This is a genomic window from Galactobacter valiniphilus, assembly GCF_003575975.1.
Classification (GTDB): domain Bacteria; phylum Actinomycetota; class Actinomycetes; order Actinomycetales; family Micrococcaceae; genus Galactobacter; species Galactobacter valiniphilus.
Window position 1 is genome coordinate 1 of sequence record NZ_QQXK01000016.1, and the last position, 81,189, is coordinate 81,189.

The window sequence follows — 81,189 nt, forward strand, 5'->3', positions numbered from 1 at the left end:
AGGACACGAGGACCTCCGTGGATCGAGTGAGTGTGGTAACCCACATCGATACCGGAGGTCCTCACCTCATCCCGTCACGCCACGCTGACCACAACCACCGTGGGAAGAACACCTAGGCGCGCGGCGTCGCCCCGGCACGACACAATGGAGCCATGAACCCCCTGCTGTCCCGGCTGAGCCTGACACACCTGACGCGCGACTTCGGCCCGCCCACGGTGCAACGCGCCCGCGGCCTGGAACGCGGGGTACGCATCACCGAACGCGCCGTCAGCGAGGGGCGCTATGTGGCCATGGGCACCGTGGAGGGGACGCACCGCTACCAGACCATGCTGGTCCTGACCGAGCACGCGAGCGGCGCGAAGGTCGCCGGAACCTGTTCCTGCCCCGTAGCGCATCAATGCAAGCACGCGGTGGCCATGTGCCTTGTGCTTATGACTGAGCAGGGCCCCGCCGTCATCGCGACGCGGCGCCCCGACCTCTGGGTCGATCCGCTCGAGGAGATGCTGCGCGAGTTTGCCTCGCTGGCGCCGGGCCACCGACGCAAGGCGCAACAGGCGCCAGCCCGCATGGGGCTGCGCTTCGAGCTGGACCCCACGCCCTCGCGCTACGGCGGGTCCTTGGCGCTGACCCTGCGCCCGATGCGCATCGGCAAGACGGGCCGCTGGGTCAAGGCCGGCGCGGCCTGGTCCGACGTCAACGCCTACGGCTCCGGTGTGCTCGACGACGCGCAGAAGGCGGCGCTCGAAACGGTGGTCGTGGCGCTGGATGGGCCGGGCGCGGCCGGGCAGGAACGCGCCATCGAGGGCGCGACGCCGCGGATCTGGGCCGCGCTTGAACGCGCGGCCGAGGCGGGGGTCGAGTTCCTCGCCGATGAGGGCCTGGTGTCGGTGGAGCTGGCGACCGGCCGCGCCTCGGTGGTGCTGACGGTGGACGACGCGGCCCCGCGCGCCGACGCGGCGGGCGACGGCGCGGCGGGCGACGGCGTGGCGCGGTTGCCGCTGGCACCGGCCGGCGGTGACGCGTACGCCGGCGACAGCGGGGCCGCCGACGGCACGGCGGGACCGAGCGAAACCGGCGCGTCGGTTGCGCTCGGCGTGGAGCTGGACGGTGCGGTGTTCTCCGGCCGCGAGCTCATCCCGGTGGGCCGCCGCGCCCACGGCGCCCTGCTCCTCACCCCGGCCTTCCCCTCCGTGGAGCCGGGCGCCTCCGCCGCCTATCGCGGCACGCTCGTGCGCTTCGAGCGACCGCTCTCCGATCGACTCAGTTACATGCTCCGCACGGCACGGACGGTTCCCGTCCCGGCCGAGGGCCGCGAGAAGCTCGTGGGGGAGCTGCTGCCGAAGCTGGCCCAGCACGTTCCCGTGGTGGCCGAGGATCCTGCCTGGCGCGCCCACATCCCCGAGCCTCCAGCGCTCGTGGCGGTGGTGCGTTGGAGCGGGCTGGAGCCAGCGGAGCTCGGCTTCGGCTTCGAGTACGCGACGCCGAACGGCCCCACCGTGGTGCCGCTCGGCCCGGCGCTCCCCGGTGCGCCCGGCCCGCAGCGGGCGCCGCAGGACGAGGCCGCGGCGCTCGAGGCGTTCGCGGCCGGGCCCCAGGCCCGCGCCCTCCTGGAGCTTGACCGCCAGGGCAAGCCACGCGCCGTCGTGCATTCCTTTGCCGGTCCCCGACTGATCCAGCTGCAGGGCCGGCTCCTGCCGGAGCTGCGCGAGCAGCTCGCGGTGCGGGAGACCGGTCCCGCGCCGGAGTTGCGGGAGCTCGCCGGTGACCCGGAGATCTCCTTCGAGCTCGCGGCCGAGGCGCCCGGCGGCGTCGACTGGCTGGACCTCGCCGTCACGATCCTCGTGGACGGCGAGGGCGTGCCACTCGCCGAGGTGATCGGCGCCTTCACGGCGGGGGAGGAGCACGTGCTGCTCCCGTCCGGCGGCTACGTGAGCGCGCAGCACCCGGCGCTCGAGCGCCTGGCACGCATGGTCCAGGCGGCGCGCGAGCTGCGCCGCGGGCAACGCGACCCCAACGCGGTGCGCGTGAGCGCGGGCGATGTGGCGCTCTGGGACGACGTCGACGAGCTGGGCCTCGTGAACCCGGGTGCCGAGCGCTGGCTCCAGGCGGCGCGCGCCCTGCGCCCGGGCGGCGAGCTGCCGCGCGTGGAGCCGGTCGGCGTGGTCACCGAGCTGCGTGACTATCAGCGCGAGGGCCTTGACTGGCTGCACTTCCTGCACGCGAACGGTCTCGGCGGCATCCTGGCCGACGATATGGGCCTCGGCAAGACGCTGCAGGTGCTCTCGCTCGTCTCCTCGGCGCGGGCGGGCGGCTCCGGGCCGTTCCTCGTGGTGGCGCCGACCTCCGTGGTGGGCGCGTGGAAGCGGCAGGCGGCGCAACACGCGCCGGGCCTGACGGTGCGCACCATCCAGGCCACGCGGAAGCGCCGCGGGAGCACGCTGGCCCAGGTACTCGAGGGCGCCGACGTGCTCGTGACGAGCTATACGCTGCTGCGCTCCGAGGCTGAGGAGTACGCGGAGCTGGGCCTCGGCGGGCTCATCTTGGACGAGGCGCAGGCCATCAAGAACGCAGCGAGCAAGACGTTCCAGGCCGTGCGTGGCTTGGCCGCGCCGTTCGCCCTGGCAGTCACGGGCACGCCCGTGGAGAACCGGATCGGCGAGCTCTGGCCGCTCCTGGCCGTGGTGGCGCCGGGGCTCTATCCCACGCAGGAGTCGTTCGCGCGGCTCGTCGTCACGCCCGTGGAGCGCCATCAGGACGAGGCGGCCATGGAGCGGCTGCGCTCCCGTGTGCGCCCGTTCCTGCTGCGCCGCACCAAGGCGCTGGTCGCCTCCGCCCTACCGCCCAAGCAGGAGGAGATCCTGCCGGTGACGCTCGGCAAGGCGCACCGGCACTTTTACGACGCGCTGCTCCAGCGCGAGCGGCAGGAGGTACTGGGCCTCGTCGAGGACCTGGACTCCAACCGCGTGGCGGTGTTTGCTGCACTCACGCGCCTGCGGCTGGCCTCGCTGCACGCCGGGCTCGTGGATCCGGAGCAGGAGGACGTCGAGTCGGCCAAGCTCGAGGAGCTCATCCCGCGGCTCACGCAGCTGGCGCAGGAGGGGCACCGGGCGCTCGTCTTCAGCCAGTTCACCTCGTTCCTGGGTCGCATTCGCACGGCGGTGGAGGCCGCCGGACTCGAGGCTGTGTACCTGGATGGGTCCACGCGCGACCGCGCCGCCGTCCTCGAGTCCTTCACCGAGGGCAAGGCTCCGGTGTTCCTCATCTCGCTCAAGGCCGGCGGCGTGGGCCTGACGCTCACCGAGGCCGACTACGTCTTCATCATGGACCCGTGGTGGAACCCGGCCGTCGAGGCGCAGGCCGTGGACCGCGCGCACCGCATCGGCCAGGAGCGGCCGGTCATGGTCTACCGGCTCGTGGCGCAGGAGACCATCGAGGAGAAGGTCATGGCGCTCAAGGAGGCCAAGGCCGAGCTCTTCGACGCCGTCATGGGTGCCGCGCAGGCCTCGCCCACGGCGCTCGGCGCGGCGGAGCTGCGCGAGCTGTTCGGGTAGGCGCCGGGGCCGCGCCCCTCTGTGCATCCGGAAAACGACGGGGCATCGTCGAAACGACGATGCCCCGTCGTTTTCCGGATCTTTTATGGGGCTCACGGGCGCGGTGCACGACGGCGAGGGGCCGGGTTCCGCTCCAGGGCTGGGGTGGGTCAGTGGGCGGCTGGGGTGCCGGGCCCTCCCGGGGCGCCCGCCGCGCCAGCTCGCTCTGCGTACGCGCCGAGCAGGGAAGCCGCCCGGGCGGCGTCATCCACGGTGACGGTCAGGCTGCCGCCGTTCTTTTTGGTGACGACGAGCGCTTCGCCGCTCTTCATAATGACGCCCCACCCCGAGCCGGGGAAGTAGCGCCAGCCCCAGCCACCGAACTGGCCGACGGCGCTCACGGGGAGGACCTCAGCCTTCTCGACCTGCTCCGCCGCGACGCTCATGCGCGGCAGGCCGATCGTGCCGCGGACGGTGAGCCCGGAAGCATCGACGCGCACTCGGGCGGAGGACGTCGTCAGGCCGATCGCGAGGAGGAGCGCCGCGAGGCCCGCAGCGGTCCACCAGAACCTCGGATCCTCGAGAGGCCGCGGCTCGGTCGTGGTCGAACCGAGGAACACGATGCCAACGGTGATCAGGACGACCCCCGCCAGGATCGCCCACATGCCGCGGCTCATCGCGACGGTGCGCTCCCACGTGGCTGGTGCGCCGTCGGACAGGATCGCCGGGATCGGCTCGACGGCTGGCCGGTCTCCGGCCACGTCCCACGTGACGCGGTACGCCCACCAGGCCGCGAGCCCACCCAGCGCCGCTCCGCCGAGCATGCCGATGAGAAGGCGCGGGCCCAGCTCCTGGCCGTCGGCATCCATGCCGACGCCGGTGGTGCCAAGGCATCCGGCGAGGAAGACCGCCGACCACACCGTGATCGCCGCGAGGAAACGGAGCTTCTGGCCGGCGCCCGTGCCGCTGGCCTGGCCCAAGCCGCTCAGGCCCAGTCCGCCGACCAAAACCACGGTGCCGACGCCGATCCCGGCCGTGAGCGCGGGGGCGGTCCAGGCCGGACCCCAGCCGTCCACCACGCCGTTCGGGCCCCAGTGCGTGGGCACCGTTGCGCCGAGGTCCGGGATGAGCAGCAGCTGCGTGGCCGCCACGATGAGCAGAAGGGCGACCGGCGCCACGAGCGCGACGAGCACGTAGCGGCGGCGGGCGACGCCGCGCGGGGCGGTGCGTGCCGGGGAGGGAGTTCTTGCGTTCACGATGCTCCTGGGTGGGGGGTCTCTTCATCCTGCCTGGGCCGGTGAAAACGTCAAGCCTCCGGCGCCCGGCGCCCGGGCTCCAGCCGCCGCGGCGCGGCCATGAGGCGCAAAGCGTCGTGGATTCCGCGCCGTTGCGCGGCTCCGGGCGGCCCGCTGGATATGGTGGGGCCCAGGGGCACGGTGTTACTCGTCTACGAATTTAGACTTGTGGGAGCTGTGCCCAAACGTCCGTCCCCTTGAAGGAGCTCCCGTGCCTAGGAAGATCGACCATGCCGAGCGACGCCGGCTCGTCACCGACATCACCCGCGGGCTGATCATCCAGGGCGGGCTCGAGGCGGCGACGATGCGCGAGATCGCCAAGGAGGCGGGATTTGCGAACGGCGCCCTCAAGCACTTCTTCGACTCCAAGGACGACATCATCAAGGCCACCTACGACTCCTCGCTTGAGCGCATGGGCGAGGTGGTCAACGAGGCGGCCGAGGACGTGCGCGGCCTGAAGGCCCTGCGCTCCATGGCCTTCGCGGCCATGCCGGACGACGAGGAGAAGCGCACCGCCGGCCGCGTGCTGCTGGCCTTCTGGGAGCGCGCCGCCACCGAGCAGTCCATGGCGGACACCTATCGAGAGCACCTGGACCAGTGGCGCACCGCCCTGCTGCAATTCCTCGCCGAGGCCCGCGAGGACGGCGACGTGACCGCGCCGGAATCCGACGAGGTGCTCGTCTCCGAGATCATCCTCATCAACGCCGGCGTCAACGTCATGGGCCTTCTCGCCCCGGATCTCTTCAGCTTCGACTCCCAGCGCGAGCTGCTCAACGCCTTCTTCGAGCGCATCACGCGCCGCGCCTGAGCGGACCGCGCCGCGCCCGTAGCCGTGCTGGCCTGACGCGCTTCAGGTGTCCGGCCACCCCGGGCCACCTGCCGTCGAGCCTTGCGACGTTGGGGGGCATGGAGATGCGCCGGTACGGCGAGGGTGATGTTTTTTGCAGCTGAGCCGTATTTCGGCAACGCGCTGGCCGTTGTGTACGCCCCCGAGGGGCTGAGCGCCGAGGCGGTGCAGTGTTTCGCGCAGTGGACGATTCTGGCCGAGACCGCCTTCCTGTGCTCGCTCGCGCGGCCCGGCGCCGACTACCGCGTACGGATCTTCTCGACGAGCGAAGAGCTCCCGTTTGATGGCCATCCCACGCTCGGCTCGGCGGCCGCATGGCTGCGGGCGGACGGTGAACGCCGCGCCTTCTCCGCGTCGGCGCTGGCGCGATACGAACGGCTGGACGCCAGCACCTTGAACACTGTGGCCGCTACGCTCGGCGTTGAGCCCGACATCATCCTCGGTGCGTCTTGGATCGCCAACGGCCCCGAATGGATCGGTGTGGGCCTCGCCAGCGCTGACGACGTCCTGGCCCTGCGCCCGAACCCCGCGGATCTCGGAACGCTGCGCATCGGTCTGATCGGCCCGCATTCTGAGGGGAGAGCCGAGGCATCTGAAGTGCGCGCCTTTGTGGGCGGCGATCCGGTCACGGGCAGTTTTAACGCGGGCCTGGACCGATGGCTGCACGACGGCGGCGTGGTGGGCGGCGGCTATGTCGCCGCCCACAGGACGGTCGTGGGGCGCCGTGGCCGGGTGAACGTGAGTTTCGAGGGCGGGAAGATCTGGGTGGGTGGCCAGGTGACGGGCTGCGTCTCGGGCGAGGTGCGGCTGTAGTCGCCGTGGCGTCGGCGCTCGGCCGCGACTTCGGACAAGAAGGAAGCCCCGGCCGATGTGGCCGGGGCTTCCTTGTTCATCACTCGCACCCTTGAGGATGTCTGCGACAGTACGGGCCGAGGGTGGGAATGCCCTGTGTGCACCCGGCCGCTTGCCTGGGTATTCGGGGTGACTTGGGTGGACGCTGACGCGGCGGGCGCGGGGAACGTGCCGTCGGCGGGAACGTCCTCGTCCCGCTGTCGTCCCTCGCTGGCGGCGCGCAGGGCGCCGGCGCCCACGCGCTCCAGCAGATCGAGGGCTGCGGCGCTCTGGCTGAACTGCTCACCCGAGGAAGCGCCGAAGAGGACAGGGCCGAAGGCCTCATGGGTCCGTGCGAAGGCGAGGGCGAGTTGCGTGGGGTGGCGCTGAGCCTCTCGGCGATCAGCTGCGCGCACGGGCAGACGTCCGCGACGCGCGGCACGGCTACGGCGGGCCCCCGTGCCGGGGTGCCCGCCTCCTTACGTTGCGCATTCTTGGCTTTGCCCATCCATTTCGAGCTGCGCCCAGGTGATCCATCGGGACAGAGCACCAAGAGCATGGGGAAAGCCGGAGTCTAGCCGGCCGTGGTCGACGCCGAAGGGTCGACTGAGCTGGACTCGCTGGGCGGTTCCGCGTCCTCAGGTGCTGGCAGGCCGCGCACTCCTTCGGGGAAGTCGGCCGTGTACCCGGCGTCCCAGTGTGCCATCGCGCCGATGTGGAGCGGGCCGGCAGCGGACGTGCCCGCGTACAGCTGGACCGAGTAATGGCTACCCATCTGGTCTTCCGGGGGAACCACCACGCGGAGGTTCGACTCCGTCAGGCCGTGTTGCGTGAACACCTCGCGCAGCGAGGTCATGGCCTCGTCATTCAACCACTCCGAGCCCTGGCCTGGACCGGCGCCGACGGCACGGCAGACGCCGGCCTTGTCGCCCTTGAGAGCAGAGGTCACCAACAGCGTGGCCGCCCGCTCGGGGGATCGTTCGGGGCGCTTGCCGTCGCACGTGATGCCCGCGTAGCTCTTGAAGGCGTTAGTGCCGTCGGTGAAGAGAAGGACGCCCGCGGTGGCCGTGACCGCCACGGCGACGATGAAGACGGCGATCCAGATGCGTCGGGGGATGTTCCAGGCCTTCATTCGTCCCCTTTGTGTCGCGCAGGAGCTCATCGTCGCACGGTTCCGAGCCTCGGCGGATCAGCCGGTGGGACGATGTGTCGCGCCGCCGCCAGCGGAACCGCGCTGCGCAGATCCGCCGTCAGCCGCGCGGCGTTCCACCGGCGGCCCTGCCGGCGCTGAATAGTCGGCATGAACCAGAACCAGAACCCGCCGCTGGCCCTCGACGCGCAGGTCGCCGCCGGCCTGCTCGGCCGCCGCATCATCCTGCTTGACCGCGCCCTCGAGGACGACAACGTCTCGACCATCTGCTCGCAGCTGCTCCTCCTCTCCCAAGAGGACGCCGCCGCGGACATCGTCCTCGCGATCAACTCGCCGGGCGGCTCCGTCCCCGGCATGCTCGCGATCGCCGATCTCATGGAGCTCATCCCCAACGACGTCCGCACCCTCGCGCTCGGCATGGCCTACTCGGCCGGCCAGTTCCTGCTCTCCGCCGGCACGCCGGGCAAGCGCTTCGCCCTCCCGCACGCAACCGTCCTGCTCCACCAAGGTTCGGCGGGCTTCGGCGGCTCCGCGGTCGACATCGCGCTGCAGGCCGAGCGCCTGCGCACCACACGCGACACCGTCCTCGGGATCATCGCGCGGCACACGGGCCAGCCCCTGGAGCGCGTCACCGCCGACTCGCAGCGCGACCGCATCTGGGACGCCTCCGGCGCCTTCGAATACGGCTTCATTGATGAGGTGGTGCAGGACGTCGCGTCGGTCCTGAATACGAAGCGGAGGGTCGGCTTGGCCGGCAGTTCAGCAACGGGCACGGGGCAGGCGAGCGTCCGATGAGCACGTACGTGGTGCCCCATGTGGTGGAGCGGGCCGCCAACGGTTCCGAGCGCGTCACCGACGTGTTTTCGCGGCTGGTCTCCGAGCGCATCGTCTACATCGGCACGCCCGTGGACGATAACGTGGCGAATTCGGTGATCGCGCAGCTGTTGCACCTGGAGAGCGTGTCCCCGCAGGTGCCCATCGACCTCGTGCTCAATGCAGCGGGCGGGGCCGAGTCCGCGGTGCTCGCGGTGCACGACGCGCTGCGCTACATCCAAGCCCCGGTCGCGGCGACGGTGGTGGGGCAGGTCTCCGGCGCCGCCGCGCTCTTGCTTGCCTCGGCGGAACCCGGGCGCCGGCTCCTGCTTCCCCACGCGCGCGTGGTGCTGCGCCAACCGGTCGCCGAGGCCCGCGGCGCCATCCCGGACCTGATCCCGGAGGCAGAGGAGGTCGAGCGCGTGCGCTCGGTGGTGGAGGGCCTGCTGGCCGGGTACACGGGGCGCAGCGTCCAGTCGCTCCGGGCCGACACCGACCGGGCGCTCGTGCTTCCCGGCGCCGATGCCGTGGCCTACGGCGTGGCGGACGAGGTGATCGAGACCCGGCGCGCGGCCTGAGGTGCTCGGCGTGGGCGGCTCAGGCAGCGAGAAGGAAGGCCTCTCCAGCGCCGCTCCAAGGGGTGCCGGTCGGGTCGGCGGAGCTCAGCGGATGCTCGGGCAGCGGATCGACGGTGTGGGCGGAACCGCCCAGCGCAATGCCAGGCAACGCGTCCCCGCGCCGGACGGCCGCCGCGAGGGAGTCCAGCTCCGCCTCCCGGGTCGCCCGGCGCAACCGCGCCGCGGCCCGGAAGCCCAGCTCCGCGGCGTCGAGCCCCAAGGCACCTGCCACGGCATCGAGCATCTCGGAGGAGCGGTCCTTGAGCCCGCACTCGAGCTCGGAGAGGTACTGCGGTGAGACGCCGGCATCGCCGGCCAGATCGACGAGGCGGCGGCCGAACTCGTGGCGCTTCTCCCGCAGGGCCTCGCCGACGGCCTCGCGCCACAGGGGTAGGTTGTGCTTGCTCGCGTCCGTGCGGCGAGGTTAGCGCCGCACGGCACGCGGGGGGCAGGCCGCTCCGCTCCCAGCGGAACGGCCGCTTCGCCGTCGGACACTCCCCAGGCATCCCCAGCTCCACTGAAATCCCCTGGGGGATCCGGTGTAATCGTGGGGAGCGGGCGGTCTCAGCCGCGCGGCAGCCGCCGTGCAGGGCGGGCTGCTCGTGAGTGCATTGACCCGCCGGCGCGTGGTCGCTGCGCACGCGTGATACCCATCCACGTGAGGAGTTCGGTGGCAGCGCCGCCGCCGCTGCTGGGACGCGATTCCCGCGTCCCGACAGGGGGGGAACATCGTCGCAAACGCCCGGATCGTCAACTCAGCGCGCGTCTCGTGCGGGTCGATAAAGTGGGATAACTTGGGCTCAAAGGCTCTTCCCTCGTTCCGGGAATGGGCGGGACTTCGGGGGGATGACGTGCCGAGAATTGTTGATCACGACGAGCGGCGGGCCGAGTTCATGGCCCACGCCTGGACGATCATCGCTCGCGCTGGTTTGAGTGGGGTGACCCTGCGCAGCGTCGCCGCGGCGTCCGGCATGGCCAACGGCGCCCTCAAGCCGTATTTCCGCAGCAAAGAACACCTCATGGTGGCCACGTTCGAGTACGTCATGGAGCAGATTGCCAAGCGCCTCGAGACGGACGCCGAGGGGCTCTCCGGCTTCGACGCCGTCCGCGCCTTTTCGCTGCAGATCCTTCCGCACAACCAGCAGCTCGTGGACGAGGCCCGCGTCGTCATCGGCTTCTGGGCGCTCGCCGCTCACGACGCCACCATGGCCGAGGTGAACGACACCCACATGGGCCGCTGGCGCTCCCAGCTGAGCGTGTGGGTGAAGGAGCAGGAAGCCGCCACGGGCCTGCGCGAGGGCATCACGGTGGACATCCTCGTGGACGGCCTCATGACCTTCCTGCTCGGCTCGCAGGTCTCCGTCACGGTGGACACCGTGGCCGTGCGCCCCGAGATGATGGCGGCGCACCTCGAGGCGCTCCTGAACACCTACCTGCCGGATGATGTGTGGTGGGAGGCCGGGCGCCGCGGCCTCAAGGACGCCGCCAGAATGCGCGACGTCGGATAGTCGCCTCATGCACAGCGAGCCGCCTCCCAGCCCTTTAAGGGCTGGGAGGCGGCTGGCTTTTGTCGCGGGCGTCGGGGGCGGCACCCGAGGCGACGGATCAGTACATCTTGATGGTGCCGCCGTCGGCCATGAGGGTCTGGCCCGTCATGTACTGGGAGTCGTCGGAGAGCAGGAAGGCGACCACGGGGGCGACGTCCTTCTGCGGGTTGCCGAAGCGGCCCAGCGGCACCTTGGCGACGGTCTCGGCGTACATCTCCGGGAAGGCGTCCTTCCACGCGGCGACGCCGGCGGTGAGGGCCATGGGGGAGACCACGTTGACGCGGATGTTCTCAGGCGCCCACTCGTTGGCTACCACGCGGGAGAGGCCGCGGATGGCCTCCTTGGCGGCGGCGTAGGCGGCCTGCGTGCGTTGACCCTCGATGCCGGCGCCGGAGCCGAAGTTCACCACGGAGCCACCCTGCTTGGCGAGCTCGTCGTGGGCGGCCAGCATGAACTGCATCGTGGCCTTGAAGCCCGTGTTGAAGGAGAGCTCCCAATCGGCCTGCTCCAGCGCCACGAAGGGCTTCTGCTTCGAGGCGTGGGCGTTGTTCACGAGGCCGTTGAGCCCGCCGAACTCGGCCACGGCCGTGGCGACGGCGCTCTGGGCGGTCTCCAGCAGGGAGACGTCGCCGTGGATGAAGCGCACGGCCTCACCCAGCTCGGCTACGAGGGCCGCGCCGGCCTCGGCGTTGATGTCCACGGCCACGACCTTGGCGCCGCGCTCGACGAGCTCGTGGGTGATGCCGCCGCCGATGCCAGAGGCGCCGCCGGTGACGATGATGACCTTGTCCTGAAGCTGCATGCTGTTCACGCCTGCCTTTGTGTGTTGTTCCGGGCGGCGCTCGCCGGTGGCCTGCGCCGTCATCACTCCGTGTAATGTCCGCGCGACAATATTTGTTCCCTCAAGAGTGAAGGATCTCTCCGGCGTCCACTCGGGGCGACGTGTTCTGCCTCACGCGAGGGAATCAGGGGTGCCCAGGCGGGGTTGCTCACCATAGACTTGAACGGTTCGCCGCGAATGATTGAGGAATCTCTATGAGTAGCACCGCCCCGCCCGCCCCGCCCGCTCCGCACCAAGACAAGCTGCCAGCCGCGGTCAAGACCGCCCTGACGGTGCTGATCGCCGCCACCTTTGTGGTCATCCTGAACGAGACGATCATGGGCGTCGCCCTGCCCAAGCTCATGGAGGACCTGCGCATCGACGCGGGCCAGGGCCAGTGGCTCACCACGGGCTTCATGCTCACCATGGCCGTGGTCATCCCCGTGACCGGCCTGATCCTGCAGGTCCTGCGAACCCGCACGGTCTTCCTCATCGCCATGGGCCTCTTCAGCGCCGGCACGGCGCTCGCGGCCATCGCCCCCGGCTTCCTCGTCCTGCTCCTGGGCCGCGTGGTCCAGGCCGGCGGTACGGCCATCATGCTGCCCCTGCTCATGACCACGGCCATGACCTTCGTGCCGCCGCACCGCCGCGGCCGCATCATGGGCCTGATCTCCATCGTCATCGCGGTGGCCCCGGCCATCGGCCCCACGCTCTCCGGCCTGATCCTGCACGTGCTGCCGTGGCGCTGGCTCTTCATCCTGGTCCTGCCCTTCGCCATCGCGGCGCTGGTCCTCGGCCTCACCGTCCTGAAGGACATCGGCGAGACCCGCCGCGTGCGCTTCGACCTCGTCTCGATCCTGCTCTCCGTCTTCGGCTTCGGCGGCCTCGTCTACGGCCTGTCCTCGATCGGCGAGGCGGCCAAGGGCGTCGCCGAGGTCTCCCCGCTGCTGCCGCTCGGCGTGGGTGTCGCGGCCCTCGCGCTCTTCGTGTGGCGCCAGCTCACGCTCCAGAAGACGGACAGCGCCCTGCTTGACCTGCGCCCCTTCACGGTGCGCACCTTCACCGTCTCGATCGTCCTCGTGGTGCTCTCCTCGGCCTCGCTCTTCGGCGTGCTGATCCTCCTGCCGCTGTACGTGCAGCAGGTGCTCGGCTGGGACACCCTCGGCGCGGGCCTCATGCTGCTCCCGGGAGGCGTGGTCATGGGCGTCTCCTCGGAGATCGTGGGCCGCCTCTACGACCGCTTCGGCCCCCGCCCGCTCGTCATCCCCGGCGCCATCGTGGTCTCCGGCGCCCTCTGGGTCATGACGACCTTCGGCGTCGGGACGCAGACCTGGCTCATCGTCGCCGCGCACGTGGTGCTCTCGATCGGCCTCGCGTTCATGTTCACGCCGCTCATGACCAACGCGCTCGGCTCGCTGCCGTCCTCGAGCTACTCCTACGGCTCGGCGATCTTCTCCACGCTGCAGCAGGTGGCCGGTGCGGCCGGCACGGCGCTCTTCGTGACCGTCATGACGCTCGTCTCGGCCGGCGCCCTGCGCACCGGCGAGGCCGCGGTTCCGGCCATGGCGGCCGGCCTGCACTCGGCCTTCGTGGTCGGCGCGTGCCTCTCGCTCGTCGCGGTGGCCCTCGCCTTCCTGGTGCGCCAGTCCCCGGCGCAGGAACTGGAGGAAGGGCACGACGGCGCGCCGCTGGGTGCCGCCCACTAGTCGCCTTCCAGCCGCGCGGGTGTGGCGCGCGCCGCGCCCACCCCAGCCATGCACGCGGGGCCGGGTTCCTTTCGGAACCCGGCCCCGCGTCGTCGTCCTGGTTGAACTACAGGAACAGGTCGTCCTCGACCGGATCCTCGATGTCCGCCTCGTCGGGGAGGGACTCGTCGATCCGCTCGAGCCAGCGCAGCACCAGCTCATAGAGGGTTTCCGTCGCGGCCAGTGAGGCCGGATCGGGGGCGTCCATGAAGAGGTGCTCCTGGCCCGGCATGAGCCGCAGCTTCACGTCGTCTCCGCGCGCCACGAGCGCCTCGGCGGCGGCGAGGTCCCCGTCCATGACAAAGTCCTCGTCGCCCTCCGAGGCGAGCACGCGCAGCGGCAGGGAGCGCGGCCACGGCGCGCCCACGCCGTCCTCGTCGAGGCACGCCCCGGCGAGGATGACGGCGGCGACGGCGTCGTTGCCCACGCCCACCCGCATGGCCGGGATCGCGCCGAGCGAGAGACCCAGCACCACAAAGCCGGGGGAGAGGTCGGCCGCCGCCTCCTCGCCCCGGGCGCTGATGGTCTCGAAGCCCACCGAGCGCGCGTAGTCCACGCCCTCGGGGACGGTGTCGAAGACGCGGCCGTCCAGCAGATCCGGGACGACCACCTCGTGCCCCGCCGAGCGCCACGCGTTCGCGAGGGACCTCACCCCGGCGGTGATGCCGCGGACGTGATGAAGCAACAGGAGCTGGGCCATGGGAACGGCCTTTCGTGACGGCAGGATGTCCTAGAGCTCGGACGATACAGCCCACAGGTTGATGTCGGTATCCCCGCCCGTGATGCGGTCGATCGCCGCGAGCTCCTCAGCTGAAGCTCCCGAGCGGTGGACGGCCGTCAAGAACTCGTGGCTTCGCCCTTTTTTGGCGATGACGGCCACTCCACTGGATTACGCGTTGCACCGAGCGCCCGCCGCACCGAAGTAACTAGGGGTATTTCTTCTCCGGAACCAACTAAGGTTTGGACAAAGGCATGTACGATTCCGGCCCTAACAACCTCAGGAGCCAGTGCCATGCGAAGGGAAATCTCGTAGAAGAAACTGTGCTTGTCTGGGAATTCTAGCCCAGAATTCTCGAGGAAAGCTCGAAGTTCGTGTTCCGTGGTGCCGAATTGATCTGCCAATCCTCCCAAGTCGGCAGTCTCAGAAAGGAGAGTTGAGCAAATCATGGGTTCGGGAGCATCGACTTCAGGCTTGTGCTGGTATCCCGATTGCATAATGGTCTCGGACCCCAATCGCGTCCACGAGAGAAGGCCAGAATTGAAGAAGGATTGGACTGGTTCGGTGGTTCCGACAGAAGAGACTGCGTCGCGGATTTCTTTATCAGTCGTCTCGCCGTCCCACGCAATGAGAATCGGGAGTTTTGGCTGGTTCTTGTGCAAATCGAGCGCGGTCTTTACGAGTTGATTCTTGGCGCCGAAGGGGACGATCTTGACGCGTTTGCGCTCGTCGCGTGTTAGAAATTCTTGTATCAACGCCTCTGCGAGATCATCCTCACACACGATCAGCAGCTCGTGATTTGACTCATGACGCCCCATCAAGGTGGTTTGGGCCAGGCGCGTAGTGACTTCGACGGAGCAGCGCCGTGTAGTAATTCCCTCGGGTTCAACCAAAATGCGCGATCTGCGAGGCAAATTGTCGATAAATTCTCTGGCGTGCGAAGTTGTGACAATCTGCAATGAGAATTTATCGGCCGCACGTACCAAGGTCTGGGCGATGGCGGCCTGTGCGCTCTGGTGGATGCCCAACTCGACTTCTTCGATGGCGACGAGGCTGTTCTTTGGAGCAGTGCTGAGTCGTCGGAGCATTCGCCACACAGCTATCTCCCCAGTGCCCATGTTGAATGACGAGTACTTCGTCTCTGGGCCACGTTTAATTTGTCCGACTCGATAGGCGCTCTTTTCGGCCATTTCAGTGCCGGAGTACTTTCGATTAAAAATGGCCGACATCTGCTCGGAAACCCAATCGTCGTCCTTGAAAACGCGGTCCGGCTTACCTGAACTGGCAAGCGCGCGTCGCGACGGCCCGCTTTGTGTGGGTGGCACGATCCTGCCGATGCCAATGAAATATGAAGGTTTAGTTGGCCGGCGACTGTAGGTCATCCACTTTCGCAGCTCCATGCGCTTCATAGTGGTTTGCGCGCGCCCACCTTGCTTCTCCGTCCCGTAAGTCCACGTAATTCTTAGGTTTGTCGGGGCCTTTTCCTCCGCGGTGCTGAAGAAGAATTCACTGAATTTAAAGGTTTGCTTCGGATCTTCGGAGTGAAATGCCAAACTGCATAGGTTTAACAGAGTGGTTTTGCCGGCACCATTTGGTCCCACAAGTACTGTAACGGGGTACCTTAGTCTAAGGTCGACGTTCGCAATACCCCGAATGCCTGGTGCTGGAACGCTAACGTCGCCGGGCTCCACTTTTACTCCCCGCAAATATCCGAAGGTGTCTTTTGAGGCATCCCAGCGATCGGCCAATTTCTTCTCAACGGCATTTAGTTGTGAGCCTGGCACGGGATTCTCCTAAGGGGATCATTCGGTGGCCGCATTATGCGGTAAGTTCGACTCCAGTCTAGAGCTCGGACGATACAGCCCACAGGTTGATGTCGGTATCCCCGCTCGTGATGCGGTCGATCGCCGCAAGCTCCTCGGCGGAGAACGCGGTGTTCTCGAAGGAGGCGAGGTTCTCGTCCAGCTGCGCCGTGGAGGAGGCGCCGATCAGCACGGAGCTCACGCCCTGGTGCAGCAGCCAGGCGATGGACATCTGTGCCAGCGACTGCCCGCGCTTCGAGGCCACCTCGTTGAGCGCGCGCACCTTGGCGAGGTTCTCCTCGGTGACGTGATCCTGCACGGAGGAGCGGCCGCCACCGCGGGTCGCCGGCGCCTCGCCGAGGTACTTGTTGGTCAGCAGACCCTGGGCCAGCGGCGTGAAGGCGATGGAGCCCAGCCCGGAGCGGTCGAGCACCTCGGTCAGGCCGTCCTCGACCCAGCGGTTGAGCAGGGAGTAGGCGGGCTGGTGGATGACGAGCGGCGTGCCGAGATCGCGGGCCACGGCCACGGCCTCCTCGGTGCGCTCGGGTGAGTAGGAGGAGATGCCGACGTAGAGGGCCTTGCCCTGGCGCACCAGCGTGTCGAGCGCGCCGATCGTCTCGGAGACCGGCACGTTCTCGTCGTAGCGGTGGCTGTAGAAGAGGTCAACGTAGTCCAGGCCCAGGCGGGTCAACGAGGCCTCGGCGGAGGACAGGATGTACTTGCGCGAGCTGCCCACGCCGTACGGGCCCGGCCACATGTCCCAGCCGGCCTTGGAGGAGACGATGAGCTCGTCGCGGTAGGGCTTGAAGTCGGTGCGCAGCATGCGCCCGAAGTTCTCCTCGGCTGAGCCGAACGGCGGGCCGTAGTTGTTTGCAAGATCGAAGTGGGTGATCCCGCGGTCAAAGGCGTGGCGCAGGATCTCGCGCTGGGAGTCGAAGGTGCGGTTGTCGCCGAAGTTCCACCACAGGCCAAGGGACAGCGGCGGCAGGTACAGCCCTGAGCCGCCCACCTGCCGGTACGCCGTGCCGTCGTAGCGCCCGGGGGCGGCGACGTAGGGGCGGTGCGATTCCTCGGTGGGAACGGGGCGGATCTGATGCAGGCTCATGGGCCCAGCCTAGACGGGCGCCGGGACGGCGCGGGGCCGGTTCGGGGCCCCGGGGCGCGTGACCCGGGGTAACGTCATGTGCGGCCCGGGGGCCGTCTCATGACGCCCGACGACGCGGCTGGGCCGGGATTGATTGCGTCGCGTGACGCACGGGGTCGGGGCCGTGACGGACGGGGTGCGCGCCCCGCCGCGGCTCTGCTTGAGTCGTTGCAGCCATCCAGAGCGATCGAGAGACCTGGCTCGTCGACATCGCAGCAACCACCCCACTCGGGGCCGGTGCTCCCGCCAGGACCGATGGGGCTGATCAGCCGCTTGCCGCGGCGTCGGCGTGCTCGGGGGAGTCGCCTCGACTGTGATGGTCGGAAGGACCTGCACCGTCATGGCCACCCCTGCCACCTCGCAACTGCCCAGCGGCCCCACGCGCCGCGCCGTCACGCTCGCCGGCCTCGGCGGCATCGGCGCCCTCCTGCTCGCCGCTTGCGGCGGCACCGGTGCGGGTTCCTCCGGCGACGCGGCCCTCGACGTGGATCCCGCCTCCTTCAAGGGGCAGAAGCTCAGCGCCCTGCTCATTACCTCGCACCAGGGCGCCGCCGATTGGCTCAAGGCCGAGTACAAGAAGCTGCGCGGCGTCGACGTGGACCTGACGATCGTTCCCTACGACGAGATCGGCTCCACCCTCCAGCTTGACCAGCAGTCCGGCGCCAACAAGTTCGACGTCGCGGCGCCCTGGTACGTCTCGCTCGGCGACCTCGCCGATGCCGGCGCCATCAAGGACCTGACGTCCTGGATCGACGCGGACAAGGCGCAGATCAAGCCGGAGGACTTCATCCCGTCGATCTACGACCCGTACTCCCTCATCGACGGCAAGCGCTACGGCCTGCCGTTCGACGGCGACACGCACGTGCTCTTCTACAACAAGACCATCCTGAAGCGTCACGGCATCACCACGCCGCCGGCCACGTGGGACGAGTACGTCGCCATCTCCAAGAAGATCACCGATGCGGAGGAGGACAAGGGCGTCTATGGCAACGCGGTCTTCGGCCAGAAGTCCCCGCTCATCCTCGGCGCCTCTTACGCGAACCGCCTGGCCGGCTTCGGCGGCAGCTTCCTCGACGAGTCCGGCAAGCCGGCCCTGACCTCGGCCGCGGCCGTGGCAGCTGCCGAAAACCTCGTCGCCTCCGTGGCGACGGCCTTCCCCACGGCCGCCGAGACCGACTTCGGCGTCGGCAACGGCGCGTGGTTCCGCGGCAAGGTCGCCTTCATCGAGAACTGGACCGACCTCGGCGTGGGCTCGCAGCTCAACGCCGACTCGACCGTCAAGGACCAGTGGGGCGTCGTCACCCTGCCGGTGGGCGGCTCCAACACCACGCCGCGCGCCTCCCTCGTGGCCGGCTTCAGCTGGGTCATCGCCGGGGGTACGGAGAAGGAGGCGCTGGCGCGCGACTTCATCCGCTTTGCCACAAACACGGAGACGAACTCCGCGCTCCTGGTCTCCGATCCGCCCTCCGGCATCGACCCGAACCGCAAGAGCTCGCTCGAGTCGGCGGCCTACACCAAGCAGTACCCGGAGCTGCAGAAGGTCAACACCACCACCCTCTCCGGCGCGCTCGCGTGGCCGCAGGTCAAGGGCGCCACCCGCGCGGCGGAGGTCCTGACCGACGAGCTCGCCAAGCTCATCGCCGGGCAGGGCGGCACGGCCGCCGAGGCGCTCGGGCGCGTGCAGAGCGAATGGGAGAAGATCCTTGGCTGACACGCTGGAGTCGGCAGCCCGGCGGGAGGCGGCCCCGGCCGCCTCGCCGCAGGGCCCGACGGCGCGGGGTCGGCAAGGTGGGCGGGCCCGCCCCGCGCTGGCCCCGGGTACCTCGGGCGTCCGCCGCTTCGGGCGGTTCCTGCTGATCCCGGCGGTGCTCGGCTGGCTGCTCATCGGCGTGATTCCGCTCCTGTTCATCGCCGCGAACTCCTTCTTCGAGTCCACTCTCGGGAAGCCGTTGCGGCGGTGGGCCGGGCTGGAGAACTACCAAGAGGCGCTCGGCGACCCAGACGCCGTCGCGGCGATCGTCCGCACGGCCGCCTACGCGGTTGGCGTGACGGCCGCCTCCGTGGCGCTTGGCCTGATCCTGGCGCTCGCCGTGCACTCGGCCTGGCGCCGCCCGAGCGCCCTGCGCGCGGCGCTCCTGCTGCCGCTCTTCATTCCGCCCGTGGTCGTCGGCGTGCTCTTCAAGCAGGTCTTCAACCCCGAGGGCGGCCTGCTCGCGGTCCTGGCCAAGGCCGTCGGCCTGCCGGCGCCCGGTGTCCTCTCTTCGACCGACACCGCCCTGCTCGGCATCGCCGCCGCCGATGTGTGGGAGTGGACGCCGCTCGTGTTTCTGCTGGTCCTCGCTGCCCTGCTCGCCCTCGACAGCAGCGTCCTCGAGGCGGCCCGGCTGGACGGCGCGCGCGGGCTCAGCCTCTTCCGCGGCGTGCTGTGGCCGGCCATCGCGGCGGCCGTCGCCGCGGCCGCGCTCATCCGCCTCGTGCTCGCCTTCAAGGTCTTCGACCTCGTGAGCGTCATGACCTCCGGCGGCCCGGGGCAGTCCACCACCGTGGCGTCCTACCTCATTCATCGCGTGGCGCTGCGCGAGTTCGACCTGGGCCGCGCCAGCGTGCTCACGCTCGCCCTCGCGATCGTGGTCACGCTCGTGACGGCGCCGCTTCTTGCCCTCAACGCGAGGGCCAACCGCCTCGAGGAGGAACCAGCATGAGCGCCCCCACCGCCCTGCCGGTGCGCGAGGCGAGCGTCCCCGCCGCCCGCCCCGGCCCCGCCGCGCAGGCGGGCCGGACTCCCGGCGGCCCGAGCGTCGTCGTGCGTTCTCCCCGTCGCCACGCGGGGAGCCGCGCCGGCTTCCGGCCCTCCGTGCTCGGCCGCGTGCTGTCGATCGTGGGGCTCGTGGGCGCGCTGGTCCCGCCGCTCTATCTGGTCTCCGTCTCGCTCATGGGTCGGGACGAGACCGTGGCCGGCGTGCTGGTCCCGGCCAGCCCGCGCTGGGAGAACTACGCCACCGTGCTCGGCGACTCGGAACTGCCGCTCGCCGTGGGCGTCTCGGTGCTCGTGGCCGTCCTGGCCGCCCTGATCTCGCTCGCCGGTGGGCTCGCCGCCGCGTGGTCCATCGCCCGCCTGGGCCTGTTAAGCGGGCGCGGGGTCGGGGTGCTGCTGAGCCCCTGGCTGCTGCCGCCCGTCGTGGCCGTGGTGCCGCTCTTCCTGCTCCTGCGCCTCTCCGGCCTGCTCAACACGATCCCCGGCCTCGTGCTCGTCTACGCCCTCGTCAACCTGCCGGTGGTGCTGTGGCTCCTGCTCAGCTTCGTGGCCAAGGTGCCGTCCGAGCTGATCGAGGCGGCCCGACTGGACGGCGCGGGGGAGTGGCGCATCCTGCGCAGCGTGGGTCTGCCGCTCCTCGCCCCGGCTCTCGTGGCCGTGGGGCTCATCGTGGGGCTGCAGAACTACCACGAGTTCCTGCTCGCCACGTTCCTCACGCAGGGCCCGGAGTCCCGCACGGCGCCCGTGGTCCTGTCCCTCTTCTACGGGGATCGCATCCCCCACGTCGGGCGCATCGCCGCCGCCGGCGTCATCACCGCCCTTCCCCCGGTCCTGGCAGCGCTGCTCCTGCAGCGCCGCCTCGTCTCCGGTCTGACCCACGGAGCCTCGCGCTGAGCGCGAAGAAGGAAAGCATCATGACCTCCCAGATCCACCTCAACGCCTTTGCGATGTCGACCCCCACGCACCAGAGCCCCGGCCTGTGGCGCCACCCGCAGAGCCAGGCCGATCGCTACCTCGACCTCGAGTACTGGACCGATCTGGCCCAGCTGCTCGAGCGCGGCGGCTTCGACGCGCTCTTCCTCGCCGACGTCCTTGGCGTCTACGACGTCTACGGCAACTCCTCCGCCCCGGCGTTGCGCGACGCCGACCAGGTCCCGCTCAGCGACCCCTTCCTCGCCGTCTCGGCGATGGCGGCGGTGACGCAGCGCCTCGGCTTTGCCGTGACCGCCGCGCTGACGTACGAGCAGCCCTACGCGCTGGCCCGGAAGTTCTCCACGCTTGATCACCTCACCAAGGGCCGCATCGGCTGGAACATCGTCACGAGCTACCTGGAGTCAGCCGCCCGCAACCTGGGCCTTGGACGCCAGATCGGCCACGACGATCGCTACGACGTGGCCGACGAGTTCATGGACGTGGTCTACAAGCTCTGGGAGGCCTCCTGGGACGAGGTTGCCGTGGTCAAGGACCGGGCCGCCGGCGTCTACACCGACCCGTCCAAGGTGCACCCCATCAACCACGTGGGGCGGCACTTCGAGGTCCCCGGCCTGCACCTCTCCGAGCCCTCGATCCAGCGCACCCCCGCGCTGTTCCAGGCCGGCGCCTCCTCGCGCGGCCGGGCCTTCGGGGCCAACCACGCGGAGGGCATCTTCATCAACGGCATCCGCCCGGACCTGACGCGCAAGAGCACCGACGCCACGCGGGACGCCCTCGAGGCCGCCGGCCGCGGGCGCCAGGACGCCAAGATCTACGCGCTCGTGACGGCGATCGTCGCCGACTCCGACGCCGAGGCCGAGCGGCTGCACCGCGAGTACCTCGGGTACGCCTCCCTGGAGGGGGCGCTCACGCTCTACGGCGGCTGGAGCGGGCTCGACCTCGCCGGCGTGCCGAGCGACGAGGAGCTCGAGTACCTCGACACCAACGCCGCGCGTTCGGCGCTCTCGATCTTCACCACGGCGGATCCGCAGCGCCGCTGGACCACGGCCGAGGTGGGCCGCTACCTCGGGATCGGCGGGATCGGCCCCGTGCTGGTCGGCTCCGCCGAAACGGTCGCCGACGAGGTGGAGCGGTGGATCGACGAGGGCGGGCTGGACGGCATCAACCTGGCCCACGCCATCACGCCCGGCTCCTACGAGCAGTTCATCGACCTCGTGGTTCCCGAGCTGCGCAAGCGCGGCCGGGTCCCCGCCGCGCCGCACGGCACCACGCTGCGCGAGCACCTCGCGGGGGAGGGGAACACGCGCCTGGCCGCGCCCCACCCCGGTGCCGCCTACCGCGGGAGCCTCTCCGCGGGTCCCTCCGCCGCGGATGCCGCCGCCACGCTGACCCCGGAGGCCGTGCTCGGCGTCCGCTGAGCCGGGCCCCGAAGGCCGAACCCACGGCGCCCGTGTGACGACCCCGTGTCGTCACACGGGCGCCGCCGCGTGTCACACGGGGTGCGGGGCCCGCCGCGAGCCCCGTCTCGTGACGCCGTGTGACGCGTGGCGCTGCTCGGGGGCGAAGCGTGACGGGCGGGGATGCGCGGGCGTCGCGTTCCTGGTGAGCTGGTCGCAGCCATCCAGAGCGATCGAGAGACCTGGCTCGTCGACATCGCAGCAACCACCCCGCCTTGTACGCGGGGACGGTGCTTCCGCCAGGAACGATGGGAACGCCGCGGGTGTGCACCGGCGTGACTGACACACACCGGCCTGGCGAGAACGCCAGGCCGCACCGGAACCGCCCACGCCGCCCACGCGGCGTCGGGCCCTGTCAACCCAGGAGCACTCATGAGCCTCACCGCCGAATCCACCCGCTTCCTCACCCCGTGGCGCGCCACCGAGGACCGCCCCCTCAACGCCACCGAAGAAGAGCTGAACCACTGGCGCGCCGCCGCCGAGCGTGCAGCCGCCGTCCTCAAGCAAGACGTCCTGACGCGCGATCGCTCCAACGCCGAGCCCTTCGCCGAGGTGGACGTGCTGCGTTCCGAGGGCCTCCTCGACATCCTGATCCCCGCCGAGTTCGGCGGCCCGGGCGGGCACTGGGAGAGCGCCTTCGAGGCCGTGCGCATCGTCTCCCGCGTGGACGGCTCGCTGGGCCAGCTGCTGGCCTACCACTTCATCAACCAGGCGGGCATCGCCTTCTACGGCGCCCCCGAGGCGCAGGGTGAGTGGTGGGCCAAGACCGCCCAGGCGAAGTGGCTCTGGGCCGACTCGGTCAACCCGACCGACCCAGACCTCACCCTCACGCCCGCCGAGAACGGCGACGGCTGGGTCCTGAACGGCAAGAAGCGCTACTCCACCGGCTCGTCCGTGGCCGAGGTCATCGTCATCAACGCCCTGGTGCGCGGCGGCGACGCCGACGGCCAGGTGCTCGCCTTCGTGGTGGAACGAGAGCGCGAGGGCCTCACCCTCGGCGGCGACTGGGACAATCTGGGCCAGCGCCTGACCGGCTCCGGTTCCGTCACCTACACCAACGTCGCCGTCCGCGACGAGGACGTCCTGGGCCCCGTCACCGACGTGCCGGTCTCCACCCTCATCACGCCCGGCATCCAGCTGGCCTTCGGCGCCTTCTACCTCGGGGTCGCCGAGGGCGCGCTGGCACAGGGCCGCGAGATCCTCCTGGCCCGTCCGAACGCCTGGTTCCTCTCCGACGCCCCGGTCTACGCCAAGGACCCGCTCTTCCAGCGCCGCATCGGCGAGCTCAAGGCGCACACGGCCGCCGTCGCCGCGCTCGCCGAGAAGCTCTTCCGTCGCTTCGACACCGAGCTCGACGCGGACGCCGCCTACTCCGACGAGGAGCGCGGGGCCTTTGCCGTGGCCATCGCCGAGCTCAAGGTCGCCGCCACCGACGTGGCCCTGCAGGTCGCCTCCGGCATCTTCGACGTCACGGGCTCCGGCTCCACGGCCAACACCGTGGGCCTCGACCTGCACTGGCGCAACGTCCGCACGCACTCGCTGCACGACCCGGTGGACTACAAGAAGGTCGAGGTCGACGCGTACTTCCTCGACGGCACCACCCAGCCCATCTCCCTCTACACCTGAGCCGGCCCCGCGCCGCCCCACAGACCAGAAGAGGAGAGAACCCCATGAGCATCACCGCAGAACCCACCTTCACCGTGGTGGGCCAGCAGGCCAGCCCCGAGGAGCTGGCGGCCGTCCGCGAACGCCTCGCGCCGGCCCTGGAGATCCTGCGCGCCGGCGTCGTCGAGCGCGACGCCGCCCGCGAGCTGCCGCGCGAGGGCGTCGCAGCCCTCGCCGCGGCGGGCTTCGCGGCCCTGCGCGTACCCCGCGAGTTCGGCGGCGCCGGGCTCTCGCTCACGCAGCTCTTCGCCGTGCTGACCGAGGTCGCCGCGGCGGACCCGAACGCCGCCCAGGCCCTGCGCGGGCACCTCGCCTTCGTGGAGGACCGCCTGGTCTCGTCTCCGGGCCCGGAGCGGGACGCGTGGTTTGCGCGTTTCGTGGCCGGCGAGCTGGCCGGCAACGCGTGGACGGACGCCGCCATCTCGAAGCAGGGCCTGACCTCCACGCGGCTGAGCCGCAAGGGCGGGGACTGGGTGCTGGACGGCACCAAGTACTACTCCACCGGCAGCATCTTTGCGCAGTGGATCGACGTTTACGCCGACTCGCCGGAGCACGGCGAGGACGTCATCGCCCTCGTCCGCACCGACGACCCCGGCGTGGAGCTGAGCGACGACTGGACGGGCTTCGGTCAGCGCACCACGGGCACCGGCACCACGGTCTTCACCCAGGCGGCCGTGCTGGACGCCCACGTGGTGCCGGGCTCCGAGCGCTTCGGCTACCAGACGGCCTTCTACCAGCAGGTGCTGCTGGCCACGCTGGCCGGCATCGCCCGCAACGCGGCAGACGACGCAGCGGCGGCCCTCAAGGCCCGCGCCCGCGGCTACTCCCACGGCGCTGCCTCCGGCCCCGCCGGCGACCCGCAGCTGCTCCAGGTGGTCGGGGAGCTGGACGCGACGGCCTTCGCCGCCGCGGCCGTCGTGGACGCCGTCTCCGCTGCGCTCGAGGGCGCGGCGGCCGCCGCCGAGGCCCGCTGGGTCGGGGGAGGCCCGACGGCGGAGGCGGACCAGGCGGCCGAGCGTGCCTCCGCGCGCGGCCAGGTGGTGCTCTCCGCCTCGGTGCCCGCAGCGGCCACCCGCCTCTTCGACGCGCTGGGCGCCTCCGGCACCTCGGTCACCGCCGGCCTGGATCGCCACTGGCGCAACGCGCGGACGGCCGCGACCCACAACCCGTGGGTCTACAAGGCGCGCATCTTGGGCGACAAGCTCGTCAACGATGCCGACGCGCCGCTGCTGTGGAGCGTGGGATCTGCGGGTTAGCCAAGGGAACCCGCCGGCTCCGCCCGGTCCGGTAGCAGGCGTTGGCGACGCCCGGCACCCACGGTGCCGGGCGTCGTCGTGCGCTGTGATGGAGCTCTCTGACCCCGCTGTAAAGTCCGTGGACGATTTGTCATGAGCCCTCTGGGCGGGACACCATTTGTCCACTGGGGGCCGCCTCTCATCCCCATTCGTTCCCCGCTTGTGGGGACGGATGGGCCAGGTGTGAGATGGTTCACAGCACTCCGTCACCCTTGAAAGTAGGAAGAGAGCCATGAAGCGTTTCACCGGCCTCAAGGTCGCGGCCGCCGCGGCCGCACTTGTCCTCACCGCCACCGCCTGCGGCAACGCCGGCTCCTCGGGCTCCGGCGACGCCGGCGCCAAGAAGAAGATCGAGATCCTGCAGTTCGTCACGCACGACGCGCTCGACGCCACCAACAAGGGCTTCATCAAGGGCCTCGAGGCGAACGGTTTCCCGGCCGAAAAGGTCCAGATCAACCAGCTCAACGGCGCCGGTGACAACTCCAACGTCACCCAGATGGCCACGAAGATCTCGCAGTCCAGCCCGGACCTCGTCTTCGCGATCGCCACCCCGGCCGCTCAGGCCGTCGCCAACACGGTCAAGACCGCCCCCGTGCTCTTCACCGCCGTCACCGATCCGGTCGGCGCCAAGCTCGTGAAGTCCCTGGACGCCCCGGGCGGCAACGTCACGGGCACCTCCGACGCCAACCCGGTCAAGGAGCAGCTCGAGCTCATCAAGCAGCTCAAGCCCGAGGCCAAGACCGTCGGCATCGTCTACTCCTCGGCCGAGTCCAACTCCGCCGTCCAGGTCGAGTGGGCCAAGGCCGCCGCGGCCGAGCTGGGCCTGACCATCGAGGCCAAGGGCATCTCCGCCTCCTCCGAGGTCTCCCAGGCCGCCTCCTCGCTCAACGTTGACGCGATCTACGTCCCCACGGACAACGCCGTCGTCTCCGCCATGGCCTCCCTCGTGAAGGTCGCGGAGTCCAAGAAGACCCTGGTCATCGGCGCCGAGGCCGGCACCGTCAAGGCCGGTGCCGTCGCCACCGTGGGCATCAACTACGAGAAGCTCGGCGAGCAGACCGGCGCCATGGCCGCCAAGATCCTGAAGGGAGAGGCCAAGCCCGAGTCCATGAAGGTCGAGACGCAGACCGAGTACGACGTGTACGTCAACGAGACCGCCGCCAAGAACATCGGTCTGACCCTCCCGGCCGACCTCGTGTCCAAGGCCGTCGAGAAGTACTGAGCCGTTCAATGATCCGGGGCGCGGGCTGGAGAAGGTTCCGGCCCGCGCCCCGGGCATGACGAGGAGTCACACGTGAACTTCATGAACTTTGGCGCGCAGTTGCCCGGCGCCACCGAACTGGGCCTCATTTACGCGGTCGCCGCGCTGGGCGTGTATCTCACGTTCCGCGTGCTCGACTTCCCCGACCTCACCGTGGACGGTAGCTTCACCACCGGCGCCGCCACCGGGGCCGTGCTGATCTCCTCAGGCACCCCGCCCATCGTGGCGCTCATCGTGGCCTTCCTGGCCGGTGCCGTGGCCGGCGCGATCACCGGCCTGCTGCACACCAAGGGCAAGATCAACGGCCTGCTGGCCTCGATCCTCATGATGATTGCCCTCTACTCGATCAACCTGCACATCATGGACGGCAAGGCCAACGTGCCGCTGCTGGGCATCGACACGATCTTCACGCCGCTGGAGATCGCCGGCTTCATGCGCAACTCGTGGACCGGTTCGCTGATCCTCGCCGCGTGGGTCCTGCTGCTCGTGGTGGTCCTGGTCGGCTTCCTGCACACCCGCCTGGGCCTCTCGCTGCGCGCCACGGGCGACAACGAGCAGATGTCCGGTTCCTTCCGCGTGAGCACCGACGGCCAGAAGATCCTCGGCCTGGCGCTCTCCAACGGCCTGGTCGCCGTCTCCGGCGCCCTCATGGCGCAGTACAACGGCGCCGCCGACATCACCTCCGGCATCGGCCTCATCGTCATCGGCCTGGCCTCGGTCATCGTGGGCCAGGCGCTCTTCGGCCAGCGCCGCGTGTGGCAGGCCGTCCTGGCCGCCGCGCTGGGCGCCGTCATCTACCGCTGGGTGCTCCAGCTGGCCATGGCCGTGGGCCTGGACCCCGCCGACCTGAAGCTCGCCTCCGCGGTGATCGTGGTCGCGGCGCTCCTGCTCCCGCGCCTGTCCTTCGTCAAGAACCTGCGCGCCAACCGCGCCCGCACCAAGCAGGAGGACGCCCTCGCGGACCTCGTGGATGCGACGGACGAACCGCACCCGGCCACCGTGATGCCGACCGGCGCCGAGACCAAGGGGCAGAGCAATGCTTGAGATCAAGAACCTCGCCAAGACCTTCTTCCCCGGAACGGTCAATGAGCGCAAGGCCCTGCAGGGCATCAACCTGACCCTGCGCGACGGCGACTTTGTCACCGTGATCGGCTCCAACGGCGCCGGTAAGTCCACGCTGCTGAACATGATCGGCGGCCGCCTGCGCCCCGACGTCGGCTCCGTGTCCATCGGCGGCCGCAACGTCACCAAGATTGCGGAGAACCGCCGCGCCCGCTGGGTGGGCCGCGTGTTCCAGGACCCCATGGCCGGCACGGCGCCGCACCTGAGCGTCGAGGAAAACCTGGCCGTGGCCATGGGCCGCACGCGCACGCGCAATCTGCTGCCCGGCGTCTCCGGCAAGGACCGCGTGTTCTTCAAGGAGCAGCTTGCCTCGCTCGAGCTGGGCCTGGAGAACCGCCTCAAGGCCGAGGTGGGCCTGCTCTCCGGCGGCCAGCGCCAGGCCCTGAGCCTGCTCATGGCCACCATGACGCAGCCCGAGATCCTGCTCCTGGACGAGCACACCGCCGCGCTGGATCCGCAGCGCGCAGCGCTGGTCTCCAACCTGACGGGCAACATCGTGGATCGCGACAAGCTCACCACGCTCATGGTCACGCACAACATGGAGCAGGCGCTGCAGCTCGGCAACCGCCTGATCATGATGCACGAGGGCCGCATCATCCTCGAGGTCGACGGCGAGACGAAGGCCGGAATGGCCGTCAAGGATCTGCTCGGCGAGTTCGACAAGCTCAAGGGCGGCGGGGTCTCGGACCGCACGCTGCTCCAGTAGTTTCCGCGCAGTTTTCAGCGCACGACGGCGCCCGGTTGCGTCCGTCCCTTGCCCCGCCTTGGCGGGGCGCGGGCGGGAGGCGACCGGGCGCCGTCGTGCTGTGTCCGGGGGCAACGTCAGGGTGAACGGCGGCTGGCAGTTCCCTGGATCGGCACACCCGGGCTTGCCAGGCCGTGATCATCTCGTTACCTTGGAATAGTCACGTTTCGATAACGACGCCCCGCGCACCGCGTTCGGGGACGAGTCGGAACGACGGAAGGGGCGGCTCGTGCCGTCCGCGCCCCTTTCCCACTGTCACGATCACGAGATCGCGCTGGACGGCCTCCCGCTGGGTCATGCGCGGGCGGAGCGGCGCAGGAGAAAACCGTGACCAAGAAGAACACCCCCATGCTTCGCCGTGCCCGTCGCGCCGGCGTCCTCGGTGCCGCCGCAGCCCTGCTCGCCGCAGGCGCCGCCGTGTCCGCCGCCCCCGCGCAGGCCGCCACGGCCTCCGCCAACACCTGGGACAAGCTGGCCGCCTGCGAGTCCGGCGGCAACTGGTCCATCAACACCGGTAACGGCTACTCCGGCGGCCTGCAGTTCACGTCAAGCACCTGGAAGGCGTACGGCGGTAAGGGCTCCGCCCACAATGCCTCGAAGGCCGAGCAGATCCGCGTGGCCAAGAAGGTGCAGGCCGGGCAGGGCTGGGGCGCTTGGCCCGCCTGCTCCGCCAAGCTGGGCCTGTCCGGCTCCAAGGGCGCCTCCGACGGTGCCACCGGCTCCGGTTCCAACACGAGCGGCAAGAAGTCCGTCGCCAGCACGTCGACGCGCACGTCCGCTCCGTCCACGTCCACGCGCTCGTACTCCGCCAAGGCCACGACCAAGAGCTACGCCGGCACGTCGAGGAGCTACGCGGGCACCGCCGCCAAGGCGGCCCCGGCTGCTCCCTCGCTCGCGCTGCCCAAGAACGTCAAGGACTCCGGCAAGGACTACACGGTCAAGAGCGGCGAGACGCTCGCCACGATCGCCAAGGCCCAGGGCCTGGACTCCTGGCTCTCGCTGTACGCGCTGAACAAGTCCGCGATCTCCAATCCCGATCTCATCTTCGTCGGCGCCGAGCTCAACGTCCCGACCAAGTGATGCTTGGCCCCGCTGTGCCGGGGTCATGACCGCGCGGGCCGCACCCTCCCCCGGGGGTGCGGCCCGCGTGGCGTTGCACCCGCAATTTCAGTGAATGACTATTCACTGAACCGCTCCGGCGGGGTACCTTGGAGTCTGGGCCCGCCGCGCGCGGGCCGCACCCGAAGCCCGAGCAGAACACGCAGGAGTGCAACCATGGCCAACCCCCGCAAGCCCGAGGGCGTGCTGGCCCGTTTGAGGGCGCAGCCCCTGTGGAAGCAGGCGTTGATCTGGGTGCTTGCCGCCCTCGTTGTTGTGGCCGCGGTGGTCCTGGTGGCCAAGGGTCTGCGCGCCATCCCGGCCGTGAAGGACTTCGTCGCGACGTACCCGGGGCACACCACCCCGCCCGCCGGCACGCCCGAGGGTTTCCCCGGCTGGCTGCGCTGGCAGCACTACCTGAACTTCTTCTTCATGGTGCTCATCGTCCGTTCCGGCCTGCGAGTGCGCACCGTCCAGCGCCCCGCCGCGTACTTCACACCCAAGAAGCGCGGGCGCGGTGCCGCCCCCAAGAAGATCAGCCTCGATCTGTGGTTCCACCAGAGCATCGACATCCTGTGGCTCGTCAACGGCCTCGTGTTTGCCGTGCTGCTCTTCACCACGGGCCAGTGGGCGCGCATCGTCCCGACATCGTGGGACGTGTTCCCGAACGCGATCAGCGCGGCGCTGCAGTACGCCTCCCTCGACTGGCCCACCGAGAACGGCTGGGTCTCCTACAACGCCCTGCAGCTCCTGACGTACTTCCTCACGGTCTTCATCGCCGCCCCGCTTGCCGCGCTCTCCGGCTGGCGCATGTCCGGGCTCTTCCCGGCCAAGAACAAGGCGCTCGCCAAGGCCTATCCCATCGAGTGGGCCCGCGCCGTGCACTTCCCGGTCATGCTCTACTTTGTGCTCTTCATGATCGTCCACGTGGTGCTGGTGCTCTCCACGGGGGCCCTGCGGAACCTGAACCACATGTTCTGGGGCCAGGACGTCTCCAGCTGGGCCGGGTTCATCGTGTTTGTCGTCGGCCTGGCCGTGGCGATCGGCGTCATGGAGGGGGCCCGCCCCGTCGTGCTGCGGCCCGTCGCCTCGCTCATGGGTAAGGTCAGCCGCAACTAGTCCTTTCCCCCGCCCGGCGGCGCGGCCAGCGCCGCCCGGCCCCACGAACCCCCCGCAGTTTCAGCCGTTTTTGGCGCCAGTCCCGCCGCGAGCGGGCACCCGACGCAAAGGAGCATCAGGATGCAGATTCAAGGAACCACGGCCCTCATCACGGGCGGGGCCTCCGGCCTCGGCAACGCGACGGCGCGGGCGCTGCTCGCCGCCGGCGCCGAGGTCTTCCTGCTGGATCTTCCCGGGGAGTCGGGCGAGAAGGCGGCGGCCGAGCTGGGGGAGCGCGCGCACTTCGTCGGCGCCGATGTCACCGACGAGGAGGCCGTGGCCCTCGCCGTGCAGCAGGCCGCCGCCGGCGGGACCCTGCGCATCGTGGTCAACTGCGCCGGCGTGGCGACGCCCGGCAAGCTCGTGGGCCGCGAGGGCCCGCTGACCGCCTCGGCGTTCATGCGCGTCATCAACATCAACCTGCTCGGCACCGTCAACGTCATGGCCCAGGCGGCCGCGGCGATGCAGGCCATCGAGCCGGTGGGCGAGGAGCGCGGCGTCATCATCAACACCGCCTCCGTCGCGGCGTTCGACGGCCAGATCGGCCAGATCGCCTACTCGGCCTCCAAGGGCGCCGTCGCGGCGCTGACCCTGCCCGCTGCGCGCGAGCTGGCCCGCTCGCAGGTGCGCGTCATGACGATCGCTCCCGGCATCTTCGAGACGCCCATGATGGCGGGCCTGCCGCAGGCCGCGCAGGACTCGCTGGGCCAGCAGGTCCCGCACCCGGCCCGCCTCGGCAAGGCCACGGAGTACGCGCAGCTGGTGCAGGCCATCATCGAGAACCCGATGCTCAACGGCGAGACCATCCGCCTGGACGGCGCCATCCGCATGGCGCCCAAGTGACCCGCGCGTCTCGCTGACACGCCAACGGGCGGCACCCCTTCCTGGGGTGCCGCCCGTTGGCGTGTCAGGGTGCCCGCCCCGCTCTCGTGCGTTTCAGGGCGTCCTTCCCTCTGGCCGGCGTGTCCGGGCGTCCTTCCGGTGCCTCTCCCTCCCGCTTCCAGTCCCGCACTTTTCGTCGAGTCCCGCAGGAAATGTTCGGGACTCGACGAAAAGTGCGGGAGGAGAGGGGCGGGAGAGCACGACGACGCTTGGGGGGGCTTGGCCGATGTGGCCGGCATGGGGCGCGTCCTGTCGGGTCAGACGCTGGCCCGCGCACCAGGAATCATCGGCGGCGCGAGGCCTAACCGCCCGACTCCTGGATGGCGGCCTCGCTGGCCGGTTCCCAGTAGATCCTCGCGGGGGTCGGGAGGGCCTTGAGCACCTTCACGATCTTGCCGTCGAGCTCCTGGACGCGCGGTGACTGGGCGCTCGCCGGGCCGCCAATCACCGCCCACGCCGCCGCCGTCGAATCGGGCCGCCCCGAGAGCGTGATGCCGTCGAAGTCGTCCCGCACGCAACCGAGCGAGGTGAGTTTGAAGCCCAGCTCGTGCAGGGCGAGTTCGTGCTGTGCGACCTGCTTGCAGCTCAGGTTTAGCTCCTCGGCCGAGAAGCGGCGTTCAACCACCTCAAGATCGATGCCCCTGCGCCGCGCCTCTGCGACGATCGGGAAGGTGTCCTCCAGCTTGTCGCGCTGCCAAAGGAGCAGCACCTCGGGGTACTCGGCCTCGTCGAACAAGGCCACGTCACCGCGCAGGGAGTCGGCCGGGAGGGCCTCAACCCAGGCGCGGAAGGCCGCGCGCGCTTCCCGACCGTTGTCCGGGGAGGGGGTGGTCGGCCCCGTGGATGAGGCGGCCGCCGTCGCCTGCCGGGCCGGCGCGCTCGACGCGCAACCACTCGCTGCCACGGCGAGCACCATCCCCAGGGCCGCGAAGGCCCTCGTCCGCGTGGCGATGCTCATGTCTGTCCCCCGGCTCGAGATGCGCTGCCATCAGTGTCCGGGACGCATGGCGAGATGGGTAGGCCGGGCGCGGTCTCGATTCCGGCTGGGCGCTCGGTTTCCTGGACGCAGAACGGTTTGCTCGCCGTTCTGGGTACAGCAAACCGTTCGTGGTGCCTCCTCGGATGCCCGACGTCGGGTGGCCCCCTTTCGGGGCGGGCTCAGCCGCGGGGGACGCGGCGCGCGGCGTCGTCGGCCACGATGCGGCCCAGTGCCGCGGCGTCCACGCCCTCGAGCGAGGTCAGCAGGTTGAGGTCGGCCAGGCGCGGCAGGCCCTGCATGAACGGCACGCCCACCGTCACGAGCCCGGCGGCGATGGCCGAGGCGGTGCCGGGGCGGGAGTCCTCGATCGCCACGGAGCGGGACGGATCCAGCTCGCCGTGCTTGGCACTCAAGAGCTCCAGGCCGCGAGCGTAGGGCTCCGGATCGGGCTTGCCGCGCGTGACGAGGTCGCCCGTGACCACGGCGTCGAAGGGGTTGAAGGGTAGGCCCTCGATCAGGGCCTCGGCGAGCGGCGTCTCGCTCATCGTGACGAGCGCCTGCGGGACGCCGGCGGCGTGCAGTTCCAGGAGCAGCTCGCGCGCGCCCGGGCGCCACTCGACGGCGGTGCGCAGCCCGGCCAGGACGTGGGCGATGAGCGTGTCGACGATCTCCCGGTTCTCCAGGGCGAGGCCGGCGCCCTGCAGCACCGCGGCGCCGTCGGGCAGGGCCATGCCCACCATCTGGAGGGCGTCCTCGTGCGTCCACTCGAGCCCGTGGCGGACCATGAGCTCGATCTCGCCGCCCATCCACAGCGGCTCCGAGTCGATGAGCGTGCCGTCCATGTCCCAGAGCACTGCCTGGGGAAGGGCGGTCGAACTCGGCTGCTGCATGTCTGCCTCCGTGAAGGGACGGGAACGGGAACGGGTGCGAGGGCACCGCTTCCAGTCTAGTGAGGAGCCCGGGCGTGGCCAGCCCAGGCTAGACTGATCGAAGGAATGTTCGATCAGTGAAGAGGGGAGGCACTGTGGGCGAGACGTACGACAGCCGCGGCGGCCGCGCCCTGCCCGGCGCCGATCGCTTCGACGCCGCCTCCCGCGCGGGCGAGGGCGGCGCCGGCACCGGCACGCCCGAGCAAGCGCACGGCTTCCCCTCGCCGGCCCAGGACTACTTCCACGGCGGCCTGGACCTCAACCGCCTCCTCGTGCGGGACCGCGCGAGCACCTTCCTCATGCGCGTCGAGGGCAACGGTATGGCCGCGGCCGGGATCAGTGCTGGCGACGAGATCCTCGTGGACCGCGCCCTGACCCCGCAGGACCGCAGTGTGGTCGTCGCGATCCTGGACGGCGAGCTCACGGTGCGCCGCTGGCACGTGCGCCCCGGCACGGTGGTCCTGGCCACGGACGACGGCGCCCACGTCACGCGCGTGGGCGAGGACACCGACCTCGTCCTGTGGGGCGTCGTGACGCGGAGCCTGCATCGTGTCTGAACTGCAGGGCCGCCGCGAGGACTGGGCGGTCGCCCACCTGGACGGTTCGCTCCTCGACCAGACCCAGCACGAGCGCCTGGCCCTCGTGGACGTCAACAACTTCTACGTCTCGTGCGAGCGCGTCTTCGACCCCTCGCTGCGGGGCCGCCCCGTGGTGGTCCTCTCCAACAACGACGGCTGCGTCGTCTCGCGCTCCCAGGAGGCCAAGGACCTCGGCATCAAGACGGGCCAGCCCTGGTTCAAGCTCGAGCCCTTCGCGCCCCGCTGGGGCCTCGTGGCCCGCTCGAGCAACTACGAGCTCTACGGCGACCTCTCCTCCCGCGTCATGGAGGTCCTGGGCCGCCACGGCCTCTGGCAGGAGGTCTACTCGATCGACGAGTCCTTCGTGGGCGTCGCGGGCACCCCCGACGAGCTGCTGCAGCTCGCCCGGCGGATTAGACAGGACGTTTTGCGCTACGTCGGCGTGCCCGTGTGCGTGGGTGTGGCTCCCACCAAGACCCAGGCCAAGCTCGCCAACCACATCGCCAAGGCCCGCGCCGAGCTGGAGGGCGTGTGCTCCTTCGACTCGCTCGCCGAGGCCGACCTCTGGCGTCTGCAGGAACGCCTGCCCGTCACGGGGCTGTGGGGCGTGGGCCGCAAGAGCGGCGAAAAGCTCGTGGCGGAGGGGATCGAGACGATCGCCGATCTGCGCCGCGCCGACGCCGCCAAGGTCCGCAAGCGCCACTCCGTGGTCCTGGAACGCACCGTGCGCGAGCTGAACGGCGTCAACTGCCTCCCGCCCACCGCGGAGAAGGCCGACCGCGCGCAGGTCATGTACTCGCGCAGCTTCTCCTCGCCCGTCAGCACGCTCGCCGAGCTGGACGAGGTTATGAACCTCTACACCCAGCGCGCCGCGGCCCGCCTGAGCGCCCAGGGCATGCTCGCCAAGGTCCTCACGGTCTCGGCGGGAACCAGCCGTTTCTCGGGCGAGGCATCCTTCCCCTCGCGCTCCGTGGCGCTCCCGGAGCCCACGGCCGACCCCGTCCTGCTCACGCGCTACGCCGTCTCCGCCCTGCGCTCCGTGGTGGTGCCGGGCACGCCCTATGTGCGCGCCGGCGTCATGCTCTCCGGCTTGGGCCGGGACCTGGACCACGGCGGCCGCGAGCAGCTCGAGCTCTTCAGCCTGGACGGCGGGGAAGACGCGGTGCCCGACGGCGCGGGGCCGGGTTCCGGCGCGGCCCCCGCCCGCGCGGCGGACCTCTCGGGCCTCCTGGCCTCGGTTAAGGGGCGCTTCGGCCACGCCGCGATCGGCCTGGGACGCGGTGGTTTTGCCGAGGAGCCCGAGTGGAGCATGAAGCGAGAGTTCCGCTCGAAGCGCTTCACCACGGAATGGGACGAGCTGCCCATCGCCAAGGCCTGAGGGCCGCCCCCGCCGTGCGCCCCCCGCCGTGCGCCGCCCGCCGTGCACCGCCCGCCGCCCGGCGGCGCCGAACGGGACAGCCCAGCGAGAGCCGGCCACGCGCCGTCGTACAGTGCCTCGAACACGCCGCGGGCCCCGGCGGATCCGAAGATCCGCCGGGGCCCGCAACGCCGACCAGGGGGAGGTCAGCGGAAGGAGACCACCTCCGCCTTGCCGCCGTCCTCGGACTTCTTCTTGCCCGAGAGGTCGCCGGCGGCGTTGTGGTGGTGCAGCAGCAACAGCTTCTGCTTGCTGTCGGTGAGCTTGACCGAGAGCGTCTGGCCCGGCAGGTCGGCGAGCGTGGTGGCTGGGGAGGCCACCTTGGCACCCGGCGCAAACGGGTTGAAGCCGATCCAGCCGGTCTCGTCCACGGCCACGTTCTCGCCGTCCACGTTGTTGTAGCTGCTCCAGGTGGAGACCTGGTAGCGCAGCTTGGACGCGTTCGACTGGGAGACGCCGATGGAGGAGAGCAGCACGGGCAGCACCGCCACGTTGGTGTCGAAGGCGTTCGAGTCCACATCGCCGAACAGACCGTTGAGCGGCTGCTGGTCAACGCGCTTGCCGGTCTTGAGATCGACCGTGTTGACGAGCGTCAGGTCGAGGTCGTCGGAGCCCGTGGTGTACGAGGCGAAGTCGGCCTTGCCATCACCGTCGGTGTCGAAGAGGACATCGATCTCCAGCGGGCCGCCGCTTGAGGTCTTCGTCAGCGTGGTCCAGTTGCCCCACGTGCTGATGCCGATGTCGAGGCGGCCGTTGGCAGCCCCCACGGACGGGGCCGTGGAGTTCGCGCCGACGTACTGCAGGTCCATGGCGCGGGCGCCCGGAACCTTGTCGAGCGCGGCCGGCTGGCGCGTGCTCGTGGTGCCCAAGGTCAGCGTGGAGACGAGGCCCTGGTACGTCTCGGACCCGCTGCCCTGGTCAAGGCCGCGCCCGCCCAGCTTGACGGTGCCGGAGAGCTTCTTCACGTCGAGCCTGACGCTCTTGGCCTCGATCTTGCTGACGGGCTTGGGCGCCGCGGTGACGGGCAGGCGCAGCGTGGGCTCCGTGGAGGAGGTGAACTGCAGTCGGCCCGTGACGTCGGCGAGGTAGCTACGCGCCACGCCCAGCTGCTCTGCGTCCGAGGTGGGATCCAGCGTCTTGGAGAGCTGGGAACCCTTAAGGGTCAGCGTGACCTTGACGCGGGCGATGCCCTTGGACGGAACGGTGACGCTCTTCTTGTCCAGGGAGATCGTGGCGCCCGGCATGGCCGTGGCGGCCAGGTAGGACACATTGTACGTGACCGGCGTGGTGCCGAGGTTCTTCAGCTCCACCGTGCGGGTGAACCGCGAGGTACCCGGCTTGGCCTCGATCACGCCGAACACCACGGAGGTGACGTCCGCCGCGTCCTTGTCGTACGCGATGACGTGGTTCTCCAGGGCCTTGCGGGCCTCCACACGGCCGGAACCGACGCGGTGCGGGCCGTAGGCCACGCCATCCTTGAGCACGTCCGTGGTGGCCGTGTTCATGACGAGCGCCTTGATCTGCTGCGGCGTGTAGTTGCCAGAGGCGGCGACCAGGGCGGCGATGCCAGCGGTGTGCGGGGTGGCCATGGACGTGCCGGACATGACTGCCGCGCCGTTGCCCGAGCCAACGCCCACCGAGCCGATCGACGTGCCGGGGGCGGCGACGTCGGGCTTGGAGACACCGTTGGTGCCGTGCACGCCGCGCGAGGAGGACGCGTTGAGCGAGTCCTTGACCCCGGTCGGCGAGGTGACCGTGCCGCGCTTGCTCGGGTCAACCGTGACCTTGAGCGTGCCGGCCTCGGCCGCCGCGTGGAGCTTGTCGGCGGAGGACTTGGTCAGCTGCACGCCCGGGATGGTGGTGTTGCCGGCGATGCCCGCGGTGAAGTAGTCGCTCGGGGCGTCGAGGACGACGCCTGTGGCGCCGGCCTTCTCAGCGTTGTCGAAGCGAGCCTTGGAACCGCAGGGAAGGGCCTGACCGGTCGGGTCATCGGTCCAGTGCAGGAAGACCCACTTGCCCTTCACGTTGCCGGTGATGGGCTGGCAGCCGGTCGTGGCCGAGCCGCCGTCGGCGACCACCACATCACCCGAGACAGCGCCGGCCCACGGGAAGTTAGCCGAGAGCTGGCTGGCGTAGGCGCCGGCGAGCTCGGAGGGGGCCGTGACGTCGGTCGGATCCGCGGCGGCGAGCGAACCCACCGAGTTGGCGACCGTCAGCGAGGAACGGGAGTTGCCGGGCGAGCCGCCCACGTCGGTAACGTCGGAGGAGTTGCCGGAGGCGACCACGGAGAGGATGCCCTGGGCGCTCAACGCGTCGACGATGTCGTTCTCGGGATCGTCGGTGGGGGAGAAGTCGGAGCCGAGCGACATGTTCACGATCTGCGCGCGGTCGGAGAAATCGCCGTCGCGGTTGGGGTCGAGCACGTAGTCGAGCGCCTGGCCCACCACGTCGGAGGAACCCTCGCAACCGAAGACGCGGATGCCAACGAGCGAGGCCTCCGGCGCGGAGCCGGGGCCGATGCGCATGGCCTTGACCTGCTTCTCGGTGAGCGTGGAGTAGTCGCCCTTGAAGGTCTTGCCGTCCGCCGTGGTGCCGTAGCCCGCGGCCGTGCCGGCGACGTGGGAGCCGTGGCCGGCCGTGGAGCAGTCGAGCGGGTTGGGGTCCGGATGCGGCACCGGCTGGTACGTGGGGTTGTTCGGGTTGGCGTCGTAGTCGTCGCCCACGAGGTCCCAACCGCCGATGAACTTCTTGGGGTCGAGCAGCCCGGACGCGGCGGTCGGCAGCGTCGCGGAGGCCTGGGCCGTCTTGTAGGCCTCGAGTGTGCCGGGGCCGCCGAAGCCGGCGTGGGTGTAGTCGATGCCGGTGTCCAGGACGGCGATGGTGATGCCCTCGCCCGTCTGATTCAGCTTCTGCCACGAGGCCAGGGCGCCGGTGTCGATGTCCGTGCCGGAATTGTCAGGGTGCTTGGGGACGATCGCGGTGATCTTGGCGACGTCGGGGCGCGCCGCCAGGTCGGTGATGGCCTGGGCGTCGCCGCGCAGGGCCACTCCGGGGAGCGCGTTGGAGGTCTTGTAGAGCACCTTCGCGTCCGCCTGGGCGGCGGCGGAGGAGCCCTTGGTCTCGATGCCCTGGCGCAGAGACTTGACCTTGGCGACGTTCTTGCTGGGGCGCTGCTTGCCCTGCTTGACGGCGTCGGACTGGGTGGCGGCAAACGTGCCCTCGCCCGTGAACTGAACGTAGACGCTGACCTCGCCCGTGGCCCCGCGCAGGGAGCCGGCGACCTTGAGGTCCTTCAGTCGCTCCAGCATCTGCTGGGAACTGCTCGGGGCGTCTGGGGTGTCCGGCGCGGCCACGCTGGGGGTGACAAACGACAGAGTGAGCGCTCCGGCTCCGAGCGCGGCGGCCGCCGCGCGGGAGAGGAAGCGCAGTCGAGGATGACTCATGATGCTCCTTGGGGTGAAAGGGCCGAGCATCGCGCACGTGAGGTGGCTCACGGAGTGCGACGAGTCTTCACTCTCTGACGCTGTTAGACGATTGTCAAGGCATTCCTTGACATCTCTTGTCATGTTTTTCTGGACGGCAAGAATCTCTCCCGGGGGAGAGAAAACGGGAACACAAAACGTCGGGCCCCTCCTCGTGTGAGGAAGGGCCCGACGTCGGGTGCGAGGGCTGGGTGCCTCAGGCGCGGGCGCCGCCCTGGTACACGGCGTCGAACGGCGCGGCGGAACCCACGCGGTGCTTGATCGCCTCGGTCACGAAGGCCTTGGCGTTGCGCGCGGCCTCGAGCGGTGCGACGCCCTTGGCCAGCTCGGCCGTGACGGCCGCGGCCAGCGAGCAACCGGCGCCGGAGACGGCGACCTCGCCCACCTTGGGGGTGGCGAGGACCTCGAGGGTCTCGCCGTCGAAGAACACGTCCACCGCGTCGGGGCCCTCGAGGCGGACGCCGCCCTTGGCCAGCACAGCGGCGCCGGACTTCTCGTGGATGATGCGGGCGGCCTCCTTGAGGTCCTCCACGGTCTTGATCTCGATGCCGGAGAGCACCTCGGCCTCGAAGTGGTTCGGGGTCACGAAGGTGGCCTTGGGAAGCAGCTGCGCCTGCAGGGCCTGATCCGTGTCAAGCGCCGCGCCGGGCTCCTGGCCCTTGCAGATCAGCACCGGGTCCAGGACCACGTTCTTCCACTCCTGGTTGGAGAGGGCGGCCGCGACCGTCGCGATGGTGTCCGGGGTGCCCATCATGCCGAGCTTCACGGTGTCCAGCGAGCCGGCGTAGGCGGTCTGCGTGGCCTCGAGCTGATCGGCGATGACCTGCGGCGCGACCGGCACAAAGCGGTGGCCCCAGTTGTTCTTGGGGTCGAAGGACACGATGCACGTGAGGGCGATGATGCCGAAGGTGCCGAGCTCCTCGAAGGTCTTCAGGTCCGCCTGGGCACCGGCGCCGCCGGTGGCCTCGGACCCGGCGATCGACAGGGCGATGGCGGGAGTGGAAGAAGTCATGCCTCCATCGTAGGACCGCCCCCACGGGGAACCGGGGGGAGTGTGAAGGGCCACCTTGGCTACGTGACGCGCGGGCCCTTGCGGATCCGCGTTGGCTGTGCTGGCGGGCGTCACGAATCGTGAAAGAATGGCCCCTAGTCCTTCGGCTTGTGGCCGTTGACGAGTGGTGGCAGCGCTCGAGACGCGCCTTGCCGACCCCTCGTTTCCTTGAAGGAGCTGCACCGATCGTGAGCGATCAGCACCCCACCCCCACCCCTGCCGCCACCGAGTCGGCCCGCCCGGCCCCCGCCTTCGCGCCCGTGGGAAGCCGCTTCTACGCGGTCATTGTCTCCGTCATGGCCGTGGTGGTGGTGCTCTCCAACATCGGCGCCTCCAAGGGTGTTGAACTCGGCCCGCTCGTCACCGACGGCGGCTTCTTCCTCTTCCCGCTCGCCTACATCCTGGGCGACGTGGTCTCGGAGGTGTACGGCTGGAAGGCCTCCCGCCGCGCGGTGCTCGCGACCTTTGCCATGGCGGCGTTCGCGGCGCTGAGTTTCTGGATCATGATCGTGCTGCCGCCCGCGGGCTTCTACGACGGCCAGGCGGCGCTCGAGCGCACGCTCGGCCCCGTGTGGCTCGTGGTCGTGGCCTCGCTCGCCGGCTTCCTCGTGGGGCAGCTCTCCAACGCCCTGGTGATGGTGACGCTCAAGCGCCGCCACGGCGAGAGCAAGCTGATCGCGCGCCTGCTCGGCTCCACGGGCGTGGGCGAGTTCCTCGACACCCTCATCTTCTGCTCCATCGCCGCCAGCGTCATCGGCATCGATTCCTGGGGCGCCTTCTGGAACTACGTGGTGGTCGGCTTCGTCTTCAAGACCGCCGTGGAGGTCATCCTCTCGCCCGTCACGGCGCTCGTGATCGGCTGGGTCAAGCGCCGCGAGCCCGGCTACGTCCGCGCCGTCGCGGCAGCCAAGGCCCGGCGCGCCTGAGCCGGCCACCCGCCGTCGGGCACCAAAAGGCGGTTTGCTGTACCGCGAGCGGTCTGCAAACCGTTGCGCGTACAGCAAACCGCTTTTCGCGTGGGGGGAGGGGTGGAGCCGAGGCCTCAGCGCCCCTGCGGGTCACCCTGCTTGGCGTAGTAGTCGCCGAGCACCTTCTCCTTGAGCTCAAAGAAGGTGCCGTTCTCGATCGCCTCGCGCGCTCGGTCCACCAAACGCACCGTGAACGCGATGTTGTGGATCGAGATGAGCGTGTGGCTCAGGAGCTCGTCCGCCTTGTAGAGGTGGTGCACATAGGCGCGCGTGTAGTGCGTGCAGGTGTAGCACTCGCAGCCCTCCATGAGCGGCGTGAAGTCCTCCTTGTAGCGCCGCCCGGCGAGGTTGAAGCGCCCGTGGTCCGTGTAGAACGCCGAATTGCGCGCCACACGCGTGGGGGAGACGCAGTCGAAGGTGTCGGCGCCGTTCTCGATGGCCCAGAAGACGTCGTCCGGCTCGGAGATGCCCAGCAGGTGGCGCGGCTTGTCCTCGGGCAGCTCCTCGGCGCACCAGCCGACGATCGTGCCGAGGTTTTCCTTCTCCAGCGCGCCACCGAGGCCGAAGCCGTCGAAGGGCATGGAGGCCAGATCGCGGCAGGCCTGGCGGCGCAGGTCCTCGTACTGCGCGCCCTGGATGACGCCGAAGAGGGCCTGGTAGTCCTTGCCCTCGCGCTCGTCGGTGAGGCGGAAGTGCTCGAGGATGCAGCGCTCGGCCCAGCGGCGCGTGCGCTCGAGCGCCTCTTCCTGGTAGCCGCGCGAGTTGTGCAGCGTGGTGAGCTCGTCGAAGGCGAACATCACGTCGGCGCCGATGCCGTGCTGGACCTGCATCGAGACCTCGGGCGTGAAGCGGTGCTTGTCGCCGTTCAGGTGCGACTTGAACCAGACGCCGTCGTCGTCCACGTTGGCCAGGCGCTCCTTGCCGGGCGCCACTGCGTCGTCCGGGCCGGAGGTGTCCACCGAGTTCATGTCGATGACCTTCTTGAAGCCCGAGCCGAGGCTCATGACCTGGAAGCCGCCCGAATCCGTGTAGGTGGGGCCCTGCCAGTTGGTGAACGTGCTGAGCCCGCCCGCCCTGTCCAGCAGCTCGTGCCCCGGCTGCAGGTACAGGTGATAGGCGTTGGAGAGCATGGCCTGCGCGCCCGTGGCGGCGACCTGCTCGGGCGTCACGGCCTTCACCGTGGCCTTGGTGCCCACCACGATGAACGCGGGGGTCTTGATGTCGCCGTGCGGCGTGTGGATCACACCCGTGCGGCCGTGGTGACCCTCCAGGCGCGTTCCGACCTCGAAGGAGAAGGCCCCCTGGGCCTCGTGGGAGGCCGGGAGCTCCGGCTTCACGTAGGGCTTGGGAGGGATGGGTTCTTGGGCACGACGGCGTTTCTTGGCTTCACTGGGCACCTCACCAGTGTGCCAAACGCGTCAAACCGGCGCGCGGGCCGGTGGGGTGGCTGGCGGGGCCGGCCGCCGGGGCGGCCGGGAAAGCCGGACGGCCGGACGGGCCAACGGCCTCGAGCTGTCCGATGTCCCCTTCGGACGGCTCGAGGCCGTTGGCGCGTGCACCGTCCCTGACAGGTCGGCGGTCCCTTCATGGGGGAACGGCTGGTGTCTCCGGGCGGGTGGGGGCCCGCGGATCGGAGACACCGGCCCCCATGAGACCGCAAAGCTTGGGAGAACGATGCGGCGGACAAAACATACGTTGCCCCGGCGGGAAAAGGGGCACCTTCTGCTACGTGTTTTTACGGATAACACACGACGTTTGCCTTGGGGTGGCGCGCGGCGGGCCCCGGGGACGGGTGTTCTCCCGTACCGTTGGCCGCAATCCGGGACAATCGGCGGCAGCTGCGGTGAGGGGAATCGGCATGCGGAGCATCCGGGCAACGACGGCGGGAGCGCTCGGCACCGCGCTGTGTCTGTCGCTGGCGCTCGCCGCGTGTACCCCGGCGGGCCAGCCCTGCACCGGGGGCGAACCGTCCGGTGCGGCGGCCGGGCAGCCTGGTGCGTCCTCGGCGACCGACCCGGCGGCGCCCATCACGCCGGCCACCGACACCGCGGCGCCCGTGCCGGCCCGACAGGCGGCCTTCTGGCGCGTCTTGGACTCCGTGCAGGCGCTTCCCCTCGCTGCGCGGGTGAAGGCGCTCGAGGTGCGGCTCGCGACGATGAGCACGGCGGAGCTGGAGCAGTACCTGCTCGGCTATGTCGACGCTCACCGCCAGCTCTACACCTGGCGGCACTGGGGCGCGGCCTCGGCCTTCTTCGGCTTCGTCAGCGATGACGTATTCTTCGACGTCCGCGGCTGGGTCATGCTGCACGGCAGCCAGAAATACGGGCAGTTCCTCAAAGACCCGGACGGCTTGGGCGGCTTCGGCGTCACGGGCGACGGCGAGGAGGTCAGCGAGGGCGAGCTGCTGGATTACGCCCCCGCGGCCGCATTCAGGAAGCCGGGCGGCGCGGCGCTCCAGGAGCGGGACGACCTCAATGTGTATGCCTCCCTCGACAAGCCGACGGGGGAACCGCTCCCGGAGGACGTCCCCGTGCGCGAGCTCTTCCCCAAGAACGCTGCGGCGGGGGAGGGGAAGCCGTGGTACCTGCCGGACGAGATACCCGAGGGGCTGGAAGGCGAGCTTCCCGAGGATCTGGCGAGTGAGCTGCCGGGCGAGGTCCTGGGCGAGTCTCCCGAGGGCTGAGGAGACCGCCGACCGATCCGCGGTGGCGGCTCTCACCCCGCCCGGTGCGCGGAGTCGCTGACAGCCCCGCCGCGCCCTGACTAGCCTGGAAGCAACATGACTTCTACCCCCGCCCTGAGCCCGGCCCCCGGCGACCGCTTCCGCCTCAAGAACCTCTTCACCCTGGCTCCGTCCAACGGCGACCACTGGGTGGGCCTGCGCGCCGGCCTCGGCGTGCTGCTTCCGCTGCTCCTGCTCATCGCGCTGGGCAGACTGGACCTCGCCCCGTACGTGGTCTTCGGCGCGTTTGTCGGGATCTACTCGCGCGTCCCGGGCCACCTCGATCGCCTGCTCATGCAGCTCAAGGCCGGCGGGCTCATGTGGCTCGTGGTGCTGCTGGCCTGGTTCTCGGGCAGCTTCCTCGTGCGCGGGGCGAACGACCCGGCCGGCGTCTGGTTACTCGTGGGCGCGACGACGCTCGTGGCCGGGGTCGCCTCGGTGCTGGCCGGCCTGCTGCGGCTGCGGCCGGCGGGCTCGATGTTCCACATCTTCGCCTTTGCAGCCATCTCCTCCATGCCGGCGCAGCCGCCGCTCGGCGAAGGCATGTTTGCCGCGACAGCCACGATCTTCCTCTCCCTGGTCCTGGGGCAGCTTGGCCGCCTCGCGCCGCTGCACCGCACGCCCTGGCAGGTCACGCCGGCGCCGCCGCTCTCGCGCCGCATGAGCCGAGCCATCTGGCAGGAGGGCCTCGCCTACATGCTTGCGGCCGGAGCGGCCGGAGCCGTGGCCGCGCTCGTCTCCGGCCCGCTCGGCATGGGGCACACCTACTGGGCCATGGTCGCCGCCGTGGTGCCACTGGCCGGTAAGAGCACGCGACACCGCCTGGTTCGTGCCGTGCACCGCGTCCTGGGCACGGGCGCCGGCCTGATCCTCATGGCGCTCATCGTGCTGCTGCAGCCCCAGCCCTGGGTGGCGGTGCTGATCATCGGCCTCATGCAGTTCCTCGCCGAGGTCTTTGTGACCCGCAACTACTTCTGGGCCCAGCTCTTCGTGACGCCGCTGGCCCTCGTGGGCACCTCGCTCGGCAAGCCGCTCACCACGGGCATCCTCTACGACCGCGCCGTGGAGACGCTCATCGGTGTCGTCATCGGTGTGATCGTGGTGGTGCTCATGAACGCGGCCTCACGCCCGCAGGAGCACCGCGTGCACATCCTCGAGGCGCCGTAGCGCCTGTGCCGGAGGAGCGCCGCCGTCCTCAGCCCTTGCCGTCCCCGAGTCCGTCCGGCAGGTCGAGGGTCCCGGCCCGGCCGAGCGCATCGAAGGTGACGACGACCCGCCCCGTGGGCGTCGTGAAGGTTCCAGTGGTGCCCTCGTCCACCCACTCGAGGCCCTCGCGCCGCGCGGCATAGGCCGTGAGCGCCCGCGCCGTGGAGGTGATGTACTTTCCGCGCGCCGCGTTCGCGAGCGCATTGGCGACCGAAACGGGTGTGGGTGCCGGCAGCTGGAAACCGCGCGGATCGCTCAGGAGGAACCAGGCAGTGCCCTTGCTCGCGGACCCCGCACGGGCGTGGAAGACCCCGCTGTACGCGGCGGCGACCATGGCCAGGCGCATCGGGAAGCTGGGGTTCTTCGAGTTCGCGTTGCCGCTCAGGACGTCGATGCCTTCGCGCCGCCCGAACTCCGTCAGTGCCGTCGCGAGTTCGAGCGCGTCGGCGTTGATGTTGGCCGAGTCCCAGGACCACGTCCACTCGCCGGACTTTTCGGTGTAGACGCCCAGGTAGTGAGGCCTGAACGAGGCGTAACGCCCATCGGGCGAGGAGTAGGAAAAGGTGGAACCGCCGCTCGCCCCGAGGTCGGTGATCCAGTCCATGTCGGCGAAGACCGTCCTGGCCGCGTCCTGGACGTCGAAGACCATGAGCACCGCGTCGTCGATCATCTGACCGAGCAGTTCGTACTGATTCATCGCTTCCCCCAAGCAACGAGCTGTCCGCGGGGCCGGTGGGGCCACGCGGCACGCCCAGCGGGACCTCCCACCGCGCGTGCCCAGAAGGCTAGCGCACGTCGTCGCCGAGAGTGTTCGCCTCGCCGCCGGGGCCCAGCGCCACGAACTCGGCGGCCACGGCGCGGCCCAGCTCGGCCGGGCCCACGCCGCTGCGCCCGTGGGCGAGCTGCGTGAGCAGGAGGTCGAGGCGCAGGAGGCGCAGCTCGCGCTCATCGGCGCGCGCGCCGGTGTCCCTGGCGCGCTGGATCTCGCGATCGGGCATCACCGGGTCGGTGATCTCGCGGCGGCGGATCGCCTGCGCGGGACCGCGCAGCTCGGCGATGGCAGCCTCCTCGCCCGCGGCGAGGCGGGCGCCCAGGGCGACGGCGGCGTCGTCGTGCCCTTGACGCCTGGCCAGCCACGCGGCCAGCGCGAGGGCGTGGCGGATGGGCCGCCAGCGGCCCTCATTTCCGTCGAAGTCGAGCGAGGTCAGGAACGCGAGCAGCGGCGTGGCGGCGGCCGGGTCGCCGTGTTCAACGGCGAGGCGGTCGGCGGCCCACGCGAGGTCGGCGAGGTGTGCGCCGGCGCGCGGGTTGATGCCCGGGCCGAGCTTGAGCGCCACGTCCATGAGCGCCTCGTCGTCGGGGCGAGCCGTGGACGCCGCGATGAGCGCCTCCTCGGCCGAACCGGCCTCGGCCTGCACGGCGATGAGGTCCTCGAGCCCGCGGCCGGGCGTGCGCTCGGTGTAGACGCGGATGGAGGAGGCGATCGCGACGATGACCTCCGTGCCGTCCGCCAGGCGCACGCTCACGTAGGCGTCGGTGCCGAAGCTGTCCCGGACCACGCGGGCGCTCTTGACCGGCGGGCTGGGCAGCCCGCTGCGGCGCATGAAGCGGTCGCCCGGGGCGATGTCCCGGGCCGGGACCGAGCGGCGGTGGCGCGGAGCCTCGCCGTCGAAACGCACGCTCACGCGCTCAGCGCCCCCAGCCGACGTGGGCCAGGGCCGCACGCACGATGTTGCCGCGGCCGCCCGCGAACTCGGCCTGGACCGACTCGGAGAGCGCCTCGTCCGGCGTCATCCAGGTCAGCTCGAGGGCGTCCTGGCGCGGCGAGCACTCGCCGCGCACGGGCACCACGTAGGCCAGGGCCACGGCGTGCTGGCGGTCGTCCGTCAGTCCCGTCTCGGACGGGGACGGGAAGTACTCGGCGACCGTGAAGGGCACGGGCGAGGCCGGGAGGGAGGGCATGGCCATGGGGCCGAGGTCCTTCTCCAGGTGGCGCATGAGGGCGGCGCGAACGGTCTCGCGGTACATGACGCGGCCGGAGACGAAGGTGCGCTGGAAGTGCCCGTTCTCGTCCGTGGTGTAGAGCAGGCCGATCTCGCTCACGTAGCCGAGCGGGTCCACGCGCACGGGGATCGCCTCCACGTACAGCATGGGAAGGCGGTGCCGGGCCTCGTAGAGGTCCTCATCGGACAGCCAGCCGGGATTCGGGTCCGGGGTGCGCACGCTCATGCTTCATTGATACCGCACGCGGGCGGCGAGCGGGGGCATGCGCGCCGAAACGCCGGGTGACGGGTGGGTCTCAGAAGCGGGCGCGCCAGTACTGGGGAGCGGCGTGGATGGCCTTCGCCTGGACACCCAGGGTCGACGCTGCGGAGGCCGCCCAGTGCGGATCGCGCAGGGCGGCGCGGCCGATGCTGACGGCGTGGGCCTGGCCCGTGGCCAGGATCGTCTCGGCCTGGGCGGCCTCCTCGATGAGCCCGACGGCGCTGACCACGGCCTGGGTGCAGGCCAGGGCCTCGGTGACCGCTTGCGCGAGCGGCACCTGGTAGCCGGGGCCCACGGGGATGCGCCCGCCGGCCAGGCCGCCGGAGGAGACGTCGATCCAGCCGACGCCGTGCTCGTCCACGAGGGTGCGCGCGAGGCGCGCGGTGGCGCGGGCGTCCCACACCGTGCCGTCCTCACCCTCGGTCCAGTCGGTCGCGGAGAGGCGGATGCCGAGGGGCTTGTGGGCCGACCACGCGGCGCGGACGGCGTCCACGACGCGCAGCAGCAGGCGCGTGCGCCCCGCCTCGTCGCCGCCGTACCCGTCGGTGCGGGTGTTGGTGATGGGGGAGAGGAACTGGTGCAGGAGGTAACCGTGGGCGGCGTGGATCTGCACGGCGTCGTAGCCGGCGGCGTCCGCGCGGCGGGCGGCGGAGGCAAAGGCCTCGACGACCTCGTCCAGGCCGGCGGCGTCCAGCGCGGCCGGGGCGTCGAGCTCGGGGAGCGTGGGCTGTGCCGTGGCGGAGACCGTGGGCCAGCCGCCCTCGGCCGCGGGGACGGTGCCCTCGGAGGCACCGGGGAGCCAGGGGTAGGTGGAGGCCTTGCCGCCGGCGTGGCCCAGCTGCACCGCGATGGCCGCACCCTGCGTGTGGGCGAAGGCCGTGAGGCGCGCGTGGGCCGGCACCTGGGCGTCGTCCCACAGGCCCAGATCGCGCGGGGAGATGCGCCCGCGGGCCTCCACACCCGTGGCCTCCACCGTCACGAGGCCGAAGCCGCCGGCCGCCATGGCACCCGTGTGGACGAGGTGCCAGTCGGTGGGCACGCCATCCTCCGCGTCCACGGCGTACTGGCACATGGGCGGGACGATGGCGCGGTTGAGCAGTTCGAGGCCGGGGCCTTCGGGGGCGGGCAGGGTCACGGGGCTGAAGAGCAGCGGCGAAGTCACAATGAGGACCAACCGAGCGGCGGCGCCGGGCATTCCCGGGGCGCGCCGCATGACGCGCCGTGACGTGACGCCGGCGGTGCCTAGGACGCGAAGCGCGTGACAAAGTTGCGCAGCACCTTGCGGGCGTGGGACACATCGGAGCCCAGGGCCACGCGCGTGAGCTCCTCGGCCTCGTGCGGCTCGAAGTATCCGTGGTGCTTGTACGCGGCGATGCGCTTGGCCAGCCCCGGGCCGTCCAGCTCGGGGTGGAACTGCGTGGCATAGACGTTGTGCCCCAGGCGGTACATCTGCACCGGCGTCGGCCCGGAGACGGCCAAGAGCACGGCGTCCGCCGGGAGCTGCGTGGTGGACTCCTTGTGCCCAACAAACGCGTCAAACGTCCGCGGCAGCCCGGCCAGCAGGGGGTCCACCGCGCCGTCCTCCGTGACGCGCACGTGGGTCAGCCCCACCGGCTCGGGGTAGCTGCGATCCACGAGTCCTCCGGCCGCGCGGCCCAGGATGCCCACGCCGTAGCAGAGGCCGAGGAAGGCGCTGTCGCGCTCCAGGATCACGGCGAGCAGCCGCTCGAGGTCCTCCTCGACGCGCACCTGCACCTCCGAGCGGTCCTCGTCCGTGGAGGTGAAGGGGCTCCCGCCCAGGATGATGCCGGAGTACCGACGCAACCACGCGTCGTCGAGCACCTCGGGGAAGGGATCCGCCTCGAGGCGCCACTGGGTCACGTCGGCGGGCGTGAGCCCGGCGAGCTCCACGACGCCGCGCAGCTCGTCGGCGGCGAGCTCGTCGTCGTCACGGGTGGAAATCAGCAGATACGGCTTCATGGGTCCTTCGAAAAACAGCTGAGGTCAGGGGCGCGGCTCAGGCCGTGGGCAGGCCCTGCAGCGCCAGGCGCTCATTGTGGCCGATCTCCTGGCGGCGGGCCAAGGCGGTCAAGAGCGCGATGATCCCTCCGATGCCGGCGATCACCATGAGGATCGGGTCGTGCCAGCCCCCGAGGAGGCGCGCGACCATGAGCCACACGGCGCCCCAGCCGAAGGCCAGTGCGGGGACCAGGCGGCCGCGCTCGGACATGCCGGCCACGCACACGGGGATCATGCAGGCCAGCAGGGTGAGGGAGGACCAGAGCGTCACGGGTTCCACGATCCAGCCGGTCGCGGCGGCCGTGGCGGAGAGCGACCAGGCCACGCTGAACGCGCCCCAGCCCAGCAACGCCTCGGTGGGGACGTCGGTGAGCCAGCGCTCGCGCCGCGTGCGGGCCGTCAGCAGGTTGAGCCGGCGCACGCCCTCCCACCCGCCGGCGAGCACGAGCAGCGAGGAGGGCAGGGCCAGCCAGGTGGGGCCAAACGCCGCGGAGAACGCCCACGCGATCCCGCCGAGCCCGCCCAGCAGCCAGGGAAGGCCCAGGGCCCGCTGGCGGCGGGCGCTGCGCTGATCGGGGGCCCAGGCGTGGGTGGCGCATGCCACGGCGGCGAGGCCGAGCACGGGCCAGGCGAAGGCGGCCACTGGCCACGGGGCCAGCGGCGAGGTGCCCGAGGCGAGCGCGGGGGTGAGTCCCTCGCGCAGCAGCACGAAGCCGGCCACGGCGAGGGTCACCGCGACGGCGGAGACGAGCACGCGCCGGACCAGGTCTAGCGGGGTCTGCGCCGGGTTGGGGGAGCGCTCGGGAAGGTTGTAAGGCGCCACGTAGAGCGAGGCGGGGACGCGCTCGATGGGGCGCAGGGAGGTGATGCCGTGGGACTCGCGGGCGATCGGCACGTACTCGATGCGCTCGGCGTCGGGATCGGCCTCGGCCTCGCGGGCGGCGATGATGGCCTCGTGGGCCTCCCAGACCACGGAGGCGAGCTCGGGCGGCGCTGCCTGACCCGCGAGGGAGGCTCGGGCCTGGCGGATGGCCGCCTCGCGTTCCTCGGCCTCGCGCTCGCGCTCCGCCTCTTGACGGCTCGCGGCGCGGTCCTCCTCGGCGCGGTGCTCCAGCTCGTCCTCGTTTTCGAGGTCGAACGGGGCGTCGCGGGCCGGGCGGCGGATGGTCGTGGGGCGCTCGCGGGGAGGGAAGCGGAGGGTTTCCGGCGTGGCGACGTCGGGTGCCTCAGCGGCTTGCTCAGCCGGTTCCCGTCGAGCTGGTCGGATCATCGCGTCTCCCCCGTTGTGAACGCCTTCTCGCCCACCCGATCAGCGCGGGTATGGCTCCGATCAGCGTACCGACGCCCATGCCCACGAGCGCGGAAGCCCACGCCGGGAGTCCCGTGGCGGATTGCGTGAGTTGGCCGATGAGGACCATGAAAAACACCCACGCGAGGGAGCCCACCGCGGTGGCCGCCCACTGGGTCCTTCGCGGCACGGCGGCGAGGCCTGCGGCGACGTAGGACGCCGTGCGCCCGCCGGAGATGAAGCGCAGGCCCGCCAGCACGGCGAAGGTCCCGCGCTCGCCGAGCGCCCGTTCGCCGGCCTCGGCCTTGGCGAGCAGCCAGCGGCCAAAGCGCCAGCGGTCAAGGACGTGGCGGTAGCGCTCCACGACCCAGGCGAGCCAGACGTCGCCCAGCACGTTCGCGATCCAGGCCACCGCCACGGCGGCCCAGAAGGAGACGAGGCCGCGCCCCGAGAGCGGGCCGATCGCCAGCACAAAGAGTTCCTGCGGCAGCGGCGCCACGAAGGAATCGAGGACGTTGAGGACAAACGAGAGCGGGTAGTACCACCAGCCAAGCGTGGACGGATCGGCGAGGTTCACTGGCTCACCGCGCCGAGGTCGGGGAGCCGGGCGCCGGAGGCGCCCCCGCCCTGGCGGCCGGCACCCGGGGTGCCCGACGCCGCGTGGCCGGGGACGGCGGCGTCGGGCACCGGCGTCTCGCCGAGCGTGAGGCGCGAGCTGAAGGCGCGCGGGAGCCCGCTGAGTGGATCCACGAACGAGATGGTGCGCGCGAGCAGCTGCAGAGGGAGCTCGTGGTCGTCCGGTGCCTCGTCGAGGAGGACGGGGTAGAAGGGGTCGTTGAGGATGCCGATGCCGAGCGCCGCGAGATGCACGCGCAGCTGGTGGGTGCGGCCGGTGCGGGGGCGCAGGCGCGTGTGGATCACGGGCAGCCCGGCGCGGTGGCCCCCGGAGAGACCGCTGCCGAGGAGCTCCACGATGGTCTCTGCATTGGGCTCGGCGGCCTCGTCCACGATGACGCGCAGGGTGCCCTTCACCTTGTCGATGTGGTCGCGGTAGGTCAGCGGCGTGGGGACGCCGCGCAGGCGCGGGCGCTCGGGGTCCCAGCCCTCGGGCTGCGCGGAGACGGCCTCGTAGACCTTGGAGATGCCGCGGCGCTCGAAGAGCGTCTGATAGGCACCGCGGGTCTCGGGGCGCACCGAAAACATGACGACGCCGGCCGTGGCGCGGTCGAGGCGGTGCATGGGCGTCAGGTGGGGCAGGCCGAGCCGGTTGCGCAGGCGCACGAGCGCCGATTCCTGGACGTAGCGACCGCCCGGCGTGGTGGGCAGGAAGTGCGGCTTGTCCACGACGAGCAGATCGGCATCCAGGTGCAGGAGCGTCTCGTGGAAGGGGACGGGCGTCTCCGCCGGGGCGTTGCGGTAGTACCAGAGGAACTCGTGGGCGCCGAGCGGGGTCTGTGCGTCGATGACCACGCCGCCGATGCCCTGGACCTCGCCCGTGGCGAAGCGCCGGCGCAGGCCCGCCTCGTCCACGTGGCCGAAGCGGGCGAGCACGTAGTCCTGAATGGTGTCCCACGGACCGGACAACGGCAGGTGGAGGCGCGTGGCGTTGACCCCGTCTCGAACGGGAAGGGGAGAACGCAGGGCCATGGACCCAGTTTGTCACGTGCCGCTGTGGTGACGCTGTCGCCCTGGTGCGTTTCAGGCGCGAGCGAGGACGAGGGCCACGTTTTGCCCGCCGAACGCGAAGGACGTGCTCAGCGCAGCGCCGATCGTCGCGGCGCGGCTGGCGCCCCTGACGACGTCAAGCCCGCACGCGGCATCGTCGGGCGCCAGGTTCAGCGTGGGCGGGATGAGGCCGGTCTCCAGCGAGCGGACGGTCGCGATCGCCTCGACCGCGCCAGCGGCGCCGACCAGGTGGCCCGTGGCGCCCTTGTTCGCGGTGACGGTGGCGTGCCCCAGCCCCGCCGCGCGCAAGGCGGTGGCCTCGGCGGCGTCGCCCACCTCGGTGGAGGTCGCGTGGGCGTTGACGAGGTCGACGTCACCGGGGGTCAGCCCGGCCCGGCTCAGCGCGGCGTCGATGGCGGAGCGCTGGCCCGTTCCCTCGGGATCCGGTGCCGTGATGTGGAAGGCGTCGGAGGTGATGCCCCATCCGGCCAGGCGGGCGCGCACGCGGGCGCCGCGCGCGGCGGCGAAGGCCTCGCTCTCGAGCACGACGATTCCGGCGCCCTCCCCGAGCACGAAGCCGCGCCGGTCCGCGGCGAACGGGCGAGAAAGGGTGGTCGGGTCCTCGCCCGGGTGGAGGGTCGCGAGGGCCTGCGACTGCGCGAAGGCGGCCAGCGTGAGCTCGGAGAGGGCGGCCTCGGCGCCGCCGGCGAGCACCACGTCGGCCTCGCCGGCCGCGATGAGCCGGGCGCCGTGGGCGATGCCCTCGGCCCCGGCCGCGCAGGCCGAGACGGGCGTGTAGGCGCCGCCGCGAGCCCCGAGCTCGATGCTCAGCTGTGACGAGGCGGCGTTGGCCATGAGCATGGGGACGGTGCGCAGAGAGACCCGGCGTGCCCCGCCCTCGCGCAGGCGATGCTCCTGCTCGAGGGTCGTGTTCAGGCCGCCCACACCGGTGCCGAGGCTGATCGCCAGGCGTGTGCCGTCGACCTCCGGGGAGCCGGCGTCGGCCCAGGCCTCCCGGCCCGCCAGCAGGGCCCAGCGTTGGGTGGGATCGAGCCGGCGGGCGTTGGCCCGGCCGAGAGCGGTCTCGGCGTCCACCTCCGCGCGGCCCACGGCGGCACGGCCGGAGGGGAAGCGCCCCGGGTCTAGGTCCAGGGCGCGCACACCGGAGCGCCCGGCGATCAGCCCGTCCCAGAGCGCGGCGACACCGCCGCCCAGCGGCGTGATCGCCCCGTAGCCCGTGATGACGACGTCCATATCTCAACCTCTTTCTTGTATTGCGTACAAACAAAGTTGTACGGCATACAATCTATCCATGTCCAGTTCCCCCGCCCCGTCCCCGGCCTCGTCGTCGACCGCGAACCGGCAGGGCGCCCGCACCCGCGCCCTGATCCGCGCCGCCGCCTCGGCGCTGGCACTGACGCGCACCCCGGGCCAGTTCACGGTGAAGCACGTGGCCGAGGCCGCCGGCGTGTTCCCGAACCAGATCACCCACCACTTCGGTTCAAAGGACCGCCTGTACCTCGAGGCAGCCTTCGCCCTGCTGCTGCGCGACTCCGGCCGACTGACCCGCGTGGCGCGGGGTGCGAGGAGCCCCGAGGAGTTCGGCCGGGCCCTGGCCCGCACCGCCCTCGCGCTGCCTTCGCTGCCCTCCCTCACCTCCGCGCTCGCGCTCGCCAGGGGGCACGAGGAGCTCGGGCAGCTGGCCAGCGGATACCTGAAGGTGCTCTTCGCCCGCTCCGAGCGCTTCCTCGAGCGGCGGCTGCAACGCGAGGGCTGGGCCGCCGGCCACGGCGTGGCGCGCGCGAGCAAGACCTTCTGGGTGGCGGTCTTCGGGGCGGTGCTGGCGCACGAGGCGGGCTTCGCCGGCGGCCCCACCGACCTGGACATCGCCTCCGGGCTGGCGCTGACGCGGGGGAGCGGCTCTGCCACGATGGGTTCATGATCTCTTCGCTGACGCTGCCGGTCACCCTGGCCTCTCGAGCGGGAACGCTGCGCCTCGAGGCCGCCGTTCCCGGTGACCTGGATGCCCTGATGGCCCTCCTGGCCGACGACGCGGTGTCGGCGTCCCGCGGCGATGTCGCCGCCGAGGGGGACAGGGAGCGCTACGCCGCCGCGCTCGCCGCGATCCAGGCGGATCCCTCCAACGTGCTGCTCCTGGCGCGCGACGGCGGCGGCGTGGCGGTGGCGACGATGCAGCTCACCGTGATCCCCGGGATGGCCCGCCGCGGCTCAACGCGGCTCCTGGTGGAGGCCGTGCGCGTGTCCTCCGAGCGGCGCTCGGCGGGGATCGGCGGGGAGATGATGCGCTGGGTCATGGGCCCCGCCGCGCTCGCGTGCGGTGCCTCGCTCGTGCAGCTGACCTCGGACGCCGCCCGCGTCGACGCGCACCGCTTCTACGAGCGGCTCGGCTTTGTTGGCTCCCACGTGGGCTTCAAGTACCACGTCCCCGGTGGGGCGGCGTGATGCGCGGGGACGCCCTGGCCGCCAAGCCCACGCTGCGCGGCGAGCGGGTGCTGCTGCGCCCGTTCACCGAGGAGGACATCGCGGCGATGGGCCCCATCCTGGCCGATCCGGAGGTGCAGATCCTCACCGGCTCGGTGGGGTCCACGGCGGAGGCCGCCGCGGCCTCTCCGGAGCTGGATGAGCGCACCCTCGAGTGGTACCGCAGCCGCGCGGCGCAGCCGGACCGGCTCGACCTGGCCATCGTCGACGCCGCGACGGGGCGCTGCGTGGGCGAGGCGGTGCTCAACGAGCTCTCCGTCGAGGACCGCTCCTGCAACTTCAGGATCCTCATGGGGCCGGAGGGGCGCGGGCGCGGCCTCGGGACGGAAGCCACGCGGCTCACCGTGGCCCACGGGCTCTCGGCGGGCCTGCATCGCATCTCCCTCACCGTGTTCACGTTCAACCCGCGGGCCCGCCGGGCCTACGACAAGGCCGGCTTTGTCCACGAGGGAACGCGTCGAGACGTCATGGAGTTCGACGGCGCGTGGCTGAGCGAGGATCTCATGTCCGTGCTCTCCACCGATCCGGGTTGGGTGCGCGCATGAGTCAGTTCGAGGCGTTCTGGACGCGGGTGTTGGCCTCCGCCGAGCCGGAGGCGATCGAGCGGGCCGAACGGACGCTTGCCGCCGTGCAGGGCTTCGACGTGGAGCTGGAACTGAGCGTGTTCACGGACGAGGACGCTCCCTGGCTTCCCTCCGTCTGGGTCACGCCCATGGGGCGGCAGCACTGGGAGGCGGCGCGCGCGAGCGATGCATCGCGGCAGCTGCTCAACGTGAGTTTCGGCGAGGACGGGGAGGTGCACCTCAACGCAGAGGAGGCGCCGCTGGGTGGGATCTTCGAGCCCATGACGAAGCCGGAAGACCCCCGCGCGGCACTCGGTGCGCTGATCGCGGCCTGGATCGGGCGGATCTGGGACGAGCGCTTCGCGGACCGCGCTGAGGCCGTGGTCCGGCAGGCCGACGGCTGCTAGCGGGGCCGCCGCGCGTGTGTGGGCTACGGGTCCGTCGCGAAGTCCAGGGCGACGGCGGCCGGATAGCTGCCGTCGAAGGCGTAGGGGTGGTGGCGCACGCCGCGCGCGTTCCGGAGGGTGACGAGCGCTGAGGACCCGTCGGTCGAGGCGCTCAGGAGCAGGCCGGTTCCCGTGCTCGCGAGATCGTCCGGGCCCGAGGCGAGGTCGCGCAGGAGCTCCACCCAGTCGAGGTGCGGGCCACCGGCCTCGATGGGAGGCAGCTCGCCCTCGTGCGGCGGGTCCAGGGCGATGCCGGCCTCGGTGAGGAGCCGATGCAGCTCACCCCGGGTGGCCCCGAGCGGCACGGTCACCTCGCGGCCCGCCGCGCTCAGCACGACCGCGCCCTCCCGGACGCTGAACGCCGTGCACACGAAGCGCTCCTGCCCGCGCTCGAGCTCCGAGAGCTCAAAGAGCAAGGTTCCGAGATCCATCACGCCCCTTCCTGCGTGGGCGCTCGCCAGAGCAGGCCCTCGCGTCCGCCACCGATGATGCCACGCATCCCGGCCGCGCCGGCCAGCGGCTCGAAGCCCGCCGCGCGGTGCATGGCGACGCTCGCTACGTTGTCCGCCGCGCACACCGAGAACAGCTCCTCGCCGCGCGCCGCCGCCCACCCGGCGCGGGCCAGCACTAGGGCAAGCCCGACCCCGCGGCGCCTGGCCACGGAACGGACCAGGGAACCACCCAGATACAGCCCGGCGGGGGCGGGGCCGAGCGATTCACCCCAGCGATGGGTCTTGCCAAAACCGAGCAGCGCGCCCGTGGCGGCGTCCGCCGCCACCACGGCGCAGGCGTCCACCTCGTGGATCGCGGCCGCGATCGCCGGGGCGCTCGTGTCCCGGCGATCGGCCGAGTACAGCGCCAGCACCCTCGCCACGTCCCGCGCGGTGGCCGGCCGCACCACCCAGCCCCGAGGCGCGGGGGCGTCCGTTGCGTCGCGCCCTCCGCGCGGCGCCGGCGCGGCCTGCCTGGCCTCTCGCTGCCCCGGCTCGCCGGGGGCGCTCACGCGGCTCATCGCGCCCGCCGGTCTCGGCCGGGCCGCACGCCGGCGCCGCGAACGCGAGACGACCCCGTGGCATCCGGCAAGGAAGGCGGCGCTGGCCCCGGCTGGCAGCGCGGGCACCAGAACACGTCCCTCGCGACCGAGCGCAGATCGCTGCTGTCGCCACCCACGTAGCCGCGGGCCAGCGTGGGGTCGGCGAGCGGCGCGCTCTCCACGCGCCCGTGGGCGCGCGGGCAGGGGCGCCCCGCCCGCCCGTAGACCCAATACCGCTCCGGCCAGCTGGGACCTGCGGTGCGCCGGGAGGCGCGCTGCGCGTTCTCCCTGAGTTGCGCCGCGGCGACCTCAAGCACGCGAGCCAGCGCCGCGTCGTCGTGCTCTCCCACACGGGAGAAGGGAGAGAGCCCGGCCACGAAGAGCGACTCGGAGCGGAAGATGTTCCCGATCCCGGCGACCACGCGCTGATCGAGCAGGGCGGCGCCGAGCAATCGCTCGGGATCGGCGCGCAGCAGCGCGAGCGCGAGCTCCGCGTCCCACGCGTGGATCGGATCGGGGCCGAGTGCTGCCACGATCTCCTCGCGCCGGGGCTGCGTGATGGCCTCGAGCACGCCGAGCTGCACGCCAAGCAGCTGCGCGTGTTCCGTCTCCAGGACGGCGCGGACCCGGGCGGCGGGGACGGTCCAGCGCTCGCCGGGGGCGAGCACGAGCCAGCGCCCCTCCATGAGCAGGTGGGAATGGATGACGTCGCCGCCGTCCACGCGCAGGAAGAGGTGTTTGCCGTACGCGGCGACCTCGGTGATGGCCCGCCCGCGCAGATCCAGGGTGGCCATGGAGGGCACGCGGAAGTCGCTGCGCACGAGCGGGGTGTCCATCAGGAGCGGGCGCAGGCTCCGCTCCACGCGGGCGAGGGAGTCGCCTTCCGGCATGTTTCAGCCCTCGAGCGCGCTCACGACGCCGGCGGCGTGTTGAGCTGCCAGGAGACGCCGAAGCGGTCGTTGACCCAGGCGAAGCGCGGGCTGAAGGGGTATTCCCCGGCGGGCATGAGCGTGCCGCCGCCCTCGCCCAGCGAGGCGGCGAGCGTGTCCACCTGAGCGGCGTCGTCCACGTCGAGGAAGAGCGAGAGCGAGGGCGTGAAGTCGAACGCGTGGTTCACGAAGGAATCGAAGTAGCGCAGGCGCTGGCCCGCCACCACGAGGAAGCCGGCGGCGACGGTGCCCGCGGGGCCCGGCCCCGCGTCGTCGTACAGCTCCTCCGATTCGAGTGAGGCGGCGACGCCGGCGGCGGCGAACGCCTCGAGGGTGGCCGTGGCCCACGCCCGGGCCGTGCCGCCCTGGAACATGAGGAAGGGGGTCAGCGCTGCCATGGGAGCCTCCGGGTGATCGCTGGCTTGCTCGGGAGACCAGCCTACAAACACCCCCGGACGCACCGCCCGGTTAGGGTGAAATCCATGAGCGGATTTCATGTGCTTCCGGGCGCCGGCATCGAGGCAGCGCTCACCGTCAACCCCCGGCAGTACCTCGTGGGGGACCTGGCCCGGCCGCAGGAGCTCGCCAACCCGACGGTGGGCGCCACGGAGATCGGGATCGTCGACTACGCCGAGGTCTCGCTTGAACCGCCGCACTTCCACCCCGAGAACGGCGAGTTCATCTACGTGCTGGCCGGGCGGATCCTCATGTGGGATCTGGACGCGGACGTCGTCCACACCCTGAACGCCGGGGACTTCCTGGCCATGGCGCCCGGCCATCCCCACGCGCAGAAGTCGGCGGCCGGCACGCGGCTGCTCTTCGTGAAGTCCCCGGGCGGGAACGACAAGACGCTCCTCGAGCTCACGCCCGAGATCCTCGCCTGGCAGCGCGACGCCGTGGTTTAACCCCGCCAGCGCAGCCCCGAGGGCAGCGTCCCGAAGCCGGCCGCCACGAGCGCGCGCGCCACGGGCGTGCCGAGGATCGCGAGACCGTTGACCTTCTGCATGCTCATCTTCTCCACGCGCGCCGTGCACAGCGCCTCGGCCAGGGCCGGTGCGGCGGCGGCGAGCACGCCCTCGCGCTCGTCGAAGCACAACAGCGTCTTGCCGCCGCGCTCGACGTAGAGCACCAGCTCGCCGTCCACGAGCACCACCACGGCGCCGGCCTTGCGGCCCGGGCGGTGCCCCGTGGCGGTCGCCGAGGCGCCCTCCGGCACGGGCAACGACGGCCACGCGAGGGCCGCGCCGTAGGGGTTGGCCGGGTCGGTCGCGGCCAGGGCCAGCGCCACGGGCGCCTCCCGGCGCGCGTCCTCGTCCCGCGCGTGCGAGCGCAGCCGATCCACCGTGGCGGCCGTGGAGAACTGGGCGGCGCCGAGCCGCTCCACGAAGTAGCCGCGGCGCGCGATGCCCTGCTCCTCCATGCGCGAGAGCACCTTGTAGAGCATCCCGAAGCCGCCGGGCACGTCCTCGGCCTGCACCGAGCCCTTCGTCAGCACGCCGTAGCGGTCAAGCAGCACCTCGCTCGTAGCGTGGGCGCGCAGCGTCGCGTCGGGTTCGGGCGTGGGTAGCAGGCTCCACCGCCCCTGGGCCGCCGGCAGCGACGGAGGCGCGGCACGCCCCGAGCCGTAGCGCTCAATGCCCGACGGCGCCCGCTCGCCACCCGGCGCGGCCCCCGTTGCGGGGCGGCCGGCACCGGATCCGTCCGCGCCGGCGTCGCCCGCCCAGCCGCCGCCCGAGGCGGCGCCGAACGCGTCGGGTGAGCCCGCGCCGTCGGGCCTGAGGCCCCGGCCGAGCCCCGCCCCGTAGCCGCGCGCGCGCAGCCCGCGCACGTGGCCGAGGCGCGCCGTGCGGGCGCGCGGATCGCTCTTGCGCTTGTGGGCCGCCTTGCCGCCCGAGAGCATGCCGCGGACGGCGCCGTAGGAGTCGTTCGTGATGAGCCCGGCCCACACGAGGTCCCACAGCGCGGCGGCGAGTTGGGCCTCGGGGACGTGGCCCTCGCCCTCGAGCCGCGCGGCGAGCTGGCCGAGGAACCAGCCGCCGCCGCCGGCGAGGGCCTCGAGGATGCGCAGGTGCAGGGCGCTCGGCTCGAAGTCCTCGTCGCGGCGCAGGGTGAGGGGAGCGGAGTCGGAGAGGTGCAGGGACACCCAGCCGTCGTCGCCCGCGAGGGAGCCGGCGCCGGAGAAGATGACCTCGCCCGAGGTGAGCAGCTCGTCCAGCCAGGCCGGCTGGTAGCCGCGGACGCGCGAGGGCAGGACGAAGCCCTCCCAGGCGCTGGCCGGGACGGGCACGCCCGCGAGCTGTTCCACCACGAGGGCCACGCCGTCGACGCCGCGCAGCTGCTGGGGAAGGTACTGCCAATCGGCGAGGAACCGGGCGAGCGCGGGCTGCTCCACGGGCTCCACCTCGGCGCGCAGGGCGGCGAGGGAGCGGCGGCGGATGCGGCGCAGGATCTCCTTCTCGCACCACTCCTGCTCGCCGCTGGGCGCGGGGCGGTACTCGCCCGGCGTGACGCGCTGCTCCTGCGCGAGGCGCTGAAGGGTCTGGGTCACGACGGCGCCGGCGAGGCCGAGCGCGGCGGCGGCCTCGCTCGCGGTGAACGGGCCGTGGGTGCGGGCGTAGCGGCCCACGAGGTCACCCAGCGGGTCCGGGACGGGCTCCACGAAGGCGAGTGGCACGCCCATGGGCAGGGCCACGCCGAGGGCGTCGCGCAGGCGGGAGGCGTCCTCGATCGCGGCGTAGACGGCGCGGCCGTTGAGGTGAACGGCGAGGGCGCGGCGGCTCGCGACGAGCTCCTGTGCCCAGGCCTCGGCCTGTTCCGCGCTCGCGTGGGGTGCGTCCTCGACGTCATCCGTCGCCGCGGGGTCCCGCAGGCGCGCCGCGAGCTCGTCCGCGGAGAGCGGGCCGAGCAGGCGCAGGAGGTCCGCGGCGCCCTCGAGCCCGCGCAGGCGGCGCTGCGGGGCCAGGCGTTGGGCCTCGGCCTCGACGGCCAGCATGACGTCGGCGTCTAGCAGCTCGCGCAGCTCCTCGCGGCCCAGCAGATCGGCCAGGAGAGAGGGGTCGAGCGAGAGCGCGGCGGCGCGGCGTTCGGCGAGCGGCGAGTCGCCCTCGTAGAGGAACTGGGCCACGTAGCCGAAGAGGAGGGACTGCGCGAAGGGGCTCGGCGCCTGCGTCTGCACCTCGACCACGCGGATCTTGCGGGACTGCAGGGCGGTCGCGAGCGCGTTGAGGGCCGGCAGGTCGTAGACGTCCTGGAGGCACTCGCGCACCGTCTCCAGGATGATCGGGAACTGCGGGTACTTGGCGGCGACCTCCAGGAGCTGCGAGGCGCGCTGGCGCTGCTGCCACAGGGGCGTGCGCTTGCCAGGATCGCGGCGGGGGAGCAGGAGGGCGCGCGCGGCGCACTCGCGGAAGCGCGCGGCAAAAAGCGCCGAGCCGCCCACCTCGGCGGTCACGGCCTCCTGCAGCTCGTCGGGGTCGAAGAGGAAGAGCTCGGCGCCCGGCGGCTCGTCGTCCATGAGCGGCACGCGCAGCACGATGCCGTCGTCCGCCGCCATGGCCGAGCCGTCCAATCCGTAGCGCTCGTGCAGGCGCGCGCCCACGGCGAGGGCCCACGGCGCGTGGACCTTCATGCCGTAGGGGGAATGCAGGATGACGCGCCAATCGCCCAACTCGTCCTGGAAGCGCTCGAGCACCAGGGTGGTGTCGCTCGGAACGGTCGCCGTGGCCTCGAGCTGCTCGCGCAGATAGGCCAGCAGGTTGTCCTGCGCCCACTCGTCCAGGCCCATCGCGGCGAGGCGCTCGCGGGCCGGCCCGTCCTCGGCGCCGGCGAGCTCGCGCTGGAACGCGCCCTGCGCCGCGCCGAGCTCGGCAGGGCGGCCCAGGCCGTCGCCGTGCCAGAACGGCAGCTTGCCCGGCTGGCCGAACGCCGGCGTGACGAGCACGCGGTCGTGCGTGATGTCCTCGATCTTCCAGCTCGTGGCGCCGAGCGCAAAGACGTCGCCCACACGGGACTCGTAGACCATCTCCTCGTCCAGCTCGCCCACGCGGCGATTGCCCGTGCCGGCGTCCTCGGAGCCGGCCAGGTACACGCCGAAGAGCCCGCGGTCGGGGATGGTGCCGCCCGAGGTCACGGCGAGGCGCTGGGCGCCGGGGCGGCCCTCGATCGTCCCGGCGTCGCGGTCCCAGATGACGCGCGGGCGCAGCTCGGCGAACTCGTCGGAGGGGTACTTGCCCGCGAGCAGGTCAAGCGTGGCCTCGAAGGCGCTGCGGGGGAGCGAGGCGAACGGCGCGCTGCCGCGCACCAGCTCGAACCATTCCTCCACGTCGATGGGCCCCAGGGCACAGGCCGCGACGGTCTGCTGGGCCAGGATGTCCAGCGGGTTCGCGGGGACGGCCATGGACTCGATGCGCCCGGCGAGCATGCGTTCCACCGTGATGGCGCTGGAGACGAGGTCGCCGCGGTGCTTGGGGAAGAACACGCCGGTGGACGGCGCGCCCACCTGGTGGCCGGCGCGGCCCACGCGCTGCAGGCCGGAGGAGACGGAGCCGGGGGCCTCGACCTGGATCACGAGGTCCACGAGGCCCATGTCGATGCCGAGTTCAAGCGAGCTCGTCGCGACGACACAGCGCAGCCGGCCCGACTTCAGGTCGTCCTCGATCTGCGCGCGGCGTTCCTTGGAGACCGAGCCGTGGTGCGCGCGGGCGAGCAGCTCGGGCGCGCCGGCCGTCTGCCCGGCCTGGGCCATGACCTGGGCCGGAGCCCGGTTCGCGGGCATTCTCCAGTTCGCTTCCATGCTCGACGACGCATCCGCGCCCGGGTGCCCCGGGGCACCCGGGGTGCCGTCCCCGGCACCCGGCCACGTGGCGTCGGGCAGGAGGGCCCCGCCAGGGGCGGCGGCGGGCACCCCACCCGGCCACGCGGCGTCGAGCACCTCGGAAAGCTGGACGGGCGCGCCCTCGTCGCCGTCGGCGGCGAGGCCCCGGCCAAAGGCGGCCGGCTGAAGGATCTCGCGGCTCGAGGAGCCGATGCCGCCCACCGTGAAGGCCGGGCCCTGCTCGGTGAGGCCCAGGCGCGCGGCGTGGATCTCGTTGAGGCGGCCCGTGAGGCGCTCGGCGAGACGGCGGGAGTTGGCGAAGACGATCGTGGAGTTCTTGGCCTCGATGAGGTCGACGATCTTTTCCTCGACGTGCGGCCAGATGGACGCGTTGGGCTCGGGGGAGGAGCCGGGGCCGAGGTCGTGCGCGGCGGAGGCGCTGGGCAGGTCCGCCATGTCGGGCACGGGGACCGTGATGGTCAGGTCCCAGGCCTTGGTGGACTCGGGGGCCACGATCGCCACGGGGCGCGAGCCGCCGAGGAAGCGGGCCACCTCCTCGCGGGGCTCCACGGTGGCGGAGAGGCCGATGCGCTGCGCCGGCTGCGGCAGGATCGCGTCGAGGCGCTCGAGGCTGAGGGCCAGGTGGGCACCGCGCTTGGTGTTGGCGACGGCGTGGACCTCGTCCACGATGACCGTGTCCACGCGCGTGAGCGACTCGCGCGCCTTGGACGTGAGCATGAGGTAGAGGGATTCCGGCGTGGTGATGAGGACGTCTGGCGGGTGGCTCGCGAGGGCGCGGCGCTCGGCCGGGGTGGTGTCGCCCGAGCGCACGCCGACCGAGACCTCGGGGACGGGGACGCCCAGGCGGCGGGCCGTCTGCGTGATGCCGATGAGGGGCGAGCGAAGGTTGCGCTCCACGTCAACACCGAGGGCCTTGAGCGGGGAGATGTAGAGGACGCGGGTGCCCTCGTTGTGGTGCTTGCGTTTGGCGGCTTGTGCTTTGTCCTGGAGCGAGGCGCGCGGGGCGATGGCGCCCGTGGCCGGGTCCAGCCCCGGCAGGGTGCCCTGGCCCTGGGCGTTTCTGATGAAGGAGTCGAGCGCCCACAGGAACGCGGACAGGGTCTTGCCCGAGCCGGTGGGGGCGATGACGAGGGCGTGGTGGCCCCGGCTGATGGCGTCCCACGCGCCGATCTGGGCCGTGGTGGGCGCGGGAAAGGCCCCCTGGAACCACTCGCGGGTGGCGGGGGAGAAACGCTCAAGCACGCTCGCGGCGCTCGGGGATTGCGGCATCATGGTCAGGGTACGCGTGGAGGGCGACGAGATGCCCTTCGCGGACCGGACGTGATGAGGCGCAGGCGATGGTGGCGGACAAGATCAACAGCGGAGACGACGAGAAGCGCAGCTTCCTGCCGCTCGTGGTGGGGTTGATCGCGCTCGCCTTGGTGGTGGGGTTGATCGTCTACATCTCGCTCGCCAACGGCGGCGAGGAGAAGAACGAGCCGGCCGCCCCGCGGGCGATCGCCGGGTACAGCTACTCCCAGGTGCTCTCGCGTCAGGAGGCCCAGGCCGTGGGGATGTTCGACGCCGGGTCGCTGGGTTCGGGAACCTCCCTCACCCTGGAGCGGGCCGATTGGCCCGGTCTGGTGGATGCCGTCGAGATTGCCGCGGCGTCCTGGGGCGACGGGGCGGACCAGCCGGCGTTGAGGGCCGCCACCGCGGTGGTGGAGCGGGGGAACTTCCTCGACAACGAGCTCATCGACAACGGCCACCCGCGCACGCAGCTGCCGTCCATGAGCATCGAGGCCACGCGAGCCCAGTGGGAGGCGACCCTGGCCGTGCTGAAGGAGGCCCAACCGCGGGTTGGCTCGGACGCGCAGCCGGCGCTGGGGCGGGCCATGGCCTCGATCGAGGCGCAGCTGAAGAAGTAGGGTCCGCGGTCAGCCTTCTAGCGGGCGCAGGGACTTGACGACCTTCATGGGGAACTTGCTCGAGACCTTTTGGATGCCGGGCATGGCCAGCAGCGTGCCCGAGAGGAACTTCTCGTAGGTGGGCAGGTTCTCGACGGCGACGCGCGCGAAGTAGTCGGGCTGGCCGAAGAGGCGGTAGACCTCCAGGACCCCGTCACAGCCGGCCATCGTCTGTTCGAAGCGCTCGACCGTGGCGGCCGAGAAGTCGGTGAGCTCGATGTCGAGGATGACCTCGAACGAGGTCTTGTCCGCGCTGGGGCTGACCAGGGCCTCGTAACCCAGCAGGACGCCGTCGTGCTCTAGCTTCTGCACGCGGCGCAGGCAGGGGCCCGGCGTGAGGCCCACGCGGTCGGCGAGGGCGACGTTGGAGATGCGCGCGTCCACGCGCAGGGTTTCGATAATTGCGCGATCGATTCTGTCCACGCTCAATCGTTGCACAGATCGGCAAGTTGCGCGCCGCAGACAGCATCCGGTTGCGCGGGTTTGGGGGCGCAATATTGTGGTATCAAAACGTCGAACGGCGTGCTGTGGTCAGGGCGGAGTGTAGGCCCCCTGACGGCAGCACGCCGTTTGTCGTTTTCGCCTGGGCGCGGGGCCGCGAGGACGCGCCGAGTACGCTGGCGGCACCACACACGAGCCTAGGGGGACGCCGTGGCCTTCGAGTCACAGGACCTGGACATCACGTTCGACGCGCCGATCGGCGTTCGGATCAAGGGCGAGACCTGGCCCTGTGTGGAGCTGCCCGGGTCCAAGGAGATCTTCGGGACGGGGAAGTCGGTCAAGGTCGTGGGGACCGTCGACGGGCTGCCGCTGACCAGCGCGTTCATGCCCACGGGCAGCGGCGGGCACATGGTCTCGATCTCCGCGAAGCTGCGCAAAGCGCTCGGCAAGGACGTCGGGGACACCGTGACGATCCACCTCAGCAGGCGGCTGATCTAGGGGGAGTCATGTACTTCGGAACGTTGCTCATGGTGTTGGTCTCGGTGCTGGCGCTGGCGCTGCTGGTGTTCATCGTGGCGTTGACGGTGAGGGCCTCGAGCCGCCGTCGCGCGGGCACGGGGCAACGCCCGGCCTCCGACGAGGAGGTTCTGCTGATGCAGCAACAGCAGTTCAACCAGAACCTGCTGAACCCACCCCCGCCTCCGCAGCCGTAACCGCCGCCCTCGGCCGCGAACGGTTTGCTGTACGGAGAGCGGCGAGCAAACCGTTGCGCGTCCAGGAAACCGCGGTGTGCCACCGAACCCGGCCACGCGTCGTCGGGCACCCCGCTGGCCCTCACGAAAAACCGCGCCCTCCTGAACAAAACGCGTCCTCGAGGACGCGGATTGTTCAGGAGAGCGCGGAAAACGCGGAGCTCGGCCCCGAGCAGAGCAAAGGCTCCACGATTCCGGCCACAACCCCCGCCGAAAGTGGCGGGTTTGTCCGAAAACGTGGAGCCCAAGCCCCGGCACGGCAAAGGCGTCAGTGCGTGGACGGCTCCTGGGCCACCTCGGTGCGGTCGCCGCTCCACAGCGTGTGGAAGGTGCCCGGCTTGTCGACGCGCTTGTAGGTGTGGGCGCCGAAGAAGTCGCGCTGGCCCTGGACCAGGGCGGCCGGCAGGCGGTCCGAGCGCAGGCCGTCGTAGTAGGCAAGCGAGGAGGAGAACGCCGGGGCGGGGATGCCCTGGCCGGCGGCTTGGATGACCACGCGGCGCCACGCGTCCTGCGCGGACTCGAGGTGCTCGCGGAAGTACGGGGCCAGCAGCAGGGCCGGCAGCTCCGGCTCGGCGGCGTAGGCCTTCGCGATGGTGTCGAGGAACTGGGCGCGGATGATGCAGCCGGCGCGCCAGATGCGGGCGATCTCGCCCTTCTTGACGTCCCAGCCGTACTTCGCGGCGCCGGCGACGATCTCGTCGAAGCCCTGCGAGTAGGCCACGATCTTCGAGGCGAACAGCGCCTGGCGCACGTCCTCGATGAACGCGTCGGCGTCGTCGACGGCCACGGCGGACGGCCCGGCCAGGCCCTTGGCAGCGGAACGCTGCCCCGCGGCGGAAGAGAGCGAGCGCGCGAACACTGCCTCGGCGATGCCGGTCACCGGCACGCCCAGATCAAGCGCGTTCTGCACGGTCCAGGCGCCGGTGCCCTTGGCGCCGGCCTGATCCAGGATGACGTCGACGAGCGGCAGCTCCGTCTCGGCGTCCACCTGGCGCAGCACCTCGGCGGTGATCTCGATCAGGTAGGAGGAGAGCTCGCCCTGGTTCCACACCGAGAACACCTCGGCGATCTCGGCGGGGGTCTTGCCCGTGCCGCGGCGAATCAGGGCGTAGGCCTCGGCGATGAGCTGCATGTCGGCGTACTCGATGCCGTTGTGCACCATCTTCACGAAGTGGCCGGCGCCGTCGGTGCCGACGTGCGTGACGCACGCGGTGCCGTCCTCGGCGCGCGCGGCGATGGACTCGAGGATGGGGCCGAGCGTCTCGTAGGAGCGCACGGAGCCGCCGGGCATGATGGACGGGCCGTTGAGCGCGCCCTCCTCGCCGCCGGAGATGCCGGTGCCCACGAAGTGGATGCCCGTCTCGCGGATGCGGGCCTCGCGCTCGATCGTGTCGTGGAAGTTGGCGTTGCCGCCGTCCACGATGATGTCGCCGGGCTCGAACACGGCGAGCAGCTCGTCGATGACGGCGTCGGTGCCCTTGCCGGCCTGGACCATGATGATGGCCGTGCGCGGGGTGGACAGGGACGCGGCGAACTCCTCGTAGGAGAAGGCCGGCACAAACTGCGCCTCCGGGTGGGCGGAAACCAGCTCATCGGTGCGGTAGCGCGAGCGGTTGAACACCGCCACGGTGTTGCCCTCGCGGGAGGCCAGGTTGCGGGCCAGGTTGGAGCCCATGACGGCCAGGCCGACCACGCCGATGTTGGCGCTTGCCTGCTGGTTCTCAGACATGTTGTTCCTTCTCTCGCGGCGTGCTGCCGCGTTCTGTGCTCGAGGACCGAGAACGGTCCTCAGTAGAACTCGTGGGTATCGATGCGGTTCTTCAGCGGCTCGCCATCGAGCAGGCGCCGGGCATTGAAGACGAGCAGCTCCGCGATGAGCCGGTCCTCGTCCCTGTTCATGGTGGCTGCGTGCGGTGAGACCAGCACGTTGGGGAGCTCCCACAGTCGGCTCTTGGACGGTAGCGGTTCCGTCTCGAACACGTCCAGCGCGGCGAACCCCACATGACGCGACTCGAGCGCCTCGGTGAGGGCCGCCTCGTCGATCACGGTGCCGCGGCCCACGTTGACGACGGTGGCGCCGGCGGGCAGTGCGGCGATCACCGCGCGGGAGACAAGATGACGCGTGAGGACCGTGGCGGGCAGCGTCACGATGAGCGCGTCGGCGTTGGCCGCCGCCTCTTCGAGGCGGTCGGGATGCACGACGGCGTGGGCGTGGGGATCGCTCGTGGCGTGCCGGCTGGTGCCGGTCACGTGGGCGCCCAGGGCGCTCAGGAGGCGGGAGACCTCGCGGCCGATGTGGCCGAGGCCCAGCACGAGGATGCGGGCTCCGGCGAGGCCGCGCGGGAAGTCGCCGCGGTCCGGCCACACACGGGCGGCCTGCTGGGCCTTGAGCTCGGGGACGCGCTGGAAGCCGGCGAGGACGCCCAACAGGGCAAACTCGGCGAGCGGGCGGGCGTGCACGCCCGCGCTCGAGGTGAAGGCGATGCGTTCGAGCGTTGAATCGTCCAGGCCACCGGCGCCGATGAGCGAGCCGCCGCCGGCCGCGGTCGTGGCGACCCAGCGGACCGAGGTCGTGCAGACGCGGGCCACCTGGGCCGGGTCCTCGTCCGGGATCCCGTAGACGGCGTCCGCGCGGGCCAGGAGGGCGTCGAAGGCCGCCTCCTGCTCGGGGGTGCGCTTGAAGTCAGCCTCGCCGTAGTGGTCGGAGGGGAAACGCTGGGCCGGGATGAGCGAGGGCTCGTGGAGCAGCTCGATCCGCGGCTCGGCGCGCAGCACGGCCTCGGCGTCGGCGGGCAGGGGCGTGGCGATGGCCAGCTTGAGGCGCGGCTCAGACATGGTGGTAGGACCCTCCGCCGGAGATCTCCTGGGCGCGGTAGACCTGCTCCGTGAGCATGAGCCGGACCAGTTGGTGCGGGAAGACCAGCTCGGAGAGCGACCAGATGAGGTTGGCACGCTGGTGCACGGAGGCGTCCACGCCGTAGGCGCCGCCGATCACCACGGTGACATGCTTGCCGGCGTCCAGCGGTTTGCGCAGCGCGGTGGCCAGGCCGGGGGAGGAGAGCATCTTGCCGCGCTCGTCCAGGAGCACGAGGAACTCGTCCGGCTTGATCTTGGCCAGCAGCCGGCCGGACTCCTCCTCGCGGGCCGCCTGCTCCTGCCTCGAGGAGTGGGGGATGAGCTGGTAGTCGAGGTCCCAGGGCTTCTTGAGCCGCTTGGCGTAGCGCTCGATCCCCTCGGAGACCCAGGACTCGTGCTTCTTGCCAACGGCCAGGACCCGGATGCTCATGGTGTCCATTGTTCCAGGCCCGGGCCGCGGCCGGTGCGTGCGTGTCGCCGCGGACACGCACGCCCCGCAAACGCTCAGCCGTTGATGTGCGCGTCGACCACCGCGCCGAGCCGCAGCAGCTCCTCGTCGCGACCCCGCCGGCCCTGCACCGTGAAGCCGGAGGGCAGTCCCGCGGGGGTGCGCCCGCCGGGGAGCGTCAGCATCGGGGCGCCGAGCATGGTCCCGGCTCCCGTGTGCCGCGTGTACAGGCCGAACGCATCCACGCGCTCGCCTCGATGGCTCACGCTCTGCCCCTGCTCCACGAGGGGTGCCACGGCCGGGGTGGTGGGGAAGACGAGGGCGTCGAGGCCCGCACCGGTGAGCAGCGCCTCGTACCCCTCGCGGGCTGCAAAGGTGGAGCGCAGGGCCTCGGCGTAGGCATCGTCTCCCACGGGGTGCGACAGCGTGGATTCGAGGATCCCCCGGACATCGGCGCTTGCGACGCCGTCCACGAGCCGGCGGTACGCGGCCTCGGGCGGGGCACCGAACGCCGCCGCCGCCACCTCGCTCAGCAGCCGCTTGGCCTCCCACAGCACCACCGGCATCTCGGCCGCCCGCGTGTTCTCGAGCACCGGGCCCCAGTCCACGCTCACGACCTCGACGTCCTCGAGCCGTTCGAGGGCGGCGTTGAAGAGTGCCTCCACCTCGGGGTCAAGGTCAAGCAGGTACTCCCGGGGCACGCCGACGCGGAGGCCGGCGGGCCCCTCGCCGAGCGCCCCGCGGGAGGTGATGATCGCGTCGGCCTCGACCACGCCGGCGAGCGAGCGCGCAAACAGGCCGGGGGTGTCGCGGGTGAAGGACAGCCCCACCAGGCCGCCGGCAGGGTAGCGCCCGGTGCTCGGACGGAAGCCGTAGACGCCGTTGAGCGCTGCGGGAATCGACACGGAGCCGCCGGTGTCGGTTCCCACCCCCAGGTCGGCGTGCCCGCGGGCCACGATGGCAGCGGCGCCGCCCGAGGAACCACCGGCCGAACGGTCCGGATGACCGGGCACCGTGACGGGCCCGTAGCTCACGTTGTCCGAGGTGATGCCGAAGGCGAGCTCGTGCATATTGCTCGTGCCGAGGATCCTGGCCCCGCCGCGCCGCAGGGCGGCCACCACGGGGGCATCCGCCGCGGCGACGTCGCCGGAGAGCCCGGTGCACCCGGCCGTGCGCGGCAGGCCCCGCACGGCGATGTTTGCCTTGATGGTCACGGTGGGCCCGGCGCCGGGTGCGTGCGCGGTGCCGGCCTCCTGCTCGGCCAGATCGATCCAGTCCCCGGGGTAGGGAAAGCCGGCAGGGGAAACGGTGCTCATCGGGACAGCTCCTCGAGGTTCTTGCCCTTGGTCTTCGGTGCCAAGAGGTTAATCAATGCCCCGGCGGCGAGGAACGCCGCGAGGCCAAACATGGTGCCGGCGAGCGGCAAGGTGCCCAGCGCGCCCACCATGACGAAGACGCCGAGACCGCCGCCCACGTGGCCGATCGAATCGGCGAGGGCGTAAGCGGTCGTGCGCACCCGGGTGGGGAACACCTCGGCCGTGAGGGCGTACTGGGCGGGGACCCAGATGTTCTGGCCGAAGAACAGCACGAGCGCTCCGGCGAACATGAGCAAGGGAGAACCCGCCCCGGCCGAGACAACGCCGGCGCCGAGCAGCGTGATCGCCGCGCCGATCAGCATCCACCACTTGCGCTCCACCCTGTCCACCACGCTGCGGGCCACGAAGGCGGCGATGATGAAGCCGAGCAGGCCCACTGCGGAGACCATGCCAGCGGCGCTCGGGCTGTAGCCGAGCCGCACCAGGACGGACGTGAAGGCGCCGGAGAAGGCGTACACGGTGACGTAGCCGAGCATCCAGGCGAGCCCCAGGACGACGAGGCGCCGCAGGTACACGGGAGAGGTGAAGAGCTCGCGGATCCCCGCCCACAGCCCGGCGGACCCGGCCGCGGCGGGCTCGTCAGCCTCCGCCGCGTTGGCGTCCTCGGGCAGCAAGGGAGTGCGGGAGGTCGCCAGCGTCTCCATGCGCTGGACCACGGCCGCTGCCTCCCCGAGCCGCCCGCGCTCGGCGAGCCAGCGCGGGGATTCGGGCAGGGAGATGCGCAGGAAGAGGGAGACCACGGCCAGGATCGCCCCGATGCCGTAGATCCAGCGCCAGCCGGAAGTGAACTGCTCCGAGGCGAGCGCCACGGGAAGGGCCTCGGGCCACGGGCCCATGGGCGTCGTCAGGAACAGCCCGAGCCAGATGCCGAGCGCCGAGCCGAAGGCGGCCATGATGAACAGCAGGCTTGTGTAGCGCCCGCGCAGTCGCCGCGGCGCCACCTCGCTGACGAACACGTTGATGATGGCCAGATCGGCCCCCACCCCGATGCCCGTGATGAAGCGCGAGGCGACGAAGTGCCATTCGTTCATGGAGAAGGCGGAGTACGCCGAGCCGAGACCTGTGATCACCATGGAGGCGATCAGCATGCTGTGTCGGCCGAAGCGGTCGGAGAGGGGGCCCAGGACGAGGGCGCCCACGGCGTACCCGACGAGGCTCATGAAGACGGGAAGTCCCACGAGGGCGTCGGCGCCCCGGGCCGAGCAACCGTCGATGATCTGCGTGCAGGTCTGCACGAAGGAGACGTTGATGTTGAAGATGTCGTACTGGACAAACAGCATGCCCAGCCCGATCGTGAGCACGGAGGTCAGGCTCAACCCCCAGCGGGGGAAGCGATCAATCCTGCGGAGGATGGACGAGCGACTCGGCGGCGCTGCGTGTGGTGCTGACATGGCTGGCTCCTGGGACGGGCGATGCTGACATCACCGAGTCTGTGAGCTGCGTCATGCCGCCACCATCGTCACTTTTGATGATGGGTGAGGAAGAACGTCGCCAATCCGGCACGGTTGCTGGCGCCGGTCTTGTCAAAGGCGTGGCGAAGGTGCGTGCGCAGGGTGGGGGCCGACATGCCGAGCTCCGCGCAGATCTCCCGATCCGCGTAGCCGCGCGCGACGAGGGCGGCGACCTCCGCCTCACGCGGCGTGAGCTGCGGAACGGAGGACGGGGTTTCTGGGGCCCACAAGCGCGACACGAGGTCCCCGAGGCTCTGCAGCGTGCGCCCGTCCTCGACATCGAAGGGGCGCTGCCGCGACCCGCGCCAGACCCGCAGGTCCACCGTGCCCACGTCCGTGGCGGAGGGGAAGTAGTTCATCCCGTGGTGCATGTTCCGGCGGTGCAGGAAATCGTGCACAAACTCGTCGCTGTGTCCCCGCACCAAGGTGACGCGCGAGGTGGCTCGGCGCCGGAAGAGGGTGGGGGTCAGCCGGTCCACGTGGCGAAAGTGCCCCTCGTACGCCGCCACCATGTCACTGCCGAGGTGAATCTCGACGGGATCTGAGTACGGGCCCGTGGGATCGCAGACGTAGGACACGAAGACCTCGGCGTCGAGGAGCTTGAGCAGGACCTCACCGAGATCGTTGCGCCGCTCGGCGGCGGGCGCGTTCGACAGGGCGATGTCGATGGCATCGGCGGTCAGGGCCCTCACACGGTCCACGCTGCCCCCTTTCGAACGCGGTGGGTGGAGCAATAATCATGATGTCACCGGCGCGCGGCCGGCACCAGATCGCGACACCGCGGCACGCAAGGGCCCCGCCACCGCGAGGGGAACAAGCGGTGACGGGGCCCTGCAGGTTAGGCCGGCGGTGAAGCCGACCAAGCGTCGTCGTGCCCCGAAAGCGAGGGCGCGGCGACGGTGGCGCCGGCTCAGCACGGCCGGCGCCACGGGATCAGGCGTTGACGCCCAGCACGGCGGCCTTGCCGGCCGTCAGGATGCGCGTGGTGGTCGTGATGGAGGTCAGCAGGCCCTCGATCTCGGCGGCGCGGCGCTCCAGCGGCTCGAGGCCGTTGCCGCCCATGAGCTCCTCGAACAGCGACAGCGCGACGGTGGCGCGCAGGTCGAACATGTCGAAGTTGGCGACGATCTGGCGCCACTGCTCGGTGGCGCGGATGCCGCCGTCGGCGCCGTAGGACACGAAGGCCACCGGCTTGCCGTTCCACTCGGGGGCGAGGGAATCGAAGGCGTTCTTCAGGGCGCCGGGGACGCCGTGGTTGTACTCGGGGGTGATGACGATGTAGCCGTCCAGCTCGTCGATCTTGGCGGACCAGGCCTGCTGGGCGTCGTTGTCGTAGTTGCGGTTGGCCATGCCCGGCAGCAGGGCGGAGTCCAGCAGCGGCAGGTTGAAGTCGGCCAGGGCGACGATCTCGAAGCTCAGGTCCTCGGTCTCGAACGCGGCGGAGTGCTCCTTGACCCAGCGGGCGACGTGAGCAGAGTTGCGGCCCTCGCGGACGGAACCGGAGATGATGCCGATCTTCATGGGGTACAGCCTTTCGGTCGATACAGCGGGGATGACTTCCCCGCCCTCTCTGAGAAGTTGAAGCGTCAGGCAATGCCGCATCATTCCCCTGGGCCGTGTGATGTGACTCACGCGCTGTTGGCGATCCCCCAGATTCCGCGCCTACCCTCGCGTGCATGCAACACCCAATGGGCCAGCGGGCCTCCTTGCGCCGTCTCCTCTCCCCGCGGGTCGGGCTCCTTCAGGGAACGACGGCGGGCGGCGGCCCGGGCGGGAACCCCGCCTCGGTGGGCGGCGGGAAGCGCTGGGTGTTGTGGTTGGCCGTCACCGCGGCCGTCCTCTCGGTGGTGGCAGCCGTTGGCATCTACGAGTCGCTGGGCGAGGAGGACGATCTCGCCGCCTACGACCGGCCGGTCCTCGACTTCTTTGCGTTGCACCGTCTGTCCTGGCTGACCCCGGCCGTCGCGGCCTTCACGCGGATCGGCTCCGCACCGGTGCTGAGCGTGATCCTCCTGCTCCTCGTGGGCATCCTGTGCTGGCGCCGCCGCAGCCTGTACCCGCTGCTGTTGCTGGCGGGCGCGGCCGCCGCTTCGGTGCTGCTCACGGTGGCGTTGAAGAACGCGCTGGATCGGCCCAGGCCGCCGTACGAGCTGGCCGTGCCTCCCTTCGAGACCTCGGGGTCCTTCCCGTCCGGGCACACGCTGAACTCCACCGCCCTGGCGCTGGTGCTGTGCTACCTGATGCTGCGCTTCAGCCGCCCGCGCCCCCTCAAGCTCGTCGCCATCGGGGTCGCCCTGATCTACATCGCCGCCATGGGCGTGTCCCGGCTCTACCTCGGGGCCCACTGGCTCACCGACGTGGTCTCGGGCTGGGCGCTCGGCCTCTTGGTGGCCGCGCTCGCCGTGGTGGTCGATCGACTGTTGCTGTGGCGAGCCCCTGCGGTGATCGTCGCGCCGCCCGCCCCGGGGACGGGCGGCGAATCGCCGGGCGGGGACCCCGTGTCGGCTTAGGCCGCGCCCTCGCGGGTGGAGGCGTCGACGCGAGGCGCGATACCCACGGGCTCGGCCGGTCCGTCGTCGAGCCCGGCGAGGAAGGCCTCGTAGGCCGGGTCGCTCGCCTCGAGCACGCGCAGCACGTTCTCGTGGGCCAGAGCGCGCAGCTCCGGCTCGCTCCAGCGGCGCGAGCGCAGCTCGTCCAGCAACGCCGGGTAGGTGGAGACGTCCTCGAGGCCCACGGGCATGAGGTCGGTGCCGTCGAAGTCGCCGCCGAGGCCCACGGCATGCACGCCGGCCACCTCGCGCACGTACTCCACGTGATCGGCTACCTGGGCGAGCGTCGCCTGCGGCACCTCGGCGGGGCGCTCACCCTCCGGCAGCTCCCAGTAGTCGCGCACCTCCTGACTCACGAAGCGCGGAACGAAGGTCACCATCTGCACTCCGCCGGCCTCGCCGATCGCCCGCATGACGTCGTCCGGCACATTGCGCGGGTGATCGCAGATGGCCAAGGCCGAGGAATGCGAGGTGAGCACGGGCCGGGTGGAGACCTCAAGCGCCGCGCGCATCGTGGTGGGCGCCACGTGGGAGAGGTCGACGAGCACGCCGATACGGTTCATCTCCCGCACCACGTCGCGCCCAAAGTCGGAGAGGCCTCCGTGGCGCGGCGCGTCCGTGGCGGAGTCGGCCCACTCGGTGGTCCGATTCCAGGTCAGGGTCATGTACCGCATCTCCGCCCTGGCGTACTGGCGCAGCACCGCGAGCGAGGAGTCGATCTGCGCGCCGCCCTCGGAGCCCATGAGCGAGGCGATCTTCCCGGCCTTGAGGGCCGCGCGCACCTCGGCGGCGGTGCGGGCCAGCGCCAGCTCGCCCGGCGCCGCGGCGACGAGCCGGTGCACAAAATCGATCTGTTCAAGGGTCGCGGTGACCTGCTCGGCCCCCTTCAGCACCGGATCCACCCAGAGCGACCAGAACTGGGCCGCCAGGCCGCCCTCCCGCATGCGCGGGACGTCCGTGTGCAAGCCGGGGACGGCGCCGTCGAGCCCCTGGGCGGTGTAGCCGCGCTTCTCGCGGCTGGCCCACGGGAGGTCGTTGTGGCCATCGATGACGGGGATCATGGGGGCTCCTGCACAGGGGACGGGGATGGGACCCAGGCTAGCCCTGCACCTCACACCCGAACGCCCGCCACGGCCCAACAACGCGGTGGCCCGCCCCGAGCGAACTCGGGGCGGGCCACCGGTGCGGGGTGAGCCGCGCTTACTTCTTGTCGAGGTCGCTGAACGCGTCCAGATCGAGCGCCTGGTTGGAGATGACGCCCGTGACGGGCTGGTTCTCGTCGAAGCCGGCGACCTGCTTGGTGAAGCCGCGGGTGATGTAGAGCAGGTAGAGGAAGCCGAGTCCGGACCAGATGAGGCCGCCGAGGAGGGCGTGCCCATCCAGGTTGAGCCACAGCATGATCGTCAGGGCCAGGCCGATGCCCGGCAGCACCAGGTAGGTGAAGATGTCGGCCGGGGTGTGGCGGCGGTTGCGGCGGATCGCGAAGTAGGCGATGACCGAGATGTTCACGAAGCTGAAGGCGATGAGCGCGCCGTAGTTGATGTACGCGGCGATCTGCTCCAGCGTGAACGCCATGGCCAGGAGGCTGACGGCGCCGGTGAGCACGATGTTGAAGGTCGGGGTGTGGGTCTTGGGGTTGATGTAGCCGAAGACCTTGCGCGGCAGGACGGAGTTGCGGCCCATGACCAGCAGCATGCGGGAGACCGAGGCGTGCGAGGCGAGGCCGGAGGCCAGGGTCGCGCAGAAGCCGGCCGCGGTGAGCACGGCCTGGAGCACGGGGCCGCCGACCTGCAGGCCGATCTCGGGGAGCGTGGAGTCCTCGATGGCCTCCTGCGGGAAGACCGTGGAATCCGGGAAGCGCCACTGCGTGAAGTAGGCGGCGATGAGGAAGATCGCGCCGCCGATGAGCACGGTGAACATGATCGCCTTGGGCATGATGCTCGGGTGCTTGGCCTCCTCTGCGTACATCGTCACGGCGTCGAAGCCGATGAAGGAGAAGCAGACGATGGTGGCGCCGGCGAGCACGGTGCCGAAGTCGACGTCGGCGTGGAGGAAGGGATGCAGCGGGGAGACGCCCGGGGCGGCGCCGCCGGTGAGCTGGGCGATGACCATCGCTACAAACACGATCATGACGATGATCGAGAAGACGAGCAGCAGCATGTTCAGGTTCGAGGTACCGCGCATGGTCAGGTAGATGATGCCCGTGACGGCGATGCAGTAGATGACCACCCAGAGCCAGCCCGGCACATCCGGGAAGAGGGCCTCGAGGTAGCTGCGGATGATGAGGCAGTTCACCATCGGCAGGAGCATGTAGTCGATGAGCGAGGTCCAGCCGACCATGAAGCCCGCGTTGGGGTGCATCGACTCCTTGACGTAGGTGTACGCGGATCCGGCGCTTGGGATGGCCGAGGCCATGCGGCCGTAACTGATGGCCGTGAACAGCATCACCACGAGGGCCACGGTGTAGGCCAGGGGAACGACGTTGTTGGTCTCCTCGGCCACGAGGCCGAAGGTGTCGAACACGACGGTGGGGGTCATATAGCCGAGGCCGAGGCCGACGATGGCCCACAGCCCAAGATTGCGCTTGAGTGTGCCACCGCCGGAGGGGGTGATGTTGTTCATGGTCAGCACGTTCCTGTCCGGTCCGAGGCCGGGGAGGTATCCGCGACCCAAGGGGAGAAGCGGTCTCCGCCTGCGCGGCGACCAACAATGAGCGAGTGTGTGACCAATGTCATACCATGAGACTTGCCTGTAAATGAATGGTTTTCGCGGAAATTCACGGGGCCGAAACACCATCTCGACGGACACTTCCCGCAGGTCTTGCGGATTCAGTGGCGAATCAGCCCCGCCGCCACGCGCGTAGCCTGAGCGCATGGCAGCTGCCCTTTCCTCGACCCAGCGCGCGGTCCTCCTCGTGGCGATCCTGGCTTCCTTCGTCACCTCACTGGACAGCTCGGTGACGAACGTGGCGCTACCCGCCATCGCGCGGGACCTGGGCGGCGGCCTCGCCACCCAGCAGTGGACCGTCGACGCCTACCTCGTGACGCTCAGCGCGCTCATGCTCCTGGCCGGCTCGCTCGCCGACACCTACGGGCGCGTGCGGATCATGCGCTGGGGGCTGATCGGCTTCGGCGTCGCCTCGGTGGCGGTGGGCGCCGCGACGGGCCCCGAGATGATGGTGGCGGCCCGGGCACTGCAGGGAGCGACCGGCGCCTTCCTGCTGCCGAGCTCGCTGGCCCTCATCACCTCGCGCATTCAGGGCGAGGCGCAAGGTAAGGCGATCGGCATCTGGACCGCTGCCAGCACCGCCGCCATGATCGCCGGGCCGCTCCTGGGCGGCCTCTTCACCGACTACCTCTCGTGGCGCTGGGTGTTCCTCATCAACGTGGTGCCCATCGGCATCACGCTCTGGATGCTGCGCTCCGTGGGGCCGGACACCACCCCCGCCGCCGCCCAGCCAGTGGTCCCGGATCCCACGGCGGCCGTGGGCGCCGGGGTTTCCCTGCCCGACGACGCCGCTTCGCCGGCTTCCGGGGCGGGCGCGGCCCCGGCGCGGGACCGCGCCGCCGTGGACTGGCTCGGCGGGGCGCTCGTCGCGCTCTCCCTCGGGCTCGGGACCTTCGGCATCATCGAGGCGGAACGCTGGGGCTGGGGAAGCCCGGTCATCGCTGCAAGCCTCGCGGCCGCCGTCGTGCTCCTTGGCCTGTTCCTCTGGCGGCAGACACGCGTCAGCGCGCCAGTGCTGCCGCTCGCGCTGTTCAAGGTCCGCACCTTTTGGGTGGGCAACGTGGCGACCCTGCTGATCTACGCTGCCCTGGCCCTGCAGGGCTTTGTGATTGGCGTGTACCTGCAGGACCCGCGCGGGCCGGGCCTGAGCGCCACGGCCGCCGGCCTCGTGAGCCTGCCCATGACGATCCTCATGATCGTGCTCAGCTCGCGCATGGGAGCGCTCGCCGGCAAGCACGGTCCGCGCCTCTTCATGGGCGTGGGCCCCCTGCTGCTCGGCGCCGGCTGCCTGCTGCTGCTGGCGGTGGGCGCGCCCTTCAACTACTGGACGCAGGTGCTGCCGGGCGTGATCGTCATGGGGCTTGGCCTGTCCATCATGGTGGCGCCGCTGACCGCCGCGATCCTGGGTTCCATCGGTCCCGAGCGCGCGGGCATCGCCTCGGCCGTGAACAACGCCGTCTCCCGCGTGGCCGGGCTCGTGGCGGTGGCCCTCGTGTCCACGATCGTCGGCGGCACGCTGGACCTGGGCGGCTTCCATACGGCGCTCATCGTCTGCGCCGCGCTCTTCGCAGCCGGTGGAGTGGTCTCGCTGCTCGGGATCAGCAACGCCGAGGTGAAGGCCGGGGCGGCGGCAGACGCCGGGGCAGCGGCCTGAGCTCCAAGGCATTGCCGAGAAATATCCTGCGGGTTAGTGTCGCGGCAGCGAGGCAAGGCGCCCCGCCGCCCGCCCTCGCCTCCGCGTGACCGGGCCGCCGAGCGGAGGCTTCGTTGATCCCCACCGACCCGCATCCGGTTGCGCAGCAGGCGGCGACCGGCGCCCTTCCGCTGTAGGACAGGGTCGAGGAGCTGGTGATCGAGGCCCACGCTCGCTACCGAGACCACGCCGAGGGAAGCGTCGCCGATGACATCCCCGTGCTGGGACGCGCCGATCCCTCGCTCTTCGGGCTCGTGGTCACAGACGCCGCCGGCGGTTCGCACGTCGTGGGGGACGCCGACGTCGCCTTCCCCATCCAGTCGATCTCCAAGCTCTTTGTCTACGCCTTGGCGCTGGAACGGCACGGCCACGACCGCCTGCGCGAGGTGGTCGGCGTGAACAACACCGGCCTGCCCTTCAACTCCGTCATGGTCTTCGAACTCAACGCGGGCCACCCCATGAACCCCATGGTCAACGCCGGGGCCATCGCCACGACCGCGCTGCTCGGCGACGGCGACCCGGGCCGCAGCTGGGAGGCCCTGAGCGCCGGGCTCTCCCTCTTCGCGGGGCGCGAGCTGGAGGTGGACCGGGAGGTCTACGCCTCCGAGGCCGCGAGCAACGACCGCAACCTCGCGCTCGGCCGGGTCCTGCGCGGCTACGGTCGGCTCGAGGGGCCGAGCGATGAGCACGTCGACGCCTACACGCGCCAGTGCGCCCTCTCCGTCACGGCCAGGGACATCGCGCTCATGGGCGCCACGCTGGCCGACGGCGGCGTGAACCCGGTGACGGGCCTGCGCGTCGTGAGCGAGGAGGTGGCACGGGACGCGCTCTCCGTCGCGGCGGCCGCCGGGCTCTACGAGCGTTCGGGGGAGTGGCTCTTCGAGATCGGCCTGCCGGCCAAGTCGGGCGTGGCCGGCTGCATCGTGGCCGTGGCGCCAGGCAAGGGCGCCGTGGGGGCGTTCTCCCCTCCGCTTGACGCCGCGGGGAACTCGGTGCGCTCGCAGCTGGCCATCGGCTTCCTCTCCAGGGCCATGGGCCTGAATCTCTTCGCCTCCGCCGTCAACCAAACCCCGCGCACCCACCCCCCCAAGGACGCAGCATGAACCAGCACGCCCCGACCGCGGCCGCCGCCGCGCGGGAGACCCCCGAGCCCAAGGCCTCCTGGCTGCCCATGATGGCCCTGTTCATGGCGCAGGTCCTCATGTCCTTCAACGTCGCCGCACTGCCCGTCTCGCTCGGCGGCATGGTGGAGGACTTCGGCGTGGCCCCGACCGTCGCCAGCTCCACGATCGTGACGTACGGCCTCGTGGTGGCGGCGGTGGTCATGACCGGCTCCAAGCTGGGCCGGCGCATCGGCTGGGTGAAGATGTTCCGCACGGTCATGGCGCTGTTCATCGTCTCCTCGCTCGTGATGATCTTTGCGCCCAGCGCCGGCTGGGCCATCGCGGTCAGGGCCTCGCCGGCCTGAGCGCGGCCATCATCGTGCCGGCGCTCGTGGCCCTGATCGCCGAGAACTACCGCGGGGCGCAGCAGGCCACGGCGGTCGGTTCGCTCGGCTCGGCCCGCGCCTTCTCCGGCATGGCCGCCTTCCTCATCGGCGGCACGCTCGGAGCGTTTGTCGGCTGGCGGCCGGTGTTCATCGTCGTGCTCGTCATCGGCGTCATCGTCTTTGCCCTGAGCTTCACCCTGCGCGGGGACCGCGGGGACACGACCGTGACGATCGACGTGGTCGCCTCGCTGCTCATCGGAGCCTCGATCGTGTCCCTCACGCTCGGCTTCAACAACCTGAACGGCTGGGGTGCCATCGCCGCCACCGACGGGGCACCGTTCTCCGTGGCGGGCCTCTCGCCGGCGCCCGTGCTCGTGGTGATCGGCGTGATCCTCGGCCAGGCGTTCTTCAGCTGGACCAGGCGGCGCAGCGCGGCAGGCAAGGAGCCGCTCATCGACCTGAGCGTGCTCGGTTCACACCGCGAGCGCGCGGCGGTCTACGCCATGTTCATCGTGGTGGCCCTTGAGGCCTGCGTGAACTTCACGATCCCGCTCTACATCCAGATCGTCCAGGGGCGCACGCCCTTCGACACCTCGCTCGCCATGCTCCCGTTCAACCTGACGGTCTTTGTCACGGCGACGCTCGTGGTCCGCTTCTACAAGCGCTACCCGCCGCGCACTATCGGGGTCTTCGGCTTCATCCTCACCACCGTGGCGCTCGCGTGGTTCGCGCTCGTGGTCAACAACAACTGGGAGACGCTGCCGACCATCCTGGGGCTCGTGGTCTTTGGCGTGGGGCAGGGCGCCCTCGTGACCCTGGTCTTCAACGTGCTCGTCACGGCCGCCCCGCCGCGGCTGGCCGGCGACGTCGGCTCGCTGCGCGGCACCACGCAGAACCTCGCCTCCGCCGTGGGCACCGCCGTGGCCGGCGCCCTGCTGGTGGCGCTGCTCGGGGTCTCAGTGGCGACCTCCGTCGCCAAGACCCCCGACCTCCCGCCGGCGCTCGTGGCGCAGGTGGATCAGGGCAACGTGAACTTCATCAGCAACGACGAGCTCGGAGCCACGCTGCGCGAGAAGACCGACGCCACGGAGCAGCAGATCGCCGCCGCCGTCAAGATCAACGAGGACTCGCGGCTCGAGACCCTGCGCTGGGGCCTGCTGCTCCTGGCGGGTGTCAGCGCCGTGGCGGTCTTCCCTGCCTCGCGCCTGCCGCGCTACGTGCCGGAACAGATCCCGGACCCCTCGCCGGCCGGTGGGCCGGGCGGCGGGGACGACGACGCCTAGGGCGTGTTGCTAAACACGTTCGGGGGCCTTGTGAGCGAGTCTTGGATGTGTGTCGCGTGATGTGATCTCTGA

General features: G+C 71.0%; 73 protein-coding genes and 2 riboswitches. Of the genes, 37 read left to right on the forward strand and 36 right to left on the reverse strand.

What is annotated here, in order from left to right; translation table 11 throughout:
- The first annotated feature begins 152 nt into the window (after positions 1-152).
- Positions 153-3,551 carry a DEAD/DEAH box helicase gene (locus DWB68_RS08975; protein WP_119424807.1) on the forward strand — a complete coding sequence of 1,133 codons (3,399 nt, stop codon included), beginning with the start codon at positions 153-155 and terminating at the stop codon, positions 3,549-3,551.
- 149 nt (positions 3,552-3,700) lie between these two features.
- Here DWB68_RS08975 and DWB68_RS08980 read toward each other — a convergent pair whose 3' ends face one another.
- On the reverse strand, positions 3,701-4,786 hold the full coding sequence (locus tag DWB68_RS08980; RefSeq protein ID WP_158588269.1) for a DUF1648 domain-containing protein: 1,086 nt from the start codon (positions 4,784-4,786) through the stop codon (positions 3,701-3,703).
- A gap of 250 nt (positions 4,787-5,036) precedes the next feature.
- Here DWB68_RS08980 and DWB68_RS08985 point away from each other — a divergent pair, with 250 nt between their 5' ends.
- Both DWB68_RS08985 and DWB68_RS08990 read left to right on the forward strand, forming a co-directional pair.
- A complete protein-coding gene (locus tag DWB68_RS08985; RefSeq protein ID WP_119424809.1) occupies positions 5,037-5,633 on the forward strand; it encodes a TetR/AcrR family transcriptional regulator in 597 nt (198 codons plus the stop codon).
- A gap of 126 nt (positions 5,634-5,759) precedes the next feature.
- Positions 5,760-6,485: a PhzF family phenazine biosynthesis protein gene (locus DWB68_RS08990; RefSeq protein ID WP_119424810.1), complete on the forward strand. Its 726-nt coding sequence runs from the start codon at positions 5,760-5,762 to the stop codon at positions 6,483-6,485.
- Between the two features lie 592 nt (positions 6,486-7,077).
- Here the strand turns inward: DWB68_RS08990 and DWB68_RS08995 are convergent.
- Positions 7,078-7,635: a hypothetical protein gene (locus tag DWB68_RS08995; protein ID WP_119424811.1), complete on the reverse strand. Its 558-nt coding sequence runs from the start codon at positions 7,633-7,635 to the stop codon at positions 7,078-7,080.
- 168 nt (positions 7,636-7,803) lie between these two features.
- Between DWB68_RS08995 and DWB68_RS09000 the strand changes: the two genes are divergently transcribed.
- Together DWB68_RS09000 and DWB68_RS09005 are read left to right on the forward strand one after the other, a co-directional pair.
- Positions 7,804-8,448, forward strand: a complete 645-nt coding sequence (locus DWB68_RS09000) for a ClpP family protease (protein ID WP_119424812.1) — start codon at positions 7,804-7,806, stop codon at positions 8,446-8,448.
- The gene (locus DWB68_RS09005; protein ID WP_119424813.1) at positions 8,445-9,044 is read left to right on the forward strand and encodes a ClpP family protease; all 600 of its coding nucleotides are present in this window, start codon (positions 8,445-8,447) and stop codon (positions 9,042-9,044) included. Before DWB68_RS09000 ends, DWB68_RS09005 begins: the two co-directional genes overlap by 4 nt.
- Positions 9,045-9,063: 19 nt before the next feature.
- On the opposite strand, the gene DWB68_RS16675 is transcribed toward DWB68_RS09005, so the two are convergent.
- Positions 9,064-9,471 (reverse strand): helix-turn-helix domain-containing protein, encoded by a 408-nt coding sequence (locus tag DWB68_RS16675; protein ID WP_119424814.1) that lies wholly within the window; start codon positions 9,469-9,471, stop codon positions 9,064-9,066.
- Positions 9,472-9,934: 463 nt separating this feature from the next.
- Here DWB68_RS16675 and DWB68_RS09015 point away from each other — a divergent pair, with 463 nt between their 5' ends.
- Positions 9,935-10,591, forward strand: coding sequence for a TetR/AcrR family transcriptional regulator (locus tag DWB68_RS09015; RefSeq protein ID WP_147391629.1), 657 nt, complete (start codon positions 9,935-9,937; stop codon positions 10,589-10,591).
- 97 nt (positions 10,592-10,688) lie between these two features.
- On the opposite strand, the gene DWB68_RS09020 is transcribed toward DWB68_RS09015, so the two are convergent.
- The gene (locus DWB68_RS09020) at positions 10,689-11,432 is read right to left on the reverse strand and encodes an SDR family NAD(P)-dependent oxidoreductase (RefSeq protein WP_119424870.1); all 744 of its coding nucleotides are present in this window, start codon (positions 11,430-11,432) and stop codon (positions 10,689-10,691) included.
- Positions 11,433-11,665: 233 nt separating this feature from the next.
- On the opposite strand from DWB68_RS09020, the gene DWB68_RS09025 reads away from it, so the two are divergent.
- A complete protein-coding gene (locus DWB68_RS09025; RefSeq protein WP_119424816.1) occupies positions 11,666-13,156 on the forward strand; it encodes a DHA2 family efflux MFS transporter permease subunit in 1,491 nt (496 codons plus the stop codon).
- Between the two features lie 106 nt (positions 13,157-13,262).
- Here DWB68_RS09025 and DWB68_RS09030 read toward each other — a convergent pair whose 3' ends face one another.
- From DWB68_RS09030 to mgrA, 3 genes are all read right to left on the reverse strand, one after another.
- Entirely contained in the window at positions 13,263-13,895 is a 633-nt protein-coding gene (locus tag DWB68_RS09030; RefSeq protein ID WP_119424817.1) for a dienelactone hydrolase family protein, read from the reverse strand.
- A gap of 137 nt (positions 13,896-14,032) precedes the next feature.
- On the reverse strand, positions 14,033-15,697 hold the full coding sequence (locus DWB68_RS09035; RefSeq protein WP_119424818.1) for an ATP-dependent nuclease: 1,665 nt from the start codon (positions 15,695-15,697) through the stop codon (positions 14,033-14,035).
- Between the two features lie 58 nt (positions 15,698-15,755).
- A complete protein-coding gene (gene mgrA, locus DWB68_RS09040) occupies positions 15,756-16,820 on the reverse strand; it encodes an L-glyceraldehyde 3-phosphate reductase (RefSeq protein ID WP_119424819.1) in 1,065 nt (354 codons plus the stop codon).
- 210 nt (positions 16,821-17,030) lie between these two features.
- Positions 17,031-17,123: riboswitch (SAM riboswitch) on the forward strand.
- A gap of 76 nt (positions 17,124-17,199) precedes the next feature.
- On the opposite strand from mgrA, the gene DWB68_RS09045 reads away from it, so the two are divergent.
- From DWB68_RS09045 to DWB68_RS09100, 12 genes are all read left to right on the forward strand, one after another.
- The gene (locus DWB68_RS09045; RefSeq protein ID WP_119424820.1) at positions 17,200-18,570 is read left to right on the forward strand and encodes an extracellular solute-binding protein; all 1,371 of its coding nucleotides are present in this window, start codon (positions 17,200-17,202) and stop codon (positions 18,568-18,570) included.
- Positions 18,563-19,561, forward strand: coding sequence for a carbohydrate ABC transporter permease (locus DWB68_RS09050; RefSeq protein ID WP_233548699.1), 999 nt, complete (start codon positions 18,563-18,565; stop codon positions 19,559-19,561). Before DWB68_RS09045 ends, DWB68_RS09050 begins: the two co-directional genes overlap by 8 nt.
- Positions 19,558-20,508, forward strand: coding sequence for a carbohydrate ABC transporter permease (locus DWB68_RS09055; RefSeq protein WP_119424821.1), 951 nt, complete (start codon positions 19,558-19,560; stop codon positions 20,506-20,508). The genes DWB68_RS09050 and DWB68_RS09055 overlap by 4 nt, the downstream gene beginning before the upstream one ends.
- Before the next feature lie 20 nt (positions 20,509-20,528).
- A complete protein-coding gene (locus DWB68_RS09060; protein ID WP_119424822.1) occupies positions 20,529-21,965 on the forward strand; it encodes an LLM class flavin-dependent oxidoreductase in 1,437 nt (478 codons plus the stop codon).
- Positions 21,966-22,161: 196 nt separating this feature from the next.
- Positions 22,162-22,259, forward strand: a riboswitch (SAM riboswitch).
- A 117-nt stretch (positions 22,260-22,376) separates the two neighbouring features.
- Positions 22,377-23,630: an acyl-CoA dehydrogenase family protein gene (locus DWB68_RS09065; protein WP_119424823.1), complete on the forward strand. Its 1,254-nt coding sequence runs from the start codon at positions 22,377-22,379 to the stop codon at positions 23,628-23,630.
- Between the two features lie 44 nt (positions 23,631-23,674).
- Positions 23,675-24,925, forward strand: a complete 1,251-nt coding sequence (locus tag DWB68_RS09070) for an acyl-CoA dehydrogenase family protein (protein WP_119424824.1) — start codon at positions 23,675-23,677, stop codon at positions 24,923-24,925.
- Between the two features lie 271 nt (positions 24,926-25,196).
- On the forward strand, positions 25,197-26,186 hold the full coding sequence (locus DWB68_RS09075; RefSeq protein ID WP_119424825.1) for an ABC transporter substrate-binding protein: 990 nt from the start codon (positions 25,197-25,199) through the stop codon (positions 26,184-26,186).
- 81 nt (positions 26,187-26,267) lie between these two features.
- On the forward strand, positions 26,268-27,269 hold the full coding sequence (locus tag DWB68_RS09080; RefSeq protein WP_407645688.1) for an ABC transporter permease: 1,002 nt from the start codon (positions 26,268-26,270) through the stop codon (positions 27,267-27,269).
- A complete protein-coding gene (locus DWB68_RS09085) occupies positions 27,262-28,053 on the forward strand; it encodes an ABC transporter ATP-binding protein (protein WP_119424826.1) in 792 nt (263 codons plus the stop codon). Before DWB68_RS09080 ends, DWB68_RS09085 begins: the two co-directional genes overlap by 8 nt.
- Positions 28,054-28,419: 366 nt before the next feature.
- Complete coding sequence (locus DWB68_RS09090) at positions 28,420-29,172, forward strand: LysM peptidoglycan-binding domain-containing protein (RefSeq protein ID WP_233548700.1); 753 nt, start codon at positions 28,420-28,422, stop codon at positions 29,170-29,172.
- A 195-nt stretch (positions 29,173-29,367) separates the two neighbouring features.
- Entirely contained in the window at positions 29,368-30,309 is a 942-nt protein-coding gene (locus tag DWB68_RS09095) for a cytochrome b/b6 domain-containing protein (RefSeq protein ID WP_119424827.1), read from the forward strand.
- A 120-nt stretch (positions 30,310-30,429) separates the two neighbouring features.
- Complete coding sequence (locus DWB68_RS09100) at positions 30,430-31,191, forward strand: SDR family NAD(P)-dependent oxidoreductase (RefSeq protein ID WP_119424828.1); 762 nt, start codon at positions 30,430-30,432, stop codon at positions 31,189-31,191.
- A 340-nt stretch (positions 31,192-31,531) separates the two neighbouring features.
- Here DWB68_RS09100 and DWB68_RS09105 read toward each other — a convergent pair whose 3' ends face one another.
- Both DWB68_RS09105 and DWB68_RS09110 read right to left on the reverse strand, forming a co-directional pair.
- On the reverse strand, positions 31,532-32,188 hold the full coding sequence (locus tag DWB68_RS09105) for a hypothetical protein (protein WP_119424829.1): 657 nt from the start codon (positions 32,186-32,188) through the stop codon (positions 31,532-31,534).
- Positions 32,189-32,388: 200 nt separating this feature from the next.
- The gene (locus DWB68_RS09110) at positions 32,389-33,099 is read right to left on the reverse strand and encodes an HAD family hydrolase (protein ID WP_119424830.1); all 711 of its coding nucleotides are present in this window, start codon (positions 33,097-33,099) and stop codon (positions 32,389-32,391) included.
- A 134-nt stretch (positions 33,100-33,233) separates the two neighbouring features.
- Between DWB68_RS09110 and DWB68_RS09115 the strand changes: the two genes are divergently transcribed.
- Positions 33,234-33,695, forward strand: coding sequence for a LexA family protein (locus tag DWB68_RS09115; protein ID WP_233548701.1), 462 nt, complete (start codon positions 33,234-33,236; stop codon positions 33,693-33,695).
- On the forward strand, positions 33,688-35,094 hold the full coding sequence (locus tag DWB68_RS09120) for a Y-family DNA polymerase (protein WP_325048559.1): 1,407 nt from the start codon (positions 33,688-33,690) through the stop codon (positions 35,092-35,094). Before DWB68_RS09115 ends, DWB68_RS09120 begins: the two co-directional genes overlap by 8 nt.
- 185 nt (positions 35,095-35,279) lie before the next feature.
- Here DWB68_RS09120 and DWB68_RS09125 read toward each other — a convergent pair whose 3' ends face one another.
- Both DWB68_RS09125 and DWB68_RS09130 read right to left on the reverse strand, forming a co-directional pair.
- Entirely contained in the window at positions 35,280-38,576 is a 3,297-nt protein-coding gene (locus DWB68_RS09125) for a S8 family peptidase (RefSeq protein ID WP_119424831.1), read from the reverse strand.
- Positions 38,577-38,811: 235 nt separating this feature from the next.
- Positions 38,812-39,627 (reverse strand): hydroxymethylpyrimidine/phosphomethylpyrimidine kinase, encoded by an 816-nt coding sequence (locus DWB68_RS09130; RefSeq protein WP_119424832.1) that lies wholly within the window; start codon positions 39,625-39,627, stop codon positions 38,812-38,814.
- A 227-nt stretch (positions 39,628-39,854) separates the two neighbouring features.
- On the opposite strand from DWB68_RS09130, the gene DWB68_RS09135 reads away from it, so the two are divergent.
- A complete protein-coding gene (locus tag DWB68_RS09135) occupies positions 39,855-40,592 on the forward strand; it encodes a queuosine precursor transporter (protein WP_119424833.1) in 738 nt (245 codons plus the stop codon).
- Between the two features lie 116 nt (positions 40,593-40,708).
- Here DWB68_RS09135 and tgt read toward each other — a convergent pair whose 3' ends face one another.
- On the reverse strand, positions 40,709-41,989 hold the full coding sequence (tgt, locus tag DWB68_RS09140) for a tRNA guanosine(34) transglycosylase Tgt (protein ID WP_199700422.1): 1,281 nt from the start codon (positions 41,987-41,989) through the stop codon (positions 40,709-40,711).
- Between the two features lie 503 nt (positions 41,990-42,492).
- On the opposite strand from tgt, the gene DWB68_RS09145 reads away from it, so the two are divergent.
- On the forward strand, positions 42,493-43,317 hold the full coding sequence (locus DWB68_RS09145) for a DUF4240 domain-containing protein (RefSeq protein WP_158588270.1): 825 nt from the start codon (positions 42,493-42,495) through the stop codon (positions 43,315-43,317).
- Positions 43,318-43,413: 96 nt separating this feature from the next.
- Positions 43,414-44,523, forward strand: a complete 1,110-nt coding sequence (locus DWB68_RS09150; protein WP_119424836.1) for an FUSC family protein — start codon at positions 43,414-43,416, stop codon at positions 44,521-44,523.
- A 28-nt stretch (positions 44,524-44,551) separates the two neighbouring features.
- Here DWB68_RS09150 and DWB68_RS09155 read toward each other — a convergent pair whose 3' ends face one another.
- The 9 genes from DWB68_RS09155 to DWB68_RS09195 form a co-directional block, all read right to left on the reverse strand.
- A complete protein-coding gene (locus tag DWB68_RS09155; RefSeq protein ID WP_119424837.1) occupies positions 44,552-45,259 on the reverse strand; it encodes a DUF6882 domain-containing protein in 708 nt (235 codons plus the stop codon).
- Between the two features lie 88 nt (positions 45,260-45,347).
- On the reverse strand, positions 45,348-46,247 hold the full coding sequence (locus tag DWB68_RS09160) for a DUF6707 family protein (RefSeq protein WP_119424838.1): 900 nt from the start codon (positions 46,245-46,247) through the stop codon (positions 45,348-45,350).
- A gap of 4 nt (positions 46,248-46,251) precedes the next feature.
- The gene (locus DWB68_RS09165) at positions 46,252-46,791 is read right to left on the reverse strand and encodes an NUDIX hydrolase family protein (RefSeq protein ID WP_119424839.1); all 540 of its coding nucleotides are present in this window, start codon (positions 46,789-46,791) and stop codon (positions 46,252-46,254) included.
- Positions 46,792-46,861: 70 nt separating this feature from the next.
- Positions 46,862-47,989 carry an oxidoreductase gene (locus DWB68_RS09170; protein WP_233548702.1) on the reverse strand — a complete coding sequence of 376 codons (1,128 nt, stop codon included), beginning with the start codon at positions 47,987-47,989 and terminating at the stop codon, positions 46,862-46,864.
- A gap of 80 nt (positions 47,990-48,069) precedes the next feature.
- A complete protein-coding gene (locus tag DWB68_RS09175; protein WP_119424841.1) occupies positions 48,070-48,807 on the reverse strand; it encodes a glutamine amidotransferase in 738 nt (245 codons plus the stop codon).
- A 37-nt stretch (positions 48,808-48,844) separates the two neighbouring features.
- Positions 48,845-50,116 carry a hypothetical protein gene (locus tag DWB68_RS09180; RefSeq protein ID WP_119424842.1) on the reverse strand — a complete coding sequence of 424 codons (1,272 nt, stop codon included), beginning with the start codon at positions 50,114-50,116 and terminating at the stop codon, positions 48,845-48,847.
- On the reverse strand, positions 50,085-50,711 hold the full coding sequence (locus DWB68_RS09185; RefSeq protein WP_119424843.1) for a DedA family protein: 627 nt from the start codon (positions 50,709-50,711) through the stop codon (positions 50,085-50,087). Before DWB68_RS09185 ends, DWB68_RS09180 begins: the two co-directional genes overlap by 32 nt.
- A complete protein-coding gene (locus tag DWB68_RS09190) occupies positions 50,708-51,781 on the reverse strand; it encodes a pseudouridine synthase (RefSeq protein WP_119424844.1) in 1,074 nt (357 codons plus the stop codon). Before DWB68_RS09190 ends, DWB68_RS09185 begins: the two co-directional genes overlap by 4 nt.
- 51 nt (positions 51,782-51,832) lie before the next feature.
- Complete coding sequence (locus DWB68_RS09195) at positions 51,833-53,053, reverse strand: beta-ketoacyl-[acyl-carrier-protein] synthase family protein (protein WP_119424845.1); 1,221 nt, start codon at positions 53,051-53,053, stop codon at positions 51,833-51,835.
- 58 nt (positions 53,054-53,111) lie between these two features.
- Between DWB68_RS09195 and DWB68_RS09200 the strand changes: the two genes are divergently transcribed.
- The 4 genes from DWB68_RS09200 to DWB68_RS09215 are packed head-to-tail and all read left to right on the forward strand — an operon-like array spanning position 53,112 to position 55,271.
- Positions 53,112-53,741: a TetR/AcrR family transcriptional regulator C-terminal domain-containing protein gene (locus DWB68_RS09200; RefSeq protein WP_119424846.1), complete on the forward strand. Its 630-nt coding sequence runs from the start codon at positions 53,112-53,114 to the stop codon at positions 53,739-53,741.
- Positions 53,738-54,262 (forward strand): GNAT family N-acetyltransferase, encoded by a 525-nt coding sequence (locus DWB68_RS09205; protein ID WP_119424847.1) that lies wholly within the window; start codon positions 53,738-53,740, stop codon positions 54,260-54,262. The genes DWB68_RS09200 and DWB68_RS09205 overlap by 4 nt, the downstream gene beginning before the upstream one ends.
- The gene (locus tag DWB68_RS09210; protein WP_119424848.1) at positions 54,262-54,846 is read left to right on the forward strand and encodes a GNAT family N-acetyltransferase; all 585 of its coding nucleotides are present in this window, start codon (positions 54,262-54,264) and stop codon (positions 54,844-54,846) included. Before DWB68_RS09205 ends, DWB68_RS09210 begins: the two co-directional genes overlap by 1 nt.
- Entirely contained in the window at positions 54,843-55,271 is a 429-nt protein-coding gene (locus DWB68_RS09215) for a DUF6389 family protein (protein ID WP_119424849.1), read from the forward strand. Before DWB68_RS09210 ends, DWB68_RS09215 begins: the two co-directional genes overlap by 4 nt.
- Positions 55,272-55,294: 23 nt before the next feature.
- Here DWB68_RS09215 and DWB68_RS09220 read toward each other — a convergent pair whose 3' ends face one another.
- The 4 genes from DWB68_RS09220 to DWB68_RS09235 are packed head-to-tail and all read right to left on the reverse strand — an operon-like array spanning position 55,295 to position 57,670.
- Positions 55,295-55,744: a hypothetical protein gene (locus tag DWB68_RS09220; RefSeq protein ID WP_147391630.1), complete on the reverse strand. Its 450-nt coding sequence runs from the start codon at positions 55,742-55,744 to the stop codon at positions 55,295-55,297.
- Positions 55,741-56,313 carry a GNAT family N-acetyltransferase gene (locus DWB68_RS09225; RefSeq protein ID WP_158588271.1) on the reverse strand — a complete coding sequence of 191 codons (573 nt, stop codon included), beginning with the start codon at positions 56,311-56,313 and terminating at the stop codon, positions 55,741-55,743. Before DWB68_RS09225 ends, DWB68_RS09220 begins: the two co-directional genes overlap by 4 nt.
- Positions 56,314-56,318: 5 nt before the next feature.
- Positions 56,319-57,233, reverse strand: coding sequence for a DNA-formamidopyrimidine glycosylase family protein (locus tag DWB68_RS09230; protein WP_119424852.1), 915 nt, complete (start codon positions 57,231-57,233; stop codon positions 56,319-56,321).
- A gap of 20 nt (positions 57,234-57,253) precedes the next feature.
- Positions 57,254-57,670: a VOC family protein gene (locus tag DWB68_RS09235; RefSeq protein ID WP_119424853.1), complete on the reverse strand. Its 417-nt coding sequence runs from the start codon at positions 57,668-57,670 to the stop codon at positions 57,254-57,256.
- 84 nt (positions 57,671-57,754) lie between these two features.
- Here DWB68_RS09235 and DWB68_RS09240 point away from each other — a divergent pair, with 84 nt between their 5' ends.
- Positions 57,755-58,177, forward strand: coding sequence for a cupin domain-containing protein (locus tag DWB68_RS09240; protein ID WP_119424854.1), 423 nt, complete (start codon positions 57,755-57,757; stop codon positions 58,175-58,177).
- On the opposite strand, the gene DWB68_RS09245 is transcribed toward DWB68_RS09240, so the two are convergent.
- Entirely contained in the window at positions 58,174-63,378 is a 5,205-nt protein-coding gene (locus tag DWB68_RS09245) for an Lhr family ATP-dependent helicase (protein ID WP_233548703.1), read from the reverse strand. The two genes, DWB68_RS09240 and DWB68_RS09245, sit on opposite strands and share 4 nt — an antisense overlap.
- A gap of 65 nt (positions 63,379-63,443) precedes the next feature.
- Here DWB68_RS09245 and DWB68_RS09255 point away from each other — a divergent pair, with 65 nt between their 5' ends.
- Complete coding sequence (locus DWB68_RS09255; protein ID WP_119424855.1) at positions 63,444-64,013, forward strand: hypothetical protein; 570 nt, start codon at positions 63,444-63,446, stop codon at positions 64,011-64,013.
- Positions 64,014-64,022: 9 nt separating this feature from the next.
- Here DWB68_RS09255 and DWB68_RS09260 read toward each other — a convergent pair whose 3' ends face one another.
- Entirely contained in the window at positions 64,023-64,475 is a 453-nt protein-coding gene (locus DWB68_RS09260; RefSeq protein ID WP_119424856.1) for an Lrp/AsnC family transcriptional regulator, read from the reverse strand.
- Between the two features lie 228 nt (positions 64,476-64,703).
- On the opposite strand from DWB68_RS09260, the gene DWB68_RS09265 reads away from it, so the two are divergent.
- Both DWB68_RS09265 and DWB68_RS09270 read left to right on the forward strand, forming a co-directional pair.
- Positions 64,704-64,991, forward strand: coding sequence for a DUF1905 domain-containing protein (locus DWB68_RS09265; protein WP_119424857.1), 288 nt, complete (start codon positions 64,704-64,706; stop codon positions 64,989-64,991).
- A gap of 8 nt (positions 64,992-64,999) precedes the next feature.
- Positions 65,000-65,206: a hypothetical protein gene (locus tag DWB68_RS09270; protein ID WP_119424858.1), complete on the forward strand. Its 207-nt coding sequence runs from the start codon at positions 65,000-65,002 to the stop codon at positions 65,204-65,206.
- Positions 65,207-65,513: 307 nt separating this feature from the next.
- Here the strand turns inward: DWB68_RS09270 and gndA are convergent, their stop codons facing one another.
- The 7 genes from gndA to DWB68_RS09305 all read right to left on the reverse strand — a co-directional run bounded on the left by gndA (position 65,514) and on the right by DWB68_RS09305 (position 72,897).
- A complete protein-coding gene (gene gndA, locus DWB68_RS09275; RefSeq protein WP_119424859.1) occupies positions 65,514-66,974 on the reverse strand; it encodes an NADP-dependent phosphogluconate dehydrogenase in 1,461 nt (486 codons plus the stop codon).
- Between the two features lie 59 nt (positions 66,975-67,033).
- Entirely contained in the window at positions 67,034-68,080 is a 1,047-nt protein-coding gene (locus DWB68_RS09280) for a D-2-hydroxyacid dehydrogenase (RefSeq protein ID WP_119424860.1), read from the reverse strand.
- Entirely contained in the window at positions 68,073-68,531 is a 459-nt protein-coding gene (locus DWB68_RS09285) for a 23S rRNA (pseudouridine(1915)-N(3))-methyltransferase RlmH (protein WP_119424877.1), read from the reverse strand. The genes DWB68_RS09280 and DWB68_RS09285 overlap by 8 nt, the downstream gene beginning before the upstream one ends.
- A 74-nt stretch (positions 68,532-68,605) precedes the next feature.
- Positions 68,606-69,865 (reverse strand): amidase family protein, encoded by a 1,260-nt coding sequence (locus DWB68_RS09290; protein ID WP_119424861.1) that lies wholly within the window; start codon positions 69,863-69,865, stop codon positions 68,606-68,608.
- The gene (locus tag DWB68_RS09295) at positions 69,862-71,316 is read right to left on the reverse strand and encodes an MFS transporter (protein WP_119424862.1); all 1,455 of its coding nucleotides are present in this window, start codon (positions 71,314-71,316) and stop codon (positions 69,862-69,864) included. The genes DWB68_RS09290 and DWB68_RS09295 overlap by 4 nt, the downstream gene beginning before the upstream one ends.
- Before the next feature lie 68 nt (positions 71,317-71,384).
- On the reverse strand, positions 71,385-72,077 hold the full coding sequence (locus DWB68_RS09300) for a helix-turn-helix transcriptional regulator (protein WP_119424863.1): 693 nt from the start codon (positions 72,075-72,077) through the stop codon (positions 71,385-71,387).
- A gap of 232 nt (positions 72,078-72,309) precedes the next feature.
- Positions 72,310-72,897: an NADPH-dependent FMN reductase gene (locus DWB68_RS09305; protein ID WP_119424864.1), complete on the reverse strand. Its 588-nt coding sequence runs from the start codon at positions 72,895-72,897 to the stop codon at positions 72,310-72,312.
- Positions 72,898-73,052: 155 nt separating this feature from the next.
- On the opposite strand from DWB68_RS09305, the gene DWB68_RS09310 reads away from it, so the two are divergent.
- Entirely contained in the window at positions 73,053-73,886 is an 834-nt protein-coding gene (locus DWB68_RS09310; protein WP_147391631.1) for a phosphatase PAP2 family protein, read from the forward strand.
- Here DWB68_RS09310 and DWB68_RS09315 read toward each other — a convergent pair.
- Complete coding sequence (locus tag DWB68_RS09315) at positions 73,883-74,986, reverse strand: dipeptidase (RefSeq protein WP_119424866.1); 1,104 nt, start codon at positions 74,984-74,986, stop codon at positions 73,883-73,885. The two genes, DWB68_RS09310 and DWB68_RS09315, sit on opposite strands and share 4 nt — an antisense overlap.
- Before the next feature lie 139 nt (positions 74,987-75,125).
- Complete coding sequence (locus DWB68_RS09320) at positions 75,126-76,547, reverse strand: APC family permease (protein WP_119424867.1); 1,422 nt, start codon at positions 76,545-76,547, stop codon at positions 75,126-75,128.
- A gap of 250 nt (positions 76,548-76,797) precedes the next feature.
- On the opposite strand from DWB68_RS09320, the gene DWB68_RS09325 reads away from it, so the two are divergent.
- The 4 genes from DWB68_RS09325 to DWB68_RS09335 all read left to right on the forward strand — a co-directional run bounded on the left by DWB68_RS09325 (position 76,798) and on the right by DWB68_RS09335 (position 81,117).
- Entirely contained in the window at positions 76,798-78,306 is a 1,509-nt protein-coding gene (locus DWB68_RS09325; RefSeq protein ID WP_119424868.1) for an MFS transporter, read from the forward strand.
- A 194-nt stretch (positions 78,307-78,500) separates the two neighbouring features.
- Positions 78,501-79,448 carry a glutaminase A gene (glsA, locus tag DWB68_RS09330; protein WP_233548704.1) on the forward strand — a complete coding sequence of 316 codons (948 nt, stop codon included), beginning with the start codon at positions 78,501-78,503 and terminating at the stop codon, positions 79,446-79,448.
- Positions 79,445-79,813, forward strand: coding sequence for an MFS transporter (locus tag DWB68_RS16685; protein ID WP_233548706.1), 369 nt, complete (start codon positions 79,445-79,447; stop codon positions 79,811-79,813). Before glsA ends, DWB68_RS16685 begins: the two co-directional genes overlap by 4 nt.
- Positions 79,814-79,839: 26 nt before the next feature.
- Positions 79,840-81,117, forward strand: a complete 1,278-nt coding sequence (locus DWB68_RS09335) for an MFS transporter (protein WP_233548707.1) — start codon at positions 79,840-79,842, stop codon at positions 81,115-81,117.
- Positions 81,118-81,189 lie beyond the last annotated feature (72 nt).

Coding starts and splice junctions, on each gene's coding strand:
- DWB68_RS08975 (WP_119424807.1), top strand. CDS start 153: ATGAACCCCCTGCTGTCCCGGCTGAGCCTGACACACCTGACGCGCGAC.
- DWB68_RS08990 (WP_119424810.1), top strand. CDS start 5,760: ATGTTTTTTGCAGCTGAGCCGTATTTCGGCAACGCGCTGGCCGTTGTG.
- DWB68_RS08995 (WP_119424811.1), bottom strand. CDS start 7,635: ATGAAGGCCTGGAACATCCCCCGACGCATCTGGATCGCCGTCTTCATC.
- DWB68_RS09000 (WP_119424812.1), top strand. CDS start 7,804: ATGAACCAGAACCAGAACCCGCCGCTGGCCCTCGACGCGCAGGTCGCC.
- DWB68_RS09005 (WP_119424813.1), top strand. CDS start 8,445: ATGAGCACGTACGTGGTGCCCCATGTGGTGGAGCGGGCCGCCAACGGT.
- DWB68_RS09020 (WP_119424870.1), bottom strand. CDS start 11,432: ATGCAGCTTCAGGACAAGGTCATCATCGTCACCGGCGGCGCCTCTGGC.
- DWB68_RS09025 (WP_119424816.1), top strand. CDS start 11,666: ATGAGTAGCACCGCCCCGCCCGCCCCGCCCGCTCCGCACCAAGACAAG.
- DWB68_RS09030 (WP_119424817.1), bottom strand. CDS start 13,895: ATGGCCCAGCTCCTGTTGCTTCATCACGTCCGCGGCATCACCGCCGGG.
- mgrA (WP_119424819.1), bottom strand. CDS start 16,820: ATGAGCCTGCATCAGATCCGCCCCGTTCCCACCGAGGAATCGCACCGC.
- DWB68_RS09045 (WP_119424820.1), top strand. CDS start 17,200: ATGGCCACCCCTGCCACCTCGCAACTGCCCAGCGGCCCCACGCGCCGC.
- DWB68_RS09055 (WP_119424821.1), top strand. CDS start 19,558: ATGAGCGCCCCCACCGCCCTGCCGGTGCGCGAGGCGAGCGTCCCCGCC.
- DWB68_RS09060 (WP_119424822.1), top strand. CDS start 20,529: ATGACCTCCCAGATCCACCTCAACGCCTTTGCGATGTCGACCCCCACG.
- DWB68_RS09065 (WP_119424823.1), top strand. CDS start 22,377: ATGAGCCTCACCGCCGAATCCACCCGCTTCCTCACCCCGTGGCGCGCC.
- DWB68_RS09070 (WP_119424824.1), top strand. CDS start 23,675: ATGAGCATCACCGCAGAACCCACCTTCACCGTGGTGGGCCAGCAGGCC.
- DWB68_RS09075 (WP_119424825.1), top strand. CDS start 25,197: ATGAAGCGTTTCACCGGCCTCAAGGTCGCGGCCGCCGCGGCCGCACTT.
- DWB68_RS09080 (WP_407645688.1), top strand. CDS start 26,268: ATGAACTTTGGCGCGCAGTTGCCCGGCGCCACCGAACTGGGCCTCATT.
- DWB68_RS09085 (WP_119424826.1), top strand. CDS start 27,262: ATGCTTGAGATCAAGAACCTCGCCAAGACCTTCTTCCCCGGAACGGTC.
- DWB68_RS09095 (WP_119424827.1), top strand. CDS start 29,368: ATGGCCAACCCCCGCAAGCCCGAGGGCGTGCTGGCCCGTTTGAGGGCG.
- DWB68_RS09100 (WP_119424828.1), top strand. CDS start 30,430: ATGCAGATTCAAGGAACCACGGCCCTCATCACGGGCGGGGCCTCCGGC.
- DWB68_RS09105 (WP_119424829.1), bottom strand. CDS start 32,188: ATGAGCATCGCCACGCGGACGAGGGCCTTCGCGGCCCTGGGGATGGTG.
- DWB68_RS09110 (WP_119424830.1), bottom strand. CDS start 33,099: ATGCAGCAGCCGAGTTCGACCGCCCTTCCCCAGGCAGTGCTCTGGGAC.
- DWB68_RS09125 (WP_119424831.1), bottom strand. CDS start 38,576: ATGAGTCATCCTCGACTGCGCTTCCTCTCCCGCGCGGCGGCCGCCGCG.
- DWB68_RS09130 (WP_119424832.1), bottom strand. CDS start 39,627: ATGACTTCTTCCACTCCCGCCATCGCCCTGTCGATCGCCGGGTCCGAG.
- DWB68_RS09145 (WP_158588270.1), top strand. CDS start 42,493: ATGCGGAGCATCCGGGCAACGACGGCGGGAGCGCTCGGCACCGCGCTG.
- DWB68_RS09150 (WP_119424836.1), top strand. CDS start 43,414: ATGACTTCTACCCCCGCCCTGAGCCCGGCCCCCGGCGACCGCTTCCGC.
- DWB68_RS09155 (WP_119424837.1), bottom strand. CDS start 45,259: ATGAATCAGTACGAACTGCTCGGTCAGATGATCGACGACGCGGTGCTC.
- DWB68_RS09165 (WP_119424839.1), bottom strand. CDS start 46,791: ATGAGCGTGCGCACCCCGGACCCGAATCCCGGCTGGCTGTCCGATGAG.
- DWB68_RS09175 (WP_119424841.1), bottom strand. CDS start 48,807: ATGAAGCCGTATCTGCTGATTTCCACCCGTGACGACGACGAGCTCGCC.
- DWB68_RS09180 (WP_119424842.1), bottom strand. CDS start 50,116: ATGATCCGACCAGCTCGACGGGAACCGGCTGAGCAAGCCGCTGAGGCA.
- DWB68_RS09190 (WP_119424844.1), bottom strand. CDS start 51,781: ATGGCCCTGCGTTCTCCCCTTCCCGTTCGAGACGGGGTCAACGCCACG.
- DWB68_RS09195 (WP_119424845.1), bottom strand. CDS start 53,053: ATGGACGTCGTCATCACGGGCTACGGGGCGATCACGCCGCTGGGCGGC.
- DWB68_RS09200 (WP_119424846.1), top strand. CDS start 53,112: ATGTCCAGTTCCCCCGCCCCGTCCCCGGCCTCGTCGTCGACCGCGAAC.
- DWB68_RS09205 (WP_119424847.1), top strand. CDS start 53,738: ATGATCTCTTCGCTGACGCTGCCGGTCACCCTGGCCTCTCGAGCGGGA.
- DWB68_RS09210 (WP_119424848.1), top strand. CDS start 54,262: ATGCGCGGGGACGCCCTGGCCGCCAAGCCCACGCTGCGCGGCGAGCGG.
- DWB68_RS09215 (WP_119424849.1), top strand. CDS start 54,843: ATGAGTCAGTTCGAGGCGTTCTGGACGCGGGTGTTGGCCTCCGCCGAG.
- DWB68_RS09230 (WP_119424852.1), bottom strand. CDS start 57,233: ATGCCGGAAGGCGACTCCCTCGCCCGCGTGGAGCGGAGCCTGCGCCCG.
- DWB68_RS09235 (WP_119424853.1), bottom strand. CDS start 57,670: ATGGCAGCGCTGACCCCCTTCCTCATGTTCCAGGGCGGCACGGCCCGG.
- DWB68_RS09240 (WP_119424854.1), top strand. CDS start 57,755: ATGAGCGGATTTCATGTGCTTCCGGGCGCCGGCATCGAGGCAGCGCTC.
- DWB68_RS09245 (WP_233548703.1), bottom strand. CDS start 63,378: ATGATGCCGCAATCCCCGAGCGCCGCGAGCGTGCTTGAGCGTTTCTCC.
- DWB68_RS09255 (WP_119424855.1), top strand. CDS start 63,444: ATGGTGGCGGACAAGATCAACAGCGGAGACGACGAGAAGCGCAGCTTC.
- DWB68_RS09270 (WP_119424858.1), top strand. CDS start 65,000: ATGTACTTCGGAACGTTGCTCATGGTGTTGGTCTCGGTGCTGGCGCTG.
- gndA (WP_119424859.1), bottom strand. CDS start 66,974: ATGTCTGAGAACCAGCAGGCAAGCGCCAACATCGGCGTGGTCGGCCTG.
- DWB68_RS09280 (WP_119424860.1), bottom strand. CDS start 68,080: ATGTCTGAGCCGCGCCTCAAGCTGGCCATCGCCACGCCCCTGCCCGCC.
- DWB68_RS09285 (WP_119424877.1), bottom strand. CDS start 68,531: ATGAGCATCCGGGTCCTGGCCGTTGGCAAGAAGCACGAGTCCTGGGTC.
- DWB68_RS09290 (WP_119424861.1), bottom strand. CDS start 69,865: ATGAGCACCGTTTCCCCTGCCGGCTTTCCCTACCCCGGGGACTGGATC.
- DWB68_RS09295 (WP_119424862.1), bottom strand. CDS start 71,316: ATGTCAGCACCACACGCAGCGCCGCCGAGTCGCTCGTCCATCCTCCGC.
- DWB68_RS09305 (WP_119424864.1), bottom strand. CDS start 72,897: ATGAAGATCGGCATCATCTCCGGTTCCGTCCGCGAGGGCCGCAACTCT.
- DWB68_RS09310 (WP_147391631.1), top strand. CDS start 73,053: ATGCAACACCCAATGGGCCAGCGGGCCTCCTTGCGCCGTCTCCTCTCC.
- DWB68_RS09315 (WP_119424866.1), bottom strand. CDS start 74,986: ATGATCCCCGTCATCGATGGCCACAACGACCTCCCGTGGGCCAGCCGC.
- DWB68_RS09320 (WP_119424867.1), bottom strand. CDS start 76,547: ATGAACAACATCACCCCCTCCGGCGGTGGCACACTCAAGCGCAATCTT.
- DWB68_RS09325 (WP_119424868.1), top strand. CDS start 76,798: ATGGCAGCTGCCCTTTCCTCGACCCAGCGCGCGGTCCTCCTCGTGGCG.
- DWB68_RS16685 (WP_233548706.1), top strand. CDS start 79,445: ATGAACCAGCACGCCCCGACCGCGGCCGCCGCCGCGCGGGAGACCCCC.